Origin of the sequence: Balneola sp., from assembly GCA_002694685.1 — a bacterium.
GTDB lineage: Bacteria > Bacteroidota > Rhodothermia > Balneolales > Balneolaceae > Gracilimonas.
In genome coordinates this window covers 1-115,343 of record NZMW01000001.1, presented here as the reverse complement: position 1 = coordinate 115,343, position 115,343 = coordinate 1, and the positions used below count along the sequence as shown (strand labels likewise).

89 protein-coding genes, 1 tRNA gene and 1 pseudogene (1 of these 91 running past the window's edge) are annotated in these 115,343 nt (G+C 41.3%); 26 read left to right on the top strand and 65 right to left on the bottom strand.

Annotated elements, in window-relative coordinates; genetic code table 11:
• Nucleotides 1-470 carry the 3' portion of a hypothetical protein gene (locus tag CL667_00455; GenBank protein MAL16152.1) on the top strand. Its footprint begins 622 nt before the window's first position, so only the last 470 of its 1,092 coding nucleotides appear in the window; its start codon lies beyond the left edge, outside the window; its stop codon occupies nt 468-470.
• On the opposite strand, the gene CL667_00450 is transcribed toward CL667_00455, so the two are convergent.
• The 5 genes from CL667_00450 to CL667_00430 form a co-directional block, all read right to left on the bottom strand.
• Nucleotides 453-785, bottom strand: coding sequence for a hypothetical protein (locus CL667_00450; GenBank protein ID MAL16151.1), 333 nt, complete (start codon nt 783-785; stop codon nt 453-455). The genes CL667_00455 and CL667_00450 overlap by 18 nt on opposite strands.
• Before the next feature lie 69 nt (nt 786-854).
• Nucleotides 855-2,393 carry a hypothetical protein gene (locus CL667_00445; GenBank protein ID MAL16150.1) on the bottom strand — a complete coding sequence of 513 codons (1,539 nt, stop codon included), beginning with the start codon at nt 2,391-2,393 and terminating at the stop codon, nt 855-857.
• A 1-nt stretch (nt 2,394) separates the two neighbouring features.
• Nucleotides 2,395-4,737 (bottom strand): hypothetical protein, encoded by a 2,343-nt coding sequence (locus CL667_00440; GenBank protein MAL16149.1) that lies wholly within the window; start codon nt 4,735-4,737, stop codon nt 2,395-2,397.
• A gap of 353 nt (nt 4,738-5,090) precedes the next feature.
• Entirely contained in the window at nt 5,091-6,731 is a 1,641-nt protein-coding gene (locus CL667_00435) for a hypothetical protein (protein MAL16148.1), read from the bottom strand.
• Nucleotides 6,732-6,776: 45 nt separating this feature from the next.
• Nucleotides 6,777-7,418, bottom strand: coding sequence for a hypothetical protein (locus CL667_00430; GenBank protein MAL16147.1), 642 nt, complete (start codon nt 7,416-7,418; stop codon nt 6,777-6,779).
• 392 nt (nt 7,419-7,810) lie between these two features.
• Between CL667_00430 and lysS the strand changes: the two genes are divergently transcribed.
• From lysS to CL667_00415, 3 genes are all read left to right on the top strand, one after another.
• Nucleotides 7,811-9,358, top strand: a complete 1,548-nt coding sequence (gene lysS / locus CL667_00425) for a lysine--tRNA ligase (protein ID MAL16146.1) — start codon at nt 7,811-7,813, stop codon at nt 9,356-9,358.
• 153 nt (nt 9,359-9,511) lie between these two features.
• Entirely contained in the window at nt 9,512-10,738 is a 1,227-nt protein-coding gene (locus CL667_00420; GenBank protein ID MAL16145.1) for an ABC transporter permease, read from the top strand.
• A 784-nt stretch (nt 10,739-11,522) separates the two neighbouring features.
• On the top strand, nt 11,523-12,512 hold the full coding sequence (locus CL667_00415) for a hydrolase (protein ID MAL16144.1): 990 nt from the start codon (nt 11,523-11,525) through the stop codon (nt 12,510-12,512).
• A gap of 264 nt (nt 12,513-12,776) precedes the next feature.
• Here the strand turns inward: CL667_00415 and CL667_00410 are convergent, their stop codons facing one another.
• A complete protein-coding gene (locus CL667_00410) occupies nt 12,777-13,151 on the bottom strand; it encodes a hypothetical protein (protein MAL16143.1) in 375 nt (124 codons plus the stop codon).
• Nucleotides 13,152-13,532: 381 nt separating this feature from the next.
• Entirely contained in the window at nt 13,533-14,648 is a 1,116-nt protein-coding gene (ald, locus tag CL667_00405; protein MAL16142.1) for an alanine dehydrogenase, read from the bottom strand.
• 190 nt (nt 14,649-14,838) lie between these two features.
• Between ald and CL667_00400 the strand changes: the two genes are divergently transcribed.
• A complete protein-coding gene (locus CL667_00400) occupies nt 14,839-17,304 on the top strand; it encodes a zinc-dependent metalloprotease (GenBank protein ID MAL16141.1) in 2,466 nt (821 codons plus the stop codon).
• 54 nt (nt 17,305-17,358) lie between these two features.
• Here the strand turns inward: CL667_00400 and CL667_00395 are convergent, their stop codons facing one another.
• On the bottom strand, nt 17,359-17,622 hold the full coding sequence (locus tag CL667_00395; protein ID MAL16140.1) for a hypothetical protein: 264 nt from the start codon (nt 17,620-17,622) through the stop codon (nt 17,359-17,361).
• A gap of 182 nt (nt 17,623-17,804) precedes the next feature.
• On the opposite strand from CL667_00395, the gene CL667_00390 reads away from it, so the two are divergent.
• The 5 genes from CL667_00390 to CL667_00370 all read left to right on the top strand — a co-directional run bounded on the left by CL667_00390 (nt 17,805) and on the right by CL667_00370 (nt 29,293).
• On the top strand, nt 17,805-19,931 hold the full coding sequence (locus tag CL667_00390; protein MAL16139.1) for a hypothetical protein: 2,127 nt from the start codon (nt 17,805-17,807) through the stop codon (nt 19,929-19,931).
• Entirely contained in the window at nt 19,928-21,697 is a 1,770-nt protein-coding gene (locus CL667_00385) for a hypothetical protein (GenBank protein ID MAL16138.1), read from the top strand. The genes CL667_00390 and CL667_00385 overlap by 4 nt, the downstream gene beginning before the upstream one ends.
• Entirely contained in the window at nt 21,697-26,319 is a 4,623-nt protein-coding gene (locus tag CL667_00380; GenBank protein MAL16137.1) for a hypothetical protein, read from the top strand. Before CL667_00385 ends, CL667_00380 begins: the two co-directional genes overlap by 1 nt.
• A 107-nt stretch (nt 26,320-26,426) precedes the next feature.
• Nucleotides 26,427-27,779, top strand: a complete 1,353-nt coding sequence (locus CL667_00375; protein MAL16136.1) for a Trk system potassium transporter TrkA — start codon at nt 26,427-26,429, stop codon at nt 27,777-27,779.
• Complete coding sequence (locus CL667_00370; protein MAL16135.1) at nt 27,779-29,293, top strand: potassium transporter; 1,515 nt, start codon at nt 27,779-27,781, stop codon at nt 29,291-29,293. The genes CL667_00375 and CL667_00370 overlap by 1 nt, the downstream gene beginning before the upstream one ends.
• Nucleotides 29,294-29,315: 22 nt before the next feature.
• Here CL667_00370 and CL667_00365 read toward each other — a convergent pair whose 3' ends face one another.
• The 10 genes from CL667_00365 to CL667_00320 all read right to left on the bottom strand — a co-directional run bounded on the left by CL667_00365 (nt 29,316) and on the right by CL667_00320 (nt 37,570).
• Nucleotides 29,316-29,981, bottom strand: coding sequence for a hypothetical protein (locus CL667_00365; GenBank protein ID MAL16134.1), 666 nt, complete (start codon nt 29,979-29,981; stop codon nt 29,316-29,318).
• Nucleotides 29,974-30,600 (bottom strand): intradiol ring-cleavage dioxygenase, encoded by a 627-nt coding sequence (locus CL667_00360; GenBank protein ID MAL16133.1) that lies wholly within the window; start codon nt 30,598-30,600, stop codon nt 29,974-29,976. The genes CL667_00365 and CL667_00360 overlap by 8 nt, the downstream gene beginning before the upstream one ends.
• Before the next feature lie 413 nt (nt 30,601-31,013).
• Nucleotides 31,014-31,856 carry a hypothetical protein gene (locus CL667_00355; GenBank protein ID MAL16132.1) on the bottom strand — a complete coding sequence of 281 codons (843 nt, stop codon included), beginning with the start codon at nt 31,854-31,856 and terminating at the stop codon, nt 31,014-31,016.
• 85 nt (nt 31,857-31,941) lie between these two features.
• Nucleotides 31,942-32,814, bottom strand: a complete 873-nt coding sequence (locus tag CL667_00350) for an alpha/beta hydrolase (GenBank protein ID MAL16131.1) — start codon at nt 32,812-32,814, stop codon at nt 31,942-31,944.
• Between the two features lie 42 nt (nt 32,815-32,856).
• Nucleotides 32,857-33,243, bottom strand: a complete 387-nt coding sequence (locus tag CL667_00345; GenBank protein MAL16130.1) for a bleomycin resistance protein — start codon at nt 33,241-33,243, stop codon at nt 32,857-32,859.
• 44 nt (nt 33,244-33,287) lie between these two features.
• A complete protein-coding gene (locus CL667_00340; protein ID MAL16129.1) occupies nt 33,288-33,821 on the bottom strand; it encodes a hypothetical protein in 534 nt (177 codons plus the stop codon).
• 113 nt (nt 33,822-33,934) lie between these two features.
• Nucleotides 33,935-34,408, bottom strand: coding sequence for a cupin (locus CL667_00335; GenBank protein MAL16128.1), 474 nt, complete (start codon nt 34,406-34,408; stop codon nt 33,935-33,937).
• A gap of 205 nt (nt 34,409-34,613) precedes the next feature.
• Nucleotides 34,614-35,267: a DNA lyase gene (locus CL667_00330; GenBank protein MAL16127.1), complete on the bottom strand. Its 654-nt coding sequence runs from the start codon at nt 35,265-35,267 to the stop codon at nt 34,614-34,616.
• Nucleotides 35,267-35,740, bottom strand: a complete 474-nt coding sequence (locus CL667_00325; GenBank protein ID MAL16126.1) for a hypothetical protein — start codon at nt 35,738-35,740, stop codon at nt 35,267-35,269. Before CL667_00325 ends, CL667_00330 begins: the two co-directional genes overlap by 1 nt.
• Before the next feature lie 273 nt (nt 35,741-36,013).
• Nucleotides 36,014-37,570: an FAD-binding protein gene (locus tag CL667_00320; protein MAL16125.1), complete on the bottom strand. Its 1,557-nt coding sequence runs from the start codon at nt 37,568-37,570 to the stop codon at nt 36,014-36,016.
• 204 nt (nt 37,571-37,774) lie between these two features.
• Between CL667_00320 and CL667_00315 the strand changes: the two genes are divergently transcribed.
• Together CL667_00315 and CL667_00310 are read left to right on the top strand one after the other, a co-directional pair.
• Nucleotides 37,775-38,338 carry an RNA polymerase subunit sigma-70 gene (locus CL667_00315; protein MAL16124.1) on the top strand — a complete coding sequence of 188 codons (564 nt, stop codon included), beginning with the start codon at nt 37,775-37,777 and terminating at the stop codon, nt 38,336-38,338.
• Between the two features lie 56 nt (nt 38,339-38,394).
• On the top strand, nt 38,395-40,956 hold the full coding sequence (locus CL667_00310) for a hypothetical protein (protein ID MAL16123.1): 2,562 nt from the start codon (nt 38,395-38,397) through the stop codon (nt 40,954-40,956).
• Nucleotides 40,957-40,995: 39 nt separating this feature from the next.
• On the opposite strand, the gene CL667_00305 is transcribed toward CL667_00310, so the two are convergent.
• The 3 genes from CL667_00305 to CL667_00295 all read right to left on the bottom strand — a co-directional run bounded on the left by CL667_00305 (nt 40,996) and on the right by CL667_00295 (nt 46,038).
• Nucleotides 40,996-41,184 carry a hypothetical protein gene (locus CL667_00305; GenBank protein ID MAL16122.1) on the bottom strand — a complete coding sequence of 63 codons (189 nt, stop codon included), beginning with the start codon at nt 41,182-41,184 and terminating at the stop codon, nt 40,996-40,998.
• A gap of 93 nt (nt 41,185-41,277) precedes the next feature.
• Complete coding sequence (locus CL667_00300; GenBank protein MAL16121.1) at nt 41,278-43,329, bottom strand: hypothetical protein; 2,052 nt, start codon at nt 43,327-43,329, stop codon at nt 41,278-41,280.
• A gap of 213 nt (nt 43,330-43,542) precedes the next feature.
• Nucleotides 43,543-46,038: a hypothetical protein gene (locus tag CL667_00295; GenBank protein ID MAL16120.1), complete on the bottom strand. Its 2,496-nt coding sequence runs from the start codon at nt 46,036-46,038 to the stop codon at nt 43,543-43,545.
• 425 nt (nt 46,039-46,463) lie between these two features.
• On the opposite strand from CL667_00295, the gene CL667_00290 reads away from it, so the two are divergent.
• On the top strand, nt 46,464-47,507 hold the full coding sequence (locus CL667_00290) for a hypothetical protein (GenBank protein ID MAL16119.1): 1,044 nt from the start codon (nt 46,464-46,466) through the stop codon (nt 47,505-47,507).
• On the opposite strand, the gene CL667_00285 is transcribed toward CL667_00290, so the two are convergent.
• The gene (locus tag CL667_00285; GenBank protein MAL16118.1) at nt 47,500-48,252 is read right to left on the bottom strand and encodes a nucleotidyltransferase; all 753 of its coding nucleotides are present in this window, start codon (nt 48,250-48,252) and stop codon (nt 47,500-47,502) included. The genes CL667_00290 and CL667_00285 overlap by 8 nt on opposite strands.
• A gap of 5 nt (nt 48,253-48,257) precedes the next feature.
• The gene (locus CL667_00280; GenBank protein MAL16117.1) at nt 48,258-49,577 is read right to left on the bottom strand and encodes an inositol-3-phosphate synthase; all 1,320 of its coding nucleotides are present in this window, start codon (nt 49,575-49,577) and stop codon (nt 48,258-48,260) included.
• 199 nt (nt 49,578-49,776) lie between these two features.
• On the opposite strand from CL667_00280, the gene CL667_00275 reads away from it, so the two are divergent.
• Nucleotides 49,777-51,213, top strand: a complete 1,437-nt coding sequence (locus CL667_00275) for a hypothetical protein (GenBank protein ID MAL16116.1) — start codon at nt 49,777-49,779, stop codon at nt 51,211-51,213.
• Here CL667_00275 and CL667_00270 read toward each other — a convergent pair.
• From CL667_00270 to CL667_00180, 19 genes are all read right to left on the bottom strand, one after another.
• Nucleotides 51,210-52,115, bottom strand: coding sequence for a sulfotransferase family protein (locus CL667_00270; protein MAL16115.1), 906 nt, complete (start codon nt 52,113-52,115; stop codon nt 51,210-51,212). The genes CL667_00275 and CL667_00270 overlap by 4 nt on opposite strands.
• A 22-nt stretch (nt 52,116-52,137) precedes the next feature.
• Entirely contained in the window at nt 52,138-53,154 is a 1,017-nt protein-coding gene (locus CL667_00265) for a hypothetical protein (protein ID MAL16114.1), read from the bottom strand.
• Between the two features lie 18 nt (nt 53,155-53,172).
• Entirely contained in the window at nt 53,173-54,348 is a 1,176-nt protein-coding gene (locus tag CL667_00260) for a hypothetical protein (GenBank protein MAL16113.1), read from the bottom strand.
• A 34-nt stretch (nt 54,349-54,382) separates the two neighbouring features.
• Nucleotides 54,383-55,933, bottom strand: a complete 1,551-nt coding sequence (locus tag CL667_00255; protein MAL16112.1) for a hypothetical protein — start codon at nt 55,931-55,933, stop codon at nt 54,383-54,385.
• A gap of 104 nt (nt 55,934-56,037) precedes the next feature.
• On the bottom strand, nt 56,038-56,631 hold the full coding sequence (locus tag CL667_00250; protein ID MAL16111.1) for a hypothetical protein: 594 nt from the start codon (nt 56,629-56,631) through the stop codon (nt 56,038-56,040).
• Between the two features lie 17 nt (nt 56,632-56,648).
• Nucleotides 56,649-58,034 carry a hypothetical protein gene (locus CL667_00245; GenBank protein MAL16110.1) on the bottom strand — a complete coding sequence of 462 codons (1,386 nt, stop codon included), beginning with the start codon at nt 58,032-58,034 and terminating at the stop codon, nt 56,649-56,651.
• 94 nt (nt 58,035-58,128) lie between these two features.
• A tRNA-Ser gene (locus CL667_00240) sits at nt 58,129-58,218 on the bottom strand.
• Entirely contained in the window at nt 58,218-59,114 is an 897-nt protein-coding gene (gene atpG, locus CL667_00235) for an ATP synthase F1 subunit gamma (protein ID MAL16109.1), read from the bottom strand. Before atpG ends, CL667_00240 begins: the two co-directional genes overlap by 1 nt.
• Before the next feature lie 18 nt (nt 59,115-59,132).
• Nucleotides 59,133-60,743 carry a F0F1 ATP synthase subunit alpha gene (locus tag CL667_00230; protein MAL16108.1) on the bottom strand — a complete coding sequence of 537 codons (1,611 nt, stop codon included), beginning with the start codon at nt 60,741-60,743 and terminating at the stop codon, nt 59,133-59,135.
• A 30-nt stretch (nt 60,744-60,773) separates the two neighbouring features.
• Entirely contained in the window at nt 60,774-61,322 is a 549-nt protein-coding gene (locus CL667_00225) for a F0F1 ATP synthase subunit delta (GenBank protein ID MAL16107.1), read from the bottom strand.
• Between the two features lie 9 nt (nt 61,323-61,331).
• The gene (atpF, locus tag CL667_00220) at nt 61,332-61,844 is read right to left on the bottom strand and encodes an ATP synthase F0 subunit B (protein MAL16106.1); all 513 of its coding nucleotides are present in this window, start codon (nt 61,842-61,844) and stop codon (nt 61,332-61,334) included.
• A gap of 16 nt (nt 61,845-61,860) precedes the next feature.
• The gene (gene atpE / locus CL667_00215; protein MAL16105.1) at nt 61,861-62,076 is read right to left on the bottom strand and encodes an ATP synthase F0 subunit C; all 216 of its coding nucleotides are present in this window, start codon (nt 62,074-62,076) and stop codon (nt 61,861-61,863) included.
• Nucleotides 62,077-62,119: 43 nt separating this feature from the next.
• Nucleotides 62,120-63,193, bottom strand: coding sequence for an ATP synthase F0 subunit A (gene atpB, locus CL667_00210; GenBank protein ID MAL16104.1), 1,074 nt, complete (start codon nt 63,191-63,193; stop codon nt 62,120-62,122).
• Nucleotides 63,190-63,585, bottom strand: a complete 396-nt coding sequence (locus CL667_00205) for a hypothetical protein (protein MAL16103.1) — start codon at nt 63,583-63,585, stop codon at nt 63,190-63,192. The genes atpB and CL667_00205 overlap by 4 nt, the downstream gene beginning before the upstream one ends.
• On the bottom strand, nt 63,575-63,796 hold the full coding sequence (locus CL667_00200) for a hypothetical protein (GenBank protein ID MAL16102.1): 222 nt from the start codon (nt 63,794-63,796) through the stop codon (nt 63,575-63,577). The genes CL667_00205 and CL667_00200 overlap by 11 nt, the downstream gene beginning before the upstream one ends.
• An 11-nt stretch (nt 63,797-63,807) precedes the next feature.
• The gene (locus tag CL667_00195) at nt 63,808-64,242 is read right to left on the bottom strand and encodes a hypothetical protein (GenBank protein ID MAL16101.1); all 435 of its coding nucleotides are present in this window, start codon (nt 64,240-64,242) and stop codon (nt 63,808-63,810) included.
• Between the two features lie 9 nt (nt 64,243-64,251).
• Nucleotides 64,252-65,109, bottom strand: coding sequence for a hypothetical protein (locus CL667_00190; protein MAL16100.1), 858 nt, complete (start codon nt 65,107-65,109; stop codon nt 64,252-64,254).
• 30 nt (nt 65,110-65,139) lie between these two features.
• A complete protein-coding gene (locus tag CL667_00185) occupies nt 65,140-66,369 on the bottom strand; it encodes a hypothetical protein (protein MAL16099.1) in 1,230 nt (409 codons plus the stop codon).
• 54 nt (nt 66,370-66,423) lie between these two features.
• Complete coding sequence (locus tag CL667_00180; GenBank protein ID MAL16098.1) at nt 66,424-67,911, bottom strand: IMP dehydrogenase; 1,488 nt, start codon at nt 67,909-67,911, stop codon at nt 66,424-66,426.
• A gap of 112 nt (nt 67,912-68,023) precedes the next feature.
• Between CL667_00180 and CL667_00175 the strand changes: the two genes are divergently transcribed.
• Nucleotides 68,024-68,797, top strand: a complete 774-nt coding sequence (locus CL667_00175) for a hypothetical protein (GenBank protein ID MAL16097.1) — start codon at nt 68,024-68,026, stop codon at nt 68,795-68,797.
• Here CL667_00175 and CL667_00170 read toward each other — a convergent pair.
• The 5 genes from CL667_00170 to CL667_00150 form a co-directional block, all read right to left on the bottom strand.
• The gene (locus CL667_00170; protein MAL16096.1) at nt 68,794-69,135 is read right to left on the bottom strand and encodes a hypothetical protein; all 342 of its coding nucleotides are present in this window, start codon (nt 69,133-69,135) and stop codon (nt 68,794-68,796) included. The two genes, CL667_00175 and CL667_00170, sit on opposite strands and share 4 nt — an antisense overlap.
• A 449-nt stretch (nt 69,136-69,584) precedes the next feature.
• Nucleotides 69,585-70,475 carry a bifunctional methylenetetrahydrofolate dehydrogenase/methenyltetrahydrofolate cyclohydrolase FolD gene (locus CL667_00165; protein MAL16095.1) on the bottom strand — a complete coding sequence of 297 codons (891 nt, stop codon included), beginning with the start codon at nt 70,473-70,475 and terminating at the stop codon, nt 69,585-69,587.
• Nucleotide 70,476: 1 nt separating this feature from the next.
• Entirely contained in the window at nt 70,477-71,850 is a 1,374-nt protein-coding gene (locus tag CL667_00160; GenBank protein ID MAL16094.1) for a Fis family transcriptional regulator, read from the bottom strand.
• Nucleotides 71,851-71,862: 12 nt separating this feature from the next.
• Nucleotides 71,863-73,299, bottom strand: a complete 1,437-nt coding sequence (gene dacB / locus CL667_00155; GenBank protein ID MAL16093.1) for a D-alanyl-D-alanine carboxypeptidase/D-alanyl-D-alanine-endopeptidase — start codon at nt 73,297-73,299, stop codon at nt 71,863-71,865.
• Nucleotides 73,300-73,773: a hypothetical protein gene (locus tag CL667_00150; GenBank protein MAL16092.1), complete on the bottom strand. Its 474-nt coding sequence runs from the start codon at nt 73,771-73,773 to the stop codon at nt 73,300-73,302.
• A gap of 210 nt (nt 73,774-73,983) precedes the next feature.
• On the opposite strand from CL667_00150, the gene CL667_00145 reads away from it, so the two are divergent.
• The 6 genes from CL667_00145 to CL667_00120 all read left to right on the top strand — a co-directional run bounded on the left by CL667_00145 (nt 73,984) and on the right by CL667_00120 (nt 83,784).
• Entirely contained in the window at nt 73,984-77,118 is a 3,135-nt protein-coding gene (locus CL667_00145) for a peptidase S41 (GenBank protein ID MAL16091.1), read from the top strand.
• Between the two features lie 3 nt (nt 77,119-77,121).
• Nucleotides 77,122-79,482 carry a prevent-host-death protein gene (locus tag CL667_00140; GenBank protein MAL16090.1) on the top strand — a complete coding sequence of 787 codons (2,361 nt, stop codon included), beginning with the start codon at nt 77,122-77,124 and terminating at the stop codon, nt 79,480-79,482.
• 180 nt (nt 79,483-79,662) lie between these two features.
• Nucleotides 79,663-80,328: a hypothetical protein gene (locus CL667_00135; protein ID MAL16089.1), complete on the top strand. Its 666-nt coding sequence runs from the start codon at nt 79,663-79,665 to the stop codon at nt 80,326-80,328.
• Nucleotides 80,329-80,493: 165 nt separating this feature from the next.
• Nucleotides 80,494-81,675 (top strand): hypothetical protein, encoded by a 1,182-nt coding sequence (locus CL667_00130; GenBank protein ID MAL16088.1) that lies wholly within the window; start codon nt 80,494-80,496, stop codon nt 81,673-81,675.
• Nucleotides 81,676-81,677: 2 nt separating this feature from the next.
• Nucleotides 81,678-82,502: a diaminopimelate epimerase gene (dapF, locus tag CL667_00125; protein MAL16087.1), complete on the top strand. Its 825-nt coding sequence runs from the start codon at nt 81,678-81,680 to the stop codon at nt 82,500-82,502.
• Entirely contained in the window at nt 82,471-83,784 is a 1,314-nt protein-coding gene (locus tag CL667_00120) for a hypothetical protein (GenBank protein MAL16086.1), read from the top strand. The genes dapF and CL667_00120 overlap by 32 nt, the downstream gene beginning before the upstream one ends.
• Before the next feature lie 12 nt (nt 83,785-83,796).
• Here the strand turns inward: CL667_00120 and CL667_00115 are convergent, their stop codons facing one another.
• The 6 genes from CL667_00115 to CL667_00090 are packed head-to-tail and all read right to left on the bottom strand — an operon-like array spanning nt 83,797 to nt 97,289.
• Nucleotides 83,797-87,147, bottom strand: coding sequence for a hypothetical protein (locus CL667_00115; protein ID MAL16085.1), 3,351 nt, complete (start codon nt 87,145-87,147; stop codon nt 83,797-83,799).
• Between the two features lie 17 nt (nt 87,148-87,164).
• Nucleotides 87,165-89,336, bottom strand: coding sequence for a ribonuclease R (gene rnr, locus CL667_00110; protein ID MAL16084.1), 2,172 nt, complete (start codon nt 89,334-89,336; stop codon nt 87,165-87,167).
• Nucleotides 89,337-89,346: 10 nt separating this feature from the next.
• On the bottom strand, nt 89,347-94,062 hold the full coding sequence (locus CL667_00105; GenBank protein MAL16083.1) for a hypothetical protein: 4,716 nt from the start codon (nt 94,060-94,062) through the stop codon (nt 89,347-89,349).
• The gene (aroB, locus tag CL667_00100) at nt 94,062-95,153 is read right to left on the bottom strand and encodes a 3-dehydroquinate synthase (GenBank protein MAL16082.1); all 1,092 of its coding nucleotides are present in this window, start codon (nt 95,151-95,153) and stop codon (nt 94,062-94,064) included. Before aroB ends, CL667_00105 begins: the two co-directional genes overlap by 1 nt.
• On the bottom strand, nt 95,146-95,709 hold the full coding sequence (locus CL667_00095) for a shikimate kinase (protein ID MAL16081.1): 564 nt from the start codon (nt 95,707-95,709) through the stop codon (nt 95,146-95,148). Before CL667_00095 ends, aroB begins: the two co-directional genes overlap by 8 nt.
• Entirely contained in the window at nt 95,706-97,289 is a 1,584-nt protein-coding gene (locus CL667_00090; GenBank protein MAL16080.1) for a hypothetical protein, read from the bottom strand. Before CL667_00090 ends, CL667_00095 begins: the two co-directional genes overlap by 4 nt.
• 26 nt (nt 97,290-97,315) lie before the next feature.
• Between CL667_00090 and CL667_00085 the strand changes: the two genes are divergently transcribed.
• The gene (locus CL667_00085; protein ID MAL16079.1) at nt 97,316-97,969 is read left to right on the top strand and encodes a hypothetical protein; all 654 of its coding nucleotides are present in this window, start codon (nt 97,316-97,318) and stop codon (nt 97,967-97,969) included.
• Between the two features lie 260 nt (nt 97,970-98,229).
• Here the strand turns inward: CL667_00085 and CL667_00080 are convergent, their stop codons facing one another.
• The 6 genes and pseudogenes from CL667_00080 to CL667_00055 all read right to left on the bottom strand — a co-directional run bounded on the left by CL667_00080 (nt 98,230) and on the right by CL667_00055 (nt 103,737).
• Entirely contained in the window at nt 98,230-99,084 is an 855-nt protein-coding gene (locus CL667_00080) for a 3-hydroxybutyryl-CoA dehydrogenase (GenBank protein ID MAL16078.1), read from the bottom strand.
• A 148-nt stretch (nt 99,085-99,232) separates the two neighbouring features.
• Nucleotides 99,233-99,820 (bottom strand): annotated as a pseudogene (locus CL667_00075) (hypothetical protein).
• Nucleotides 99,821-99,939: 119 nt separating this feature from the next.
• Nucleotides 99,940-102,441 carry a hypothetical protein gene (locus CL667_00070; protein MAL16077.1) on the bottom strand — a complete coding sequence of 834 codons (2,502 nt, stop codon included), beginning with the start codon at nt 102,439-102,441 and terminating at the stop codon, nt 99,940-99,942.
• 8 nt (nt 102,442-102,449) lie between these two features.
• Nucleotides 102,450-102,845, bottom strand: coding sequence for a hypothetical protein (locus tag CL667_00065; GenBank protein MAL16076.1), 396 nt, complete (start codon nt 102,843-102,845; stop codon nt 102,450-102,452).
• Nucleotides 102,842-103,084: a hypothetical protein gene (locus tag CL667_00060; GenBank protein MAL16075.1), complete on the bottom strand. Its 243-nt coding sequence runs from the start codon at nt 103,082-103,084 to the stop codon at nt 102,842-102,844. Before CL667_00060 ends, CL667_00065 begins: the two co-directional genes overlap by 4 nt.
• A 29-nt stretch (nt 103,085-103,113) precedes the next feature.
• Nucleotides 103,114-103,737: an ABC transporter permease gene (locus CL667_00055; protein ID MAL16074.1), complete on the bottom strand. Its 624-nt coding sequence runs from the start codon at nt 103,735-103,737 to the stop codon at nt 103,114-103,116.
• A 129-nt stretch (nt 103,738-103,866) separates the two neighbouring features.
• Between CL667_00055 and CL667_00050 the strand changes: the two genes are divergently transcribed.
• From CL667_00050 to CL667_00040, 3 genes are all read left to right on the top strand, one after another.
• Nucleotides 103,867-104,373, top strand: coding sequence for a hypothetical protein (locus CL667_00050; protein ID MAL16073.1), 507 nt, complete (start codon nt 103,867-103,869; stop codon nt 104,371-104,373).
• Nucleotides 104,374-104,469: 96 nt separating this feature from the next.
• A complete protein-coding gene (locus CL667_00045) occupies nt 104,470-106,821 on the top strand; it encodes a S9 family peptidase (GenBank protein MAL16072.1) in 2,352 nt (783 codons plus the stop codon).
• Nucleotides 106,822-106,971: 150 nt separating this feature from the next.
• A complete protein-coding gene (locus CL667_00040; protein MAL16071.1) occupies nt 106,972-109,320 on the top strand; it encodes a S9 family peptidase in 2,349 nt (782 codons plus the stop codon).
• Between the two features lie 268 nt (nt 109,321-109,588).
• On the opposite strand, the gene CL667_00035 is transcribed toward CL667_00040, so the two are convergent.
• The 5 genes from CL667_00035 to CL667_00015 form a co-directional block, all read right to left on the bottom strand.
• Nucleotides 109,589-109,915, bottom strand: a complete 327-nt coding sequence (locus CL667_00035) for an excinuclease ABC subunit C (GenBank protein ID MAL16070.1) — start codon at nt 109,913-109,915, stop codon at nt 109,589-109,591.
• Nucleotides 109,916-110,128: 213 nt separating this feature from the next.
• Nucleotides 110,129-111,379, bottom strand: a complete 1,251-nt coding sequence (locus tag CL667_00030) for an MFS transporter (protein MAL16069.1) — start codon at nt 111,377-111,379, stop codon at nt 110,129-110,131.
• A 150-nt stretch (nt 111,380-111,529) separates the two neighbouring features.
• Complete coding sequence (locus tag CL667_00025; protein ID MAL16068.1) at nt 111,530-111,976, bottom strand: dUTP diphosphatase; 447 nt, start codon at nt 111,974-111,976, stop codon at nt 111,530-111,532.
• On the bottom strand, nt 111,973-112,770 hold the full coding sequence (locus CL667_00020) for a DUF3108 domain-containing protein (GenBank protein ID MAL16067.1): 798 nt from the start codon (nt 112,768-112,770) through the stop codon (nt 111,973-111,975). The genes CL667_00025 and CL667_00020 overlap by 4 nt, the downstream gene beginning before the upstream one ends.
• Nucleotides 112,771-112,806: 36 nt before the next feature.
• Nucleotides 112,807-113,169 carry a hypothetical protein gene (locus tag CL667_00015; GenBank protein ID MAL16066.1) on the bottom strand — a complete coding sequence of 121 codons (363 nt, stop codon included), beginning with the start codon at nt 113,167-113,169 and terminating at the stop codon, nt 112,807-112,809.
• A 98-nt stretch (nt 113,170-113,267) separates the two neighbouring features.
• On the opposite strand from CL667_00015, the gene CL667_00010 reads away from it, so the two are divergent.
• Entirely contained in the window at nt 113,268-113,768 is a 501-nt protein-coding gene (locus tag CL667_00010; GenBank protein MAL16065.1) for a hypothetical protein, read from the top strand.
• A gap of 314 nt (nt 113,769-114,082) precedes the next feature.
• Here the strand turns inward: CL667_00010 and CL667_00005 are convergent, their stop codons facing one another.
• Nucleotides 114,083-115,045 carry an integrase gene (locus CL667_00005; GenBank protein ID MAL16064.1) on the bottom strand — a complete coding sequence of 321 codons (963 nt, stop codon included), beginning with the start codon at nt 115,043-115,045 and terminating at the stop codon, nt 114,083-114,085.
• Between the last annotated feature and the right edge of the window lie 298 nt (nt 115,046-115,343).

Here is a 115,343-nt window from a genome sequence, read left to right as displayed (position 1 = left end):
AAACTAAGAATTCTCCCTACTGGGAATATCTGCCAATCCATCCTATCAAAGGTCAGGTAGCTGTTTTTGAGTCTCCAAAGACCAAAGATTTTAAATACTCTATTTCAGCCCTTGGTTACATCGCCTCAAAATCAAAGTCACGTTTTGTCGCTGGAAGTACTTACGAGCACAACTACAATCACACAAACCCTGACAATGAAGGGTTGGATTATTTGACTAACAGGTTGAGTGGAGTATATCCTTCATTATTTGAACACGCGACCCTTGTAGATCAGTGGGCAGGAGTTCGAGCTTCAAGTCCTAATAAGAAACCCATTTTGGGAAGACATCCTGATCATGAACACATGTTTATCTTTACCGCCCTGGGTTCAAAAGGTCTACTGTATAGTGCTTATTTAGGAAAAGCATTGACTGATTATATTCTCAAGGGGTCAGCAATACCAAAAGAGATTTCACTTAATCGGTTCTGACCTTTCCGACACCTTTAATCTTCCTTTCTCATCAACTAAGGTATTGCTGTAGAGGTTCTGCTTATTCAGCTCGTTGATTCTTTTCTGAATGTATTTCTTCTTTTTCGGGGCTTTTTTATCCAGAAAAATCTGTTTCACTTTCAGCCATGCATTCAGTTCGTCTTCTTCTTCTCCATTCCATACTGCAGAGTAAAGTCTGTGGAGTTCGTCTTTATACGTATCCCTAGAATACTTCCGAGCAAAATATGCCATCCCATAGCTAAGAGGTAAAGCCAGGATAAAACCGATAAGTTCATAAATAGCAAAGCTCGTCATAAGCATGAAATTAATTCATCGCCTAAAACGAGCTTTTAAACTATTTAATTCAGTAAAGTATAATACTATCTAGAAGCGAAGTAGTAATCCACTCCAGGCTACACCAGCTGCTGAACCATAAGCTTCTGAGTTAGCAACATTAGATGCACCAACGGTAAATTCAAGGAAGCTAAAGTCAAGCCCAATACCTGCTGAATAAGCTACTGATGAATAACCTCCCATTCGGGTCCCTACACGAATAGGAATAAAACCTAACAGCTTATACTGTGCTCCAAGGCTCAATACACTTCTGTCAGAGTTGATACCATTATTGTTAAATCCCTTTCCATAATCCAGCGCGAGGAGCAGTTTACCCATTTCCAGAGAAGCTCCAAAGTTGAACATAGATGGCAGGTTGTAGTTGATCCCATTGGTTCCTACAGCGTTAAAATTACCATATACATCACTTTGTAAACTATCAGAAAGGTTGTCAAAGAAGGTATTGACATCGTCGTCGTTACCTACACCTTCATAAGTAAACTCATCAGTTACTGCTTGGACACTGGAAGCGTCATTATCGTAGTTAAGTTTTCCTAAATCTGTTAATGACATAGAAATTCTCAAAGTCTTCTTCTTATCCATAAATAATGGAATAGGAACTGAAGAAATATCCATCTGGACAGTAGCTCCCAAGTCTAACCCAAATCCGGTAGCCTGAGCCGACCCTAAGTCATTACTAGCTGCATCCCCAACATCTACGTAATCACCAAAATCAGCATCACTGTTTTGTTGATAAGCCGTGCTGTAAGCCTGAAGCTGGCGAGATAGCTCTCCTATTGTTTGGAGGCTGTAATCGAATCGGTGATTGATTCTGAAGTTAGATCCATCGCTTCCATTGTTAATCAGAAGATCAGAATTGAAATCTAAATTTGCGGTGTAAATACCATATAAATATTTAGGAGCGACACCTACAAAAAGCTCGATATCCTTGGCAAATAACAGGTCAGGGATTTCAATAAAATCAATATGCCTTGCATAGCCGACAGATACTTCAGCAAAAGCTACTGTGTTAGAACTAAAATCTATGGGCGTTGGAGTAGAAAATTTATCCGAATCTAAACCATAGAAATAAAGTTCAGCGAGACCTTTACTAACAGAAATATCTTCAGTAATTCTTACCCTGGAAGCCAAACTAAAAGCTTGGTTAGAACCACGGTGTGAAAACCCGATTGGAGAAATACTAAAAGTAGTAGAGATTTCCCTTGTATTTTCTGAGCTGTTACCAAACCAAGAATCAAGCATGCTTGATCGAACATCGTCGGTAATTAGCTGGCCGCTTGTCAGGTATTCATTGTAAACAGAGATGTTACCCAGACTTCCACCTGCTTTGAATCCTATATTTGCTATTCCCACCTGAGTGTTTTTTCGATGGGTATCTAACATTAAGTTAGCTGGATTTACAAAATTAGCATGGTAACCATCTACATAAGCTGTACCACCACTTCCCATACCAAGAGATTGAGAAGTGTAATGCCTGGATTGCCCATACACCACTGTGCTGGCTGCTAATAATAGGATTATTAGAGAAATACTTTTTTTCATGATTTTTAAGTAAGCCGTGAAATTCATTTTAGTTTCCTCCAACTTGAGATTCGATATTTAGTTCAGCTCTCAAAGAAAGAGTAATAAAGTCAGTGGTTCGCATACGAATATTGTCGCCCTCACCATTTCCAGAATTGTCTGTTGTAACAAGGGAAGCTGCTACTTTCAAAAACTTGGTTTTATACAGTTCGTCGAGTTGGGTTTTAGTTAACGAAATCTCGATCGTCCCAGGTGTCGGGTCATTCGCGAATCGGGTATCATCATTAATACCTGCAGCCAAAATCCCCAAATCATCAGCACCTTGAGGGATACTTGTGATTTCTTGTTTCAATGAATCCATGAAGGTAATGTTTAGATTCACAGAAAGAGGTAAACCATTGGTATACTCAATAATCAGTTTTCCGTTTTCAATAAATAGTTCATCCCCTTTTTCTTCTGATGGAAGATCCCCCAGATCGTTCTTGGTGGTATCGGTAAATGTAGCCGCTTGCTCTGTAGAGAATGCCAATGGGATGTCAATCGCAATCTTTGGAGTGAAGTTCAGATTATTAAGAATAGTAACTTCTTCTTCATCTTCGTTAACAACTGCTTTCCCGATAAATCTAATTTCACTTGGCAGGTTGTTAAGGAAATTAACAACACTGGTATTCGTTCTGTTAAACTCAATTTCAGTAGTAATACTATCCCCGGGAGTTTCAGGAGTATCAAGGGTAAATTTGATCATCTGCTCAGGGAGTAAATCCGTGCCTCGAATCTGTAGTCCATCAATTGGATCTCCAGCTTGCACTTCAAATTCCTCACCTGCTAATCCTCTGAGAAATCTCTCTTCTCCTTCCCCATTAATACCTACAAAAGCACCGTAAATAGTAGTAGGGACGGTAATATCAGAAGTATAATTGATAGAAAGTCTTGGGTTTGTGAAGTTCAATCCATCCAACTGAGAAGATAAATCACTTAAACCGTCAATCTCTGTCAGTTCAGCTTCATTATCATTAAAAAGATCAAGATCATCATCAGCATCTTGTGCATCTTCATCATTTAGAAGTACGATTTGTTGTTTTACAATACCGGTAGCTTCCTGAATTTGAAGATTGCTTATCTCAACACTGGAAGAAATGGCCTGGGTCTCGTTGATTACCCGAACCTGGTCACCAGGAGCAGCATCTTTTGTATTCTCCGTGGTAGCACTGATGGTGTAAGCCACTTCGTTATTGGTTGCATAAAGTTTACAACCGGCAAGGCTAATGTTAGCTTCTGGTGAGAATCCAGACACCCCTCCATTTGCTCGTCTGATTCTTTCGTTTCCAGAGTAATCAATGGTTAACGGGTCGTTATTAGTAACGAAATTATTTCCAACTAATGAGGCCGGACATTCCCGAATATCTGTAAAAACGATTTCCATTGTAATTCGGAATTCCATTTCATTCTCAACTGGAGCAACAATGATTCTACCTGTTTCTAGCTGTACAAAATGATTCGGACTTGTAAATTCAAATTCCTCATCACCAAAAGTAGCTGTACTTGTGGTTGTAAAATCCTGCTCATCCAGAGCGGCTTGTACTTCTGATACAATTAAATTTTCACCTTGAACTGAATTTACAGTCAATGCCTGTGGGTCAGCCGGGAAAGAAAAATTTTGCCAGGAAACCGTAATCTCAACACCTAAATTCCTAAGTTCATCTCCTTCAGAAAAAGTGATTGAGGCTGTTTCAGTTGCATCATCGAGGAGCTGGTTTCCATTAGTTGCACTAAATTCAGCAGCGCTGCCAATTGGTGTATTTGTTACAGTATCTATAACCTGAATGGTCGCTGTTTCAAAGTCAAATCCTAGGGTATTGGAGAGTTGCACCGCCATAGCTCCGCTTTTAATCGTAGCACTCTGAAAGAAATCGGTGTTGGCACCAATTCCAATTCTTACAGGTGATGCAGAGTTATTCCCAGCTGGGATAGGTGTTCCTGCAGGAACCAGATTGGGATCACTTCCGGTAACTTCCTCAATATTAGCAGAACCTAAATCTCCTCCTCCCGAAGAGAAGTCAGTAAGCTCAATTTCCCCAACCTCTGATTCAAATTCAGTTGGCTCTACACTTACTGCCGGGACAGCATCGTTCAGATCTCCAAACTCAAAATCTTGTTCTTTAGAGATTGTAATGAAGTTATTTGTCCCATTTACGGTGAAGAGGGAATCCAAATCTCCTGATGTTGTATCAATCAAGGCAGTAGAATCACCCATAAATTGATAGGTTTTGTTGTAGAGAACCGGAGCTTCAACTTTTTGAGAAGTTCTAAAGTCTGGCTTTTTCGGTATTTCGCAACCGGCAACAGCCACACCTATAGCAAGTACGACTAGTAAAAGTTTATTGATCTGCATTGACGAGTATGTTTTTTATGTTTTCTGTGATCCCGAAGAAAGTACCTTAAGGTAGGTTCGACAGTATTCCTAAAGCTATCAAAGCATCTATAGTATAAAAAGTTAAAAATGATTTAGCCAGAAAAACCACCTAATCATGTAGTATTGCTGTTTAGTCCCTCAATATAATTTGGCAATGATACCTTCAGTTGGGAAAATAGTCATAAAATCGATGGTAAATACTTTTTCTGTCGCTAAGCTTGAGTAAAGGGTATAACTAAATCCAATTTGGGTAAAATAAGTGCATAAAAAAACCCGACTAGATTTTAGTCGGGTTTTCATTGATTAATCGTGGTAAGAAATCGGAAATACGATTACTGGCAAATACCGCTGTCAATAATTTCGGTATAGCTGACCGTTGTGCCTGTAATTTCCACATCCCTTGTAAATGTTTCGCCTTCATATACAATTTTGAAGGTATAAAACTCACCTTGTTCTACCCCTTTAACATCGAAACTACCACCTGTCAGGCTATTGCTAGCTTCGTCGAAGTTCCAGTTCAGGGAAGAAGCAATTTTCCATGGAGTACCTTGTACAGCATTTTGCTTGCGATAGGCAACAGAAGCTCCGGGAATATCTGTTACGCTTACTGTTTCATCACTATTTTGGCACGACAGATTTACATTTACCGTGGCATCAATAACGTTAGCATTTGCATCAAAACCAGGTAACGATACATCCAATGGACCCTCGCAGAAGTTATGGGTTCCTTCCACCACGCCACTGGAGGCCTGTAATCTGTAATTAAAAGACTTTGATAAAATGTTTACTGCAGCTGTATAATTGGTAGTATTAGCTGGTACGACAAATTCTGCCCCATAACCTGCCCCAAACACACTCATATTTACACTGCCTTCATCCCCGTTTCGGGTTAAACTTAATAGTGCCCTGTTGCACCTAGCAGAGGTTACTATTTTGAATGAAAGAAGAAGAATCCCCGGTACTCTTTCCGATTCTACATTTACTCCAAGTCTCCCGCCCGCAAGTTCTGTTATAGTGCTTGGCACACTAGTTATGTAATTATTGTTTGAGTCATAAAGTATTACCGATACTTCATCACCAACTGCAACAGCGGCATTCGTATTAGGATTGATAAATCCCGGGGTTACCGCTACAGTATAGGAAGTTCCTCCAACCATGGCCTTTCCCTGTACTCCTTTTGCAGGAGCTGCTGCAGAGGATGCAGCAAGGTTGCCGTTTGCATCCCGGATTGAAATGGTACTGGCACCAGCTGAAATCAACAAGCTCCCCTCCTCATCTTCCAGTTCAACCGGTAATGAGAGCATTGCTCCCGCTTTGTTGGGGTTAAAATAACTCATTTCAGTCGTAAGTCGTCCGGTTAAAGCATTCCCGTTTGCATCCCGGAATACCGTTCCCTGCGCAACTGAGATAGACACCCCGGCATCATCCCCATCATCTGAATTGGCCTCAACTACAAATTCCTCTTCTACTGCTCCACTAGAACCTGATCGACCTGCTGTACTTGAGGTAGTAGTAATTCCTTCAGGTTTATTATTAGCTCTGATCATTTTAAAGGAAAACTCATTGGTTCCCTCTGTGGTTAATCTAGCAGTTTTAGTAGTGGACAGGTAACCGTCTGCTCGCAATCGTATTCTTACACTAACAGGTGATTCTTCAGTGGGTACCACGTTATTAGAAATTCCAAAAGTAAGAATACCACTACTCACTTCTTTTTCACTAATAGGGTCACTATAAATGTCTATTACATCGTCGCCATTTTCTCCCTCAAATATTACTTCTACATTTGCAGTTATTAGTTCACCGGTAGCTGCATCTGTTAATAATACCGCAGAAGAAGTATTAATAGGGTCTAACCCTACCACAACTTTAAAGTCGTCTACTGCATTGCTTAAGCCACTAAAATCACAGCTTGCCACCCCAAATCCAGTAAGTAGTATAAGCAGTACACCTAATTTTTGTTTTATTGGTTTCATAATCGTGTTATTTATGTTCTTAAAAATTTTTGGCTTTAATAATATCTATTGAAGGCGGAAGCTGAGACCGAGATTAATTACCGGATAAAACTTAAAGTCTTGCATTCCATCTTCGAAATCTTGTCCCTGATTTGCTGTTGGGCCAATCAAACCCTCTCCCTCCATAGTAACTCTGGGTGAGTTTGTATACATAGCACCAATATTAAAGTTCAGCTTAATCTTACTTCCCGGAGCAACGGGATTACCTACTCCAATACCTGCATATGGCACCAATTTTGACTCATAATCAACTGATCCAGTCAATGAGCCTAATTTGTCGCGGCTAAATGTCTTCTGATCATTAAATTCATAGTCTTCATTTGGGCTCGCTCCTCCATCAATTAAGAAGTCGTGATAGAAAAGCCCCGCTGATAATTTGAAGCCTCTTCTTGCCGGAAAGAAGTCGGCAATTATCCCTATAGAAGTCATGGCGCCTTCAACATCATAAGCGATACTAGGCTCTTGATCGGCATACACGCCATTTGTTTGATAATTGAAAAATGTGCCTGAAATTCGCACATTAAATTTCTCGGACATTGATCTTGTGACTTCTCCTCCAAAACCTGTTGAACCTGCTTTAATCCCAATTGCCATTTGAGCCTGTGCGAACTGTGTACTGAGTGAGACAAGAATTGCCAACGCACACATCCTTAAAATGTGTTTTCTATTCATAATTTATACCCTTTCTGTTGCTAGAATTTTATAGTTACCCAAGGACTTAGATTCATCCTAAAGCGTGAAAATGTTACTCATTAATCTAAAAGTTTTCTTTCATCCAACTACTTAGAAAACTCTAATTAAGTTGTTTAATAGATGATTTATCACTTTCACATTAAAGTTAAAATCAATCTATCTACATATTCACTTAAATTCATGAGTAGTGTTACTCATTTTATCTAGGTACAAGTACCTATATTTCCGATAAAGTGATAGTATTCCCACCTGATTCCTTTTTATATAGTTAATGCTCACAATTCTCAAGGGATTTCGGTATTTTTAAGGCTTAAAATAATTTCCAACCAAATTTTAGTAGATCGTACATGTCTGAACAGGAATTATCCCTATCTGAACAGGAAGAAATTCGCAGAGAAAAGCTTGATGAACTCCATGATTTAGGAGTGAATCCTTATCCATATTCTTTCGAGGTTACTCATACATCAAAACACATTTTGGATAATGAGGATAAACTGATCAGAGATGAAGAAACCAACCCTGATTCAGAAATTGTAACGGTTGCCGGGCGTGTAATGACTCGCCGTATTATGGGGAAAGCCTCTTTCTTCAACCTCCAGGATTCTGAAGGCACCATCCAGGTATATATCCGACGGGATGATGTAGCTACTGAAGAACTTGGCACCGATCTTTACAATAAAGTATTTAAGAAGCTGGTGGATATTGGTGATATCGTCGGCATCACCGGATTTGTTTTTAAAACAGGCACTGGCGAAACGACCATTCACGCTCAGGAATTTCATTTCCTTTCCAAAACCATTCGCCCTATTCCTACACCCAAAGAAGTGGAAAATGAAGATGGCGAAACGGTAGTGCATGATGCCTTCACCGATAAGGAACAGCGTTACCGCATGCGTTACGTGGATTTAATTGTGAATCCCGAAGTTCGTGAAACCTTCCAGCAGCGAACAAAAATGGTTCAGGTAATGCGGAATACCATGAACGAGCGTGGTTACCTGGAAGTTGAGACCCCTATCCTTCAGCCTGTTTATGGAGGAGCTGCAGCAAAACCATTTGTGACGCACCACAACGCGCTGGATATGGATTTATATCTCCGTATTGCTAACGAACTTTACCTAAAGCGATTGATTGTAGGTGGTTATGATGGCGTTTATGAGTTCTCAAAAGACTTTAGAAATGAAGGACTCTCCCGCTTTCACAATCCAGAATTTACGCAGGTTGAGTTATATGTAGCTTACAAAGACTACAACTGGATGATGGAATTCACTGAGAACATGCTTCAAAACATTGCTCTCGAATTACATGGCTCAACTAAAGTTCAGGTCGGAGAAAACGAAATTGATTTCAAAACTCCCTGGCCTCGCATTCCTCTTTTCGAAGCTATTGAAAAAGAAACCGGATATGATCTCTACGGCAAGGATTTGGAAGAACTCAAATCCGTTGCTAAAGAGCTGCATATTGAACTTGAAGATTCATTTGGAGCTGGAAAAATCATCGACGAAATTTTTGGAGAGTATGTTGAAGGGAAACTCATTCAGCCTACTTTCATTACGGACTATCCTCTGGAAATGAGTCCACTGACTAAGAAGCACCGATCCAAAGAAGGATTAGTAGAACGCTTCGAAGCCATCTGCAACGGAAAAGAAATTGCCAATGCTTACACCGAGCTTAACGATCCTATCGATCAGCGTGAAAGACTGGAAGAGCAAGCCAAACTCAGAGCAGGCGGCGATGATGAAGCTATGACCATTGATGAGGACTTCATCCGCGCACTAGAATATGGAATGCCACCAACGGCTGGAATTGGTATTGGGATCGATCGACTCGCTATGATTATGACGAATTCGGATTCTATTCGCGATGTACTTTTCTTCCCACAAATGAAACCGGAGTGATTTTAAGCTCCAAATTCCAAATCTCAATGACCAAGATTGTTTTCGTTAATGGCATATTCGTTACTCGATGTCAGTGAATACGCCCACAATATTCTATGAAAGTACTATGTTGACTCATTCACTAATCAGTAACGAATAACTAATAAGGAACCCATGAAATTTGAATGGTATCTCGCGCTTCGGTATTTCAAGGGTTCCCGTAAGAGTTCAGGCTTTCTCTCCTTTATTAAGTATATGTCCATAGCCGGGATCGCAGTTGGATCGGCCGGATTGTTAATTGCTCTTTCTGTTGTGCATGGCTTTAAGTCTACCATCAATGGTAAGATCATGGACTTTGCGCCTCATATCACGGTTACCACCTTCACCGATAAACCCATTCAGCGGGTAGATACTTTATATAGCTACCTCGACCGGTATCCCGAGATTGAAAGCAAGCAGATCATTATTCAGGGGCAGGTCATGATCCAAACCCGTGATGCGGTCTCCGGCACTGTGCTAAAAGGAGTAGATTTGGATAAACCCAGCTTTGGTGTTGGCAAGTATATTTCTAAAGGTGAATTTAACTTAGAACGTGATTCTACCGGGATGCCCGGAATAGTACTAGGAGCCGAACTGGGTCGGGAAATTCAGGCTCAGCTTGGTTCCGTGATTACCATTTATACCATTGAAGGCGTTCCTTCCCTAATCAACTCACCAGAGATTAAACAATTCCGGCTTGCCGGAATTTATGAAACTGGCATTGATCGCTTCGACAATGTTTTCGCTATGGTCGACCGGGCTCATGCCAAAAAACTCTTCCGTTTTCATGATACAGAAGCCAGTGGAATTGAACTTCGTTTGCACGATGACAAGGAGATCTTTCAGTTCAAAGAAAAGCTTAGCGAAACCGTGGTTTTCCCTTATTACAATGAAACCATTTATAATGTATTCGGGAATATTTTTGCTTGGGTTGAATTGCAGGAAAATATGATTCCTCTGGTCATTAGCGGGATGATTATAGTAGCAGCTTTTAATTTAATCGGAGCTATTTTGATGATGGTTTTAGAACGTACCCGCGATATCGGTGTGCTTAAAACCATTGGTAGTAAATCCAAGATTATACGCCGGATATTTTTGATGGAGGGTTTAATGGTCGCGGGAGTCGGTCTTATCATAGGGATTGGTATATCTTTACTTTTCTGGTTCCTTCAAGCCAACTTCCAACTTATCCCTCTCTCTCAGGAAAATTACTACATGAGCTATGCTCCGGTTGAACCGCACCTCATTGACTTCTTGATTGCTACTGTTGTGACTCTTTTCCTTTCAGCAATAGCTTCATACTTCCCGGCCCGCGTCGCCGCCAATACTGATCCGGTTAAGGTTATTTCGTTTGGGCGATAATATCAACCCTGCGAAGGCAGGGATTTAGGTGTATATTTGATGCGAGAGGCTGAACTCACCAAGTCATCCTAAGAGCACTCTCGAAGGATCTGCAAAAGCATGATTTAGCTCCCCATGGCACCAATAAATCAAAGCTAAAACCTAACATACATCCAGATTCCGAGCATTCGCCGCAAAATGACATTTATGATTTATAAACAAAGGGGTACAACCATTGTAACCCCTCCTAACAGGACCCATCCTTGTTCCTTCCCTAATCCCGCTAAGCGGGACCAACGAAGGAGACACTTTTCTGAGTTCTGATAGTGTTTTCTGCATCAAGCCAGCAAGGAAAATCAAAAAACCCGACAAGCTTTCACTACTTTGCTATCACCAAGGAGTCCTCTTTCCTTGCGGCCCAACTAAGGGATAAATTGTATTACCGATGTGCCGTAGGGAAAGAGACAGAGATAGGGTCCTTGAGAGGCGAAGCCTCGATCCGGCATTCAGCAGCTGAGCTACTGAACGAGGATAGGATTAGCGTAAGTCAGTCATCCCTACGAAGGCAGGGATCTGGATGGTGCCAATAAATCAAAACTGTACCCTAACATACATCCAGATTTCGGGCATTCGCCGCGAAATGATAAATACCTCGACTGGATTTAGTTTTAGGCTAGAGCCTCGATTGGGTATTCCGCAGCGGGGCTATGGAACGAGGATAAAAAATTATCAAACTTTTGCTGTTATAAATTTACTTTTCTAACTCCTTATCAGTAGACTCTAAATCAACCATCAGAAAAAATAAATGGACCCCGTCACCCACGGACTTATTGGTGCCACCGCTTCGCAATCATTTGCGGACAAACGAAGCTTTCGGGCGGCGGCTTTTACGGGACTGGCCTCAGCCATGCTCGCCGACCTCGATGTGTTCCTTTCCAGCGCCTCCGATCCGCTGTTAAACCTGGAGTTGCACCGGCAGTTTACTCATTCCATTGTGTTCATTCCTATTGGTGCTTTGGTAGCTACTCTCCTGCTATGGATGTTTGTAAAGAAATATCTCACCCTCAAAGAAACCTACTTGTTCAGTTTAGCCGGTTATGCCACCGCGGGTATTACCGATGTCTTTACCAGCTACGGCGTGCTCCTTTTTTGGCCGTTTACGGATACCCGTGTTTCTCTGGATATTATCTCCGTCTTTGATCCCCTGTTCACAATTTGGGTTATTGCCTTCACCGGGATAGCCTTCTACAACCGGAAGCAACTCTACGCCTGGCTCGCCCTCGGATGGATAGCGCTGTATCTCCTCTTCGGATTTTCGCAACAGCGAAAAGCCACTCAGATTGCTTGGCAACTTGCCGAAGCCAACAATCACGAAATCAGTCAGCTCATCGTAAAACCCACCATCGCCAACCAGTGGCTGTGGAGCATTCGCTATGTGGCCGATGATAAGCTCTATTCGGCTGGAGCTAAGCTCATTCCCTTTGCTGAGCCTATAATTTATAAAGGCGAAACCGCACCCCTCCTCAAATGGGAGCAGGAATTCAGACACCTGAAAGGAACTACTTTGTATAACGACATCGCCCGTTTCTCTAAACTATCAGATGGGGTTTTGATTCAGCATCCTGATTACAATAACGTCATTGGAGATGGGCGCTATTCGATGCTCCCCACTACGCTATCTCCTCTCTGGGGAATTGAGATTGATACGGCGAACACTAATCAGCATGTGGAGTTTGGGGCGTATAGGGATGCCAGTGAGAAAGTTCGGGAGGCGTTTTTGGAGATGTTGTTTTAGGGAAGAGATCTTGCCTTTCCTAACAGGACCCATCCTTGTTCCTTCCCTCCGTGACGTTAACGCTCCGCAAGGAAGGAGACGCCTGTAAGAGTTTTTAGCTGCTGCTTAAATCCAGCCAAAAGAATAACCTTAAAGCCCAAATAATTTTTCAACACTACCCTCCCCAAGGCGTCCTCTTTCCTTGCGGCCAAAGAAAGGGATAGAATGTACTACAGGCGTGCCGGAGGGAAAGAGACAGAGATAGGGTCCTACCCTGAGGGCAAACTAATTCTTTTCAGAATAGTCCAAAATCTTCCTCAACACCCTATCCAAATCCATCAACTCTTCATTCTCAATTCGAAGCACATTCAATCCCAACCCATTAAGTACATAGTCTCGCTGATAATCATAACTCTTTTGGAAATCATGGATCTTGCCATCTAGTTCAACAACCAATTTCAATTCAGCACAATAGAAATCCGCGATGTAGAAATATCGGCGTTTGTTGTGTTGCTCATGTACAATGGGCTTTTGACGAAGGAATTTGTATCCACCAAGCTGGCGGTTTCTCAAATATTTCCATAATAATTTCTCGGAAGGAGTTGGATTCGTACGCAGCTCTCTTGCTATTTCTGTTATGGATTTCCAAGTGAGATTCATGTAAGAATTAGATTTATTTTGAGGAAAACTTCAAGCTTTAGATTCTACCCATCTTGCCTTTCCTAACAGGACCCATCCTTGTTCCTTCCCTCCGTGACGCTAACGCTCCGCAAGGAAGGAGACACCTGTAAGAGATTTTAGCTACTTCTTATCTATTATTCAGTTGAAGCGGCCGTTTTTATCACCCAAATAGTATTTAATTCATGTATCTCCCCAAGGAGTCCTCTTTCCTTGCGGCCTCTCTAAGGCTTAAAATGTATGAAAGGCACGCCGGAGGGAAAGAGACAGAGATAGGGTCCTGATAGGTGGGGCAAAAAAATTACAACAAAAAGGGCGGACAAACTGTCCGCCCTACAGGTATAATCTGTATGAATTTTGAGCTTAGTTCAGAACGGAGTTTACTTCGGACCATTCCATATCGAAAGCTTCGGCTACGTCTTTGTATACAATCGTGCCGTTAGCGATGTTAAGACCTTGCAGGAGTTCCTTGTCATCTTTAAGCGCTTGTTTCCAGCCCTTGTTTGCCAGAGACACTGCGTAAGGAAGAGTCACGTTTGTAAGCCCCATGGTTGAGGTGTAAGGTACAGCTCCCGGCATGTTGGCCACGCAATAGTGCACCACATCTTCAACCATATAAACAGGATCTTTGTGGGTAGTTGGCTTAGAGGTTTCAAAACATCCACCCTGGTCAATAGCCACGTCAACCAATACGGTTCCGGGCTTCATGTCTTTAAGCATATCGCGAGTTACCAAGTGCGGAGCTTTAGCGCCGGGCTTCAGTACAGCGCCAATAATCAAGTCTACATCCGGAAGCATTTTTCTGATATTCGCTTCGGATGAAAACATGGTGTTCACATTCTTATCCATCACATCGTCCAGATATCGCAGTCTTGGCATATTGATATCCATGATCGTGGTATCAGCTCCCATTCCGGCAGCAATTTTAGCGGCATTCACGCCAACAATACCACCACCCAATACCAGAACTTTGGCTGGAGGAACGCCCGGAATTCCGCCCATCAGTTTTCCTAATCCGCCTTTGGGTTTCTCGAGATAAACTGCTCCTTCCTGTGCTGCCATTCGTCCTGCAACTTCACTCATCGGGATCAGCAACGGCAGTGATCGGTCTGCTTTTTCAACTGTTTCGTAAGCAATCGCAATACACTTGGCATCAACAACAGCTTTGGTTAATGCTTCTTCAGCTGCAAAGTGAAAATACGTGAAGATTACCTGTCCTTCCCTCATTCTTGGATATTCAACAGCGATCGGCTCTTTCACTTTCATGATCATTTCAGCCTTTTTCCAAACTTCTTCTACGTCATCAATAATGGTAGCGCCGGCATCAATGTATTGCTGATTGCTGAAGCCGCTGCCAACACCGGCATTGTTTTCAATCAATACCTCATGGCCATTACGCTTCATTTGGACAACGCCGCCCGGCTGAATAGCTACTCTATTCTCGTGGGTTTTAATCTCTTTTGGGACTCCAATAATCATGATAAAAAAGGGTTTGTTATGCAGTTATTTAAGGGACGAAAAGGTAGGTATTTTTATCCTAAACTGGCTAATCAAAATTTGAAAATAAGAGCACTAAAGATTATTTGTTATTTGATGTTAAATGTCTAAAATTTTGAATCATTTCCACTAATTTCCCCAACATTACTTTCGTAAACCAAAACTGAATCATATGTCGGTCTTTTCACCAAAAAATTTATCAGCGCTTTTACTATCGGCTTTTCTAATTGTGGGGTGCTCCACTTCAGAAAAAGTCGCTACTTCATCCAACACTCCTTCCAGGTCAGCTAAAGCGGCTTCAGATGGAATGAAGCCTTATTCTGAAATTATCACCAGCAAGGCAAAAACAGATGAGGGTTTGTTTAGCGTTCATTGGGTTGATGACAAGCTCTATTATGAAATTCCCAATGACCTTTTAGATCGAGAAATGCTTTTGGTTAGCCGTATTGCCGAGGTCCCCAGTGATTACTTTGGTTTTTTCTCCGGTGGATCTAAAACGGCTGAGCAGGTTATCACTTTCGAACGTCAGAAAGATCAAATTCTGCTTCGCAAGCAATCTTATAATGCGGTAGCAAGTGATACCCTTCCTATCTATAAATCGGTGAAGGCCAATAACTTTGCTCCCATTCTTGCAGCCTTTCCTATCGAGACAATAGGTGAAGATTCCAGCACAGTGGTTATTGAAATGACCGACTTTTTCACTTCTGATATTGAAGCCATCAGTGGGGCTATCAACTTTCTCCGAAGAGAGTATCAGGTTCGTCGTTTAGATGGCAACCGGACTTATATAGAATCAGCCAAGAGCTTTCCGGAAAACATTGAAGTCCGCCATGTTCTTACATACAGCGCAGGTAATCCTCCATCCGACCAAGGAACAAACACACTGTCGATGTTAATGAATCAGTCTATGGTTCTTCTTCCTGAAGAGCCGATGCGCCCACGCTACGAAGATTATCGGGTTGGCTGGTTTACGGTAGATCAAATTGATTACGGCTTAGAAGCTCAAAAAGCCAAAGAAGTCAGCTATATCCGCCGCTGGAGATTAGAACCTAAAGACCCCGAAGCTTATGCCCGGGGAGAGTTAGTTGAGCCTGTTAAACCAATTGTATATTACCTTGACCCTGCTACTCCTACTAAATACGTGCCTTACATTAAACAGGGTGTTGAAGACTGGAATGAAGCTTTTGAAGCAGCTGGATTTAAAAATGCAGTGATAGCAAAAGAAGCTCCATCTCCTGAAGAAGATCGGGACTGGAGTCCTGAAGATATTCGCTATTCAACCGTTCGTTGGGTTGCCAGCACCATTCGTAATGCTGTTGGGCCAAGCGTCAGCGATCCCCGAACCGGTGAAATTATTGAAAGTGATATCGTTTGGTATCATAACCACATGCGCTCGTACCGAAACCGGCTTATGATTGAGACCGGTGCTGCTAACCCAGCTGCCCGTAAACTTCAGCTTGATGACGATTTGATTGGCGAAACTATGCGCCGGGTTATATCTCATGAGGTTGGTCATGCTATTGGTCTTCCCCACAACATGCAGTCAAGTTCTGCTTATCCGGTCGATTCTCTTCGATCAGGTTCTTTCACACAGGAATATGGTATTGCTACTACTATTATGGAGTACGCACGCCAAAATTATATCGCTCAGCCGGGTGACGAAAACATTAGGTTCATCCGACAAATCGGACCTTATGACAAATATTCTGTAAACTGGGGATACCGAGTAATTCCCGAAGCTGAAACTCCAGAAGATGAAAAACCAATTCTGGACAAATGGATTACCGATAAAGCCGATGATCCCATTTATCGCTTTGCTTCCTCTACCGGCTGGGACCCTTCTTCTCAAACAGAAGACTTATCCAACGACCCTGTTCAGGCAAGTACCTATGGATTAATGAATCTCAAAAGAGTAGTTCCTAATCTGATTGAATGGACCTCTACTCCGGGCGAAGGCTATGATGATTTAGAGGAAATTTATGGTGAATTAGTATTTCAGTGGGCCCGATATGCCGGTCACGTTTCAACCAATGTTGGTGGAATGTACCAAAGCAGAAAAAGCTCGGATCAGGATGGAGTTCTATACACTCCGGTTCCTCAAGACTATCAGGTAAGTGCGCTTGAGTTTTTGAATGACCACGTGTTTACAACTCCTGATTGGTTGCTGGATAAAGAAATTCTTCGACGAATTGAACATGCCGGTGCTTTGGATCGGGTCAGTAATCTGCAATCACGTTTACTCAGTGATGTAATGGCAGCCGATGTTATGATCCGATTAAACGAGACTGCTATTTTTGAAGGCGAAGAAGCGTATGAGCCTCTGGAAATGCTCGAAGATCTTCGCCAAGGTGTTTGGAGTGAAATCTATGACCAAACCACCATCGATCCTTTCCGCAGAAACTTGCAGCGATTATACATTCATAATATTGAAGAGCTGTTCACAAACGACCAAGGCGGTGGTTTTAGAGATCGGGTTGATATACCAACTTCTGATATTCGTCCCCTGCTTCGTGTTGAGCTTAATCAGCTTCAAAATGATTTGCAGCGTGCTCAAACCCGAATTTCTGATCGGGTATCAAGAGCTCACATTGCTGATATCTTGACGAGAATTGATGATATCTTAGACTCAGACGACTAAACCAAAGTCCAAATACTTTTCTAAAGCCTCTGAATATTCAGGGGCTTTTTTATTTCACTTGTTTTTTGCTGATTTGATGATTCCTTTCTCGGTAATTTTGATATGTCCGTATAAAAAGGGTCCGCCTATAGAAGCAATACTGATCAGGCCTTTATTCTCGAGATACTCCAGTAAATTTTTTAGTTCTGCACGATCTGTTTCGAGCTTGGCAACCAAATCCTGTACCGAAACCTTTTCTTCCGGGTTATTGTCACTTAGTTGAGCCAGCAATGAGAGTAGCTGTTTTGCTCTATTGTTAAAATCTCCGCCTATAAGCATACTATGTACAAGTTGATTTAGCACATAGAATGCTCATTTCAGCTAAACAAAACGTTAAGATAATATTATGCTAATGTTAACAAGGCTGGTTTCCTGTTGTAGATCACTAAAATTAATAAGACTATTCTAATCGAATATTAGCCGCATTAAACTGAACTTAACAGCTATAAAAAAAGGGTTCTATGCTTGATGGTTTTACACTGAGAAACAGGATTTTTCTGTTCTCCTCCCTCTTAATAATTCTAGCTTTTGCTATGATATGGACATTCGTACGTCCACAATACAGGGAAGCAATTATTAACGAACGTACCACCATTGTTTCTCAGCTACAGGAATATTCGCTAAAGCGTACCGATCAGGTTATTCGAAACTGGCTGAATTCTGTTAACTACATGGCAGAAGAAATTGTCCGCGCTCCATCTGAAACAGAAAGTATTGTCACCAAGACTATTAACCTTACTCCGGGACTGATGCGCATCCGGATTTCTGAACAAGGCGCCGATGAGGCTTTTGATGTACGAAGATCTCTTTATGACGATATCGACTTCAGTAATATTCCTTACGATTGGTACCCTTCCCGTATTGACCCAAAAATTATTGTTAGCTGGAGTCGTGATCCGTTTCAGACTATACATTTCTTTGTAGCTGAGCGTGTTATTCAAATTGGAGAAAGCATATTTCAGGTGAATATGTTTTTTGATGCTACTTCTATCACCACAGAAATGATTAATATTCCGCTTGGGGGAACCTATGTAGCTAATGTGGTAAGTGGAGACGGAAATAATATTGTACCCACACAACCTTTTGAATTCCCCTCTTACCTTGTAGGAGACGCTAGTTACTCCGATCAGTCTCAGATTGAACTCAATGGGAGAAACTGGTTTGTAATGACATCTCGCTTTGAGACTACCCCCTTTTGGCATGTCATTGCAGTAGAAGATTCATTCATTCTACAGCCGGTTTATGACCTGATCGTTTTTTCTCTTTTTACCGGAGGAGGCATACTTCTTATCCTCTTTACCTTTAGCTGGTATGTTAGCGTTCGGGTTAATAAACCGGTAGAGCAGATTATTAAAGATGTTGAATATATGAGCGAACTGAATTTCGATCATCAGATACAACCTCTTGCCCTACCTGAATTTGACCTGATGCAGGAAACGCTCGAAAATATCAGGATAACGCTTAATAGGTATCAGAAGATCAATGTTGAGAAAATCATTCTGGAAGAGTGGAAGAACAAATACATGATGACCTATTCGGAAGATTTGATCGGAATTCTGGATGAGTCTAAACAATTTAGTTTCGTCAACAACAACTTCTATCAGTTTCTGGAAAATCTTAAGCTGAATCCTAAAAAATGTACTCTCGAAGACGTGATGAATCATAATAATATCACCACGTCTAAGTTTGAACAGTCGAGCCACTACCCGGATCCTTATACCATCAAAATTAACCGCTGTGAACTCGCTTTTTATTTGAATAATGAAAAGAGTGATTACTACGACTTCCAATTTGTTTCAATTGTAGATAAAGATGATGTTGAACAGGCTGCTTTGATTATCCTTCATGATAAAACGGAAGACCGCCTCAACGAAATCAAGCGAAACGACATGATCAATATAATTGTCCATGAGTTGAAAAATCCGATCACCGGAGTCATGGGCTTATCCAAAATTATGCTTGATAATGAAGCCATCGATAAAGAAGAGCAGAAGGTTTTGCTGAATGAGATAAATTTATCCGGCGAACGTATGAATGGGTTGGTAAACCGATTCCTTGATATCCAAAGGCTTGAATCCGGACGAGTAAGCATTGATTTTGAGAATGTAGATATTGCAAAAATTGTTCAAAACGTCTGTAGCGTTACCCACCCTCTTCTTAGTGAAAAGAATCTTAAAACCAACGTTACTAAGGAAGGCAAAAACTTCAAGATCAAAGCCAATAGTGACCTGGTATTTGACGCCATTCAAAACCTTCTCAGCAACGCCGTGAAGTATGGGGAACCCCGGCGTACTATAGAAATTGCCATTCAGGATTTAGACCACCAGCTCAAAGTGAGTGTAACTGATTTTGGATATGGCATCAGTATAGAAGATCAGAAAAAAGTTTTTGATAAGTTTTTCAGGGTTAAATCGAATGCTAAATCAGCTCGTGAAAAAGGAACCGGCCTTGGACTTGCTTACGTTCGTGAAATCATGAACAAACATAATGGTGAGATAGAGCTGGAATCAAACCAAAGTATAGGAACGCGTTTTACCCTTGTTTTCCCCAAAGTAAGTTCACAAACAGAAGTAACTAGCGAAGCATGAAGGAGTGCGTAATCTTATTAGCAGTTCTGATAGGCTTTAGTACACATTCTATTGCCCGGCAGAGTAATGTTACCTTTCAGGCTAAAGATCTTCAGCTTATATCACAACGCTATACGGGAAGTGCAGTTAACTGGCCGTTAGTCATCGAAGTAGCTTCTCATAATGTCAGTGAAAATTCGTTTACACTACAGGCATCTGACGTACTTCAGCTACAAAATTTTGCATCTTTTTCTGTGATGGTGAATGAGCAAAAAACCAGAATTAGCCAGTTAATCAACAGCGGTGCAACAGTTTTTGCTATGGAGCAATATGTTGTAGTTAAGGATGTGATCGCCAGCCATAACGCTGCAATTGATGATGGCAATCTTGAGGAAGCCATCACCCACGCTGAAAACCTGTTACAAGAAGTCGACTTGCTTGAAACCACATTAATGGAAAACCGGGTAGTTGACGTTCAGGCTCAGCTCAGCAAGAAAAAAGGTGAGGTTGATAAGAAGATAGGTATCCTGGGAAACTGGACTGACGCTCTTCTTGGCGACTTTTTTAAACAGGCTGATGGTATACGGACTATGATTGAAAGCTACGCCACTCTTTCTTTCACTGATGGAAGTGATATTCAGGTCAATCCAAATACGGTAGCGGTTATTCGAAAATCCAGAATTGATAAGCTTAACGATGCCTCCGATACCGAAATCACTTTGGAAGATGGCGGACTCCTAGCAAAGCTTTCTGCAGCCAGCAAACAAAAAAGCACTTTTGTACTGAATGCCGGTCCTTCCCGAACCGAACTTAAAAGCCAAAATTTTTATGCTGAAGCTGACGGACCGCAAATTGCCAAGCTATCTAATTATGACGGGGAAGCGATTATTAATTCAAACAACGTCACGATCTCCATCCAGAAGAATGAAGGAACTATTGTCGAGGAAGGTAAAGATCCACTTCAACCGGTAAAACTTCTTCCAGCTCCTACCCTTACCTGGTCATCTGCGGATACCGTCATCAACAAAGAAAGCCTGCTTTTTTCTTATCTCGAAATTGAAGGCGCTGCAAGCTATGAAATACAATACAGTACTTCTCCCGATTTTGATCAGCAGCTGACAGAAATTACAACACAGGAAACAGCTGTCAATATTCCAAACTTACCACTTGGGATGATGTACGTTCGGGTTCAGGCTACCGATCAGCTTGGCTTACGAGGACCTTATTCCAAAACGGCTCGCATCATACGAACTACCGACAATAAACCTCCTCCGGTTTTTGTAGATAATATGACTGATAACACTATTTTGACCACTCAGGAAGACTTTGCCCTTGAGGGTGTTACCGAACCCGATGCTTTCCTAACTGTGAATGGGAAGAAAGTGAATGTTATGACTTCCGGACGTTTTTCACACATGTTAAACGGATTATCAGGGGAAACTGAATTGACACTGATATCAAGAGATCCGTCAGGTAATCAGTCTGAGACAACTTTAAGAGTAGTTCTGTTAACTGAAGATGTGCTTTTTGATTTTAGCATTGGCCGTGAATCAGCCTTAAATTCTCAACAAGTTTCTTCCGGTAGCACAATCTTCTCGGCTAAAGCCTATCCCGGATTGAGAATCACTATTACTAATCAAGAACAAAGCCGAACTATCATAACTGATAAACAAGGTCGCTGGGGCACAAAAATGTCTCTTATTCCCGGCAACCTTACTATTTCTTTTGACGATATTAAAACCGAGCAAACTTTTATATCCAAGTCTTTTAAAGTTGGGGGCATTTAATGAAGAAATCATCTGTATTTATAAGTTTTCTTCTTGTGTTGATGGCCTGTCCATTTATATCCGTTCAGAGTCAGGACCTCTTTCTATCTATTTCAGGTAAGTCTAATGAATTTCGCAGCGGTGACACACGGCATGAATATGATATCTGGATTAAACCGGAATCTGATGCAAGGAAAGCATTCCTGCAGGTTTATGACGCCGGCATAAACGGTGATATTGATCAAATTACAACCACCAATGCGAATACCACCACTACCTTTTGGTTATATAAATTCAACGACCTCTACTCACTCAATAACGGAAGGCCTGTTAAGAAAAATGAACCTGCCGTAGCGGTTGATACTCTTAGAGCCAAAGACGAGGATTTCTACAAAAAAAGATGGGAGGAATTTTCTGAGATTCTTCCTGACTCCGAAAATGGTTTCATTGTAAGGGTAACTACTGATAACGGCGGTGATATAAATAATTTCGGCCTTCGAGTCATAAATACTACAGGTATTCAGCAGAATAATAATTCGTGGAAAGTAATCGCAATTGATCTGGCAGTTGGATTTTTTGATATGAAATCGAATCGTTCAGCTCTGATCAAACCTTATAATCCGGACAGTTACCTTCCTGAACTTGTTACAGACGGTGAGGAAGACAGCCGGGTAGATATAATCGACGCTTTTGGAGTAGCTCATCCTCTTGATTCTACAGCTGGACAAATAATAGAAGATCGCTTTGGCATTCAAAATGAATGGGCCTTAAGCATTAGTGGATCAGAAGAAGTACTCAATAACCTCACTATTTATGGGAAGAATGAACCCCAGCTATGGCTATATGATGTCTCGTTCGCAGAATCCCAAAGACCAGAATTTGAAGTAAGTACATCCACCGCAAATAATTGTACGGACAAGTCCTTTAGGCTGATAAGTACAAACTACCCTCAAATGCAGCTTCGAGATGCAGAATGGCGCCTAGATGGAAGTGTTTTGGGAAGAGGTGCAACCCCAACTATTGGATTCACTGCGAGAGGCAATCAAACACTCAACGTTCTGATTCCTAATTCAAGAGCTTCAGCTTTCCCGAAATACTGGCTAAAACAGCTTCAGGTAAATATAACAACCCGACCCAATGCACGACTTGAAACGCCCAAAGAGGTTTTAGCACCCGGCGAGACCATGACCTTGTCGGCTCAAAATTCTTATGACCTAAATGGACAAGGGTTGACTTACACTTGGTTTATTGATGGAAGACCTGTAGCAAATGGCCCAACTTATGATTTTTCATCTGAAGAACCAGGAACCTACATCGTTTCTGTGCGCGTTTATAATGCTGGAACGGTTAGTGCATGCAACAGCAGCCAGCGACAAGTTCGGATAAAGGTGAATGCTCAGCCTTATGCAGAAATCGAGTATGACTCTCTTTTCCAGACCGGAGAGTATCTGACCTTCTCAGCCACAAACGTGAGTGATCCTGATCAAGATGAGCTTAGCTTTGAGTGGGATGGCTTAGGTGTGGTTAGCAGTGATATAACATCCGGAGAGGTTGTAGTCAGTCATATGGCTACCGGTACTTTTGATATTACCCTAACGGTGAATGATAACACTGAAACTCAGAATTCAACCTACTCGGTAACACGGTCATACACGGTCGCTCCACCTGCTCCTGAGCCAGAACCGGAAATAGTAACAGCAGATTCGGCCATCACGGATACTACAACCAATGATCCAGATACAGAAACTGTAACTACAAATTCACAAGAAACTGTTACTCCACCGGTAGTTGCACCACCCGTTTTTGTTCCCCAAACCATCATCAACGCTCCCAGAGTATCTTCAGCATCAAAAGTAGCTTTTGCTCTTGACGATTCATTATCCTCACCTGAAGACAACGCCGGAGCAGAATACGAATGGGACTTTGGAGATGGAACAACTGCAAGTGGAGAAAACCCGGATCACTTATATGAAACCCCCGGAACCTATGCGGTTAATGTAACCATCAGAAATGGTGATGAGGTTAAAAAAGAACGTCATATTATAGTAATTAACGATTATCCTGAGGCCTCATTTAATATTGCAGATACCCTTGCAGCAGGTCATCCCTTCCGTGTTGATGGTTCCCCTAGTATTGATAACGATGGCTTTATAACAAACTATCAATGGTTTGTAGATGGTATTCCGGTTGCTACAGGAGCAAAACCCACCATTACGATTGAAGATCCCGGAGTTCACACTATTTCACTTAGAGTCCAGGATAATTCCGGACATGAAAATGCTCAGGATCTTTCCAGTAAAGACGTTTGGGTAAATTACGGCCCCGTTCCTAAATGGAGCATTAGTCCCGATAAAATAGCCCCCGGCGACGAAGTAACGTTAAACGCTTCTCAAAGCTATGACGCCGATGGTGAAATACAGGAACTGATCTGGACTTTTGCAGACGAAACAGAATTCAGCGGTACAGAAGTAACCAAGACTTTTGATGAAAGCGGGCCACAGTATTTCACACTTACAGCGGTAGATAATCAGGACATGGCTAACTCAGCTACTGCAAGACAAGGCGCTGTAAATGTGAATCATGAACCGTATATCATTACTGAAAGGGTAGTTCGCTCCAATTCTCTGGATGTAAAACTGGACGCCTCAGATACTTACGACGTTGATAACGATCAGGTGTTTTTTGAATGGACCCTTCCCGATGGATCAAAACGAAACGAAGCCAGCTTCAGCTGGAGAGCCCCGGAATTTGGAGTTCATATTATTGGACTGACTGTCAATGATGGACTTGGGCTCAGCAACAGCTCAAACCAGGAAACCATACGCGTACTTATTAACCGTCCTGTTGAAGCTATGGTCGATTCTTTAATCTCCACGTGTAGTGGACAGACCGTTCTTTTTAACAGTTCCAGCAGTTATGATCCCGATGGCAACAATTTTGATGTGACCTGGTACTTCGGTAATGGCGATGTCTCAAACGAAGCCAATCCTTCCTATATCTATGATGCTCCTGGAATTTATGAAGCCCGACTTGAGCTCGAAGATGGTATCTCTCAAGAGAAAACCATCGCCAAGATACCAGTCATTGTAGAGGGCTCTCCGGTTGCGAAAATGAATGTGAGTGATACTACTATCTGCGTGAACACGGCCATTAACTTTGACGGCTCAAACAGCCGTGATCCTTCAGGTGCGCTCCCCTCCTTAGTTTGGAGTTTAGGTGATGGCTCAACTGAAAGCGGACCTAAGATTCAGCACGTTTACACCGAACCGGGAGTTTACCCTGTTTCTTTGACGGTGGAAGGTTCCGGCTCCCCACAATGTGGAAATACCAATCAGGTGCGTGCAAATGTTCGTGTAGTTCAGGGACCAAATGCAGCTTTTGAAATTCAGGAGTGGGCTACGCCGGGTGATGTAATTACCCTTGATGGAACAGCTTCAACTTCGGAAGATGAAATTACCTACGCCGAGTGGCGCATTGAGTATGTACCTACAGAATCCATGGAAACTGTTGAAGGTATTCAGACAGATTACCAGTTTAATGAACCCGGTGAATATTTGGTAACTCTGTTTTTAAGAACCAGTTCATCCACCAGCTGTAATTCAGTGAGTCTTACTAAATCTCTGAAGGTCAATGCGGCCCCGGAAATCAACTGGACGCTTCCTGAGGTAGTGCCAGCCGGAGCAGATTTGAACCTGAATGCCTTGCTTTCAAAAGATCCAGATGGATATATCAAGGATTTTAAATGGTATCTCGATGGTGAACTAATCAGTAGAAATGCATCTGAAATTATCAAAACAGAAGAACCGGGAAATCACACCGTGGTATTAGAAGTTCAGGACAACTCTCCCTCCGAAAATAATAAAGCACGCATGGAGAAAACCTTCTTCTCCAACAGTTCTCCGCAACCGGAAATTGAAGCCCCCGGAAGAATCTATCTAAATCGACAAATACAGCTCTCAGGCGGACCACAGGTTGATAGGGATGGAGATCAGTTAACGAGTATCTGGAAAGTGAATGGACAAGCTTTGGAGGGCTCCAGCTTTACCCCTACCGAATTGGGAAGATATCGTGTTACTTTGGTTCAGGATGATGGCAGAGGTATCTCTAATTCTATTGACTCTGCGGTAGTTGATATCATTCCAATCGGTCATCCCGATATGACCCCAGACTACCCTTCCCGTATAAGTCTTGGTGGAACATTATCCATTAGCGAGCTCGGTATCCCCCAACCCAATAACTGGAAGTTTGCCATCGCTGGAGAGTATGTCACCACTTGGGAGGCACAATCACCAGGCGAAACCGAATTTAAACTGATGTGGTTTTATGAAAACCTACCAACCTCACAGGTTTCATTCCCAATTACTGTATCTGAACCACTCCGGTTTGTTTCTGCTTCAGATACCCTTAGAAATGCAGAATGGAATCCGGCTAACCCATTCACAGTAATTCAGGCTCCGGAAGTAAATCGGCAGGTTTCCAATGTTAAGTTTACCTGGTTTAAAAATGAGGAAGAAATTGGAACCGGATATCGAATAAACCTCCCCGTTCAGGAAGGTGAAAATCGCTTCACTGTTCAAGTGGTTGACTTACAGGTGGAACAATCCTTACCTGTTGAAACCGAAATCGTTATTATCACTGAGTAGAACCGCATACCCAAGTTTATTATAGACTTAAAATATTCCATAAGGTTTTATTTTCAGTGAAAAAGATGGTAACATTGGACGTTTTCTAATTAACTAACAGGCTTCATTTGAAGATTGTAATTATTGGTGCTGGAGAAATCGGCTACGACCTTGCCAGTGTTTTATCATCAGAGAAACACGATGTTATCGTACTTGACAGAGACAAGGAATCCTTGTCACGAGTTTCTGACTCCCTTGACGTACTTACCATAGAAGGTAATGCCACATCCGTCAAAGATCTGGTTAAAGCAGAGGTTGGTGAAGCTGACATCCTGATTTCTGTTACCAGTATCGATGAGGTGAACATGATCTCAGGAATGATTGGTAAACGCCTGGGCAGTAAAATGGTAATTGCCCGAATTCGAAGTGACGAATTTTCGGATGAGAATGCTCCTCTCACCCCCTCTGATCTCGGTATTGATGTAATGATTCACCCCGAGCTGAGTGCGGCTCAAGAAATTGCCCAACTCCTGAAAAGATCCTCAGCCAGCGATGTTATAAATCTAGCTGAAGACCGAATGCAGCTAATTGGAATTCGCCTCGAAAAAAACTCTCCCCTTATTGGGAAGTCACTGAACGAATATGCCGCAATGCATTCGGATATAAAGTTCAGGGTTGTAGCAATTGGACGCCGCGGAAGAACGATCATTCCCAACGGTTCCATCAAGCTTCAGAATTATGACCAGGTTTTTGTATTGGCTATAACTGAAGATATCGCTGCTATTATTGAAACAACCGGTAAGAAAGAAACTGAGCTGCATTCAGTTATGATTGCCGGTGGCTCTGATATGGGAGCTATGATTGCCCGCATCCTGTGTTCAGACCCTACCAAAAACTGGTCTATCAAACTTATTGAACCTGACTACGATACCGCTGAAGAACTCGCTATTGAACTTAAAGACGTCATGGTTCTAAATGGAAATCCTACCGACCCTGATCTTTTGGCCACAGAAGGTATCAGCGACATGGATGCTTTCATAGCGGTTACGGATGACGAGGAATCCAATATCATTTCTTGCCTGATGGCTAAACATTTGGAGGTCAAAAAAACGGTTGCGCTGGTTTCTAAGCCTGACTTTATACCACTTGCCCAAACCATCGGTCTTGATGCGGTCATCAACAAAAAAGTAGCCGCTTCCAACGAAATTCATCGTTACGTTCGCCGTGGAAGGGTTATTTCTGTCACTGAACTAAGAGGTATAAAAGCCGAAGTTATAGAACTTCAGGCTAATGAAGGTTCAAAGGTGACACAGAAACCCATCAAAAAACTCAAGCTTCCGGAGGGTTGTGTAATTGGCGGTGTTTTGTGTGAAGGTTCCGTTGAGATTGCGACCGGCGAGACCGAAGTAAAACCTAACGATAGAGTGATGATATTCTGTGTGCCGTCTGCTATCGATAAAATCACAAAGCTCTTTCAATAATGAGCATAGCAGGCGCAACGCATTTAAACCGTGCTAAAATTGACTTCCTTGTTGTTCTAGGCGTTTTGGGGGCCTTTATATTCTTTATGGGATTCGCTCTCCTGCTCCCTGCCGGCATCGACCTTATTTACGGAGAAGACACATGGCATTCCTTTTTATTTTCTGCAGCTATCGCCTTTGTTGTAGGCGGTGCTTTGTGGTACTCTTTTCGTCCTAAAGAGGAACTCAGAATTCGGGAGGGATTTTTAGTAGTTAGTCTTACCTGGCTGTCACTTTCCCTTGTAGGGGCCCTGCCTTTTGTCATTTCAGGAATTCTACCCTCTTTTACCGATGCCGTTTTTGAAACGATGAGCGGTTTAAGCACCACCGGTTCCACCATTCTAGGCGGTACTACCAGTGATGGCTTTGCGAATCCACAAATTGAAGATATCCCAAAAAGCTTTCTATTCTGGCGTTCCCTGGCTCATTGGTTAGGCGGAATGGGAATCATTGTCCTTTCCCTTGCTATCCTCCCTTTGTTAGGCATTGGAGGAATGCAGTTGTTTCAGGCTGAATCCCCGGGCCCTACTGCCGACAAGCTAACACCTCGAGTTCAGGAGACGGCCAAACTTCTGTGGGGAATTTATGTAGCTTTTACTTTTGCTGAATTTATTCTGCTTTGGTTACATCCTGCTATGGATTGGTTTGAAGCCATCAATCACGCCTTTGCCACCATGGCTACCGGAGGGTTCTCAACTAAAAATGCCAGTATCCAGGCTTTCAACTCTGCGTATATCGACTGGGTGATCATCATTTTTATGTATCTGGCTGGGGTTAACTTTGCCATGCATTTCCGGCTTATTCAAGGAGACCGAAAAGCTTTCTTTGCCAATCGTGAAATTCGTTTTTATACGCTTGTAATATTTATTGGGATCTTTATAATCTCAGGTTCTTTATGGGTGATTGATAATTATAACATCCTTGACGCACTGAGATACGGAGCTTTTCAGGTATTGGCTATTGTGACCACTACCGGCTTTGGTACCGATAATTACGAAATCTGGAATACCGTAGGTGCTTTCTTCTTATTCCTTCTCTTTTTTACCGGAGGCTGCGCAGGCTCAACCGGTGGTGGAATTAAAATGATACGCTGGATGATTTTGATCCGAAATACCGGAAGGGAAATCAAGCAAATCATTCACCCTAAAGCCATTCTGCCTGTCCGAATTGGCGATCAGGCTATCAACCAAAACATACAACGCACGGTACTGAGCTTTTTCATTCTATATATTTTCATTTTTGCACTTGGGGCTTTTTGCATCAGTTTGTTCGGGTATGATATCATGTCCTCTATTGGGGCAAGTATTGCTGCTATTGGGAATATTGGTCCCGGTTGGGGTGATTTCGGTCCCACTGATAGCTTCGCCGGTTTACCTTATCTCGGCAAATGGATTCTCATCATGTTGATGATGGTCGGCCGACTCGAAATCTTTACCGTGTTGATTATCTTTTCTCCTGCTTTCTGGAAACAGTAATCTGCCCCCTGAAGTCAGTTCTTCACTTTTTAGAGGCTGTTAGTTTAACAGTAATATCCATTTCTGCATCCACAAAGTTATTATCGATGATACTTGTGATCCTCTCCCAATAACTCCCCTGATATGAAATATTCCAATCAAACCGGTTTATTTGAAACGAAGCTTCATAAGAAATACTGGATTCCCTTCCTTCAACTTTAGTAGCCTCAAAGGAAATACTTTTCGTTATATCTCTTATGGACAAATCTCCAACTATCATTAATCTACCCTCTTCTATGGCTTTTGCACTCATAATTCCAAACTTGGCTATGGGGTACTCTTCCACATGAAAGAAATCTTCACTTTTGAGGTGCTCTGTAAGGTTTCTTCTTGGGATTGGATCGCTTTCGGGAATGTCAGTAACTGTAATCGAGTGCATATCAGCTATAAAATAGCCTCCAATAAGCTGACCCTTTTCTATTTCAAGATGTCCGTTACTCAATGTTAAAATACCCTCATGACTGCTCCTTCCCCGCCTTTCGGTTCCCCGCCATTCCACTAGTGATCTTTTAGTATCGATGGGTAAAGTAACTGCATCGGATGAATCGGTTGACTCAGAAAAATCATTCTGTTGAATCGCTTTAGAATGCGCTTCAATCCCAATCATCAAACAACAAAACAAAACGATGGACATTTTCCTGCTACTCATAATTCTGGATATTTTTTCCCAGGATAAAATCCCGTTCGCCTACCAATAGTCCATCTTCTTCTCTAAGGGAAAGAACTCCATCACTTCCACCTCTAGGACGGTTCGAGTTTGTGTGCTCATCCGATAGCTTAGGATCGTCATCAAAGAAAAACGCTTCAACCCAATAATATCTCCCACTGGGTTCGAGGATGACTGGGTGTATGTGAGCCGCGTTTCTACCGTACGACCCGGGACGAAACGTATAGAACGCATACTTTCCATCCGCTCCCGTTTTTATCCATCCATGGATGTAACCGTAACCTCGCTCCCAGCCTTTTTCATCACCACGGGTTGGATAGACTCCTTCCGTATTTGTTTGGTGTACAAATAGAATCACTCCTTCGGCCGGAGTTACTCCATCATTTTGATAGACCGTTCCGGTTATCTTAAGCTTTGGTTCTGAATCGGTAAATTCCGGAAGTGTATCGGTGGGTGAAAGAGTTTGATCGGTAAAGCCGAGTACAGCTTCACAACCCTGACAAGGTCCGCCCACAAGCCTGGCATTTTGAACGGACTTTTTCTGTGCAAAACCTGAACATGAACTTAGGATAAAAAGTATTACAGGTAAGATACATTTGATATAAAGCATGAATTCCGGATTGGTTGATGTTTGGCACTGATGTGCTTCTATGGCCAATCTATCTATTCAGAAGTGCTTTTCAGAGGGGAATGGTACAAGACGAGTAATCTGTACCATAAGACGAGTAGTTATTCTATAAACTTAGATTCGATTTAGAAAACACTTGTTGTCTTCACTCAGCCTACTTCTGCATGTATAGTTTTTTAGGTTAGTCTAAGGCAGATATGGCTAGAAGTGTTAACAGGTTGTCATGCTGAACTTGATTCAGCATCTGAAAAGGACGAGGTGTTAGCGAAGAAGCTTTCCGAGATCTGAAAATCACTCTTCTCAGACCCTGAATCAAGTTCAGGGTGACAACTTAATTACCGATATACAAAGTAGAGGAATTCTCAATTTTTATAATCGAACTCAGATTATAACAGAATCCCTTTGAGAGATTTGGAGTAGTTCCTGCTAAGGCGCAGCTTCTGATTATCATCCAGTAAAACATCATAATCTCCATTTCCCCGAGACTCCAGCTTTTCGATACGGTCAATATTCACGATGGTAGATTTATGAATTCTTTTAAAATTGTCAGGAAGACTTTTGATGATATTTTTGAGACTATCTACTACTACATGCTTCTGAGTTTCAGTATTAATATCAAGATAAGCTCCATCCGATCCGATCCAATTGATATCAGCAATATCCACCAACACCGAACTCTTTCCATTTTTTACCGTGATGGTTTTGGGCAGATCCACCGACTGATTCTTCTGTTGAGATCGCCTTTGCTTAACAAATAAGGTTAAAACCGAAAGTGCTGCATATGCCGAAAAAGCGATGTATAAGCGAGTCGATAGCTTTTCATAAAGAACCAATATCAAGCTTACCGGATCCTCATGAATCAGAATGGAAACACCGAATAGTATCATCGAAAAAACCAGCAGATGCATCAGTGTTACCGCTATGATTTGCAGAATAACTCCGAAAACATACAAGGCACCTGTCAATGCCTTTCCTGATTTTGCAAGGCCGAAATCCAAGAGAATAAAAAATGGGATGAATAGCGGCCAAAACAGTTTATAGGAAAGGGATTCCCCCATTCTAAATGCCGTGTCCTGTAAGATCGAGCTAATGTAATCCTGACCAAATTCCAGAAAGGCAATGAGAATCCAAAAAGCACAGAATCCTATAAAATACCTTTTGTGTTCAGCTGAGAATAACCCAGCTGATGGAAATCTAAATGAAGGATATAACTGTTTGAGACTACTCATTGGAAAAGATTAGGTACCACGTTCATGTCTATCTAACAAAATATTGAATACTTGGCAAGGGTTGGAATCAGATTGCAAGTTTAGATTACAGATCCAAAAACTTAACCAACCTATGTGCCAGCCATCTTCGGAATTCTTCGTTGGTTAGCGGACAGTGACGGGCATCTTCCAGTAACTCTGTTTCAACCGAAGGAATATTTGCCTTTACTCTTTCTATCAGTGGTTCCCCCGGAAAGGAAATATCTTTCTCAGCTGTAATAGCCAATACAGGCATCGTTAGGTTCTGGAGTTCTTCTTCCGAAGCCAGCGGTGGGATTGTTTTAGGCGTGATGAAATCATTCATGGAATCACCCAGAAAATGTGCCCAGTCATCATCCCATTCCGTGATTAAAAAATTAACCACCTTCTTCAGGTTTTCCTCTGAAGCATTCACCTTATATTTAATCATAGGAATAGCCATGCTCATTAGTCCTTTAATCACGGAAGCCTGAACAATACCCGCCGGAACCAATAAAGCCAGTTTCGAAGTACGTTCAGGATATTCAGATGCAAATGCTCGGGCTACATAACCACCCAGACTTACCCCGAAAATATTCACCTTTTCTAACTCGAAATGATCCAGTATCTCCTTGAGCCATTTGATATGATCAGCACTCTTAAAGGAGAATCTTTCCGGAATGGCTTTAACGGAGTGGCCCGGAATATCCGGCAGTACTAAATGATAATGATCGGTTAAATGCCGGATTTCAGAAAGCAGATGCGCTGAACTGGTTAACATAGCATGCAGGCATACAAGCACAGGCTTTGAAGAATCACCGGCTGTTAGCACATGACTTTCACCAAAAGAAGTGGGCACTGATTGCGACTCTACTTTGCAATTTGCACGAACCAGAAACCGCTGATACCATTCTTCCTGTCGTTCACGAGCCTCTATGTTTTTAAAGATATCCTTTCCCATTTGTACCTATCCCGTTTAGTTAACTTTTAAAAGTCGTTTGTTCTAAATCTCCTCACCAAAAGCGATATCATATCCGTCTAAATCCTGAATACCGAACTCCAGCGTACCGTGCGCTTTTTTCTCCAGGTGATAGTCAATTTCCGCTCCCGAAGTGACCATCTCATCGTACATCTTTTGTGCATCATCCACCCAGAAGTACACATTCCACATATTATGGACGACTTTCCAATGAGGTACAATATGCTTTTCATCCTCTGCCCGACTGAGCATCAGGCTGAACTGATCTCGATGCAGGATACAAAAACCCGGGGGATCACCCCAAAACCGGTTGTACCTAAAACCGACTTTATCCCGATAGTAATTTGCTGATTTCTCCACATCCTTCACCAACAAGATGGGTGCACTGCCTATGATCTTCGCTTTTTCCATTTATCAAGAGATTCGTTAAAGCTACCGACCACGAAATGCCTGCTTCACCGACTCAACATCTCAATCATTTCGCTGCGGTCAGGATACTTTACTGAGATTACCTTAAAAATGCCATCGTGCTTTTTAAGGATATACTCATAGGTCGCAGATGAGCCCCGGTCTTCGTACACGGAAGAGCGAACCCACACCTCCCCATTTTCTTTCGTATCCATCAGCCGGAGGTCAACAATGATTCCTTTCTTATCCGCATTCGATTTATGAGCCACCGATGCTGAAAAGCCAAAATCGGTGCTTGAGTTAGACAGCCCCTCTACTTTGGGTGAATGTTGGTTGAAGTGATTTAAAACCCTTGGTGCCGGATCTTTCCCCGAAACTCCGAGAAAGAAATAGTCCGGGTCGGCATCGGGGTGACTTGAGATATTTTTTATGAAAGCTGAAAACACAGCCGTTTCAATCTGCCGTTCTTCTTCTACACTTAAGCCCGGATTCAGATTCACGAAGTACAAAGAACCTACAATCCCAATCAATGAGAAAAAGACAATCAGAAAGTTTTGAGCTTTTATGTTTTTGTACCACATGGGGTTTTTGTAACGGCTTGGGGTTTAAGCAACGAGTCTGGAGTTAAAAATAAAAGTCTTGAACCCAAATCGAGTCCACTTAAAAGGCTTTGTTATAGAGTGTATTCTCGTGATTAATTATCTTCCAATTTATCAGCTACACCGTCATAGTACTCTTTGGTTAACTTCTCAGTCCATGTAGTTGATGAACTTCCATATATAGCAATATATGTAACCGAGCTATCTGCGGAGGATGTATGCCAATGCTCAGTATCCTTTGCACATTTTATGACATCACCTTTTCTTAAGATGGTCGGTTCCTTATCTCTTTCTTGATAGTATCCTTTGCCATCCACAATGATAAGAACCTGAGCAGTTGCATGTTTGTGCCAATCCAAGGTAGAGTTTGGGCTAAAAGTTGCTTGGGTAAGATTATAGTCAAAATCCTCACTTGCCTGTACTAAAAAGTTTAACCATGCATCGCCAATATGATTCGTATTGGGAGCTTTGAATCCTTCTTCTAAATACGAGCTTATATTGTATTCAGTGTTTTGAGCATGTATTGAAAAGGGAATTAGAATAAAAATAAGTGGGATTAATCTTTTCATAGGGTATGATCAAAAATTGTATGTAAGCTTTGCGAAATAAGTTATATAACGTCCCAGCGTTTATATGGCGCGGGGGGGTATGAGTTGACCGAAATAGTGAAATTAATTTTTGGCAATCAAGTTTCCATCGCACCCCGTCCGCGTCCGATTTAAAACGCATTGTTATATGCCATTGTTACCTGCAGTGTTTTTTCTGATGTTTAACTTAAATAGTTTTTTCGTTGTAATCGCAGAATTCGTAAACGACACATTCTTGGCACTTTGGTTTTCGTGCTTTACAAATATTTCCACCGTGCTGAATAAGCCATTCGTGTGCGTGTTTTTTATACTTCTTCGGGGTAATATCGTTGATTATATCTGCCGTTTCTTTACTATTTTTAGTTTCAACTATGCCTAAACGGTTTAAAAGACGATGTACGTGTGTATCTACAGCAATTGTCTCTCCACCAAAATTGAAGTTCATAAGTATGTCAGCTGATTTGCGACCGACCCCTTTAAGAGACATCAGTTCTTGTTTGGTATTTGGCACTTCGCCATCGAATTCCTCAATTATCTGTCTACATAATTCTTTTAAATGTTTTGTTTTTCTATTGTAATGAGCAACCGGTCTTATCATTTCGGTTAGTTCGTCATCTTTCAAAGCGATTATTTCCTCTGGTGTCGTAGCTTTTTTGTAAAGAGCGTTACATGCTCTCACGACTCGCTTTGTATGTGTCATTGCGGAAAGCATAACCGAAACGAGGCTTTTGAAATCCGTACTGTTCAATCCATTATTATCCCATTCGTTGTCGGTTTCAGCAAATACCTTATATTCTTCACTTAATATTTCATAAATTTTTTCAAGATTCTTTTTCGCCATTACCCGCTATTTTTTTGATTAAGCAACTCATTGATGTGGTGATTTATTTGCTCAATTTGTTTTGCCTCAGTTCTTTTTGAACTGATTTCAGTTATAATTTCATTTTGTTCGTCTTTATTCATTGATCTGAAAGAGTCCAATACGCCTGCATCTTCAAAACATTTGAGAATTTCAGAATTATTATCAATTCTGTCGTGTGTATGCAGGTATAAAGAAACGGTAACTTTATCACCACCAGTTTTACCGATTGCTTTTCTGATTTCTTCGTTTATTGAAATCATTTTATCTTCTTCTTTCCTTGGCGCCAAATTCATTTCTTCTAACTCGTAATCATCAATCAATCCAGATACTTTTAACGAGCCCCAAGTTCCATCTATATCAGCTGTGTTTGGAATCACAATATGGTATGTCCAAGCTCCATTTCCTTTTTTATAAACTAATTCAAGCTCTTGATTATCGGCAATTTTTCTCATTTTCCAATTTTCGCGTTTTTTTTTGATAGAGCAGTTAACAATGGCATATAACATAATATTATCCGAACAAGCCGTTTGTTAGAGCGAACCATGTAAAACCTTTCTGATTCGCTTTAATCGCACTTCTCATCCGCATACTGTGATTATTTGGATATTATCCGAACGGGCGTTCGCCTATACGATACGTATAATATCCCCAGAAGAAAGTGCACAAATTATCCTAAAAAAGAAAAGTATTGAAGAGACAATCACACTATCACAGGAATGATGTAATTAGTTTGGGCTAACAGAAACAGCCGTTGCACATTTTATGCCATCCATTGCGGCAGAGACAATTCCACCGGCGTATCCCGCTCCTTCCCCGCAAGGGTATAGTCCCTTGATCTGTATATGCTGAAGCGTTTCGTCATCCCGGGGAATCTTTACGGGACTGGAGGTTCTGGTTTCCGGGGCATGGACAACGGCATCATTGGTCAGGTAGCCATTCATGCTTCGGTCAAACTGCCGGAAGCCATCTTTGAGTGAATTATAAATGAGCTTAGGCAAGACGCTTCGCAAATCAACAGAAGTAATGCCCGGTGAATAAGAGGTATTGGGAAGTGACTCCGATACTTTGCCATCTACAAAGTCTTTTAAAAGCTGGGCGGGAGCTGTCTGAGTTTTGCCTCCCTCTTTCCACGCTGCTTTTTCAATGGCATGCTGAAATTCCATTGCAGCTAAAGGCCCGTGTTTTTCAAATTGTTTAAAATCGCTGGGCTTAAGCTCTAAGACAATCCCCGAATTTGCCGTTGAGCGCGCCCGCCTTGACGAAGACCATCCATTGGTCACTATCTCCCCCGGAGAGGTTGCACAGGGCGCTATAACCCCGCCCGGACACATACAAAACGAATACACGCCCCGATCTCCGGCCTGCTTCACGATGTTGTATGAAGCGGGCGGTAAATACTCGCCCCGGGTATCACAATTATACTGTATGGAATCGATCAAAGACTGAGGATGCTCTACCCTGACTCCAATGGCCAGAGGCTTCAGCTCAATGGCTATCTCCTTTCGGTGCAATAGTCGAAAAATATCTCTGGCACTGTGACCGGTGGCAAGTATCACATGGTCTGCATTAAAAGTCTCACCATTTAGTGTTTTGGCTCCGCGGATGCTTCCTGCATCAATGATCAAGTCGGTCACCCTCGTGTTGAAATGAATTTCTCCCCCATTCTGAATGATACATTCCCGCATATTTGCGATGATACCCGGCAATTTGTTCGTTCCTATGTGAGGATGAGAATCAACCAAAATATTACGAACGGCTCCAAATCCAACCAGCCTTTCCAGAACCTTTGTAACGTTTCCGCGCTTTTTTGACCGTGTGTAGAGCTTTCCATCTGAGTAGGTTCCGGCTCCCCCTTCCCCAAAACAGTAATTAGAATCCTCGTTTACTTCGTGCCTGACATTAATTGCTTTAAGATCCTGAATCCGCTCTTTTGCGTTCTTACCTCTCTCAAGAATAACCGGTTTTAATCCCCTCTCCATAAGTTCCAGAGCAGCAAAAAGGCCGGCAGGTCCGGCTCCAATCACGATCACTTCCTTTGCATTGCTCACATTCGGATAATCAGGCAGCGTGACTTCTTCAGGAGTGTATTCCTCACCGATGTATAGCCGTACTTTAAGCTGGTAGTAAGCTTGGCGAGCCCGTGCATCAATAGAGCTCCGTAAAACTTCTACGTGGCGAAGATCTTTGGAATCAAGCCCCTCCTTGTTGATGAGATAGTCTTTAAGTAGTTGTGGTTCCCCTGCCACCTCTGGCAGCACTCGGATCTGTAGTTCTTTTTGCATACCTGAAAATACGTAATTGAAGGGTCTAATTAAATGGAACCGTAGTCTTGTTCTTTTTCTCGTGATCCTCTGTACTTTCATTATTTTAAATCATAAGTCTAACAGAATCTACTCATCAGTCCCATAAACCTATTGATTTAAAAATCTTGTTCGTGTAGATTATTTCGTTCTATTATTCATCAAGTATTGAACACTGTCCTTTTTATGCAGGAAGCTGAAATTACTCAACTCATCAAGAAAGCTGGTCAGGGCGAGCTATCTGCTTACGACCATCTTATGCCTCATATTTATGAGAAGCTCCGGTCGATGGCCAATCAGCATCTATCCAAAGAATATCATAACCACACCTATTCCAGAACAGAGCTGGTCCATGAGGCCTACCTGAAGCTGTGTAACTACAATGAAATGGATTGGAAAGACCGATCTCATTTCTATGCAATTGCTTCGAAATGCATGCGCCAGATTTTGATCGATTATGCCCGAAAAAAATTAGCGGACAAACGCGGAGGCGATAATCAGAAAATCACGCTTATTGATAACATGGTGAAGCAGCAAAAGGAAGCTTCTGACCTGCTGGATCTGGATGCAGCTCTTAACAAACTACAACAGCTGGATGAACGGCTTGCAAAACTAGTGGAATGCCGGTATTTCGGAGAAATGACAATTGACGATACCGCAGAAGCCTTGGGGATTTCTGCCAGTACAGTGCGAAGGGATTGGGAAAAAGCACGGGGATGGCTTCACAAAGAACTTAAAAGCCAAAGTTGATGACGGAAATAGTTCAAATTTCCCGCATGATCTATTAAACGCACGAACCACTTTTTATGAACGACCAAAAATGGAATAAAATATCAACCATTCTTGACACCCTGCTAACCCTAAGCAAGGAAAAGAGGACCAATTACCTTGATACTCACTTTGCAGATCAGCCGGATTTAATTTCCGAGGTAAAAGAATATCTACAATCTATAGAACAGTCTGAAAAGGAAGGCTTTCTGGATAATAACCTGGAAGATCATGCTGCTCTTTTTCAGGATTTGGGTTCTGTCCACTTACCCGGGGCTTCCCTGAAAGATTCTATAATCGGGAAAAAAGTGGGTCCCTATAAAATTGAATCTGAGCTGGGTGCAGGCGGTATGGGATCAGTGTATAAGGCGAACCGCCACGACGGACAGTTTAATCAAACTGTGGCCATTAAGTTTATCAATGCCAGAGGATTCAGTGATGCGGTAGTTGAGCGTTTCCGTATGGAACAGGAAATTCTGGCCAATCTTAATCATCCCAATATCGCTACCCTTTTTGACGGAGGATTTACCGAAGAAGGCTTTCCTTATCTAATTATGGAATATGTGCAGGGCCTTCCTATTGATGAGTTTTGTCAAAAGCACCAGCTTTCCGTTTCTGAACGACTAGCGTTATTCAAAAAAGTACTTGCGGCTATAAAGCATGCCCATTCCAACCTGATTATCCATCGGGATTTAAAGCCTTCCAATATCTTGATTGATGAAGAACAAAACCTGAAAGTACTGGACTTTGGAATTGCCAAGACCCTGAGTATTAAAGAAGATCAGGATCCAGAACTAACCCAAAGTGGAGAAAGAGTCTGGACGCCCTCTTATGCCGCGCCAGAACAAATCCTGGAACGGCCTTCCCGAATCCAAACTGATATTTACGGACTTGGGGCATTACTGTATTCCATTCTGACCAATACCACTCCTTTTGACTTCACAAACAAGAGTCTGCATGAAGTGGAAGCTATGATTTTGAAAGAAAATCCACGTCCGCTGGCTGCAGGATTTGAATCAAAAAATGAGAATCAAAATACCCAAGAAACACTACAGGGCGATTTAGAGTCTATCGTTCAAAAAGCCCTTCGTAAAGAACCAGAAGAACGTTATGACTCAGCTGGTGAGTTTCTGGAAGATATTGAGCGGTTCGAGCAGAACTTACCCGTTGCTGCTGTAAATGGCTCTTTTCAGTATAAGAGCAGAAAGTTTTTGAGGCGGAACAGAAGGGCTATTGCTATTTCCCTCACAATGCTAATCAGTGCGATCTCATTCGGTACCTACCATTTTTATGAAATTTCGGCTGAACGTAATCGTGCCAATTTGGAAGCCAAAAAAGCTACTCAGGTCACAGATTATATCATTGACTTGTTTGCGCTAGCCAATCCTGAAAAAAACCAAAATGATACACTAACCGTCTTCAACCTGTTGGACCTTGGCTTGGATAAGATCAATGATTTAGAAGGACAACCTGAGTTACAACTCGGTTTTTTAGCAGCTATTGGGGATGCCTATTATAGAGTAGGGGATTGGGATCGTAGTGGTCAGATTCATATCGCAGCAGATTCTTTTGCGAATGAAATTTATCCAGAAAATCATTTTGAGGTACTGAAAACCAGTATTAATAGGACAAAAACTTATATCAATGACAGAAATTATAACGCTGCTTTGGAATATGCTGAAAAGGCTTATAGAATTTCAGAAGCCTATTTTCCTGATAATTGGTATCTGAAAGCATCTGCCCTAAATAATGTTGGTCAGGCATTGAATTATCTAAATCCTGATTCTGCGGAGAATTATCTCTTAGAAAGTATAGATCTTCTTGAACAAAATAACGCCCGTCTTGATCGGATCCTGAATTCAAAAAATTATCTGGGCATTAATTACAGAACAAGGCAGGAGTTTGAAAAAGCTGAGGCTGTCTACCTGGATATTCTTGAAAGCATTAAAATATCAGAATCTCTAAACCTAACCGGGATTAAGAGTGTGACCGATAATAATCTGGGATATTTATATAGTCGGAAAAAAGAGTATAAGAAAGCTGAATTTCATTACAGAGAAGCACAATCTTATATGGTTGATATTTACGGAGAAGCTCACCCACGGTCTTTAATTCTAGCTAATAATATTCGGGGTATTCTCTTTCTACAAAACAAACTGGAAGAAGCTAAAATGCACACCCTCAAACAGATTGAAATTATAAAAAATCATTACGGTGAACTTCACTGGCGCACAGCCTCAGAAATTAGCTCTCTTGGTAACTCTTATCTGGTTTCCGGGGAGCCTCAGAAAAGCTACCAACACTATTCTAGATCATTTCAGATATACGATGAGGTATTAGGGGAAAACCACCCATGGACTATAGTTGCTTTAATAAATGAAGAGCTTTCTGCATTATTGATAGAGAATGGATCAGTACAGACTAGATTTGATACAGCTTACGACAAGCTTGAGCAACTAATTAGCAACGGTAATTTTTCAACTTCCGCTTATAGCAATCTGAACGCATCACTTAATAGATTCAGGGAATACTCAACATCGGATATTTCAGAGGAACTGGATCGAATAAATGATCTCTTATCTCAAGATTCTGAGAGCTAATATACATTTACTGCCCGATTTTGAGCTTGATATTTAAAACTACCATTCTACTCTCTTATCCCTGAGTTTCTTAATAGCATATCCCCCTCCCGCTAAAGCAAGTAAGCTAAGCCCACCGTCTATAGGAGCCTGACTTGGTGCCGCTGGGAGCCCTGGTTGAGCTAAGAGTATGGATGTCATCAATATGGTGAAAAGAATGGCCAGTGATATATAGATCAGTGTTTTCATTTTTCTGAATTAAGAATTAAAAATTCAAAATTATAAATGGACTTAACGCTTTTGAGTTAGTCTCATTTATAATTTTTCATTTTAAATTTTGAATTATTTGATGAGTGTCATTTTTCGGGTAAGCGTTTTACCATTTGAAACAAGCTGGTAGTAGTACATTCCACTCGCTACATCTGATGCATCCCAGCTTACATTGAACTCACCAGTATTCTTCTGTTCGTTTACAAGCGTTGCCACTCGTTGTCCCATTAGGTTATATACGGTAAGCGTTACGTCTCCAGCCTCTTCAACAGAATACCGAATGGTTGTAGTTGGGTTGAAAGGGTTTGGATAGTTTTGCTCAAGGCTAAACTTTTTGGGAGTTGATACAGCTTCATTACTTGTTAAAGCAGCCGGACTAATGGTAATCCCAAACCGCTCCTCTGCTTCCGTTTCTAAAGCAACCGCTTGTGGTCCATTGAGTATTGAAAGTGTACTTACTTTCTGTTTTGAGGAATTTAAAGGTGCATCAAATGAATACGATGAGTCTATCTTCATATCTATTTTTTCACCTGTTTCATAGTCAGCTAACATCATGCTCAACTCTGCTGGCAAATGATCCATCCCTTTCCATGAAAACTCAAGCTCACCCTCAACATTAGCAACCTTTAGATCCATTGGCAGGTATACTTCTTCCTGAATTTCGAATGGAAGGGATTCCACTGATTTCAATTCATTTTCCTTATTACTAAATCCAATTATAGCATATTGAGGAGTAAGCGGCTGGAGCTTTCCTGCATCAAACAAATCGTATTCGAACTCAGCTTCAGGATGGAAAGTGAGGCGCGTAGCAACGTCCGTAGTGCTGTCAGATCTTAGTGAAAATTCAATGTCATACCTCTCCTCTTTAATCTCTTTTGAAAAGAACGTTTCGGTTGCACTTCCAGCTACCGTATCTGCCTCTTCAAAACTTATGGTAGCCGAACCACCCGTTGCATCCCGCTGAACAAAAAATCCCTGCCAGCGATCAATGATAAATGGCGTAGTTCGATCCCGAACCTGGTAAGACCCAAGACCAGGGTCCCAAAAGTGAATATTATTCTGAATGGATCCTCCACTTACGGTCATTTTGCTGGCATCATATGGAGCATTGAACGGATTCCCTAACAGCGTGTACCCATTTGCATTTGTATTGAGGTCCGTAGATATATCCGGAGTTAAAGCCCCCCTTGTGTCTATATCTACCGGAAGTTCTGTGGATGGGGAACCTGAAAACTGAGGATCCTCATCAAAGAAATAAATGGCAACTCCCCTTCCATAAGGAATTACGGCATACTGATCAACAGGCTCCTCCCAAGCATCACTTTCAGTATTATATATATAAACATTTGATTGTGCAGCTTCCGGGAAATAAGAATGTGGATATCCCTGGGTATAAATATCATCCCTGAAAATACCCATTGTATATTCATAAGTTGGAGCTGAAAGAAGTCTCCAGCCAGCATTTCCGGAAACAGTTAGATTCTCTATCTCAGGCTCATAACCACCTATGGCAATATTGTCCAACACTACTTCATCGTTTGAATCTCCCAGATTTATCTCAATGGTAATGCTCATCTTTTTACCAGTTCCACTAAAAAAAACCGTTTCGAATTTACCAGTACTAGAGAGTCTGTTTTTTGATGACACATCACCCACACCATTGTGGTCATCATCAAAATAAGGGTAGGAAGACGATGTCCCGTCATTCTCAATCCAGATGAGCGGAAAAGATGCCCCTCCGTCAATACTTCCACTTATTCTGACGTAATCCCCAGTATCCCAGGAGAAAGAGTTACTTGCGAATTCTGCTTTAAAATTTAAATCTGTAAACCCATTTATGACGATATCATCAAAGGTAATACTAACTGTTCCCGTATTTTTTGCATAAAAAACTGGATTTGAAAAACCCCTATATGTCGGATAGGGTATATTTTCTTTTCCAAAATAATTGGTTGTTCCCTCATATTCTGCCTCCGAAGTTTCGTATGAATATTGAAATTCAAAATCTTCTTGGTCAATGAAACTATGATACAAAGCTTGTCCCTCTACTTGAGCTAAAGCATTAAAGGATCCGGCAAAGAATAAAGTAAGTATGATAATCAGAGTTCGCATAATACATTCCATTTATAGGTTTTTAGTACTATGCGAGAAGTTTTTTAAAAACCTTTCAAAAAAATCAGAATAGAAATACCTAAGACTGGTTTTTTAGTCTAAATATTTAGCAGAATCCGGAACCTGGTCAAAATCAGGATATCAAATGTTTTAGAATATGTATAAAACGAGATCTGAGAGAAAAGCCATCTTTAATCTCAAATCTCACTACTAACATCTAAAAAACTAAAACCGAATCCAGTCTTTGTCTTCCAGTAATTGGATGAGAGCTGGTAGAAAGGTTATGGAGGTAAGCAAAGTCATTCCAATTCCCAAAACAGCCATTACACCAATAGATTGAAGGCCGGGATGATTTGTAAACAGCAACCCTGCAAAACCAAGCATAGTCGTTATGGACCCCATGGTTATATGCTGCCCGGTACTTGATAGCACTTGCCACATGCTGTTCTTTCCTTCTTCGCGGTAGCGGTGAGCAAGATGAACTCCGCTGTCTTCCCCAATCCCAAGGATGGCCGGAAGCACGACCAGGTTATAGAAGTTAAACTGCAACCCAAATATCATCATCAACCCGAACAGCCAGAGTAAGCCTACCAAGAGTGGTAGCATGGCAATTATAGACCATCGGAACGATCGGAATGAAAACAGCATGAAGAAGTAAATAAAGATAAAGGTGGCTCCTACCATGTATGGGCTTTCCGTCCTCATCAAGTCGAGCATGGAAGCGGCTACAATCGAAGTACTTGCTGCATAAAATTCCTCACTGTTATCCAACTCCACAACGCCGACATCATTTTTGAAGGCAATGGATTTTTTCCCGTCCCCCAGTCCAACCGAAGGATAGATAATCACAAACCGTCCCACTTCTCCGTCTTTTGTTATAAAACGAGACTTTAGATAATTCGGAATTTGTTCAAGGGCAATCGGTTCCGTTGTCTGAGCAGCCTTTCTGAGCTTCTCCAGTTCTTCATCATCCTGATTTACTAAAAATGGATCCTGCAAAAGCTCCCTGATCTCAGCTATACGCTGTAGCTTCTCTTGTTCATCCTCTTCATAGGTAGGATAACGCTCCTGCAAAGTTTCCACGCTTTGAATAGTTGGTGAGGTAGTATCAGAACGCATTCGCTCTTTTAGGATGGACGTAATTTCTTCAACCTGTTCGTTATTCTCGGCAATGATGTACGCAGGGTTTCGCTTGCTGTTATCGTCTACCTGACCAGCAAAAGATCGGAATTCTTCATAATCAGGGAAGGTTGGTTCTAGCTCACCAAAATCATATTGGAATTTTAAATTTCCGCTGAAACCGACAACCACGGCTGAAGCAATCAGTCCAACCGTTACAATTGTACGTGCAAATGGGTAGCGATGTGCGCCTTTGGCCTCTTTGTCAGATTCATTGCTTATCAATATCCAGTTCAACCGCTCATCAAAGATGACGAGCAGTGCCGGTAGAATGTAGAGCATCCCCATTAGGGAAAGTAAAATTCCGGTTCCGGAAATAAAGCCGAATTCAGAGAACCCGCGAAAGTCTGCCAACATCAGAATATATAAGGCAGCTGCTGTAGTAAATGCAGATACGAGGATCGCCTCTCCAGTCTTTGAATTGGTTTCAATGATGGCGTCGTGCACGTTCATCCCCGACGATCGCAATTCGATATAGCGGGCATAAAAGTGAATACCATAATCAATTCCGAGTCCAAACAGGATTACAAATAGCACCGAAGTCATGGTGTTAAGCATACCCAGGTAAAAGTAGGTAAGCCCAAAAGTCCACATCAAACTGATAATTAACGGCAAGCCTATAACAATGACCGGGACCGGCATCCGAACGAGGTGAGACCAAAATGAATATTCACCATTGCCATTCGTGCCTTTCCGGTAGTGAAGGTATTTCTTGAAGAAAAAGTAGAGCATCACTAATAAAATCACACTGCTTATACCGGAAGCAAAACTGCCAATTACGTCATTCATTATAGAGGTCAGTTCTTCGAGGTGACGTTTTAAACGCCCTCCAAACCTGACTTCCATTTCCGGATGGTAGGCTCTGGGATTCATCGATGCGAGCATTTCATCGTACTCAGCAAACATATCTTCCAGATATTTAATATCACTTTTGGAACCGGTTGGAAAGAATTTTACCACCATAATGGTGCTGTCTTCATTTACCGGATATTCGGATGGCACTAAGGTGTTATAGCTGTCCTCGAAGTTAGACGGGTCTGAATTTGTGTCTTCTTCCTCGTCACCTAAGTCAAAGTAAAATGGGTTTGCTTCTTCTTTAGCCTGCTCAATTTCATCTTTTAGAAACTGGGTAACTTCGTCCAGTTCTTGGTCGCTCGCTAAATAAAGGGCATTATTTTTGACAAACTCTGTTTCTCTTCTAAATTCAGCCCGCTTAAAATAATTGTCTTCGTATCTGGGATAATAGAGCTTTAGAGATCGCTCGATCAGTGTATCAGCAAAAGCTTTGTTCGCCTCAAAACTTGGCGAATTTATAACAACCAGCATCTCTGTTTCACCACCAACGGATTCACTCAGCCTTTCCAGCGCAAGAACATTAGGGTGATCTTCAGGAAGGAGATTTGCAATATCAGTGTCAACGCGAAGCTGGATGGCAAAATATCCGGCACATCCTGCAATCACTAAACATAGAAAAATAACCCAGTAAGGATGTGAATAATTGAATTTCAAAAGGGGCTTAAAAAGCCTGAGAAGTTGTTTCATTTAAAAAATAAGATCTTTGGTTCACTTAGTCGGGATGCTTTTTCTGGAAATCGTTTCAAGTAAAACCTGTACTAAAGTTTGTATTGTTCTTGAGATTTAAAACTTTTCCTCATTGGCGTTCAACATAAAGAACATTCTATTCAATCCGACAAGCGCATAAATTAACTTTTTTTCTACTCATTTATTACCGGCAGTTGCATAATCTTTTCATAACAGACTAAAGAAAAATCCGCTTCGTTAGCTACCCTGAAAAAGTATTTTATTTCTTAACAATTCAGCAATGTCTCAACCATTCAATTCTTATACTTTAATACCAAATGGAAGTAACAATATTTGCGTTGATAGTACATCAATGAGATAAGTGATCTATATTCATCCAATTATTTCTTTTGCTCAATCACCCACTATCTAAGACTTCATCATTAATGAAAATATTTATCAAGCTGCTCTTTGCTTGTTTTATTTCGTTGAATCTTCAGGCTCAGACTATCTACTTCCCTACCGGAAATTTTGAGGATTCTGATGGAGATGACTTCGTTGCGAGGAATTTGCCCAGCAAATATTATAATGAACTCTGGACTTACCACATCAATCTGGATAACGGTGTTCAGATTATTAATACGTTTTCAATTAATGACTTTGGCTCGTTTAAAGGCCGTGCTACCGGAGTGAAATTATCGGTGAGCTGGAAAGATGGAAATACTTATGTAGTCAATAAGGAATATGACACATCTACATTTCAAGCGAATCCCGAGGACAATTATATCAGGCTAAATCCTGACCGCCCCTATTGGGCGAAAGGAAGTTTTGATGACGAACACCGGCTCTTTTTTCATAACACGAAAGATGGCGTTCAGTACGATGTCGACCTCACTTTCTATGATATTGCCAAGGGTAAAACCTTAGGGGATGGAGTCTATAAAGTTGGAGACAATGAAATCGGAATCTCTCTTCTGATGCCCCACGCAAAAGTAAAAGGTATCGTGGCCATTAACGGGGATACCCTTCAGGTTACCGGCACCGGCTATATGGATCATATTTATCAGAATAATCTTTCCTCAGAAATCATTGACCGAAGCTACCGCATCAAAACAGGTGATGATGAAAATGGGATGTATTTTCACTTTCTGACGTTAAAAAAGGCCAACCTTCAGGTTCCCATAGGCTACGGTGTTGGGTATAATAATGGAAATCCTTTTCTGATCACTCCTTCATATATCGACCGTATCGAGTCGGATAGCAAAACCAGGGAATTAGATCGCTATGTTCAAATCAAACCCTACCAAACAGATCTTTTGAATGTTAGAGTAAAGAAGCACATGGATACCTATTCGCTGCTCAACGAACTTGGCGGTATTAAAAAATTCCTGGCTAAACAGGTTATTGGCGGGGAGCTTGTTGAACTGAACGGTACCGTTACCATTAACGGGAACAGACCGGGTTACTTTTATTACCTGGTCGCTAAATAAAAGTACGGGACTTAGATCTCAATACTTTTTCGGCATGTTCGAGCATTTCAGGAGTATCTACATCTTGCCAAAAAGCATCACCAATATCGAGCGTGTGCATTTTTCCTGATTCTGCCAGAGTCCGAACACCATCAGATAGTGAAGCATCACCGGTGGCTTTGTAAACCTTTTCAATCTCACTAAGCAAACCTTCTGTACAAACGAATACACCAGTATCGATACAGTTATAGTCGGTGATCTGCTTACCGATTGCTTTTACACGCCCTTCTTTTACTTTTACTTTAGTGGCGTCGTCCATGTCAAAGATTTCGTCCACTTTGTAATCTACCAATAAGGTCGCCGTGCCTTTATCCGGGCGGTGTGCTCCGGCCAGTTTCATCATCTCATCAGAAAGAATGTGATCGGCCATTGTAAGAATGAACGTATCATTTATTAATGGCGCAGCTGCAAGAACAGAAATGCCGTTACTCAAGTCATACTTTTTGTTATGAGCAAATTCTATCGGCAAGTTGCCGGTATAGGATTCCAGGATATCATTCTTAATTTCTTCAAAGCCATATCCAAGCACGATAACAACCTTACTGCATCCTGCAACTTTTAAGCTTCTGATTGTTCTATAAATCAGAGGCTTATCATTAACGCTTGTTAAGGGTTTTAAAACTGTATTCGAGTCCACCCCTTTTAGGCGTGAACCGAAGCCAGCTGCAAGAATTACACCTGTCTTTTGCTGATCAGTATCAGACATAGGTTCTATTTGTAAGAGTCGTAATTTTCAGAAAGGTGGGTTACCGGTTCTTCACCACCCATCACACGGAGAGTATTTTTTAGACGGAAATGCTGTATGAAAATATCATGCTCCTGAACGTGACCATCTTCTACTTGTGGACTCTTGAAGTAGAAACTCAACCATTCCTGAATTCCAGCTTTACCGTTCCGTTTTGCAAGATCAAGAAACAGAGCCAAATCCAAAACGATTGGGGCGGCAAGAATAGAGTCACGGCATAAGAAATCAACTTTGATCTGCATTGGGTAGCTCATCCATCCGAAAATATCGATGTTATCCCAACCTTCTTTCTCATCACCTCGTGGTGGGTAATAGTTAATTCTTACTTTATGATAGAGGTCTTTGTAGAGGTCTTTGTAAGTATCGGGCTGTAAGATTGTATCTAATACGCCAGACTTAGTTACTTCTTTTGATTTGAAGCTTTCCGGATCATCCAGTACTTCACCGTCACGGTTACCTAAGATATTTGTAGAGAACCAGCCTCGGATTCCCAACATTCTGGTTTTAAAACCCGGAGCCAAAATGGTTTTCATTAATGTCTGCCCTGTTTTGAAATCTTTTCCGGCAATTGGCACACCTTTTTGTTCAGCAAGCTGAGTAAGAGCAGGAATATCAGCCGACAAATTTGGAGCACCATTTGCGTAAGGTACTCCTTCCATGATAGCTGCATATGCATAAAGCTGTGATGGAGCAATTGCTTCATCATTCTCTTCCAGGCCTTTTTCGAATGCCTCTATAGACATATGGCACTCTGATGCAGATTGGTACACTTCCGTTGAACCACACCAAACCATAACTGCGCGTGAAGCTCCGGTTTCTTCCATTCTGTTTCGAATGTCTTCGCGCAATTGCTCAGCAAGATCCTTCTTAGTGGTAAAATCTTTGACATTAGGTCCTTCAAGCTTCTTCACATACTTCTGCTCAAAAGCAGCCGACATTGGCTTAATCGTTTTGAGAAACTCTGAAATAGGCTCCAGATCCTGAGGCTTAAGTACACTTGCATGAACACAAGCGTCATATACATTGTCAGGCTTTACATCCCAACCTCCAAATTCCAGATCATTCAAATCAGCCAGGGGCAGGAAGTCTTTAATGAGCGGGCTTCGATTCTCAGAACGAGCACCTAAACGAATAGTTTGCATCTGTGTGAGTGAGCCGATTGGCTTTGAGAGTCCCTTTCGGATTGACTCAACTCCTGCGATAAATGTTGTTGCTACTGCGCCCATACCCGGAGTTAATACTAATAACTTTCCGTCTGCGGCTGATTGATTGGTGGTTTTTGACATTCCTAACTTTTTAGCTGAAAATTTTAATCCTTAAAGATAAAGAACTTGTTAATGTTATGTTAGCTTATAATTGGTAATTCTATAAGAATTCGTAAATACTGTTCCGATCGTTCGTTTCAATTGCGTCTTCTTCGCCCTATATTTGTTTTCGCTAAATCTCAAAATCATGAGAAACTATTCACGATGACAAAACTCAATAATGAGCAATAAATCGTTTGCCCGAAGAGTGGCTTCCTCAGTGCTGTACAGTGGGTTAGGTTCTGTTACAGCACGTCTTCTTAATGCCGTAGCTCTTTTTTATACCCTTAAAGTTATTTCTGAAGAGCAATTTGGAATTGCTGCTATAGCTCTCGCTTTTTTTAGCACTACGAAAGCAATAACTGAGTTGGGTTTGGGAACAGCCATTGTTCAAGAAAACAGAATCGGTCGTACTCAGGTTGATTCACTTTTCTGGACTAGTTTTATCCTTTCTATTGTCGTTTATGGTTTGATTTACCTTGCTGCTCCTTTTGTAGGGCAATTCTACGATACCCCTGTTTTGTCTTCAATGATTCGGGTTTACATGCTGGGCATTATAGCATTTAGTTTCTATATGATTTCGAGCAAACTAATGATGCGGGATCTCGAATTTAAGAAGCTGGCCATCAGTGATAATGTGGCGCTAGCTTCTTCTGCAGGTTTGATGATTTATCTGGCTTTTAACGGTTGGGGAGCGTGGGCCATCATCCTTGCTGAACTGGCAAATAAAGTGGGTCAGATGGTATTCTGTATGTTCTTCAAACCATACTTCCCACGTTTCAGGTTTAGCTATGAGCAGGTGAAACACCTGATAGAATTCGGGCTTTTTACAACGGGTTCAAATTTCTTCCAAAAGTTCTACATGAACGTAGATTACCTCATTATTGGTAAATTCTTTTCCATGGAGTTAGTTGGGATTTATTCCTTTGCATACCGGCTGGTTTTTGACACGGTTAAAGAATTATCGAATGTAATCAACCGCGTGGCATACCCTACATTTGCAAAACTTCAGTACGAAATCCCTCGTCTCAGGAATTACTTCTTTACAATGTCGAGAGCGAGCATGCTTTTGGTAGGAACGGTTATGGTGATTATTGGAACCTATATCGACTGGTTTCTCCCACTCGTTGGTTATGAAAAATGGATGGATGCCGTTCCATACATGAGAATCTTTGTAGCTGTAGGAATTATACAATGCCTTGTAACCCTACTACCTAAACTGATCAACGCTAAAGGCGAAGCGAAATTTATCTTCTATTTCACGTCAGCTAATGCAGTTTTATTACCTGTTGGTTTCTTGATAGCATCACAAATAAGCATGATGGCAGTAGCCTTAGTATGGTTGACGGTATACCCTCTAGCCTCTCTTGTAATCGTTTATTTTGGGGCAAAACTCACAGAGACCAACGTCTGGAGATTCGGATTCAAAAGTATTTCAGCCTTTATTACCCTTATCCCTCTTGCTGCATTTGCTTACGCTGTTCGGTACGGAATAACTTATTTCTTTGAGGAAACTACCATTCTGGCTGTTGCTCTTGCTTCGCTCTTTGTCTTTTCAATTACCGCAACCGTAATATGGTTCCTGGAAAAAGATGCGATTAAGGCTATACGTGGTTAGTCAGCCTCAACAGTGAATTCATAATCCTTGAGAAAATCGTACTTTTGACTTCGTTCAGCAACCTGATCAATCATTTCCTGTGGCCACTCAATTCTAGTCCGGCTTTTGGATGGAGAATCAAACACTTTAGCTGCTGCCGCCTTGATATAATCTTCATAAGGCTCCAGTTCTAGAAAAGTAATGAGTGTCCTGAGCGTATCTTCTGAATTTTCGATAAATTCTTCGTGGGTGAGCTCACACCATTCATCCTCAGCAACCTGAGACTTTAGCTTAGCGTTAGCTTCAACTCTGTCGAAGTATCCATCTATAGCTTCTTGCAGTGTAGGGTTTACAGACCATTTTCGCTTATGTGTAGCTATGTTATCCAGTGGGTGCCGTACAATATGGATCAACTTGATAGGCAACTGCATTTCATCTCGCAGTTTTTCAATAATATTAGGCCGGGCTATGAGGTGAAGAGAAGAACCCCCTCCTTTCTTATCACCGATTACTTTGAGGTTGCGGTAGCGTCCTTGCCATAATCCCTCAATCGAATAATCGTATCCCGTCCACTCACGTCCTTTTCCGGTAAATACTTTGTCTTTATGCAAAATTAAACTGAAAATTTGCTCTCGGCTAAACCCGGCTCTTAGGTATCGTAATGCATCGAGTTCGTGAGAGATAACCATGTCTGGGTGAGCATCCAGCAGAGAGCCAACTAAGGTGTGGCCGCTACGTGGGTATCCAACAAACATGCAGTATCGTTCTATTTCGTCATAATCCCACTTAAAGTGAGAGTTCATGACTTTACTTTTTACAAAATCCCAGGGCATACCAAGATCGGCACGAAGGTCGCGACGTTCGAATCCAAGTGCATCAGATAAAGCAGTTATCTGTTCACCAATTTTTTTGAATACCGCCATTGTTACTTCCTAACTTTTAAATCTATTTAAATTTACCTTTTCGTGGATTTTTGTACCCCTCATAACGAGCGTTTGTCAAAGTGGCCCAAATCGATCTGCTGAAATCTACGCATTGATAGAACAACTTTTTGGGAAAGGAAAGAGATTCTCCACTCTTTTCGTAATTCATTTTTTGAAGATTCTTCCCTGCCATACTCTCTACTAAAGAAATCTGCCATTTGGTTAGCTTTGATTTCCATTCCTCATTTTTATCTTTTTGAATGGGTTTAAGGGTCCCTTTTTTCCAAGACTTCTCTCCTTCAGCAAAACCTTTTTCGTCTCTTTTATAGTACTCCAGCATTTGCTCTTCAAAGTTAACCCCAAGGAAGGCACAAATCTGTTTTAACATCCCTTCCGAGTCATCGATCAAATCCTGATATCTGAGCATCATGTACTGTTTGTCAGTCAATTGGGATGAAAGTTGTTCGTGCATGTTCACGTATTCCCGCCACCTTCTAGTTGTTACAAGTACAGAAGGTGAACCAAAATGAGCCTTAATTTCTGACCATGCAGCAGCTCTTGGGTCTCTAAACATGGAGATGAATTTCGCTTTCGGATAAACCTTTAAAATTTCTTTAACCTGCATTATATGCCGGGGCGTTTTTTCCCCAATCATCTTCTTCCCTCTTTCCTTTCTGTACATCGTTAACTGGAGCGTGAAAAGTTCTTCTGGAGTCTTCAAGTCTAACTCCTTGGCTTGTTCACTAACTGCTTTTTCATCAAGCCCCAGATCTTTAATTCTGGTTTTACCGCTGTACCAAAACCGGAGTAATCGTTCTCTGAACGACTCAGAAGAATCAGACTCAAATTTTCGATTTAAAAATTCATAGGAATGGAAAAAATGAGTCTCGGGAGGAATTACCATCTCGCTATGCGAACTCAGCATACTTTGCAGCAGTGTAGATCCGGAACGACTCGTACCCACGACGAAAAATATCCTGTCTTTTGTATCCTGAAGATCTTCTGTATTGATGGTGCTACTCACTGGATAACCGTTTATTCTTTATGTGGCAGGAAGTTAACCTTCTGAGTCTACAAGTTCATTAATCGCTTTCCAGATTCGTTCGCAGTTCTTACCGTCTGCAGAAAGCATGTGTTTATCCAGATATTTTTGAGCAGCATCGGTACAACAGTCCGGTTGTTCGAGCCCTTTATTAATCTGATTCATCATCGAGTCAAAGCTTTTAGCCAACATTCCGCCATTATCTTCAGGCGGATATTTCCAGATAAATTTGATTGAATCCACTTTCTTCTTCTTAATCCCGAATACAGTTTTATTCAACCACATAAATGACTCATCCTTACTTTTTACAGGATAAACGTGTACAGTAGGCCTTCGGGTAGCATAGAATAGATTGGCTATACTACTGAAGTTAGTCACCAATAAATCAGCAACTTGGAGATCCAGAAAGTTATCAGGATGATGATCTTTAAATTTCAGCAGAATGTTATCATACTTTGTTTCCAGGCTTTGCAGAAATTCAAGGTAATGGTGCTCAAACCGGTATGAGTCGTGCAACCGAAGAATTACGTTTACACCTTTTTCCTTCATATCAGTAAGTAGCTTATTGAAAAGCTGGTCTTCATCTCCCCAGTGCGAAAACACTTCTCCGTAGTGCCAAGTGGGGGCAATCAGAACTGTTTTCTTGTTTACTACATCAAAGGGGTAATACTTCTGTAACTGTTCTTTTGGTACGTCTTTTTGAAGGTAATCATGGCTTGCTGAACCCAGATTCACACAATTTTCTTCATGGAAACCACTTACTTCTGTTCTGTGTTTGAAATCAACTTCACCAAAAGTAGCCCATTTAATATCGGGATTGGGTTCTTTCATGCTTCCCCAAGTGAGCTTAATATTGCGATGAAGCCATTTAAACTCTTCTTCATCGTTGGGGCCTTTCCATCCATAGCCATGCCAGAGAATAAGTGCTTTGGGACTTATCATGCGTAGCGGAATGTTATTATCCATGATGGTTACATCCGGCTCAAAACCCTTAATACCACGAATAAGCGTAATTTTACTGGAATTATGGAGCTCTACATCAATATCCCAGAAATCGAAAATTCCTTCTTTCTTAAACTGATCAACATCATCGAGAAGTACTTTAACTTCAGCATCGGTCTCATCCGATAAATATTTAGTGAAGCTCAGTAAGTCTGCGCCAAAAGTAGTGGCGTAGATCAATATTTTCATGCTGATGAACTTTTAGTTAGTTGCCTTAAAGCTTTTAATTATTTCCATAAAGACCCACCCTAAATCCGGCTTTAAAAATAGTAGCCAACCTTGATGCACTACGTCCGGCGATATTTTGATAATTGGCAATATGATTATATCCCGTATCCAACTCAAACCAAAAATTGGAGTTTGGCTGATAAAGAACATGAAGACCACCTCGGACTGTATTTTCTTCCTGTCCGGTTAAAATCACATCAATTACACTTCCATCTGGTTTGCGTCTGTTAAAGTCCTGATTAATCACCTGTTCACCTTTAGAATAATAGGTTAGATAAGGCGCTACCATTAGCCCTCTCAGGTGCTGATCCAAAAAGAGCTGCGGGTATAATTTTACCTTGATATAATCATTGGTTGGAGTCGCTATTCCTCTGTTAAGATATAGATATCGACCTTCAGCATTATCTGTATTATACGTTTGATAGGACACAGCTTCTAACTCCAGATTCAAATCCATACCAGAACTTTTGGGAGCATAGTTAATTGAGGACAGAAATGTAAATGTAACAGGTTCCCCTTCGTTAGTAGTATGTTCAAAATCATCAATTAGAAGCTGACCATTTAAAGTGATATTCCTGAACTGAGTCCAAACCATTCCCCCAATAATGAGATTATTGGTTTCATCCCAAGGAATATTATCAGACATAAATACATGCATAAGCAGAGGATTGCTATATTTTAGAGAAAGCCCTGAGTTACTGCCCGAGTATAAAATCGATTCAAAAAAACTAAATCTTAGTTTGGGTGTTGGGTGAATGTTCAAACGATGAATAGAAATAAACCTGTTCGTAGATCCTTCCTCGAAATAAGTTTCTTCGACAAAAACTCCGGTTTCAGAAAGATCATTGAGTTCCCCAATGATGCTTTGAAAAGAAACATACTTCCCTTCCAGACTAATATTCAGATTATCAAAAGAACGGGCATTGGTACTAATAATGGATGAAGCCTCCCCGAACTTACCCCAATGGTGATTATATCGCCCAAGCATAACCTTAACACCTGGTTTTTGATAACCCACGTAAGAATCTTCAGCCCTGATAAATAGTCGTTTCGCTGAATCAAAGCCATCCGGATCCTGATCGTAATAGTAGTCATGACGGAAAGAAAATTGGCCTACAAAATTTTCTTTCTCCATATATCCTGTCAGAGTTGCTGAAGGATAAATGTATAGATTTTGGTTAAGCGGGTTTATAGGATCAAGTCTTTCGGTATCGCTAAAGACAGGTGTGGAGGAGAATTCAGCTCCGATTTCATTTTCCTCAGCGTCATTAAGGTTTACACGGTCTTTAATGAACGACAGCCAAATTTTCTCGTTCTTGGAGAGTGTTTCTTCGTCAATTTTAGCAATTGACCTTTTTACCTGTCCGTAAGAATATGGAAGCACTGTAGGATCTAAATCCAGCATATTACCACGGTTTTGCAGGCGCTGGATGTATTCGTAAGTGTAATCCGAAAGTGTCAATATCCGGCTATCCTGGCCGTATAGATTCAGCGATAAAAGAGAAAAAGTAAGTGCAAATACAGCCGTAGTTATTTTTTGGATCATCAAGAAAAGTAAATAATTAACTCCTGTACCAAGATATTAAATCTGCCACAAAACAAAGTAATTGTATTCCAATAATCGTGAACTAATTAGATTATGTATATAACCTAAGCTTTTGCAGCTCTTTTCCTTAAGCTTTCTAAAAGCGGATCAAAACCTCGCTGATTGATAATACGCTGAAACTGCCGGTTATAAGAAGATGCAGTTGATACATCATCAATTTCCATATCAACTATTACCCATTCGCCGTTTTGAAATTCCATCTCATAATTAACAGGGGTACGAATATTTTCAAGCTGAGCAAGTGTTTCAACGCGAGCTTGCGAGCCATTTACCTGAATATCCTGGTAGGTAACCGTTGCTCGATAAATATCTAGCTTGTTTAAAGACTGATCCCGAACAATTGTTCCGAAAAGATCCACAAATTCTGTTCTCTTTTCTGTTGAGATTGTATCAAAAGTAGTGTCTAGCGCTTCTTTAGCCATTGCCTCAAAGTTAATTACTCCATTTATAATTTCTTTGAGCTTTGCACGCTGTTCGTCGGTATAGTCAGTGCCTTCAGGACCAACTAACTGCTTGATTTGATCATCTCTTTGTTCGAGCATTGTTCTAATCTCTTCAGGTGTTTGCTGTGCAAACGCAGTAGTTGAAACTAAAAGCGCTAAAAGAATAACTCTGAGTCCGATTTTAAACATATTCATTGGATTCAATTTAATAATTAGTTTGTAATCAGGGTGGTTAACGGAATACCTGCGGATTTATTCAATTTTGCCAAGGATGAATTATACTCAAAAATTCGCTGCTTAAGTTGAAGCTTTAGTTCCAGCTCTTTCCGCATTGCATCAATAAGGTCCTTCACTTCACCCATACCAAAATCATAGTCTAATTGTTCCTGCCTTAACCACTTCTTAGATGTAACTAACGCTTCATCTGTTTGTTCTACCTTCACGTTAGCTAGAGATGTCTGCCGATACTGGTTGTTAACTTCCAGCAAGATACCATCTTTTGCTGCGTCTTGAGCAAGTGAGGCTTTCTTAAGTTGAATCTGGCTGCGTTCAATATTCGCGCGTATGGAAAAGAAGTTAAGTTTTTGGCGGATTGTAAACCCAAAACCACCTGAAAACAAATTAGTACTGTTCTCTATGAATGGATTAGACTGCCGTGGTCGGTTGGGAGTGTTCGCAAAGTTGACGTAACCACCAAGATATAGTCCGGGTAGATTTTGTTTTTTTAATGAAGTTATATAGGTCCGCGTTGCGCTTTCACCTACTCTTAGCGCCTCTAGTTCAGGTCTGTTGTTAAAAGCTGCGTCCTGATAAAATCTTAATGATTCAATATTTGAAGCTACAGGATCCAAGAATCGAATTTGGGGCTCAAATACAGTCCCTTCCTCATTTCTTAACACATAGTTCCACGTCTCCGTCACAAACCGCATGTTTTCTTCGACTTCAGCTTTCTGAATTTCAAACTCAGACTTATAAATTTCGAACTTAAAAATCTCAGAGTCATCCAGGCTTGTATCCCCTTCTTCCTGCATTTCTTCAATACGACGCTCGACCTGATTCACTTTGTCTTGAGCTTCATCTAAAAGTCTTTCAATTTCCAGCGCAAGTATATAGCTGTAGTATAGATCGAATATCCGTACCTCAAGGTCAGCCTTCTGTGCATCAAAACTGTATTGAGCGGCTTCGGCACCTAAGCGTGCGGCTTCTATTGCTTTATTGATAGCACCCCAAGTAAAAACCGGTTGAACAGCTGAGAGCTGAAATTTGGTGAATATAGCCCAGTTGGTCCAGTCGTTTCTAAGATTAGGATCCAGATAATATTCATCTCTTGGCAAACCTGGAACATCACTTTCTATACCAGGAACCAAGCCATGCTGAGTAGTAAGACTGAGATTTGGTAAAATACGCTGAGCTTTAGCTTGTTTAACCTGATTCTCTGCAAGCTCAACATCCTGTTGCTGATATTTAACTTGGCCAGAATTCTGTAGGGCTTTATTCAGAAATGTATTGAAATCAATCTGCAATGTATCCTGAGCAAATATTCCGGCATTGCTGGCTAGCAATAGAAAAATCACAGTAAGAGGAATTCGTGCTGTCATATTAGTTTTTAGTTTTGAAGCGTAAACGCATGCACGATAATATTATTTAAAACTCATTATATAAAACAGAAATAGCCCCAAAAGGGGCTATTTATTGCGGAGAGCGAGGGATTCGAACCCCCGGAGACCGCGAGGCCTCAACGGTTTTCAAGACCGCCGCATTCGACCACTCTGCCAGCTCTCCTAATCTTCACTAAGTGCTTGCGCACCAGAAACAATTTCAGAAATTTCAGTCGTAATAGCACTTTGTCGTGCCTGATTGTATTTGAGTCTCAGGTCTTTTTCAAGATCTTTAGCATTTTCAGTCGCACTGTCCATTGCGGTCATTCGTGCGCCTTGCTCAGATGCGTTAGACTCAAGTACTGCTCGCCATAATTGCATGTTTAAATGCAGTGGCAAGAGACGATCTAATATCGCCTGTGAATTTGGCTCGTAAAGGTAATCAATAGCTTGCTCAGATGCATGATCAGAATCACTTTTTGTGATTTCAGCTGTATCTATCGGAAGTACCTTCTGTACTTTACGATTCTGTGCAATCACTGACTTAAATTCGTTGTATGCGATGTGCACTTCATCATAATCACCATCTACAAATTGAGCAGTAGCAGCTTCCATAATATCGGAAGTAGCATCATACAAAATATCATCAAAGAAGCCTGGAAAACTTTCCACAACGTTATATTTCCTTTTCTTGAAATAGGCCGTTGCCTTCTTTCCTATAGCTACAACTGATAATGTCTTCTTCTCTAGAAACTGTTGGAAGTCACGTTCTAGCCGTTTTTCAACTTCCTTAAACAAATTATTGTTAAATCCGCCGCAAAGTCCACGGTCAGAACCAACAATAATGAATAATACCTTCTTAACTTCTTCAGGCTTACGCATAACAGGGTTTGTAGCACTGCTATTTTCTGCTAAACGGCCTGCAACTTCTTCAATCTTAGAAGCATAGGGACGCGTTTGTGTCATGCGGTCCTGAGCTTTTCTAAGCTTGGCAGCAGCTACCATTTTCATAGCTTTGGTAATCTGCTGCGTGTTGTTTACAGATGATATCCGGTTTCGTATGTCTCGGAGGTTCGCCATCGAAGCTTATTCTTTGCGTTAGTTAGATGCTGTAACTTGATCGATTACTGATTTTGCAATCTCAATGAGATTATCACCGAAGCTATCGTCCAGAATACCTGAGTCAGCAAGTTTCTGCATTTCATCTTCGTATTTGATGCCAACAGTTTCAAGGTATTGGTTTTCAAACTGTTCAATCTGCTCTACTTCAAGCCTATCAAGCAAACCAACATCATTGATTTTGAGAAGTGCAATTTGTTGCTCTACCGGAAGTGGCTGATAAACATCCTGCTTCAGTAGTTCAACAGTACGCTCTCCTTTTCGAAGTTGAGCTTGCGTTGAAGCATCAAGATCGGAACCAAATTTTGCAAAAGCTTCCAGTTCACGGTACTGAGCCAAATCAAGCTTCAGAGTACCTGAAAGTTTCTTCATTGATTTCACCTGAGCAGAACCCCCTACTCGAGATACCGAAGTACCAACATCAATAGCGGGTCGAATACCTTGGTTAAACAAGTCTGTATCCAGGAAGATCTGACCATCAGTAATAGAAATTACGTTGGTTGGGATGTAAGCAGAAACATCACCGGCCTGTGTTTCAATAACAGGAAGTGCAGTTAATGATCCACCACCTTTTACTTTTGGCTTTAATTCGTCAGGGATGTTGTTCATAGCGCCAGCTACCTTATCATCATTAATGATTTTAGCAGCGCGCTCTAATAAACGACTGTGAAGGTAGAATACATCACCAGGATATGCTTCACGGCCAGGAGGACGCTTAAGCAATAATGAAAGCTCACGGTAAGCAACAGCTTGCTTTGAAAGATCATCATAGATTACAAGAGCATGACGGCCTGTATCACGGAAATACTCACCAATAGCAGCACCTGCAAATGGAGCGATATAACGCATTGGAGCTGAAACACTGGCAGGAGCAGCTACAATCGTAGTGTATTCCATGGCACCGTTCTCTTCCAATACTTTCTGGATATTAGCAACGGTTGAACCTTTCTGTCCAACAGCTACATAAATACAGTGAACGGGTTTGTCAGTGTCTTGAGTAGCTTTCTGGTTGATAATAGTATCTACAGCTACAGAAGTTTTACCAGTCTGACGATCACCAATGATAAGTTCACGCTGACCTCGTCCAATCGGGATCAATGAGTCAATTGATTTGAGTCCTGTTTGAAGAGGCTCTGTTACCGGCTCACGATAAATTACCCCGGGAGCTTTACGCTCAAGCGGTAGACGAATTGTTTCGCCGGTTATAGCACCTTTACCATCGATAGGTACACCAAGAGGGTTGATAACTCGTCCCAGCAGACCTTCGCCCACATTTATAGAAGCGATATCTTTGGTTCTTTTAACGGTATGGCCTTCTTCTACGGCTTCGGATGACCCAAAGAGTACAATACCTACATTGTCTTCCTCAAGGTTAAGTACCATTCCTGTTATGGAAGCACCCTTTTCATCCTTAGAATCAGGTAATTCAACCAATTCACCTGCTTGTACTTTTGATAACCCATACACACGTGCAATACCGTCTCCTACCTCGAGTACGGTACCCACGTCATAAGTATCAGCTTCATTATCGAAGCCTGATAATTGTTTACGTAGTATGGCTGAAACTTCGTCTGGTCTGACTTGACTCATTGTAATGTTAGATTATAAAACTGTTGTAATTTATTCCGTAGTTGTATTCAGGAATACATCTTCAAGCTGTTCCAACTGGTGCTTAACGGTACCATCAATAACTGTATCTGCTATTTTAATGGCCATTCCGCCTTTCAAATCTTCCTGCACTTTTATAGTGACATTTACTTTCTTACCGGTAACCTCTTCCAGCTTCTCGGTAACCGCAGCAATTTGTTTGTCATCTAATTTAGTAGCGACAAATACTTCAGCTGAAATAATACCAGCGTACTCATTGTAAACTTCAACAAAGGCAGTAACGATTTCATCAAGTACATTTTGTCGATTTTTACGTGCAATCAACGTTATGAACCTGTGAACCAATTCACTGATCTCTGATTTGAAGATTTCTTCAAGAGCAGAAACTTTCTTGTCTGGCTTTATAATGGGGCTTTTTAAGAAAAGAACCAGATCTCGAGAATCCTCTAGGGTAGTCTTAACAAAAAGAATATCCTCAAGTGTGGACTCTACAACATCTTGCTCTTTGGCAAGCTCCAGTAGTGCAGTAGCGTAACGGCGTGCCGCTTTAGATACCAGCATGAATTATTATTAATTTTTTGGAAGGTCAGATAAAAATTTATCTACCAGCTTGTTATTCTTTTCACTGTCAAGCTCTGCGTCAATGATAATAGAAGCTGATTGTACGGCAAGTTTTGCCACTTCTTGTCTCAGTTCAACTAAAGCTTGTTTCTTTTCTTGATCAATAGAGGTGCGAGCCTGCTCAACGAGTTGTTCAGCTTCTTCTTTGGCTTTCTTAATCCGTTCTGCACGAATTAATTCAGCTTCCTCTACTGCTTCTTTACGAATCTGTTGTGCTTTTACTTCTGCTTCTCGAAGAGCTTTCTCATTATCTTTAGAGATTTTCTCAGCTTTCGCTAATGCATTCTCAGCGGATTCCAGGGAATCCTTGATTTTTGACTCTCGCTCCTCAAGCGCTTTCATAATAGGGGGTACTGCAAATTTTGCCATCAACAAGATGAAAACCACCATTGTGATAGCAATCCACAAGGCAAAGCCTGTGTTAAATGAGAGTAATCCCCCTCCGCCTGCTAAAAGTAGCATAGAGTGTAACACGATATTAACCCAAGAAGATGATCAATGCACAAATAACCGCACAGAAGAGAGCAACACCCTCAATAAATACTGCGGTCAAAAGCATTGCGCCACGGATATCTCCGGATGCTTCAGGCTGACGTGCAATACTTTCTGTAGCCGCCTTACCAATCATTCCGATTCCAAGTCCGGCGCCAATTGCTACGATTCCTGCTCCAATACCAGCTGCTAAAAGTCCCATATTTCTTATTTTTTGTTTTTAGTTGATTATGGTTTTTTCAAGTTCAATTTGCCTGTTCAGCAATATGCTCTGCGTGATATCCTTCCTCATCATGCTCATGATCTTCAGCAGCCATCCCAATGAATACGGCTGAAAGAATTGTGAACACATAAGCCTGCAGTAAAGCCACAAATGCTTTCAAGAAATATAAAGCTGCAGTTAGAGGTACAGATAAAAGTCCTGCCATTCCGTAGCCACCAATAGGCCCAAACAGATCAGCAAAAATAAAGATCAACCCTAAAATCGCGATGATCATCATCTTTCCTGACAACATGTTTGCAAAAAGTCGAATTGCAAGAGCGAATGGTTTAGTGAATAAACCAAGCACTTCAACAGGAGTTAAAATGAAACGAGTCCAGCCCGGCACGCCCGGAAACCAGAATACATGAGCCCAGTGGTCTTTTGTCCCACTAAACTGAGTTATTAAAAATGTGATAATTGCTAATGTCGCTGTAACTGTTAAATCAGCAGTGGCAGTAGCAGCCCAAGGCAAAAGCCCAAATAAGTTCATAAAAGCAATACCCATGAATACTGAGAATAGGTATGGTACATAACGCTCATATTTGTCATCGCGGATATTATCCTTAGCGATGTCATCTCTCACAAACTGGAATAGTACTTCAAAGGTATTCTGAAATGCTCCCTGCGGCTCGGTGTCTTTACCAATTCCGTTTTTATACTTCCTGGACATCCCTATTGTAATAAAGAGAACCAGTCCAATACTGAGCCAAAAATAGATCAAGTGAGAGGTTATAGATAGATCTAAAGAAATATGCCCACCATTAACAGGAACTACTGCACCTGCTTCTGACAATTCAAAGTTCTCAGAAGCGACAGCTTTCTTGGTTGAGGCAAAAGCACTTAGCTGCGCCTGACCTTCTGCATCTTCCCAATAAAAGATGCGTGGTAAGTAGATTTTACCAAACGGTGTTTTAAAATAATCGTGATCAAGAACGGTACCCATCACGTCAATAATAGGTTCTTCCTCACCTTCGGCCTGATCTGCCGCAAAAGTATTTGAAGTGCTGATACTTAAGAATAAAAGAGTTAAGAAAACTCGACGCAGGGTTTGAATCATTGTCTTTTAGTGCCGCTCTTTTGAAGAATTTTGTTAATTAAAATCATTTCCGTTACAGATTGGCAAAGATAGGAAATTATGAAACTAACTGTAAAGTAGATTTCATCAATTTTTGTCACTCCAAGCAAAATTCCGAACAAAATGAGCACTAACAGAAAGCGGATGGCTGTAGAGATGAAAAATATTTTTATAAACCGGTTGGTTTTCACTCCTCGGAAGGTGTCAAACACCCATGCACTGCTGACTACAAAGATGCAGCTGAGCATGACTCCGGTCAAAACCGCAATTCCTTCTTTTTCACCTATTGCAAAAAATCCTAAAGAAATAATCAGTAAAACACCCGAGGCTAAAAGCGTACTTCTTACTACACTTCCTTCATAATTATTTATCATCGTCTTGATTCAGTTTCTTTGCAATGCGAGCTATCATAAGACCAAAATTCAACATCCCTACCAAAACTCCTGTTAAAGTAAGCCAGGGAGAAAGCTGGAAGTATTCATCTAAAAAATAGCCTGCTACTATAGGCAACGCCATGGATACAGCGATTTCTGCTCCCAAACCTACATACTCAGCATATTTATCGGGAAGCAGATTATGAAGCAATTATTCGCGGGTCAGGATTTTACTTTGGTATCATTCACGTAATCGGAATCGCTTGATTGAGACAGAGATTTTGCATCTGATCCCATTCGGCATGATCCATTTATTTGTGCACCCTCTTCAACGATAAGGGTTTTGGTGTAGATATTTCCATCAATAACAGCGCTTTCACGGAGGGTTAGTTTATTGGAAACTTTCACTTCTCCTTCTACCCTTCCCGCAATGTCAGCGTCAGCTGAAGTGATGTTACCGACAATTTTACCATTTCCGGTAACGATTAATTTACCTTTGGAGACAGCTTCGCCCTCTACAGTACCGGCAATCCTTATATCCGTTTGCGAACTAAGGTCACCTTTTAGTTTAGTTCCCTCACTTAAAATATTTACCGATGGAGAATTACTTGAATTTTCTGAACCGTTACTCGATGTAGACTTTTTATTATTTAACATGACTCGATTTTATTTGATTAAATAGACTTCCGGATTCTGAGGTACTCCATTTTTCCAGATCTCAAAATGGAGATGGGGCCCTGTACTTAATACTCCGGCATTTCCGATTTCGCCTAAAATATCACCTTTAAGTACAAGGTCGCCTTCCTTCTTATTTAATTTAGAAAGGTGCTTATAGGTTGTTACAATACCCTCACTATGTTGCACGGATATTACATATCCATTGTTAATTGTCCAACTACTAATAAATACTGACCCGTCTGCGATATTGATTACGGGTTCATTATTCTTAGTTGCAACGTCAAGACCATAATGTTGATCATCAGGCAGATATCCCCTCGTTAAAGATCCCTGTACCGGAAATTTTGCAGGGAAATCAGGAGCTGTACGAGATACATTTGAGAATAAAACCTCGCTCTGGCTTAGCCTGTCAAAAGAACCGGATCTTTCGAATGATAAAAAATCAGCATTTTGAAGTGGATCATTTGGGTTAAAGAAATCATCAAACCGCTGATCTAATGAAAGTGTAGTATCTATACTCAAACGAATTATATTTTTCATTTCACGAAGTTGCAGATCTCTTTGTCTTAAGGAATCCTCTAAAGCAATGGCTTTATCCGTTACATCCATGATCTGTGCGCGAATTTCGGCATCGTCCGTGCTGTATAATAATCCACCCAAGGGAGTCAGCATAAAGATCAAAGCCACAAAAATGGCGAAAATACCGGAAATCCCCAGTATCATCCCAAAGAGTCCGTTAGGATAAATCTTGTAGGAATTATCCTCATCAGGCTTTGAGTCATCAAGTAAAATCACATTGATTTTACGCTGACGCTGTTCAAATAATTTTTTAAGAAGATCAATCATTGTTCATCAAGTTACTACAATAAGATCTTATTATTGGGTTGAAATTTCATCAAAAATCTTTGCGAGCTTTCCGGTTAGTTTCTTCCTGTCAAAATGATTTACAACTTCTTCAGAATGTTCCGGCCACCTGCCGTTTTTATAGCGATCAATGATTTCTAAAAGCTGTTCTTTTATTTCAGAGATATCATAGGGATCAGCTATAAATGACTTGCCATACATCAGCAATAGCTCTTTTGCGACGCCCTCAGGCACAAGACCCAAAACCGGCTTCTTTGTTGCAAAATATTCACTGGTTTTTCCTAAAGAAATTATTTCAGGATTCTTTTTTTGCCCTACATTCAGCCAAAGAATATCTGCAGCTATTAAATTCTTTACCGCAAGTTCATGTGGCACATATCCAAAATCGAAGACAAGAGGTGTTAAGCCCAGTTTGTTAATCAGTTCCCAGTGTTCAGAATTCAAGCCACCCTGAAATTGTAGTTCTATTTGGTTTTCTAGTTCCGGATTCGATTGAATTACTTCATGCACAGCTTTTAGAAAAGAATCCGGTCGGCTATCTGGGTAGAAAGAACCGCTATACAACAACTTAAGTTTAGAGCCTGAAGATGCAGGCTTACTTTCAACCTCATTGAAGTCTTCGGGATCGTAGCCGTGCCCTATCACCTCAACTTCTTTTAACACTCGAGACTTCAGGCTTTCGGCAATTCGGTCATTAACGGTAAGAAGCTTATCCGCTTTGGCAAGAGTATCGATCTCCAGCTGCTCCATTTTCTTTTTATGCCAGACCGTTGGGTAATTGATCAAATGGCTTTCAACCCAGTCATCCCGAAGGTCCATTACTGTAGGAATGCCAGTTTTCTCCTTAATTTGTTTGGCGAGCATTAAATTACTGTATGGAGGAGCACTTGAAAATACTGCATCAATATCATTTTCTTCAATTAAAGCCAGCGCTTTTTCTAACCCAGGCTCAATCCACTTCTTTTTATTATCAGGAAGAAAGAAGAAGGTTGAAAACCAACGAAGAACCTTGGCAACGGAATCTGGAATTTTAACTTTTTTAGGGTTTTGTCCAGCTTTATGAAATGGCGTATTTCCGCTTACACGATGGACTTTAACATCCAGTTGATCCAGCTCTTTTTCCAGTGATTCATCAAAGGTATGATAAGCTCCGGGTTCCGGGCAAAGTACTATCGGATTCCAACCGAAATCTCTTAGGTACTTGACGAATTTAAGAGGACGCTGAACACCACTCCCTCCCATTGGAGGGAAATAATAGACAATGAACAGTACGTTTTTCATGCCTGACAAGGCCGATTAAGATACTGAGTAATTCGGCGCTTCTTTCGTAATCTGTACAGAGTGTGGGTGACTTTCCTTGTAGGATGCAGCCGAAATCTGAACAAACTCTGCTTTTTTCATATCGTCAATATTTGCAGCACCTGCATAACCCATCGCAGCTCTAAGTCCACCGGCCATTTGATGTACAACTTCACCTAAGTAACCTTTAAAAGGCACTCTACCTTCAATTCCTTCTGGAACCAATTTACTGATGTCATCTTCTACATCCTGGAAATAGCGGTCTTTGGAACCTTTATTCATCGCACTGATGCTTCCCATTCCACGGTAAGACTTGTATTTCCGTGATTCATAAATAATTGTCTCTCCCGGACTTTCATCTACCCCAGCAAACATGGAGCCCATCATCACAGCATCAGCTCCACCGGCAATGGCTTTAGGAATGTCACCAGTTTGCTTAATACCGCCATCAGCTATCAATCCAATTCCATTTTTCTGGGTGAATTCAGCTACTTCCATTACGGCACTCAACTGAGGAACGCCAACTCCGGTAACAACGCGTGTTGTACAAATTGATCCAGGACCAACCCCAACTTTAACTACATCTGCTCCGGCTTCTGCCAATGCTTCAGCTGCAGAACGGGTTGCAATGTTTCCACCAATTACGTTCAGGTCAGGGTACTTTTGTTTAATTTTTTTGATGGTATCAAGCACTCCTTTCGAATGGCCGTGTGCTGTATCAACGGTGATGGCATCTACACTTGCTGCAACCAGGGCTTCAACCCTATCCATAGTATCTGCAGTTACACCAACAGCGGCGCCAACCCGCAATCTTCCCATTTCATCCTTACAAGCATTCGGGAAATTCTTTTTCTTCTCAATATCTTTAAAGGTGATTAACCCAACCAGCTTATTGTTTTCGTCAACTATAGGGAGTTTTTCTACTTTATAATGCTGGAGGATTTGTTCTGCTTGCTTTAGGTTGGTTCCTTCCTTAGCGGTATATAATTCTTCATAGGTCATGATATCGCCAAGCTTTTTGCCCAACTCAGACTCAAACCGTAAATCCCTATTGGTTACAATACCCACTAAAATTCCTGCATCATCAACAATTGGGATTCCTCCAATCTTCTGTTTCTTCATCAAAGCTCGTGCTTCCCGAACAGTAGCATCTTCCTTTAGCGTTACAGGATCTACAATCATCCCGCTCTCACTCCTTTTCACCAAACGAACATGCTCAGCCTGATCTTCAATGCTCATATTTTTGTGAAGCATTGCAATACCTCCTTCACGAGCCAATGCAATAGCCAGGCGATACTCAGAAACGGTATCCATAGCTGCACTTATAATTGGGATGTTGAGCTTGAGTGTGGGCGTAAGTTGAACCGTGGTGTCAACATCGCGTGGCAATACTTTCGAGAAATTTGGGACTAAAAGTACATCATCGTACGTAAGTCCCTGGCGCGTAATACGTTCAAAGGGAGATGAGTCGTTCATTTTATACATGGAGTAGAAAATTTGGCTTGCAGTTTTTCAAAGATAAGGATATCTCTGTGGAAGTTCTGCATTCAATAACATTTTTTGTTTAAATACCGTAGGTACTCCAAAAATGAATTCCATGTCTGATTCAAAATCGTATTCCAAAAAAGAAATAAGTAAAATTCTTACTAAAGCTTCTGAAATTCAGGTTAAAAAAGACTTGTATGAAGATCAGGAAACACTGTCTGAAGAAGACCTCATTCACATCGCTGAAGAAGTTGGCATTAGCAAAGAGGCCTTACAAGAAGCATTAGCTAAAATTGGTGAGCCAGATCTTGATGAACAAACCTATAATTTGATAAAGGGAACTTCACGCATTCAGGATGTTTCTTCAGTGGAAGGTGAAATTAATGAAGACCAATGGGAAGATTTGGTTCTAGAGATCCGAAAAATCACAGGTGGTATTGGTAAAATCAATAAAGTTGGAAATACCTATGAGTGGGAGCAGCGCAAAAGTGATTTTGGGTACAAGCACTTCTCCTTCACCCCGAAAAATGGACAGACCAAAATTCAGATGGTTTCCTCTTGGGGACCTTTTAAATCTCTTGCCAGTTTCCTTAGCTTTTTCTTCGGTTTCATCGTTGCCCTAATCGCATTCAAAGAAACCAGTGGTAAACAATTCGCTTTGATGGTAGCTCCATTTTTTGGCCTGGGTGGATTTGCTATGAGTCGGTTTTTCCTGAAAAGTTATTATCAGAAACAAAAGGATCAGCTTTCTACATTGACTGCTTCTATTTCAAAAAAAATAGCTTCCTTTGGTAATACATCCGGCCCTATCGAGATTGAAGATGAAGATCTTTATCAAGAAAATGTGAATTCCACATCATCCCAGCCAAAAGAACGAAATACTTAGAGGGGTTTTACCTCTAGTGCTTTGATTGCCGCTTCAAGGGTGCAAATTCCATCCTGAAAACTACTTACCCAATAATGGATTGAATTGCGTCGGCTTTTCACGAATGGATCACAGGATGAAAATCTTCCCTTCAGTTCCTGAACCATATACTTAACATCTTCATTGATTTCGATCTTAAGCTCGTCAGGGAGTCCGCTCCATCCAAGTAACTCGAAAGCTTCCTGCATTTCAGCATATTCTTTCTGACTCTCTTGTTTGATTCTCTTTAAAAGCGGAAGCGCAAATAAAGCGGGTGATGAATTTTGTTTCGGAGTGATTGAAAGTGCGTTGCTTGTCATGATCGTTGAGTTTTGTTTTTTGATTTACTCAATGATAATGACAGTGAGTGACATCATAGTGTCACCCTATTCAAAAAAAGATTTTAGTCCGGATAAATGCTCTTCTTAGCTGCATGAAAGTGATATTCTTCACTTCATTTCTTTGCGCTACTTTTTTTCAGGATGTGAATGCCATTAATCAACAACGATAAGCTGTCGGTAGCGACTTAGGAAAATCTCTCCACTTGCTTGTCAAGCCAATGGAGTCGACTGGAAAGAGTCCAAGTGAAGCATCTATAAAAAGATGGCCAGAAATTGCGGTCTTCTTTATGAACCTTGATTTATAGGATTTTAGGATATTCTTGATTTACCAGCATCCATCATGACAATCCTTCCATCAAGAAAATCATGGTTCTAAGTTATACATTTAGCGCATGCACCAGTGTCCTAAATACTTACGATTTCAAAAACTAATCGGGATAAATGCTCTTCTTAGCTGCCAATAAGGTATTCTTCATCAGCATTGCAACAGTCATCGGACCAACGCCTCCGGGAACGGGGGTAATCCAGCTGGCTTTTTTCTTGACGGATTCGAAATCGACATCTCCTACGAGCTTGTACCCTTTTTCGGAAGTTTCATCGGCTATTCTATTGATTCCCACATCAATCACGACAGCACCCTCTTTAATCATTTCTGCTTTTATAAGGTGAGGTTGACCAGCCGCAGCAATAACAATATCAGCAGAAATGGTATGCTGGGTAAGATCTTTGGTGTATTTGTGACAAATCGTTGTGGTGGCTTTTCCAGAAGAATTTTCTCTTGAAAGCATAATCGCCATTGGAGATCCCACGATATTACTGGCTCCTACCACTACGGCATGTTTCGCTTTAACGGGAATGCTGTAATGTTTGAACAGCTCCATGATGCCGGCTGGCGTACAGCTACGGAAGCAAGGCTGATCAACTGTTAAGCGGCCCACATTCATCGGGTGAAATCCATCCACATCTTTGCGATGGTTAATGCATTCGATTACATCATGAGATGACAAATGGGATGGCAGTGGAAGTTGTACCAGAATTCCATCTACTGAATCATCGGTATTATATCCTTCAATAACCGACTTAAGTTCTTTGGCAGAGATCGTATCTTGTAAAATCTCGGTATAAGTTTCAATTCCCACATCTTCGCAAGCACGAGTTTTAGCGCCGGTATATACTTTTGAAGCGGGATCATCCCCAACCAAAATAACCTGCAGAAACGGAGCACGATTACCTTTCGCCTTCCAGTCCTCTACATCCTCACGAACGCGATTTCTGACTAATTCTGCTACCTGTTTGCCATCAATGATTTCTGCACTCATGCTATCGCTCTATATTATATTTTTTCATTTTATTGTACATGTGGCTTCGCTGTATACCTATGGTTTCTGCAGTTTGTGAAACATTCCAGTCATTCTTCTCCAGCTGCTTCACTAAAAATAACCGTTCTGCAGTTTCTTTAAAATCCTGAAAATCGTCTGTTTCATCGGCGAGTTTACCCAAATCCCCCGCTTTAAGGTCCCTCGTTTTGAGTACATCATTTACAGTTTCTTCGGTGATTTCATCTTCAGAAGCTAAAATCCCCAATCTTTCCACCGCGTTTTGAAGTTCCCTTACATTCCCGGTCCATTCTCTTTTCGTTAGCGCCTTTAATCCTTCTTTTGAGAAGGAAATGGAGGAAAAGCTAATATCTCTTTCTTTCAGATTTTTCAGACAGGCCTTGGCAATCAGCGGAATATCTTCCTTACGTTCTCTGAGCGGCGGTACTTTAATGGGAATCACACTTATACGATGAAATAAGTCTTCACGAAAATTACCTTCTTCAATTTCTTCCTCAAGATCCTTGTTGGTAGCAGCCAATATCCTCACGTCTACCGAAATAGACTCGTTTCCACCAACCCTTGTAATAGTACTTTCCTGTAAAGCCCGTAATACTTTTGCCTGGGCTTCCAGGCTCATATCACCAATCTCATCCAAAAATAAAGTTCCGCCATCAGCCTGGTCAAACTTTCCAATTCGTTGATCGGAGGCGCCGGTGAATGCTCCTTTTTCATGTCCAAAAAGTTCACTCTCTAACAAATCTGAGGGAATTGCGGCACAATTCACTTCTACAAATGGAGCTGAACTGCGCGGACTTTTCTCGTGAACCCATTTTGCTACCAATTCTTTTCCGGTTCCATTCTCGCCGGTTATCAATACGCGGGATTGTGTTGGTGCTACTTTATCGATCAGATCTTTGATTTTTGAAATCGCTTTACTCTCCCCGATGATCTCCTGCACCTTCGGCAGCTTTTTCTTGATCTGCTTGTACTCATTAGCCAAATTTTGCTGAGAAAGGGCATTCCGAACGGAGATAAGCAACCGATTCAAATCCGGGGGTTTTTCCATGAAATCATAAGCCCCCATTTTAGTGGCCTCAACGGCGATTTCAATAGTCCCGTGGCCTGAGATCATAATAACCGGAAACTCATGCCCCTTTTCTCTGAGCTTTTTGAGGGTTTCAAGACCATCCATTCCCTGCATCTTGATGTCCAGAAACATCAAGTCAATATCGTTTTTAGCTACAAAGTCGATGGCATTAGATCCGCTTTCTGCGGTGGAAACTTCATAATTCTCATACTGCAGAATTTCTTCCAGAGTATTCCGGATCGCTTTTTCATCATCCGTAATTAAAATATGAGGTCTCTTTTCTGACATAGACAAAGCTAATCAATATTTATCATACAGATACATCAAAATCTGTTCGTGAACAGCGTCAATGGGGCGAACTTTCTCCGAAATATAATTATTGGCAGCCAGACTGACGATCAACTGCTTTCCTGATTTAGCCTCAAAATATCCGCTGAGCGTTCTAACTCCTGTCACAAAACCTGATTTTCCTTTGAAGTTTCTATAGAGCGGTGTGCCCTTCATTCGGTGAGCAAGTGTTCCATCAATACCTGCAACAGACATACTACTAAAATAGGTATCAAACTCCTGGTGATCCTTCATCTTCACTAATAGCTCTGAAAGAAGACTGGTTTTGTTGAAGTTTCCTCCTGCCATACCTGAACCATCATTCATTTGAATATGAGTCGTATCTAACCCCTGCTTAGCTACAAAGTTTCGGACCTCTTTTATCCCTCCCTCAAAAGAACCGGGCTGATTGTCGGTTTCAGCTGAAAGTGTTTTAAGCAACATTTCAGTATAAAAATTATCGCTTTCTTTATTTGCCCACTTGATTAGCTCAGTCATTGGCTTGGAGAAATGGGTAGCCAACACGTTGGTAGTATCATACTCAAAAGCCTGTCCATAAACTACAATCCCGCCTTCGAACTGAATTCCGTTATTGTTTAGATAATCTTTGAAGGAATCCAGGAAAAACATAAGGGGATCATCCACAGACAAAGATTCATCTTCATAATATCCTTGGGGCAAGCTGCTTCCCAGTACTATTTTATTGCCTCCAAGCTCACGCCGATAATATTCATCATACTCAGTCTCAGGGTGGCTGATGACCTGTTTGTTTTCAAAGTCAACATAGTCTGTACTATCAGGAAACCAGGTAATTCTTGGAGTATCTCCTATTTCACCATCAGCAAATACTTCCAAATCGACAGCATTATTATTGAAGGATAGCGGGCTGATTTGTACTCCATAATAGAATGAGAAGTCGTACCAATCCCATCCTTTAGGATATAGTTGACTGTCGAAGAGACTTTGATCAGCGATCAGAAATCCATCAATCTTTTCTATTCCTTTAACTTTGAGCTGGGCGACAAATTTTTCAAAGACGTGGTATCGATCTCCATCATATAAATCGCCGCTTATGGATGGATCACCACTTCCTTTTATAATCAGGTTCCCTTTCCAGATATCTCTTTCCAGCTCGCCATCACCATAAATATTGGTTTCAAACTGATAATCGGAGCCAAAGTGATCTAAAATAGCAGCTGTAGTTAACAGCTTTTGATTAGATGCAGGAATTATGACCTTTTCAGAGTTAAAGCTTTCCAGAATTTCACCATTTGCATCCCGAACGGTTACCGACCAAAAAGCTTCCTGATTGGGAGCCTGATCTAATATAGACTTAAGATTTTGACCATGGGTTAATTCCGCAAGAAGTGCGAGTATCAGAATTCCTGCAATGCGGAATAAGAGCTTCATCTAGCTTACAAAGTATTTTTCTTCTTCATCCTGAAAAGCATTCAGAATTTCTTCGGTAGAGGTGCAATTCAAAATAGTCTCCCTGAAAGAACCACTATTCATGAGTCTGGAAATCCGGCTCAAAAGTTTGATGTGCTGGCTGTTATTTGATTCAGGACCTACTAATAAAAACACCAACCGAACCGGTTCGCCATCTATGGAATCAAAATCGAGAGGTTCCTTTAGAAGGGCAAAAGCAGCATGATTCTCAGTTACAGCTTTCGTTTTTGCGTGAGGAATTGCGAGTCCTTTCCCTACCCCTGTGCTCATGATTTTCTCGCGTTCAAACACCGCTTTCCTTACGGCTTCAAGTTGTTCCTCACTTTCCATCTTTTCTTCCAAAGCATTGACAAGCGCGTTAATGAGCTCTTTTTTTGAGCCCACAACATAATTGGGGAGAACCGTGGGTTGATCTAACAGCGAAAATAAGTTCATGTAATTTTACTAGAAAATATGAAGGTTCGATAGCGTTCAAATATAGGCAGTGTATGATCAATCAATCAAAGATTAATTAAGCCGATTTTTGATAACTGTTTTTTACAATTCCTGTTCAACCTAACTTTTGTCATTTACTTCCCGTTTAAGTACCCTTCTTGAAATTCTAACTAAAAGGGTTCTGCCGTGTTACATACTTTAAAATCTGTTCTGACTTTAGCATTCCTGTCTTTATTCATTACTGCTAACGGTTTTGCGCAAAGCAAAATTTTGTTTGCTACCCAACCTTCTATCTCTCCTGACGCTTCCACTATTGTTTTTTCGTATGAAAGTGATTTATGGAAAGTACCAGCAAACGGCGGAGCTGCAGTTAGATTAACCGGAATGGATGGTGAAGAAACGGCGTCCAGTATTTCGCCGGATGGTAAGTGGCTAGCCTTTACCTCTAATCAATATGGAAATGATGATGTATACATGATGCCTGTTGATGGAGGAGAAATCACTCAGCTGACCTATCATCAGGCTGGCGATCAGGTTGAATCATGGAGCTGGGATTCCAAAACTATATACTTCCGTTCGGGCCGATATAACCGTGTAAGTGCCTATGCTGTCAGTATTGAAGGCGGTACTCCGGAACGACTTTTTGGGCATTATCATAACAACGTACACAACCTGGTAAAGCATCCTTCTGAAAACACCTATTTCTTTAATGAATCGTGGGAAAGCTTCATATTTCCTCAACGAAAAAAGTATAAAGGCCCCTTCAATCCAGATATTAAATCTTACAGCCTGGATTCTGAAACCTTTACCAAGCATACCAACTGGGAAGGGAAAGATATGTGGCCAACTCTAGATCAAAGCGGAAATCTTTTCTTCGTTTCTGATGAATTTAATGGTGAGTATAATCTCTATAAGCTAAGTGGAAATAATAAAGAACAATTGACTCGCTTTAACACCTCAGTAGTTAGCCCAAAAGTCAGTGCTAACGGAAAGACCATAGTTTTTGAGAAGGAATACCAGCTGTTTACCTACGATGTTGCTTCCGGTAAATCCACTGCTATACCTATTACCATTTTCAAGAATAACACCCTTACTAAAGAGCAAAGTTTTGATGTCGAAAATAGCGTTACCTCATTTGATGTATCACCTGATAAAAAGAAACTGGCCTTTACTTCACGGGGTGAATTATTTGTCTCAGATATCAAAGGAAAATTCATTCGCCAAATAGAAACCAATGCTTTGGGAAGAGTACTTGAAGTAAAATGGCTGAAAGACAATAAGACGCTCATGTTTAACCAAACTGCGGAGGGTTATCAAAACTGGTTTACTACCGCAGCCGATGGATCGGGAATGGAAAAGCAAGTGACTAAAGATGAAGATAACAACCGAGCCCTTGAGTTGAATTCAGATCGCACTAAAGGAATTTATATCAGCGGCAGAGATAAATTAAAGCTGATTGACCTTGAATCACTAAAAACCGAAACCATTGTAGAAGATGAGTTTTGGGGATTCCAGAATCAGCAGCCTCGTTTCTCTCCCAATGACGAATATGTGCTTTATACAGCCCGCCGTGATTTTGAGCATGATATCTTTACATACCATATTGAGTCCGAAGAAATCATGAATCTAACAGCAACTGGTGTTTCGGAATCGGATCCTTTCTGGTCTCCTGATGGTAAATATATTTACTTCTCATCATCCCGAACCAGTCCTTCCTACCCAAGGGGCGGTGGAGAAACAGATCTCTTCCAAATGGCTTTAGACACCTATGAAGAACCTTATAAATCGGATAAGTTCGATGAGCTGTTTGTTGAAAAAGAAGAAGACGATGATTCCAAAGAGGAAGAATCAGAAGAAGATGAAAGCAGTATGGAGATTTCGATCAATACAGATGGTTTAATGCATCGTTTAGAAGATATCGGGGAGAATTTTGGATCCCAATTTTCACCTTTTGTAGTTCAGGACGGTGACAAAACCATGGTGCTTTATCTAAGTAATCATGATGAAGGAAATACCGGACTCTATGTAACCACCCTTCAGCCTTTTGAAAGTCCCGAGACCAAGAAGTTTGATGGTGTTCGTTTTGCAGGAAATATCACAGAGGTAGATGGAAGTTTATATGGTTTATCCGGCGGTTCTGTTTATGAATTAGACGCAGCTTCCGCAAAAGCGACTCAAATAGAAACCGAGTTTGAGTTCAAACGAAACCTCAGAGCTGAGTTCAATCAGATGTTTGAGGAGCTTTGGGCGAATATTGAAGAGAATTTCTATAACGACACTTTTCATGGAATCAATTGGGAAGAAATCAGAGACCGATACCGCACCTACCTCCCATCGGTTAATAATAGAAATGATTTCAGCCGCATCATGAATGACATGCTTGGGGAATTGAATTCTTCTCACATGGGCTTTACCACCTTTGGAGAAGAGGAGCAGGAGTTCTATTCAACCGTTTCACTTTCTACAGGACTCACCTTTGATGCAAATAATCCATTTAGAGTGGCATCTGTTGTTGCAGACGGACCTGCAGATGTAGCCGGGAAAGATATTCAACCAGGCGATGTACTTACCGCTATCGATGGCAAAGAGGTAAATACCGAGATGAACCGTGAGATGTATTTCAACCGGCCTTCAATGCCTGAAGAAGTTTCTCTGACATTCCAAAGAAATCGTAATTCATTCACCACAAAAATTCACCCAGAGTCATATTTCTCTACTCGAAACAATTTATACGATGAGTGGGTAGATGAGAAACAAGAAATGGTAGATTCCGAGACCGATGAGCGAGTTGCCTATGTCCATATGAAAAACATGGGCGGTGGCGAATTGGAAAATTTCCTTACCGAAATGACTTCAGAAGGCTATCACCGCGATGCCTTAATTTTAGATTTACGCTATAACACGGGCGGAAATGTTCATAATGATGTACTCCAGTTTCTTTCCCAACAGCCATATGCTAAATGGAAATACAGAAATGGTGAGTTAGCCTCTCAGCCAAACTTCACTCCTGCAGCAAAACCCATTATCCTCTTACAGAATGAACAATCGCTAAGTGATGCTGAGGTAACGGCAGCCGGATTCAAAGCTTTGAATTTAGGAACTATTGTAGGAACCGAAACCTACCGCTGGATTATCTTTACTTCAGGGAAAGGCTTAGTTGATGGCTCTTTCTATCGCCTGCCGGCTTGGGGTGTTTATACGCTTGATGATGAGCGTAATCTGGAGCGCACCGGTGTAAAACCTGATATTGAAGTGTTTAACAATTTCAAAGATCGCCTAAACGGAACTGATCCTCAGCTAACAAAAGCCATTGAACTGGCTTTGGAGCAGTTAGGGAACAATTAATTAATGATTATAAATAAAAAATCTTTTTCCCTGATAGCAATTTGGATCTGCATTTCAGGGACAATTCAGGGACAACAGCTAACGGGTACTCTTTATGGAACCGTAGTAGAGTATGCAACAGAATCTCCTTTGGAATATGTCACCATTGCCATTATTGATTCTACCCTTGCCCTTGGCACTGTAACTGATGAAGAAGGCCGGTTTGAACTTAAAAAAATCCCGGTTGGCCGACACAATATCCGTATTTCAATGGTTGGGTTTGAGGCTCAGATACTTAATAACGTCTTGATATCAAGTGGAGCTAATCCTTCGCTGAATATCAAACTTAAAGAACGTCCTTTTGAGCTGGATGAAATCACGGTTCAACCCAAACCACTAAAAGAAATGCCGGTAAACCGAATTGCTACGGTAAGTGCAAAGCGCCTGAGTATGGAAGAAGCAAATCGCTTTGCCGGGGGATTTGATGATCCTGCCCGCCTGGTCTCTTCTTTTGCCGGAGTTGCCAGTAATATTGGCTCAAACGAAATTATAATTCGGGGAAACTCTCCCAAAGGAATTCTTTGGCGTATGGAAGGCGTGAACATTTCCAATCCTAATCACTTTGCCGATATCAATGGATTTGGAGGCGGAGGCATAACAGCCCTCAGCAGTAAAATGCTGGCTAGTTCAGATTTCTTCACCGGAGCCTTCCCTGCTGAATACGGTAATGCAATGTCAGGTGTTTTTGATCTTTCGATGCGGGAAGGAAACTCTAATGAATATGAACACTCTTTTTTAGCGGGATTCATGGGATTTGACTTCGCTTCCGAAGGTCCTATCAATGAAGAATCCGGGGCTTCATATTTGTTCAACTATCGTTATTCCACCTTTGGTTTATTGAGTGTAATATTGCCAAATATCGACCTTGGCATTCAATATCAAGACCTTGCTTTCAACATCAATCTCCCGACTGATAAGACAGGTACTTTTTCAATCTGGGGACTTGGACTGATGGATGAATCCGGTACCTCTCCGGATGATGACACGCTCGGTTCCGATTACAAATGGCAATACTATGAAGATCTCACCACCGAAGACAGTGATTTTAAAACCGGTATTGTTGGCGTTTCAAATAAGCTTTTACTAAATGGAAAGGGATACTTAAAGACCACGATTTCTGGATCCGTGAATGAAATCAATTTGATGGGGTCCCGCCTGGATTCAACATTTACTACAAATTACCCAGTCGAGAATATTCAATTCAATGAAGGAAGCATTCAGTTTTCTTCCACATTAAACTATGCTTTAAACAGTCGGCACGCGAATCGTACGGGCTTTGTCTATAATAATCTCAGCTACGACTATTTGCTACAGGAAGCGCCGGAGTTCGGTGAGCCGTTGGCTACTTTTGCTGATGATGAAGGATCAAGTTATTTACTTCAAGCCTTTTCACAATCATCGTTTAACTTTGGGAATCTTGAGTTCAATCCCGGTCTGCATTACATGTATTTCGGGTTGAATGGTGAGCAATCGGTGGAACCTCGACTTGGAGCAACGTATCAGATCAACCCAAGAAATAAAATCAGCATAGGTTACGGCATCCATTCTCAATTGGAGAAACTGAGTTTTTACCTATCGGATGTCCCTGTTGACAACAGAACCGAACAGCTGAACAAAGATTTGAAACTCAGTAAATCACAGCATTTCGTATTGGCCTACGACCGCTTGATTGGTGAGCATACGCATCTTGTGATTGAGCCTTATTACCAATACTTGTATGATATTCCGGTGATTGACGGGAGCTATTTTTCTATGCTGAACCTCAAGAACGACTTTTTCATCAATGAGGAATTAGTGAGTGACGGGACCGGTTCAAATCTTGGAGTAGATATTACGCTGGAGCGTTTTCTACATAAAGGGTGGTACTACTTGGCTACTTTCTCCATCTTCAATTCTGAATATATTGGAGGCGACGGCGTAGAACGCAACACCCAATTTAACCGTAAGCAGATTTCCAATTTCCTGATCGGAAAAGAATGGATGGTGAAAAACAGAAATATCTTCAGCGCCAGCGTGAAATATACTTATCTCGGAGGTAGCTTCATGAATCCCGTTGATGAAGCGGCCTCTTTAGAAGCGAAGGAAATTATCGAAGACTACAGCAATGCTTTCAGTGAGAGGACTCCTAATTCCAACATTGCCAGCCTCACGTTTACTTACAGGGTGAATAAAGAGAAGTATTCAAGCCATTGGTCGCTACAAATTTTAAACACTCTGGGAGCGAAAGAATACCTTGGTTATCAATATAACTTCCGGGACCACTCCATTGATCAGAATGACGACACAATTGTTGTTCCGAATTTTAGTTATCGGATTGATTTTTGATCCTGATATAGCAGCTCGCTTTAAAGCTTGAATCTACTTTTAATTTTTCAGATAAAAAGAAATGCGCCAGGAGTGCCGACAATAATAACATCTTGGTCGTCCTGAAATAGATTCAGAATGAATATGTAATCTATGCACCATCCCCCTATCAATAAGCCATCAAAATCCTTAAACTTGGCTATGCAATGGATTAGGAGCACACTTACCATTTTAAAGAAAGACCTGCAGATTGAACTGCGTACAAAATTCGCGTTCAATATGGTTTTAGCCTTTGTAGCGGCAGCAATGCTTTTGGTGCTCTTCACCCTCCGTGCAGATCAGCTTGAGCCAGGCCCTAAATCCGGATTGGTTTGGATCATCATTTTGTTTTCCGCTCTCTCTGCGTTGAGCCGGAGCTTCATAGCTGAAACAGACAGAAAGACTTTCGATCTCCTCCGCATTTATGCTGAAGGCACTACCGTATATTCAGGGAAGCTACTTTATAATTTCCTTTTTACTCTTCTGATCAACATAGCTACGTTTACTGGCTATATTTTTTTAATGAATTTGGATATCCAATCGTGGTCTGCATTTTTGGTAATGCTTTTTGTGGGAACCGCTGGTTTATCAGGAGTGGCAACTATGACAGCAGCCGTTGTATCGCAAGCCGATCGTAAAGGCGCTATTTTCTCTGTTTTGAGTATACCTCTATTTATGCCGCTGGTGCTCTTACTGTCTGATATCAGTAAAACAGCATTCATAAGCGGTGGTGACGGCTCTATGAACAACGTGACAGCTCTCATTGGCTTTGCCGGTGTAACCATCACTGCCGGAGTCTTACTTTTTGACTATATCTGGGAAGAGTAGATAACGAGCGACGGGTGACCAATGACCAATGATAAAACCAAGTAACAATTATGTCTTTTAAATTTGAAAAAGAATAAACAAGTGAATGATTTTGGCGAGAACTATGAAATTGAGTAACCACTTGTCGACGGTCGTTCGTCTATCGTCTATAACACACAGAACTAAATGAACATCAAATTCGGAAATCGAAGAATTATTGGGCAAAGCCGTGCTAAAGAACAGGTTGAGCGTATGCTCGATTCTAATCGAATCAGCCACGCCTATCTACTTTCGGGTCCTACCGGTGTAGGTAAAACAGCTTTTGCTTTAGCTATGGCAGAGGCTATAAATGGAGTGGAACATTTAAGTGATTTAGGAGAACACAAAAGTTCAAAAAAATCATCCTGGTTTACTCATCCCGATATCCACGTGTTCATTCCAAAACCCACTTCCGCAAAAACAGAAGAATTGAGAGATCGGCTGGAACTGCTTTCTAAGGATCCATACGAAATCATTAATTTCTCGCAACGCCCTTCTTTGGATGATGACTCTTCCAAGAACCTCCAAGCCTTCTACCCTGTCGATTATTTCAGGGAAGACATTCGCCCGATAGCCAAGCTAAAGCCAAACGAAGGCGATCGTATTGTTATCATTATGACCCAGGTGGAAACCATGCGAAAAGAAACGGCCAACGCCTTTCTTAAACTGCTGGAAGAACCCTCTGACCGTTTGATGTTTATACTTACTACCGAAAGCTATGAAAGCCTCCTTCCTACAATCACTTCAAGATGCCAGCATATTCCGCTGGGTTCTCTAAAAGATAAAGAGGTAGAAAAGGGGCTTATTGAGGTTGATGGCGTTGAGCCTGATGCGGCAGCATACCTTGCCAGAGTTTCAAATGGCAATTATGCCATGACCCGCTTTTTTGATATTTCAAAACTCAGGGAAAACCGCGAGTCGGTTGTAAATTATCTTCGAATGGCTTTTAGTCAGGATGCAACCGGACTTTCAACGTTGGTTCAGGATTGGCAAAGCTCCAATAACATAGAAGGACTAATTGCTATAACCAATCTCATTGAGATGTACATTCGAGACCTCATGGTTTATCGGGAAACCGGAAATAAGAAATTCATTACAAATATTGATCAACTGGATTCTATTCAGAAATTTGTAAAAGCTTTGGACGATGCCCGCTTAGAGGAAATGATCACCCATATGGATGATTTTCGACCTGCTTTACGTCAAAATGTAAACCCTAAGCTGATATTTATTGTTTTAGCTTTACGATTTTCAACGTTAATGCGCGGGTTAGATCCTTCTATTTCTGAAGAAGAGAACTGGAAACACGTCCCCGCTTTTGTAGAATAATTATGAAGGATATTAAATTTCATAAAATGCAGGGAGCCGGAAATGACTTTGTGGTCATCGATAACCGAAAGTATGGCTTTTCCCTTGAGGAGATTATTGAATTAACTCCCAAATTTTGTGACCGCAAATTTGGCGTTGGCGGTGATGGTATCCTTGTGCTTGAAAAAGCTCAAAAGTCTGAAGTTGACTACACTATGATTTACCGCAATGCCGATGGAAGTGATGCCGGTATGTGTGGAAATGGAGCGCGATGCCTCGTCATGTTTGCTTATCAAAATGGGTTTAATGCCACGCAGACTTTTAATGTGCACAATAACGTGTACGAAGCTGTAGTCCATAAAAACGGAGATGTAAGTATTCATTTTCCGGTTCATGTTAAGCCCACTAAGCGGACATTGAATAATGTTGAGCTTATACAGGCTGATGCCGCAACAGAGCATCTCATCACCTTTGTTCCTTCTGAGAAGTTAGAAGACGAGGAAAGTTTAGTTAAAACTGGAAGTGAGTTGCGTTACCACGAAGACGTAAATCCACCGGGAACAAACGTAAACTTTGTATGTATTTCAGATGAGTATTCAATTGAATTACAGACTTATGAGCGTGGTGTAGAAAACCTGACTCTTGCATGTGGAACCGGAGCATTAGCTTCTGCCATTGCCACTCATTTCAATCAGAGTAAACAAGAGAAACATTCCACCTACGAAGTGAAAGTTAAAGGCGGAATCCTCAAAGCTTCCTTCGATTTTAATGCAGCCAATAACACCTATCATCAATTAATCTTAACAGGGCCAGCTCATTTTGTATTTGAAGGTATTTTTACTTCGTAACCTTGTACCATTATTATTTTTGGGGTTTATCATAACCGGTTGTTCAACAGGCTTAACAAACCTGAACAATCAACCTGCTACAGAACAGTATATCAGTCGATATCTTGTCCCAAATCAGTTACCCGCTCCTCAGTCTATAAAGAGTTTACAGTTGTATAGAAAAGGCAGTGAAGCTGGTCCCCCTGTCATTGAACTTGGCTCTCGCCAGAAACTGGTTTTAGCCTTTGATGAGTTATCTGATCTTTCAGGCCAATTCCGTATTACTTTTACCCATTATGACCAGAATTGGAAGAATAGCAATATCCCGCAAGACTGGTATCTAGAAGGTATCAATGAACTTATTTTGGGCGGTGGCGACAAAAACAGACTGTCGCAGCCGGACTACTTCCACTACCGTACAGAATTTCCTAACGATCAGGTTCGCTTTAAAACGAGCGGAAACTATATGCTGCACGTTTCGGACTTCAATTCAGGGATTAGGCTATTCTCTCTCCCCTTTTTCGTAACTGAGAATGCTGGAGAAATGGATTCCTGGGTTGAAACCATCTACAATGCAGGTCAGCGATTTAACGCCATTGACCAGCCTTTTTCTGAGTTCGTGTATCCCGATTTTATAGAATTCCCACAATTTGATCTGAGTTTCTATTTTGTTCAAAATCGTTTTTGGGGTGATATGAGAAAGTCCGAAAACTATGATTTTTCCGAAAATGACCGAAGCCAATTTCATCTTTCCCGGGAAAAAGCCTTTCCTGCAAATTATGATTTCATTGGATTGAATCTTCAGAATCTATCTGTGAATAGCAGGAATATCATAGACTGGCAGCCCGAAAAAACTCCCCCCGTCATTGTTCTAAGAGAAGATGTATTGAACTTTAGTTCTGATCCAATACCTGGTTGGAGCTCTACCTTTGGAAATCCTAAAACATCACCCGATGCCCGATATGCTTCTGTTCGTTTTAGATTCGAAGATGGCGGACAGTTCTCCGCTGATAAAGGGGTTTACCTGGTTGGAGATTTTAACCAATGGCTACTATCAGAAAACAACCGATTAGAATACAATGAAGATTCCGGCTACTGGGAAACTTCATCCCTGATAAAACAAGGTACCTATACGTACAAATATGCGATTAAGTCGTACGGAGATTACGGCATTGATGACTTGATACTAAGTGATACCGTTACCCGTCAAAATCAGGAATACACTGGCTTTGTCTATTTTAAAGACCCCGATTATCAATACCAGCGCCTCCTACAGGTAAAAGTATTTAGAACTCGAAATTAGAAGTTGATCTTTTTAGAAATCGATCCCAATTGAGAAATAGTGTATCGGCTTATCTCCAAATCCATCTCTGGCATAAGGCCACCCTACATCATACCTGAAAGGCAGACCAAACAAAATGGTTCTAAGACCAAACCCGGCACCAATCAACAGGTCACCATCATAATAAGGAGCCTCGAAGCGAGCTGGTCCATTTTGTGTCTCTACGAAGGAACTAAACTGTTCTTTGGCTACTTTGAAGTCTAGTCCGGCTTCATTCACAATAGGGTTTTGCTGAGCGTCAAGAAGTCCATATTCAATTCTCTGCCCCCACGCGGTTCCGACATCCAAAAATGCGGCTCCTGTAACATTGTATAATGGTAATATTGGTACCGCTCCCGGAACAATCGCTGCAAATAGAGGAAATCTAAATTCAGCATTGATTAACGAAAAATTGCTTCCATAAATGCTGTTGTAGGCATATCCCCTAACCGGAAGTGCGGGAACAGTAAAGAAACTATCGGTGAGGCGATCAAAAGAGAGGCCGTTATCATTAAACTGCTGGTTTATCCAGCCCATTCTTCCTCCCATGAAATACGTTTGCTTGTCACGTCCAAATGACGCAGCTCCTGAAGCACGGAGCGCTATTGAATAACGCTGGCCAAGACTTACGTACTGACGGAAATCACCCAAAACTGAGGTAAACAGTGGAGCATTTTCTCCAAAACCGGGACTACCGGAAACACCAATAGAATATCTTCTACCACCTTGAGGAGTCAAAAAACCGGGTAAAGTTTGGTCATTGGTAAAGATGACTTCCGGATATAGGAAGATACTTCTGCGGTTACTTGGCTGACTGGAATTAGTGTTTGATAAACCCGCAAATCGATCACTAACGGAGTTATAATCTCGAGTTACACCTAAGGCTGAAACTCCAAAATCTATCCGCTTAAACTTATCAAATGGGTATTGGATATTAACCGCTCCACCAAAAGTTCTGAACCGGATCAACTCTCCAAAAAAGGTCTGATATCTCCTTGAAGTGTGAAAATATGAAAGAAACCAGTTGGTTCTGTTTTTCAAGTATCCATATTGGAGAGAATAGTCACTGTTCCTAAGATCAGAAACAAAATTTGTTCCTAATGCAATCTGATGATCCCCAAGCAGGTCGCTTATTATAAGTTGAGTTTGAGCAGAAGAACCGTAGGTAGATGCCACAAATGTGGGATTGTAGGCAATGTCGGTTGTAAATTTTAACCGATAGTTTTTCGGCTGAAAGCGTCCGTCATCCGTGATATTATTCTCAGGGTTAAAACTTTCAATATCTTCGAGTTCTAAGGTAGTGTCTTCAATGACTTCAGTATTAAAGACATAGTTTCTAAAATCAATTTCTCCTTCTCCCTCTTCCTGTTGCGCTTGCTCCTCTTCAGTTTCTTCAGCCCCTGCATTTTGAGATTCTTCATCTTCTTCCGTTAGCATCTCTTCTTGCACATCAGCTACTTTTGGATCTGAAAGACTTAGTCCATTCGCAAACATTTCACGGACATAAAGTGTTGCCGGAACGCGATTTGCCTGACTTTCACTAGCTCTTCTCTGAGCCCAATAATTTTTTGATAAAGCTTCTTCTTTCTCTCTGGTGAATGGTGAACGTAAGAGAAAAATATCCAGATAACCTTCGTTTATGGAGTTAAATGCAAGCCTTGACCCATCTCCACTTATTGATATTTGAGAAACACCAGTCTGTAAATTGGTTAGTGGTGATGAAGTTCGGGTAGCTAAATCATATTTATAGATGTTATAAATTCCGTTTTCATCTGAAATAAATACGAGTCTTCCATCTCTTGTAGTCTGCGGATTCTTCTCACTCCAATTAGGAGTATTTGTAAGGCGGGTTGCAGTACGAGAGTCCAAACTGACTCTATATAAGTCTGTTTCGTACATGCTCTCATTACTCAAGAGATCGTACTCGAGTGTATATCTATGAAGGTCCACCTTTTCACCTCGACTAGAAGAGAAATAAATGAATTTTGAATCCTGACTCCATGCGGGCTGCATATCCGAAAAGAAATCTCCGGTAAGATTGACCAGTTTTTGAGTATCTATGTTGTAAACGAAGATATCCTGATAAGGGCCGATGTTACCGTCAAAGGCTAACTTATTTCCATCCGGCGACCACGATATAGAAGCAATGGCATCTAATGTTGGAATTTTAACTTTGTCAATTTTTCCAGAGTTATAATCAATAATGGCAATATCATCTCTTCCTTTCGACTTAGTTGAAAGAGCAATTTTACTTCCGTCAGGTGACCATGCAATATTTGGATTCAGGATATTTAACTCCTCAAAATCCGGATTATCCTCTCCTCTGATCAAAGTTTTGAGCTTCCTGCCATCAATCGCACTTATAACAACAATATCAAAATAACCTCTCTTGTTAGTTATAAACGCAATTTTATCTCCCTGTGGAGAAATAGAAGGACTTGTGTTATACGTTCCGAATTCACCTCTTTCTGTCAGCAGATTAGCAATTACATCTGTACGTTCTCGCTCAGCTACTTCCGGATAATATCGTTCCTGTAGTTTATTCTTCCAGGCTTTAGAAAGTTCGCTTATGCTTAAGCCAAGAGATTGCTGAAGCCCAATTTCAACGCTTCGGGTTGTTTTAATACGCTGTAAAATTTCTGCAATCTTCTGGCGCCCATATTCCTCAGCTATATAATTCCAAACCGATTGGCCACCTCGGTACGCATAATATCCGCTTAAATACTGAATAGGTGGCAAGTAATTATTGATAACCGCATCTCTGATATACATATCAGTATTAGTATCCCAGCCCAGAGCGGTGTATTCGGCTAAACCCTCTTCAAACCAAAGTGGGAAAACAAGTTGAATATTGTTTCGGATAATTGAATTGATGGTACCGCCGTAGAACATATCGTTAAACACGGCATGGACAAGCTCATGGTGTAGAGTTCGGCGAAAATCAGAATAATCTCCATCAAACGGAACGGTCATTCGGTTCTTCAATTTGTCGGTTACACCACCGATCCCTTCTGCGCTTATTGGGAGGTTTACTACGTTGGTTTGGGAAAAATCATTATGAGAATCATAGATAATTAGCGTAATACGGTTTGATATCTCGTGGTTAAAATCCTGACTCAGCTGTTTGTAGGCAGACTCAATACTTTTAGCTCCAAATTCAGCAAGCTCATAGTTCTTTTCTCCGTAGTAATAAACATCAAAGTGTTTAGACTGGATATATCTCCACTCAAAATCTTCGTACTGAACTCTGTTTTTACCAAAAGAGTAGTACTGGGCAAGTGCCGGGGTCGAAGAGGCTAATAAAACCGCCGCAAGTACTAAAACTGAACTAATTCTAACTTTCATAATAATTGTCTTATTCGTTACCGGGCTAATCCAAAATCAATTTGTCGTTTTTCCAGGTTTGTGCTCTTGACACGAACTCGGATTTCATCTCCCAGCTGATATTGTTTTCCGCTTTTTTTACCAACCAAAGCATGGCGCTTTTCGTTGAATACGAAGTAATCACTTTTCAGATCGGTCATTCTGATCATTCCTTCACAATAAATGTCTTTTAGTGTTATAAAAATTCCACGTTCCATAACACCACTGATAATTCCATCAAAAGACTCGCCGATTTTAGAGCTCAAGAATTCCACTTGTTTTAACTTAACGGAATCACGTTCAGCATCTACAGCAACTCGTTCGCGTGCACTGCAATGTTCGCCATCTTTCTTAAGCTGATCGTGTGTATAAACACGAGCTCCTGAATTGTAGCCTTTTAACAGGCGGTGAACAATTACATCGGGGTAACGGCGAATAGGGCTTGTAAAGTGTGCATAATGTCCAAACCCTAATCCAAAGTGCCCAAGGTTGTCCGGAGAATATTCAGCTTTAGCCATTGCTCGTAACATCAGTCCATTAACGATAGACTCCAAGCTTGTATTTTCCACTTTCTTAAGAAGGTCGTTAATTTTCTTTGGGCTGATGCTATTACCCACTTCAAACTTGATTCCTATAGGCTTAACTTGCTCAGCAATAGCGTTTAATTTTTCCGTATCCGGCTTATCATGTACGCGATAAAAGAATGGATAGAGATCTTTTGAGCGCTTTTTGCCTGAATCTTTCCGCATCTCTTCAACATGCTGGGCAACAGTTTTGTTAGCCATCAGCATACACTCCTCAATCAAACGGTGTGCAAATATACGTTCTTTGAGAATCACATTTACAGGCTTACCATTATCATCAAGTACAAATTTTGGTTCTGGAGAATCAAAGTCTATAGCGCCCTCCCGAAATCTCTTATCAAGTAAGATGCGGGCTAGTTCTGCTACTGTTTGTACTTCATTACTGAACTTATGCTTTTTACCGTCTACGACTTCCTGTGCTTCTTCGTAAGTAAAGCGCTGCTTGGAATGAATAACCGTTTCCTCAACAGAGTAGCTTACTAACTTACCCTGAGAATTGATTTCCATGAAACAGCTATACGTCAGCTTATCTTCGTTCGGGCGTAAACTACATACCCCATTACTTAACACTTCAGGGAGCATTGGTATAACACGATCGACGAGATAAACACTTGTTCCACGGCTGTGTGCCTCTTCATCCAAAACAGTTTTTGGAGTGAGATAATGAGTCACGTCGGCAATGTGTACACCGAGATAGTAATTTCCGTTATCGAGCTTCTTAATGCTTAGTGCGTCATCAAAGTCTTTGGCATCGGCCGGATCAATCGTAAAGACATTTTCATCTCTGATATCACGGCGGCGAGCACATTCTTCTTCAGGAATTTCAGTAGGAATTTGATCTGCATATTCTGAAACATTTTTAGGAAATTCAGCAACCATATCATTCTCAGCCAAAATGGAAAGAATGTTGGCGTCGTTAGAACCTGATTTACCTAAAACTGATTTTATTCTTGCTTCCGGAAGTGCTTTAGGATGAACCCAATTCTCAAGTTCAAAAATAACCTTATCCCCACTCTCTGCACCATTCACAAAATCAGGCAGTACAAAGAAGTTAGTATGAACGGATTTCTTGTCGGACTCTATTACATAATTGTCTTTGCTGACTTCAGTCAGAGTTCCAACATAAAAGTCTTTTCCTCTTGAAAGAATTTCGAGGATTTTACCCCTTGGCTGGCTTGATCTTTTATTAGATCCAGTCACTTTTACCTTAACCCGGTCATCATTCAAGGCCGTTCCAACATCTCTTGAAGAAATCATAATGTCTTCTTCAAGCTCATCCGTAATCACATAACCGGTTCCCCGAACTGAGATATCAATTCTCCCCTCATATATGTCCGATGATTTTGATGACTTACTTTTACTTTGCCCCTTCTTCTTATCCGCTAACATGATGTAATGATCCTTTCGGCTGATTACGTTGCTGTTAGCCAGTCGGCTCAGGCACTTGTCCAGTTGTTTTATTTCCTTATCGCTATTTAAGCGAAGTACACTAATTATTTGTTCTCTTGATAATGTGTTTTCCGGGCTGTTGCGGATTAAATCTACAACCAACTCGTCAAACTTTGTCTGTCTTTTATTCTTACTCATTCAAATTTTTTTAAGTGGGATCTTCTCCCAATCTATTTTCTGTTATGTCTTCTTGATTTTGTTCTTTCTTATCTGAGCCAAATAGTTTTCTGAACGGTGAGAGTAATCGTTTAAAAAATTCATCCCATGTGTTAAAACTTACTTTGGCCTCAACCCCTACCCCATTTATATCTTGAGACTGTTGTGATTGGTCGGTACTACTCAGGGTTCCAAAAGTCAGGTCTTGTCGGTGAAATGCAGTAACAGCAAAGGTACGGTTTATCTGATAAGTAGCACCTAAATCACCAATATTAGATTGCCTGCCAGTAATTTGTCCTTCACGGCGTAGAATTAATTTGTCATTATAAAGCCGAAGGGCTACTCCAAGATCTACTTGGTTATAAGTATTTAGGTTAAAATCTACATCTAAACTACTCAAATCACTGTTCAATAACGAATTCACCTGATTTGATAACAATGGGTTAATAACCTGACTCGAAAGCAATGGATTTAGTACCGCAGCACTACCTGACAAATTTTCTCCAAACAAATTATTCTGTGTTTGTCCTGCTGAGGAAACTGGTATAAAATCACCCATTAACATGAAATTAGTGGCCTGAATCAGCTTCAGACTTTCGTCTCGGTTAATCGATGCTAATTGAGTTGACAGAGTTGAACTTTGCTGTGACTCAAAAGTATTAGGCAACCGGAAAAAGAAATTATTCTCGATACTTGTAATTGTTCCACCAATATTCAAAACAAGCTCAACAGGTACGCGCTGGGCGTTTTCAGGGTCTCTTGCACCAGTATTACTTAAGGTGTTGATATCTGGACGAGCACCATAAATGGCATTTAAATTCAGGCGTGCATTTGCGGGATCGCCTTCCCAAGTAATACTACCACCTGGCTCCAGTTCAAAGCGGCGGGTAAAAATATCCCCACTCACAAACTGATATCGACCACCCGTTATATCAAATCTACCAAACATAGAAACCTGCTCATCATCAAGCAGAATACGAATGCGGCCGGTCCCGTCTGCTGTTACAATGTCACCGGTTACAGGATCAAAAATAAGCCGAACAGTCATCGGGTTATTTGCTACAAATTGTAAATCCAGTGTAAAGCGTTCTGCAAAAGTAAGCTCTTCCTCTGTTTGATTTGGTGCACCGTTTATTCTGTTACGTTCATTTGCCGAGGAAGAATTATTTGTGAGATCACTTACATCAAAGGAATCAACAAATCTGATGAAGCGGCTATCCTCATTAAACTCTGTTTCTTCTAATAAAGGGATGGATATTTCCGAGAAATCAGAAATAACAATCGGTTGTTCCGTCCGCAATACCGGGTTTAAGTTTGTCCCTGAAATTGTAACCGTACTTGAGCCATAGGCTTTACCGAAAAAGGCGACAGTGGGATCAAATGAGCTATTCAGAAACTGGAACTCATCCATTTCTAAACTGATTCGCATGCTATCGGTTGGGCCAAAATCATTGGTATCATAAAAGCCGCCGAGTATAGCATTACCACCGGAAGGATCAATCAAATAAATGTCATTAAAAGTGAACCCGGCATTTCTTGTGAAAGTGAGGTTGCCCTGAGCATAGTAGTAAGTATCCAGAAAATTCGGACGTAAGTAAGCTGCATCCTCAGTACCAACATCAAAGCTGGATTCAAAATCATAAGTTTCCAGATTCCCCCAGATTTTACCCGTTCCCTGTGCAAGTCCGGCACCTTCAGCAAAAACTTTAGGCCCGATGTATGGTAGAATCCAGAGGTCAATATTCTTGAAATCTACATCAAACTGGTACAGCGTATCTGCGTCAGGGAAATCACCTTCTACAGGAGCGAGCACATATCCGTTGATATCAAATTCCTGTCCTTGCCTGTCGCTATTTGCATAGTAAGACGGATATTTTGCTGAATCTGTACTCACAGAAATATTGGTATCGAAGCGATCTAGCTGCTGATTATATTTACTCGAAATGTTTACATCACCGAAAAGAGTCCCGTCCAGGTCAAAAGCTTCCACATCTACATCACCCTGAATAGTTGGAACGGTTGTTAGTGTTCGGGTGGTAAAATCACCGTTCAATACACCGCCAAAGCTAAGGCGACCAGCAATCAGGTCAGAAAGTCGATCAAGCCTCACCTCGCTGATATTGTAATTAACTGAATCCTCAGGAAGGTTACTGAAGGTACCGTCAATCCCAACGAACTGGGAGTCACTTTCGAACACAAAATTTCTTAGCACTAGACTCTCATCTGCCTGATATTCAACCATAGGTGTCCCCCGGTTCACCCAGCGATAGGTATCTGCTCCAAGCTCAAAATTCTTAATAAAGAGGCTCAATGCATTGTCGCTAATGTGCCCGCCGGCATTAAAAACAAAAGACGCTTCATCTGCTATCTGGCGGATGTTGCTTTGAATATCAACAGAGTCCTGATTCACGTTTGCAGAAATGCTTACCTGTTTCCCTATTAGATATCCATAGTCTAAGTTTGATGCATTCGCTTGAAACTGGAGGCCTGAAAATTCTTTGAGCTTAGCTTCTTTCCTAAACCCACCCGTCAGTTGAAGCATAAGTGAATCAGCTTCCAGATTCTTCATTTCGGTTTTGGAATCAATCAGGGTTGCATTAAAAAGCAGCCGCTGAGAATTAACATTTACAGTAGAGTTAATTCTGGCTGAAGTTGTGACCATCGGAAATGCAGGATAGTAGGCATTTATGATACCCAGATTTTTGAGCCTTGCCGTTACAGATACATTTTGATTCTCAGTAATCCGAATGGAATCTGAAATCACATCTGTTTCTTCAAAAAGATATTCTTCTTTCACTCTTTGTGTGAAGTACGAGCTCCATTGTTTACCTAATGTAACCAAGCTAGCAGGTTCAAAGTCGCCTTCTATGGTTGCATCAAAAGCAGTTGAGGTAAGCCGTAAAATTCGGTTTTGTGCTTCCGGCTCATTGAAATCAACATATATTTGATGGCGACCCAATGTATCATCTCCGGCAACTGCTCTGGTAATATCCAGACTTACCTGACCAAACAACTCATTCCATTCTTTCCCTTTAACATTAAAGTCATACTCTACATCAGCATACACTTCTTCCATCCTTCCATCCCGGATCAGGTCGTTCAAGTATATATTACCCGCACTTCCCTGAAGCGAGTAGCTTGGTAGCGAAGACTTTAGATCAACCCTGCCATTTGTAGTAATCAAAGAACCATTCACCTCTGCCCTGATATCAGGTTCTATAATGCCATCATTCCAATTTGCCAATATGGAAACTCTATCAAAGTTGCGGCTATCAAGTACGCCTTGCTGTGATTTTATCACAAGCCCACCAACGCTGTTCTTCAAATCAAGGGAAGAGCTTTTGAACTCTCCTGTTAGCGTAAGATTAGTGGACTGCACTCGAGGATCGAATAAATTCCCAAGATCTAAAGAGTCTGTGTTGAAGTTATAATCGACGGCAATCTGAGATTCCCAGTCTATACTTCCCTCTGTCCGAATTTCACCTCGTTGAGAATGACGGGCGGTCAAATTAGTCGTTGCCTGAGATTTACTTCCTGATATTTGACCTTCTATTCTGGTTTCGGCTACAGCTAAAAGCTGTTCAGGGGATAGATATTCTCCAAAAATGGCGAGCTCTTCCTGCCCAAATATTAAGGCATCCAGATTAATGTCATAGAAAATGTCAGACGGATTTTGAAGATTCTTCACATACCCATTCAAGTTAGCAAAGCTCTCTCCAATGCTGATTTCAGCGGCGGGAAAATACAAGGAATCAAGACTTCCTTCTCCTCTTATTGTGCCTCTTAATGTAGCTGGAAACTCAGGAGCATCTGGTACAAATTTAGACAAATCCTCTTTCTCTGCTGAAAACCGATCAATCAGAAAGGTCAGTTTAGATTCCGTTAGCTGTTCCAGAGCATTTCCGGCCAGCAGATTCACCCCATCAGCTTCTCCGCTAAAACGGATATTGGAATTCCCGACTTTAACGTTTAAAGCATTCAATTCCAGAAAGCGGGAATCATTATAAATCTGCCCAAATAATTCCACCTTTGGGATACTCAATTCAGGGATTCCAAACTCGAATTTATTTACATCCACAAAACGCTGGTCTTCGGTGAACTCAAAGAATAAGTCCATATGAACATTCTGAAACTGCAGGCTGTCGCCCGATGAAAATCTATTCTCAGTACTTAAAGCGTTTCGGAAGGTGAAATTTCCATCTTCAATAAGCACAGCAGGTACAATAATCTGAAATCTACTGCTTGATCCTTCAGAGATCAGCTCCTGGTCTTTTGTTATAGCAGACTGCTTTGGATTGAAAGCTTGTTCCAAGGAGAAATCACTATCCGGATCAATAACACCTTTCGGGCTTTTTACGCTTAATGAATTTATAACTACCCTATTCTGCAGTAATGACCAAAAATCTAAACTTGCTGTAATGGAAGCTGTTTCTAAAACAGGCTCAAACTCTGATGAATCCGGATATATTTTCACCTGATTCAAGTCTACCTGTAAGGGAACGAGTCCTTCCAGCTTACCAATACTTAGAACTCCCTGGAAATTTTTACTGAACCGATTTTCAAGCTGATCGGCTATTTGATTCTTAACAGGCTGAAGCTGCATCAGCCCAAATCCCGCACCAATTACCAAAGCCACGGTAAGCACAAGAACCCCGATAAAGGTCCAGAACACATTCCAGGATTTATGTAACCAACGGATGTAAGCCACTATTGAAAAATATTTAGAGTATGATGCCAGGCAAGTTTAACAAATTCCGTCTCAGAAACGTTATATACATAGGGAGAAGCCATTTCCTTTAATAAAACCAGTCGAATTTGTTCGTCCTTTACTTTCTTATCTGTTTTCATCCATTCAACAAGTTCTGCCGGTGATGATGATATTTTATCCAGAGACAATTTATACAACGCTTTAAACTGCAATAAATTGGACAACTCAATAGAAGCTCCCAAAGAATTCGAAGCATGAACCGCAGCTATCATTCCTGCATAAACAGCTTCACCATGGGAGTATTGCTTATAGGCTCCTTCTCTTTCAATCACATGAGCAAAAGTATGCCCGAAGTTCAAAAAAGCTCGTCTTCCGGCTTCCAGCACATCTTCTGAAACAACATCCACTTTTATCTGTGCACTTTTTTGGATAAGAGGCAGCCAAGATTTTCCATTTGTGAAATTATCCTCATCCAACAAGGTTTTTACTTCGTCAAGAATTTCCGGGCTGTGAATCATTCCATATTTAAGTACTTCGCTGAGTCCATTCACCCATTCTTTGTAGGCTAAAGTTTCCAGATACTTAACGTCCATAAAAACCGCTTTGGGTTGGTAAAAGCTCCCAATTAGGTTTTTGCCGGTAGTATGATTTATACCTGTTTTCCCGCCAATCGAGCTATCGACCATGGCCAGCAAAGTTGAAGGAACATGGACTAAAGGTATGCCTCTAAGTACCGTTGCAGCTACAAAACCGGACAAATCACCGGTTACCCCTCCGCCAATCGCAAATAGAGGAGTTCCTCGCTCCACGCCCTCGTTCAATACAAAATCCAAAGCTTGTTTATAAACTTCGATATTTTTGGCTTGCTCGCCACGAGGAACTTCAAATACGTGTAATTCTGAAAAATGCTTTTTTAATGCCCTTTCAAAATGAGTTCTATGGTGCTCCAACACAAAAGCATCAACCATCAAGAAAGCTTTAGATGAGCCAAATTGCCGGATATAGGATTCCAGCTCTGCAGAAAGGTCATAGCCAAAGTGCAGTTCGTACTTATTTTGTGTGGATGTTTGAACGGATATAGATTCAGACATGCCGTGTAATTTTTTCAATAGCTGCTTCTGTTATTTCATCAACAGATGAATACAAGGTAGTATCTATAGTAATTTGAGCCTGTTTGTAGAATGTTTTTCTGCCGGAATATAAGGTTTTCAGCTCTGTAAAGAGAGTTTCTCTGGATTTAATTTTTCCGGACTCATTAAACAGAATTGGGCGCTCATCACTTTCAAGCACTCGATCCACAATTACTTCCATTGGAGTTTCCAGATATAGCAGTATTCCACTCACTTTAAGATGATCAATAATACGCTGGTTTTGCAGAGCTCCCCCTCCCAGCGAAACAACCCCTTTAAAGTGCCGGGTTAAATCCAGAAGGTATTCCCATTCCTTTTCTCTGAAATATTCCTCCCCCTTTTCTTCAAAAATCTCTTTTATCGATTGCTCTTCTTTTTCCTCAATAACAGCGTCTAAATCACGGTATTCACGTCCTAATTTATCTGCCAGAGATTTACCTACGGTGCTTTTTCCTGAAGCCATAAATCCACAAACATAGATACTGTCTTTAAACCTTTCTAAGCGGTACGAATTCATGTATTCGGTTTTTTTGGGGTTACCATTTCAACATCTTCCTTATCCACAACCACTGCGCCCGGAGGTGAACCTTTAGGCTTGCGCACGTATTTCTTTTTGGTGATGATAACCGGAGCCAGATTCGAACCTTTAGCCTTCGAGTTAAACGCAGCATAAGAAGCAGCTTCTAACAGCACTTGTCTTGAGGGCATCCCTTTATCATTCCCCATTCTTATTACTAAGTGAGATCCGGGCACCCCACGGGCATGCATCCATACATCTTCTTTGTGTGCTTTTTGAACTAAGGTATCGTTGCTTTTCGCATTTTTCCCTATCCATACAGGGTAGCCTTGAATTTCCAATGTGTGAAAAGGCAGCTGATCTTCATCATCCGAGCTACCCTGATTCCGATATTCCTTTAACTCTGCCTCATGCTCACTTTCCCAGTCTTTAAATTCCCATAGGTTCGTTATTTCTTCAGCTTCTGCCAATAACCGCTCCGCCTTTTCCTTTTCTTTTTGCATGATGGGGATGCGCTTCATGGCTTCTTCGTAGGACTTTTCAGCTCCTGATGACTTCTTGTAATACCGCTGAGCATTTTCAGCAATGTCCATTTCTTGCTCCAGGGGAATGGTCACCTTTTCACCTTCTCCATATAAATCGTCCACTTCAATTTCTTCTGAATTCACATTCCCAATATGCGCATTAGCCATAAGGATGTGACCCCATTGTTCGTATTTTTCAGCCCGCTCCAATCCTTTATCTGCCTCATCCAAATTACGAAGACCGGATTTCGTGCGCTTTATCTTTCTTTTGAGACTCTTGAGAAGTGATGACTTACGCTGTTTTAACCGTTGACTACGGGAATAGTTTTTATATCTGTATAGAACCAATTCGTTTACTGAAACAAATCGTTTTTCAGTTGGGACAGGCAAGGTTTTTTCTGAAAACAGTGTAACCTCCCCATTCTCTAATAATCGGGGAAAAGGCTCTTCCGCCATTTGTTCACAGGTTTCCCGAACGAATTCTCTCAGTTCTTCCTCGCTTTTATCATCCAAGTCATAAATATCTGTGAGCTCTTGGATATTTTGCCGGGGATACATCGCGTTTATTGCTACGATTTTATTCTTCGTGCTTTTTCTGCTGATGTCTTCCTCAATCTTAAAAACATTTAGTTCCTGTGGACTCGGTGGCTCTGCTCCAATTTTGTCGTATTCTTTAAAAACTTCTGTGATTTCACCTTCTTTTGATAGAAAGGCATTTGCCCGATTACTGAACAAACGAAAGTGAAGTTTCGCGCCATTATCAAAATGGATAAATACCCACCGGTCGGTCTCTGGTATGGTTACGTCAGTAATTTCTACACCGTAGATGCTTTCAAAAAAATCAATGGTGTTGCTTTTTTTTGCGCCTCTGTAACTATCCAGATATAACGCAATATTCCCAGGAGATGAACTGAACGATAATCGGTGTTTATCGGTCTTTCCGGCCACAAAAAGTTCCAAAAAATTCTTGTACGGACTCACCGCCTGCTCAATTCTGCCGGCAATCAACTTGTTTTTAAGCTCTTGCTTTAGATATATTAACTCGTAGTAATTCATTTAATACAGAGGGAAATAAGGGTTTCATGCATTATCCAATATTCAATTCTATTGTCAATACTGTTGAATCAAAATTGGGGAAAAGGGGAATAAAGGCCAATAAGTTCACCACGTGGGAAGATAATAAGATTCATGCCACTGGTTTAGAATTAATCATAGGTTTGGACGAAACGTCTAACTTCATGGATTCACTTTCTATAAATTTTGATTGGGACAGTTTCAGAGAAACTTCTATGGCTAAAGAGTTGGAAGGTATGGATAGTCATCCTTTTCTCAAGATCGAAACTTTAACCAATTCTACGGTTACCCCTACCATTGATGTTGAGATGAGCTGGTTGTTTGATATTGAACGCTGCCAACCTGAAATACCCGGAGAAGCCGGTAATTATCGTATCGAAAAAGCCAGCCGCTGGATGGAATCGATAAGTAAGAAAGTAAATGATCTTCTTGCCAAAGATGACATCATCACCCGCTGGCACATTGAAATTGATGGAGACGAACATGGGCGCTATCTATCAGCCATTAACCTAATTTCATACTTCCAGTATGAATTAACCTCACCTAAGAGCCTCAATGAGGTCAATCAGCTGGTCAGTAAAAAACTTCAGGATTTGCTACTCAAAGCCAACAAGGTGATTTACCTTGCAGATGAAATTCTTGATGATTCGGTTGCTGCTTAAGCCTTTTGATCCTTGCCTAGTAAAAATACACATGTCATTGCGAGGAGCCCAGATTTGTAAGTATGCTTGCGAATTATAACGACGCGGCAATCTACCAGAATAAACATCCCAAATAGATTAAGAAGATCGCCACGTCGAATGGCAATGTTGCCCAACTTTAGGTAAATATACTCCTCGCGATGACCGACTTTTTACTTATAAATTACTTCGTTAAGCTATAGGTGCAGATTGATTCGTTACCACTTTGATCAAGTAATTTTCTAGTCGTACTTATAAAACCCTTCGCCGGTTTTGTTACCGAGTTTACCGGCATCAACCATTTTAACAAGCAATGGAGCTGGGCGGTATTTAGGGTCTTTAAATCCTTCGTATAGCACATTTAAAATATCAAGGCATACATCTAGCCCAATAAAGTCAGCTAACCGAAGAGGTCCCATTGGGTGAGCCATACCGAGCTTCATCACCTCATCTACGTTCTCTGCTGTTGCCACTCCTTCGCCGACACAAAAAATTGCTTCGTTAATCATGGGCATCAGCACGCGATTGCTAACAAATCCGGGAGCATCGTTTACTGGAACTGGAACTTTGTTGAGTTTCTCAGAAGTCATTTCAACTAGTTCGTAAGTAGCGTCATCCGTTTGAAGTCCTTTAACAATTTCTACCAGCTTCATCACCGGAACAGGATTAAAGAAATGCATCCCAATAAATTTCTCCGGGCGAGAAGTAAGAGCGGCTAGCTTGGTAATGGAAATAGAAGATGTGTTTGAACCAAAAATTGCATGATCAGGAGCAGCTTCATCAACTTGTTGCCACACAGACTTTTTGATATCTAGATTCTCGGGAACGGCTTCTACTACGAGGTCAGCATCTTTAACACCTTCAGCAATATCCAGAAAAACAGTAATGCTATCGAGTGTGGATGACTTCTTAGCTTCATCAATCTTTTCCTTTTTCACCATTCGGTCGAGGTTCTTCTCAATAGTTCCGACCGCGCGATCAGCGAACTCTTGTTTAGTCTCAATGAGATTAACAGAAAACCCATTCATAGCAAATACGTGTGCAATGCCATTTCCCATCGTTCCACCGCCAATTACGGCTACTTTCTTAACGTCCATTATATCCTATTACTTTTGATTTGAATTTTTGTCAGGTTAGGGCTTTTGGAAGCGTTTTTCAAGGCGCTGGAGTTCCTTTTTAGAAAAAATTCATTTCAGAATTCAAGACGGAATTATTGCTTCTGAAAAGCATAAAATCCAAAATTTTCTAAAAGTTAAATCGAAGATTAGCTGTTACACCCGGCTGACCGAATGTATTTACATACGTAAAACTGGCTTCCGGAATATTCTGGGAAAGGTCCCGGGCATGAATGAAAGCACTCAATCCACTTACCAGTCTATTTACGACCATTAAAGAAACTAAGGTTGGAAGTTGGCTTCGGCTTCGTTCTACCCTTTCACGTGCATCCTGATACTGAAAGCGAAGTTCAGTGCTTTCCCAATTCCAGTTAAATTCCTGAGTTTCTGGAAAGACTTGGTCCCAATTACGGGTTCTTAGCTGAGCATCATTATAGGCGGCAAGGTTATTATAATTACCAACCGCTAATATATACTGCCTTGACTTGCCTTCAAGGTTGGTATTAGCCTTGGCACTGGCAAAGGTGTAGTAATCGTTCTCGAGATAGTTCGCGCGGGCGTCCAATCCAAAGTAAGAAAGTACTAAAACTACTTCGCCGGCCAGGTGGTATTTACCACGGTTCCAATTATCATTTTCAGCATAATAATGTCCCCAGCCCGGAACTACTAAGGAGCGCAAAAAAGCTCCTCTTGGTGATGGTGAGTCTTCTTTTGTTTGAACCTGAGCTTCAACACCAGGACTGAATATTACAGCGAATAAAATAATGAACACTGAACATTGAACATTCAATGAAGAAGTGACTTTCTTAAACTTCGAATAGTTCATAATTCAGTTTTTTAGGATTCTGTGTTTTTCTCCTTCTCACGTCCCCAATGTCGGAAAATAGAAATGCTAAATCCAGCCATGAGAATAAACGTGCCCAACCATACAACGGAAATAAATGGTTTCTCGTCTGCAACAATGAGCACCCATTCCGGTTCATACTCTTCTTCGAGTCCGGTAACGGTAAGTTCTATGCTGTTTTCTTGCGGGTTGATTTCAGTGAACTGGAATTCAAGATCAAAATCAGGAACCCTAGCCGGAGGCGAGTAAATATAACTTTGTCCATCCTGACTGTACACTGCGAATAAAGGCTCTAAAGTGATAACCCTATCACTTGCGGGATGAATAAGCTCGACTTCGGCACGTACACCTATGGTAGTGTTTGGAGGAAGTTCTGAGCTGTCTGTTCGGGCGTAATTAACAAACCGAATTTTAAACTTCCCGATGTCAGCTGTCTGCCCGGGATTTAAATTCATTTTCTGAACATTAGGTTCTTCTGCAGAAACCGTGTCCTGAGCAGAAGCATTTTGCATCATTTGCCGATTCTTCTGAGCCTGATCGTTTTGCTCCTGCACATATGAACTTCCGCCAACATATAAATAGATATCGCTGAGTAAACCGGTTCTCACATCCGGGTCAACGGACCATTGGATATTCTCAGCTGTAGAGGTAGTTAGCATCGGGTACACTTCCGGATTCATGTAAAATGGTTTACCGCCATCAATTGGCTCAAACTTAATCCTGTATGTCTGCTGCCCTCTTCTGATTGTATTATCGAGCTCGTATCCTTCATAAGTCACGGCGTATCTGTTATCAACGATGACCGGTTCGTCCAGATTAAGCAACAGCATTTCTTCTTTCTGAGTGACTTTAAAGCCTTGTTCATCCATAACCTCACCCTGCTCTACAGCTACATTATAGTTCGCTGTTTTCTGATCAACCAGTACCGAGTTGTAGGCTGATGAAGCCAGGATTCCAACCAACAGTAACCCAAAGCCAATGTGAGTCAGAGACCCTCCAATTAGTTTTGGATTCTTGAACGTTAACCGAACAAGCACCCACGCATTTCCAAATACAGCAAAGTATCCGCAAAACAAATAAACCATGTAATACAGATTCCGAACATCACCTAAAATTATGGAAACAACGGTAACAACACTGGTAACCAAAAGCGGATTGATAAGCGCGGATGCCAAAGTTTCAGCATCGTATTTTTTCCAGAACAGGTATTGACCCAGAACCGTAAAAATGGCCATAATCATTACGATCGGCATGCTCCAGTCGTTATAAAAACTTATTTCAGGAGGAGTTGGGTTCTCAACAAATAACTTTCCTAAAATCGGCGAGCTTGTCCCAAGTATAATGACGAGACCTAAAATTAAAAGGAGCATTGCCCCTGTTACCGTCATGAATTCACGGCTTAAAATCTTAGCCTCTTTTTCCGGTGAAGGCATTTCCTTGTATCTCCAGAAGAATAGACCCAGTCCTACTCCCGTTACCACAAGCATGAATGCGAGCAACTGATTATATAATCCTAAATCCACAAAGCTGTGAACGGAAGAACTCCCCAAAATCCCCGAGCGGGTTAAAAATGTTTCGTACACTACAGCCACGTATGCCAGTATCGCGAATAAAATAGATGACTTTTGAGCCACTGAACTTTTCCGCTGAATAATCATGGTATGAATTCCAGCTGTACCAATCAGCCATGGAACCAATGAGGCATTTTCAACCGGATCCCAAGCCCAATATCCACCAAAGGAAAGCGTGACATAGGCCCAATATCCTCCAAGAAAAATCGCTGTCAACAATGAAACGTTAGCACTAAGCGTCCACGGTAAAGCAGGACCAATCCATTCGTTGTATTTCTGCTTCCATAAGGCTGCCATCGCAAAGCAATAAGGAATGGTCATCATAGCAAAACCCACAAATAGAATCGGAGGATGAATCATCATCCAGGGGCTTTTCAACAAGTCATTTAAACCACTACCGTCATTTGGAATGAAATCCGGATTGGATTGCAGGAACGGCGCATTTGGCATTTCCTCTGCTATGGTTCTAAATGGAGAAGCACCTAATTTCAGGCCAAATATATCCCATCCCAGTAACATTGAAAGTAAAAATACCTGAGTCAGTGTAAGAAAGAAAAGAACCGGAGCTTTGTAGGGTTTCCGGGTCCACTTCATCAACCCAAAACCAAAGAACGCGGTAAAGAGAATCCAGAGCATAAAGCTGCCCTCTTGTCCCCCATAAAACGCAGACCAAAGGTAGCGCGGAGCCAAGTCAAGGCTAGTGTAATTGAACACATAGTAATACTGGAATTGGTGCTGAAAAATCAGATACACTAAAATTCCAGAAGCTGCTACAAGAAAAGTGGTCTTGGCAGCAAATAGCCAGTTTCCGGCTCTCAATGTACTTTCTTGATCGCGGTTGGCTGAAATGAAATAAAAGATCATAGCCGCCAAAGATGTGACAAAGGAGGCGGAGATCAGGATTTTACCTATAATTCCTAACATAAAGACAGTTATCCCTGAGCAGCTTCACTAAATTGACTTGGATCGGCATCGTTGTACTTAGACGGACACTTCATTAGCATCTCATTTGCGTAAAAGGTATCACCTTTCATCTCCCCAATCACCACCAATTGATCAGCTTGTTCAAAGTTGTTTGGCTTAGGTTTAGGATAGACTACTTTTTTAGAAACGCCGTCTTCATCCTTCATGTAGAAGATGAATTTTTTAGTTTCTAATGAGAATTCGGCTCCCTTATCAGCATCCCATGTTCCGGGAATATGGGCACTGCCCATTTCTGAAGCACCTTCAAAGGTGGTATAAGTACTTATGCTCTCACCGAAGTTGTACATCAACAACGAGGTAAAACCAACAATAGCTACGATTCCAATAATCAGTTTCGGTTTCATGCTTCTTTAGATGATTGAATTTGTTCTTCCAGTTTACTCACTTTCTTATCTACACGGAAAAGAAAGAATAGAAGTACCGCCCAGATTATCAGGCTTACTCCCAGCACTACATATATAAGTTCGTTTGATGACATAAATTGAATAAATGCTCCAGCTTCTTCTGCACCCGGAGCCCCACTCCAATTGTTAGAGTAAGATTGGGTCAGCGTATCAACGGCAGCGAGTGAATTTTCTTGCATTAATTTCTAATTCTTTTCGAATGATAAAGTTACGAATTCTCAATCTCGAATTGAACCTTTTTATATCGATGAACGACATCATAAATCCAGAACGACATTGCAATGAATCCAATGAAGGCCGGATATAGAATATAACGAAGTTCAGCGGCTGTTATCTCGCTAAAAGCCGGATTACCGTCGGCCCCGGGATGCAAGCTTGTTAGCTGGCGCGGAACCACATACAACAAAAAAGGAATGGTAGTGACAGCGAAAATATTATAAACAGCTGATAATTTTGCGCGTTTATCCTGATCATCAAAAGCCGAGCGCAACACAAAATAAGCCACATATATCATCATTGCGAGTGCTGCAAGGTTCATTTTGGGTTCAGCAAATGTCCACCAGGAGCCCCAGGTAAACCGTGCCCACAGTGAGCCAGTCAGCAGACCACAAATCCCAAATGCTACACCCACAGAAGCAGCCGAAGAGGCTTTGATATCGAACTCCATGTTCGGCTCATTCAGATATTGGATGCTATACCAAAAGCTGATTATAAACATGAAAAACATAGTCATCCACATGGGAACGTGGAAAAAGATATTCCGTGCCGTTTGTTCGAGAATTGGGATGTCAGGAATTTCGATTAAAAATCCGCCGGCAATAACTAAAGTCATCCAGACGGCTACTACGTATTTCCAGGTTTTCAAAAGTATTCGAATTTTATTAACTATGGCTACGTTTTACGGTGTAAAATATACAAATTTACAACCGATAATTTGAGGATATAATCTGTAAAATTTGACATGAACAACAACGAAAAATCAATCATTATCACTCCCTCGTGGAAAGCTTTTTTCTGGCATTACTTTTTCGGGGTTTTATTAATACCCATTTTAATTGGCTTCTACTTTATCTGGAAAGCTTCCAAAACAAGAAGCGGGATTTCTTATAAAATAACTGATCGTAAAATCACAGTTACTGATGGGCATATATCCCAAAACATTGATCTGGTTGATATAAAGCAGGCACGATCAGGAGATCTTAGATTTGGTGTAGGAAGTGTCACGCTGAGAACCCAAGGCAGAGAGGTCGAGCTTATTGGCCTTGAAAATCCTGAATTGATCAGTTCTTCAATTGAAAAAGCTATTGAAGCCGAACTCAAAAGGCTTGAAGCTGAGAAGCAGACCAAACCCAGAGAAACAAAATATAGCCCGGGTTCTATGGACCAGCTAGAATACCTTACCGGACTTTGGCAACAGGGTTTAATTGACGATGAGGAATTCAAATCTCAGAAACAAAACCTTGACTGATACCTGCCTTTGCCTTCTGCCCTCTCTTATTTATGACAGTGTTTTACAAAATTAAGTCGTTTATTTCAGACCTAATCTAAACATCAATGTCACTTTATGAATACTACTTTTACTAAATCTTCTCTTTTAGCCATATTATTTGTGGCTTTTTTCTCAAATGTTGGGTTTTCGCAACAGGCAAATTTTGAGGCCGCCGAACGTTTTACCGGCGAAAAAATGGACAAATTAATTGGAAGTACTTCAGTCTTTCCACGATGGATTGAAGACACCAATAATTTTTGGTACACCTATGAAAACAACCAAGGCAGAAACTGGTATTATGTAAATGCCGAACGACCTTCTCAACGTCTTCTTTTTGATCAGGAAGATCTGGCGGCTCAGCTTACTGAAATTTTTGAACGGCCTTTCAATTCGAAAGACCTGGATCTTGACGGCTTTGACTATGATACTGACCGAGAGCTTTTCACATTCCACATTGACAGTGTTGAATTCACTTACAGCGTAGATGGAAGCAATCTTGTTAAAGGCGATTCTTTAGAAGCAGAGGAACGAGAACGATGGGCTACCTACTCTCCTGACAGCACTTACATCGCATTCGCTAAAAATCACAACCTGTTTATTATGCGAAGTGATGATGAAGACAGTACCGAGATTCAGCTTACAGAAGACGGTGAGCGCTGGTTTAGTTATCAGGCCGACCAAAGTGACACTACAAGTGATGAGAGATTACGAGCAAGAGTCAGCTTCTTTGATGACGAGAGTAAGATTTATCTGACCCGTACAGATGACCGTAAAGTAGAAGACCTTTGGGTGATTAATGTAGGTGGCAAAAGACCATCTTTAGAAACCTATAAATATTCTATGCCCGGTGATGAAGAAATTGGTATCCCTCAGGTTGAAGTGATTGATATTGCCAGCCGTGAACGGGTGATCATGGATACAGATAAGTGGGAAGATCAGGAACTGAGAGCTAATTATGGCAATCATCAAACCGGAGATTACAAATCTACCCCTTCTGACAAACTCTATATCTACCGCGAAAACAGAACTTCGGATAAAGTTGATATCCTGATTGGTAATACTGAAACCGGAGAAACAGAAGTTCTCCTCAGCGAAACCAGCGAGCCCTACTTTAACTGGAGCTTCCAGGATTTGGCTATCATCAACGATGGTGAAGAGTACATTTGGTGGAGCGAAAGAACCGGATGGGGTCAATTGTACCGATATGACTCTGATGGAAATCTTAAAAACCGAATCACTACTGGAAATTTTGTAGTAGGTGATATTGTGAAAATAGATACCTCAGCTCAAACAATTTACTTTGAAGGTTACGGCCGAGATGGCGATCACCCATATTACGAGCATTTATACAGTGTTCGCTTTGATGGATCAAACTTCAAACATCTGACTCCTGAAAATGCTGACCATAGCGTTTCTGAATCCGACAAAGACAACTATTTCGTTGATAACTATTCACGAGTTGATATGCCGACGAGATCTGTTATAAGAGATCGTAATGGTAAAATCATCCTCACACTTCAGGAAGTTGATATGACTGAAGCTGAAAATATTGGATGGGAAGCGCCAGAAGAATTTAAGATTAAAGCTGCCGATGGTGCCACCGATCTATATGGTGTAATGTGGAAACCATTCGATTTCGATTCAACGAAATCCTACCCCATTATTTCCTATGTATATCCAGGACCACAAACAGAGCCTTTCCCAACCAGTTTCTCTCTGCAGGGATATACCGGTAGAAATCAGGCTTTGGCACAACTCGGCTTTGTAGTTGTAGCATTTGGTAACCGCGGTGGTAGTCCGGTTCGCTCTCGTTACTACCATACGTATGGCCATGGTGATCTTCGTGATTACCCTCTTGCTGATAATAAATATGGTATCGAGCAATTGGCTGCCCGACATTCTTTTGTTGATCAAAATAAGGTTGGAATCTTTGGTCATTCAGGCGGTGGTTTTATGAGTACAGCTGCACTGTTAACCTATCCAGATTTTTATGATGTAGCTGTCTCTTCTGCCGGTAACCACGATAATAACGTGTACAATCACTGGTGGAGTGAAACGCATAATGGCGTGAAGAGAACTACAAAGACCATCAAAGAGATGAATGAAGACAGCGTGGAAGTTGAACGCGAAGAAGTTACTTTCGACGGCCCTATTGAAACCAACGGAGCTTTGGCAAAGAACCTCAAAGGTCACCTCCTACTTGTTCACGGAAACATTGACAACAATGTGCACCCGGCAAATACTCTTCGTTTAGCCGATGAGCTTATTAAAGCTGGCAAACGATTTGATATGATGATTTTACCAGGTCGCCGACATGGCTTCGGTCAATATCAGTCTTATTTCGAACGACAAAAATGGTATTATTTTTCCCAGCACCTTTTAGGTGATTATCGCTCTAATGTAGATTTCAATCTTCCTGAAGACTAAATCACTGTAAAATAATTTAAGCCGGATTCACTTTTGAATCCGGCTTTTTTTATGCCAGCGAAAAAAATAATCACCCCAAACAATTATGAATATTTTACAAAAATATCCCTTTAATTAAACCAGCCATAAATTTAGAACGAAGTCAAAACAATGATCAACAGAATTATAAAAAGCATATTCGCTTTAGCCCTGCTAACTGTTTGTTTAAACACGACCGCAGCAGCACAAGCAAATTTTGAAGCCGCCGAACGCTTTACCGGCGAAAAGATGGACAAACTGATTGGCGATACTTTTGTATGGCCCAGATGGATTGAAGACACCGACACCTTTTGGTATCCTTTTGAAAATGCCGAAGGCACCAACTGGTATTTTGTAGATGCGGCTCGGGGCAATCAGCGAGAATTGTTTGACCGTGAAGTGATGGCTTCCCAGCTATCGGAAATGTTTAACCGGACATTCAACTCCAAAGATTTGGAGCTCAATGATTTTGAATACGACACCGACAAAGAGCGATTCACCTTCCATGTAGATAGCATCAATTTCACCTATAATGTGAATGGTAATAGGTTGGTAAAAGGGGATTCTTTAAGTGAAGAGAAAGAGGAAAGATGGGCAAGCTACTCCCCCGACAGTACCTGGATTGCATTCGCCAAAAATCATGACCTTTTTGTGATGCGTGCCGATGATGAAGACAGCACCGAAATTCAGCTTACCGTTGATGGTAAAAAATGGTTCAGCTACCAAGCCGATGACAGTGACACTACATCTGATGAACGACTAAGAGCACGTGCAAATTGGTTTGAGGATTCACAGAAATTATGGGTGAAGCGTCAGGACAAAAGGCTTGTAGATGATCTCTGGGTTATCAACTCCTTGGGCGACCGTCCTACTTTGGAAACGTATAAATATCCTATGCCCGGAGAAGAAGATATTTATGTAGACGAGATTAAAGTGTTTGATCCTGATGCGGAAACATCCGTTACCCTTGATACCGACAAGTGGGAAGATCAATCACTTGGTGGTGCTTATTTTAATGGTGGAGGTATTTTTGAGACCGATAAATCAGATTATCTGTATATACTCCGTCGTGACCGTACCTGGAGTAAAATTGACGTATTGAAAGCGAATACCACTAGCGGGGAAGTTGAAGTGTTGTTCTCAGAAGAGAGCAAGCCTTATTTCAATACCAGATATGCCCAGCTTGCCATCATTAATGAAGGTGAAGAATATATCTGGTGGAGTGAAAGAACCGGATGGGGTCAGCTTTACCGATACGATTCTAACGGAAACCTCAAGAATAGAATCACAAACGGATACTATACCGTTGGCGATATTGCTAAAATCGATACGGCCGCTCAAACCATTTATTACTCTGCGTATGGAAAAGAAGAAGGACAAAATCCTTATTTTGAGAATCTTTATTCCGTTCGTTTTGATGGCTCCCGTTCTCGTCATCTAACTCCTGAAGATGCTAATCATAACATCAACGCATCCGAAGAAGGCAACTACTTTGTAGACAACTATTCCCGTGTTGATATGCCAACCAGAGCCGTTGTTAGAGATGCCTCCGGAGAAGTAAAAATTCAACTTCAGCAGGTTGATATGACCGCTGCTGAAGAAATTGGATGGGAAGCACCGGAAGAATTTAAAGTGAAAGCAGCTGACGGAGCTACCGACCTTTACGGTGTGATGTGGAAACCGTTCGACTTTGATTCCACCAAGTCCTATCCCATCATTACCTACGTATATCCGGGACCACAGACAGAGCCCTTCCCTACCAGTTTTTCAGTGGGTGGTTCAACCGGAAGAAACCAATCGCTTTCCCAGCTTGGCTTTGTAGTGGTAGCCTTTGGACAGCGCGGCGGTAGCCCAATCCGATCCAAGTACTATCACAACTATGGATATGGCGATATGCGCGATTATCCTCTTGCTGATAATAAGTACGGTATTGAGCAACTCGCCTCCCGACACTCTTTTGTAGATCAGGATCGTGTCGGGATCTTCGGACATTCCGGAGGTGGCTTTATGAGTACAGCTGCTTTGCTCACTTATCCTGATTTTTATGATGTAGCTGTGTCATCAGCTGGTAACCATGACAACAACATCTATAATATCTGGTGGGGTGAAGTTCATAATGGGGTTAAAGAAACCCGCAAAACCGTTAAGGTTATGAATGAAGACAGCGTTGAAGTTGAGAAAGAGGGAATCACCTTTGATGGCCCTGTTGAAACCAATGCTGCTCTAGCCGGAAACCTGAAAGGGAAACTACTGCTTGTTCATGGTGACATGGATAACAACGTACATCCGGCCAACACTATCCGTCTTGCTGATGCCCTCATCAAAGCCGGTAAGCGTTTTGATATGATGATTCTTCCAGGACGACGACATGGTTTCGGACCTTACAATCCCTACTTCCAGCGGATGATGTGGTACTATTTCTCAGAGCACCTGCTTGGAGACTACAGAACTAATGTAGATTTCAATCTGCCGGAAGACTAAGAGAATATCGAACATTGAATAAAGAACATTCAACGCCGAAGTGGTAAACCTGCTTCGGCGTTTTTTGTGATTCTTTATTTCTTACTTAATTTTCCCACCCGGTCATTGCGAGGCGCTCATAATGTTGAATCTAGGATTGGGAAGCTAAACAACGAAGCAATCTCCCTGAACCGGCACCCCACCCCAAGTAGTGCGTGGAGATCGCCGTGTCGAAATGCATTATGGTTCGATTTCTGGCACCAATACTCCTCGCGATGACGGACTTTTCTTACATTTTGTTTGGATTCTTATATCCTTCAGGGATGATATCTTCATAAAGATCTCTCCACTTTGGATTGATAGAATTAACCAAGTCAATCTTGTTCTGTCTGGAACCACCTTTAATTTGTTTCTCTCTTTCAATTGCATGAATCGGATCGCCCGGACCTTCAAAATAGACTAATTGATCAACGTTGTACTTTTTTGTGAACCCCTTAACCTGTTTGTTTTTATGTTGCCAAATACGATTTACTAAATCGCTCGTTACACCGGTGTAGAGTACGGTGTGATTTTTATTAGTGAGGATATAAATATATAGATCTTTGTCTCTACTCATTTTAGATTATAGTAAATCAGACTCGTCATTTCCAGTTGACCGATATCAGCCGGTCATTGCGAGGCACTCATAATGTTGAATGTAGGATTGGGAAGCTAAACAACGAAGCAATCTCCCTGAACCGGCACCCCACCCCAAGTAGTGCATGGAGATCGCCGCGTCGAAAGGCAGCATGATTCGATTTCTGGCACCAATACTCCTCGCGATGACGGGTTATTTATCAGCTTGCCAGGCTTTTTCGTCTTTGGTAATCGTAAAGCTCCACCAAATTCCTCCTAAAACCATGATTCCACCATACACCATAATGAGTGGTTTTACGGTCATTAATTCTAACTCAAGGATGAGGGAAGCGATAATGGTCGAAATAGAACTGCCTATCGTGAACAATAGCCACTCGGTGCTGAACACGCGTCCCCGAAAAGTATCCTGTGTTCTTTTTTGAAGGAGTACCGTACTTGTCACCCAATTTGTGCCCGATGCCGAATGTGCAAGCAGCACAAAAATCAGCATCAGATAAATGCTGTTTACCAACCCAACAATCATATACATCAACCCACAAAAAGTGATGGCTAAACCCATTACCATGACCCAGTCTTTTTCGTCACTAAATAGCCGCCTCCCTATTACCGGACCAATTCCTGTTCCAATTCCCCGTGCTCCATAAAGCAGCCCAAGTCCAATACTTCCCATCATCAGCACTTCTTCACTGACGATGATGAGCAAGTAAACGAGTCCACCCAGAAATACAGTAGAGGTTCCTTTAGCCAGTGTCGGGCGCAGAATTTGGCGGTTATCCATCAGGTAGCTTAACCCTTCTTTGATTCCTTTGAGTGGGTTTCGGGTTCTGTACATTTCCTCTTTTGAAAGCCTTTTCTGTGGAATCGTGGCCCGATATACAAACCAAGCCGAAATCACGTAGCTGATAGAATCCAGGATAAGCACGTTATCGGTTCCCAGCCATTCAGTCGCAAAACCGCCGATCGCCATTCCTGTGGTGAAGATTATACTCCAGCTTGCCGTAGATATGATATTGGCATTGGTGAGGTTTGCCTCTGAGGTGACATTAGGAATAGAGGAAGTTTTAGCCGGTTCAAAAACTGCGGATAACATCATTTGAACAGCCGTAAGCACATAGGCCAGCCAAAGCATTTCAACCGACTGAACAAGAATAATCCCCAAAACAGCCAACCCTCTCAACAAATCACACCAGATCATTAAATTACGGCGATTAAACCGATCAGCGATATAGCCGGCAAAAGGTGAGAAAAGAGCCAGACTCAACATCTTCACAACAATGATAAGCCCTAACAGAAATTCTGAATCCGAATATTTGCCGATGATGGCATAGAGAGCCAGTAAGCCAAACCAATCCCCAAAGTTAGAAATTGACTGACTGATCCAAAGACGTCGAAAGTCTTTGTTTTCTTTGATGAGCGTTAGATACGGACGGAGGTTGTTAGTCATAGATAATTGCTGGCAGCTTTCAGGCTTTAACTGTCAGCTTGGGAATACAGATTTAAACTTTTGCAGATCCTTCGGAGGTATCCTCAGGATGACTTTTTGAATAGGTGTTCAGAGTTCCTTGTTGAGTGTTGAATGTTCGATATTCAATGTTCAACCAACTCCCGTGCTGCCAAACCCGCCTTCCCCCCGATCCGTTTCATCGAGCTCGTCTACTTCAAGCAGTGGAAGTTGTGTAACCGGTGCAATCACCATTTGGGCAATTCGGTCGCCGTGATTAACCACAAAGTCCTCTTGCCCGTGGTTGATTGCGATCACCTTCACCTCTCCCCGGTAGTCCGCATCAATGGTTCCGGGAGAATTCAACATCGTTATTCCATTTCTGATAGCCAGTCCACTGCGGGGACGGATTTGAGCCTCATATCCCTCCGGTAAAGCCATTTGAAAACCTGTTGGAATCAGCGTTCTATCTCCCGGTTTTAGGGTGATAGATTCTGTAACTGCAGCCCGGATATCCATTCCGGCAGCATTCACCGTTTCATAATTCGGCAAGGACAAATCCTTTCCATGCTCCAGCTTCTTGATCAAAACTTTATTCATAATTCTTCTCGTGTATAATCTATCATTCGTACAATTACATTTCCCCAAAGTACTTTTACCCGGGCTTCAAGAGGAACCCTCAGGTCGTCGTCCAGGAACCATGCTCTGAACCTGCCGGAAAAACCAAAAGGCCCTTCAATTTTTTCCGTATTTCCTTCCATCAGATAGGCATCTACGGGACCATCAAAAGGCTCATAATTACGTTTCTCTGTTTTAAGGGAGTTATCGGCGAAGATATAGCCCGCCTCTTTCGTTACATAAACCGGAAGTGTATAATCCTCCTCGCTTCCAGCAAATAGTCGGGAAAAATAGAAAATCAAATGACCCGATGTGGCAGGGTCTTCCAAAGCCAGTGTATCCCGGGTGTCGTCTTCCTCCTTGTAATACACCTTCCCTATATCACGATCAAACCAATACTCTATTTCATCGTATTCGTTTTCATCAATGTTATCCTTCCAGTATTTAACCTCTAAAGGCAGCCCTTCTTCATTCACATAAAACAAGCTGTGAAACCGATCCAGTTCGGTACCCATGAATGGGATACTTGGGTTCGACTCAATTTCAGTAAGGAGATGATTCAGGGTTCGGCCCTCATAAACCGAATCGCTGAGCAGCTCTACATTCACCCAGCCCAATTTGAAAAAGCCATATTTAACCTCATAGCGGAAGGTTTCCTTCACCGAAAAAAGCTCCTCCATAGTAGGCGGAGTACTACTGCTATCCGGAAAAGAATGCTGTGCCATCACCGGTGTGGTGAACAGCAATAAAAGTATGATGAGTAAATTTTTTGTCATAATTGAGCCTGCCCTACAACGGGTGTATAAAACCGATTATTTCTCTTCCGGATCCTCTTCGGCAACAAAAGCTTCAAAAGAATCTTCGTCATAACCCACCAAAACAGACTCGTCCTTAATTAAAACCGGACGTTTAATCATGACCTGATGCTCCAAAAGCTGCTCAAATAGTTCATCATCGGATAAATCTTTATCCGCCAGACCTAAGTCTCTCCACTTGCGCCCGCGTTTATTCACCAATACATCCAGCCCAACTTTATACTCCAGCTCCTTGAGCTCTTCTCGGGTTAACGGATCTTTTCGGACGTCAATAAATTCATATTCAACATCATGAGTATCCATCCACTTTTTGGTATCTCTGATTTTGTTACAATTTTTTATTCCGGCAATATGCAGCATCGTTATATTATGGTGAATGTTTTGTATTTTTGTTGAACTGAAGATACGGTTTGTATCCCGAAATTCGAACGTAATGAACATCTAGTTCGTGCCATTTTATGTCAAAGTTTATTTCAATAACTATTTTTCTTTTTTCTCTACTATTACTGGCGGGCTGTACCCGGAATGATGCCCAGCGGGATTTCGAAAAACAAGCGTATACTTTTCCCGAAAATTTCACTCAAACCACCAATCAGGGTGCTATACAGGATGCAGATGAAGACGACTGGCGTACCTCGCCCCTGTTTCAGGGGTTGGTAGAAATTGTCCCTCCTTATCCGAATCCGGCTAATACATCTCAGGCTATTCAGTTTGAAGTAAACGTGACGGGCGTTAATTCTTTGAACGGAATTATTGTAATGACCCGCTTTGATGACAACGATTTCCGGACCATGTACCAGGATTTTGAATCCCTTCCCCAAGGACTTACCACCTTCCAAATCAATCCCATTGAGTTTGCTGAATTCGGTAATGTTGAAGGTGCCCGAGGATTGAACCGCGTATTCATCTTCAGCGGCAATCAGCAGATGATTTCCTACGGTGATATAATGGTGGAGTGATTGGATTTTCGGATGATCGATTGTTGATCTGTGATTTTCGATTTTAAACCAACCCCCTCCTTCATTCCTGCACAGGCAGGAATCTGGATGCTTGTCTTCAACCTCTTTTCCCTTTCCTGCACCAAGATCCCGGCTTTCCCTTCGGAGGTGCCCTCAGGATGACTCCTAATTTTGTTTCTTTATCTACCTCAAGTCATGCTGAGGATACCTCCGAAGCATCTTCATAGGGTTGATGCCGTTTCGTACTTGTGTAGGTCCTTCGAGGGTACTCTCAGGATGACTCCTAAATTTAATTTCATTCCTACATAAATTCATCAAATAGCATCAACCGGGGATTTGATGTAGTTGCCGCCTTTGTTGATGACGTGCGTGTAGATCATTGTGGTTTTGAGGTTTTTGTGGCCGAGGAGTTCCTGGACGGTGCGGATGTCGTAGCCGTTTTGGAGGAGGTGGGTTGCGAAGGAGTGGCGAAATGTATGACAACTCGCTTTCTTGTGAATTTGGGCTTTATGGAATGCTTCTTTAACTGCTTTCTGAATTGTTGAGCCGGAAATATGGTATCGCTGCCATTTACCGCTCCGCGGATCTTTTGCCCTGGTTTTAGAAGGAAATATATATTGCCAACCCAATTCGATCTCTGCATTAGGATATTTTCGTCTTAATGCTTTTGGCAGTGCCACGCTTCCATATCCCTTATTTAGATCTTTGGCATGTAAGTTTCTCACTTTCTGAATATGAGTCTTCAGTAGAGGCTGCAATCTTTCCGGTAATATGGTCACCCGATCACGAAGTCCCTTACTATTTCTGACAATGATCTGTTGATACTCAAAATCAAGATCGTGAACTCTAAGCCTGAGCGCTTCAGAAATCCTGAATCCGGAACTGTAGAGTAACTGGACAATTAACTTTTTTACTCCCGATAAGTGTTGCAATACCCTTGCTACTTCATTTTTTGAAAGTACCACGGGAAGGCGTTTTGGTTTCTTTGCTCTTTTCAGATCATCCAGTGTTCCGAAAGGTTGTTCGAGTATATGCTCGTATAGAAAAACAAGAGCGCACAAGGCTTGGTTTTGGGTGGATGCTGCTACATTCTTATCGTTGGCCAGGTAATTCAGATAGTCCACGATCTCGGATTTAGCCAATTTGCCCGGATGCCTGAAATCATGAAACTTTATAAACCTTTTGATCCAATTAATATATGCGGTTTCTGTTTTGTAGCTGTAATTCCTGCGTCTTATTTCGGTGCGGACTTGCTCTAAAAGTTTTGGTTTTTTCATGAAATACCCTTACTTGCCTTTTTTAGTAAGAGCGATTTCAAAGCCATTCCTTACAGATTTTATCAGGAAATATTATCTGGAATTTTTTGAGGATATAATTCCTGATAACATACTTCAATTTATATCAGGGACTTATAATTAACACATTTGTCTTTTTATAAAGAATTTTTGCACATTCCCTCATTCCAAATAATTATATGTTATAGGTAACTTTTTAAAAGAACAATGGAGAAAACAATTTTTAAAATTTCTGAAATGGATTGTCCTTCTGAAGAAAACCTAATCAGAATGAAACTTG

Bases quoted from the DNA above. Each gene is read 5' to 3' on its own strand.
- CL667_00060 (MAL16075.1), bottom strand. From the start codon at position 103,084: ATGCAAGAAAATTCACTCGCTGCCGTTGATACGCTGACCCAATCTTAC.
- ald (MAL16142.1), bottom strand. From the start codon at position 14,648: ATGATTATTGGAGTCCCAAAAGAGATTAAAACCCACGAGAATAGAGTA.
- CL667_00065 (MAL16076.1), bottom strand. From the start codon at position 102,845: ATGAAACCGAAACTGATTATTGGAATCGTAGCTATTGTTGGTTTTACC.
- CL667_00015 (MAL16066.1), bottom strand. From the start codon at position 113,169: ATGCTGCATATTGCCGGAATAAAAAATTGTAACAAAATCAGAGATACC.
- CL667_00115 (MAL16085.1), bottom strand. From the start codon at position 87,147: ATGAAAGTTAGAATTAGTTCAGTTTTAGTACTTGCGGCGGTTTTATTA.
- CL667_00275 (MAL16116.1), top strand. From the start codon at position 49,777: ATGAGCAATAAATCGTTTGCCCGAAGAGTGGCTTCCTCAGTGCTGTAC.
- CL667_00055 (MAL16074.1), bottom strand. From the start codon at position 103,737: ATGACTTTAGTTATTGCCGGCGGATTTTTAATCGAAATTCCTGACATC.
- CL667_00090 (MAL16080.1), bottom strand. From the start codon at position 97,289: ATGAATTACTACGAGTTAATATATCTAAAGCAAGAGCTTAAAAACAAG.
- CL667_00410 (MAL16143.1), bottom strand. From the start codon at position 13,151: ATGAATCTCACTTGGAAATCCATAACAGAAATAGCAAGAGAGCTGCGT.
- CL667_00175 (MAL16097.1), top strand. From the start codon at position 68,024: ATGTCTGATTCAAAATCGTATTCCAAAAAAGAAATAAGTAAAATTCTT.
- CL667_00085 (MAL16079.1), top strand. From the start codon at position 97,316: ATGCATTATCCAATATTCAATTCTATTGTCAATACTGTTGAATCAAAA.
- CL667_00400 (MAL16141.1), top strand. From the start codon at position 14,839: ATGTCGGTCTTTTCACCAAAAAATTTATCAGCGCTTTTACTATCGGCT.
- CL667_00150 (MAL16092.1), bottom strand. From the start codon at position 73,773: ATGAACTTATTTTCGCTGTTAGATCAACCCACGGTTCTCCCCAATTAT.
- CL667_00255 (MAL16112.1), bottom strand. From the start codon at position 55,933: ATGATCCAAAAAATAACTACGGCTGTATTTGCACTTACTTTTTCTCTT.
- CL667_00355 (MAL16132.1), bottom strand. From the start codon at position 31,856: ATGAGTAGTCTCAAACAGTTATATCCTTCATTTAGATTTCCATCAGCT.
- CL667_00190 (MAL16100.1), bottom strand. From the start codon at position 65,109: ATGATTGATCTTCTTAAAAAATTATTTGAACAGCGTCAGCGTAAAATC.
- CL667_00280 (MAL16117.1), bottom strand. From the start codon at position 49,577: ATGTCAAAAACCACCAATCAATCAGCCGCAGACGGAAAGTTATTAGTA.
- CL667_00330 (MAL16127.1), bottom strand. From the start codon at position 35,267: ATGGCGAAAAAGAATCTTGAAAAAATTTATGAAATATTAAGTGAAGAA.
- dacB (MAL16093.1), bottom strand. From the start codon at position 73,299: ATGAAGCTCTTATTCCGCATTGCAGGAATTCTGATACTCGCACTTCTT.
- CL667_00335 (MAL16128.1), bottom strand. From the start codon at position 34,408: ATGAAAAGATTAATCCCACTTATTTTTATTCTAATTCCCTTTTCAATA.
- atpF (MAL16106.1), bottom strand. From the start codon at position 61,844: ATGCTACTTTTAGCAGGCGGAGGGGGATTACTCTCATTTAACACAGGC.
- CL667_00345 (MAL16130.1), bottom strand. From the start codon at position 33,243: ATGGAAAAAGCGAAGATCATAGGCAGTGCACCCATCTTGTTGGTGAAG.
- lysS (MAL16146.1), top strand. From the start codon at position 7,811: ATGTCTGAACAGGAATTATCCCTATCTGAACAGGAAGAAATTCGCAGA.
- CL667_00420 (MAL16145.1), top strand. From the start codon at position 9,512: ATGAAATTTGAATGGTATCTCGCGCTTCGGTATTTCAAGGGTTCCCGT.
- CL667_00430 (MAL16147.1), bottom strand. From the start codon at position 7,418: ATGTGTGCGTTGGCAATTCTTGTCTCACTCAGTACACAGTTCGCACAG.
- CL667_00080 (MAL16078.1), bottom strand. From the start codon at position 99,084: ATGGACGTTAAGAAAGTAGCCGTAATTGGCGGTGGAACGATGGGAAAT.
- CL667_00005 (MAL16064.1), bottom strand. From the start codon at position 115,045: ATGAAAAAACCAAAACTTTTAGAGCAAGTCCGCACCGAAATAAGACGC.
- CL667_00390 (MAL16139.1), top strand. From the start codon at position 17,805: ATGCTTGATGGTTTTACACTGAGAAACAGGATTTTTCTGTTCTCCTCC.
- CL667_00230 (MAL16108.1), bottom strand. From the start codon at position 60,743: ATGAGTCAAGTCAGACCAGACGAAGTTTCAGCCATACTACGTAAACAA.
- CL667_00225 (MAL16107.1), bottom strand. From the start codon at position 61,322: ATGCTGGTATCTAAAGCGGCACGCCGTTACGCTACTGCACTACTGGAG.
- CL667_00025 (MAL16068.1), bottom strand. From the start codon at position 111,976: ATGAATAAAGTTTTGATCAAGAAGCTGGAGCATGGAAAGGATTTGTCC.
- CL667_00395 (MAL16140.1), bottom strand. From the start codon at position 17,622: ATGCTTATAGGCGGAGATTTTAACAATAGAGCAAAACAGCTACTCTCA.
- CL667_00160 (MAL16094.1), bottom strand. From the start codon at position 71,850: ATGTCAGAAAAGAGACCTCATATTTTAATTACGGATGATGAAAAAGCG.
- CL667_00165 (MAL16095.1), bottom strand. From the start codon at position 70,475: ATGAGTGCAGAAATCATTGATGGCAAACAGGTAGCAGAATTAGTCAGA.
- CL667_00050 (MAL16073.1), top strand. From the start codon at position 103,867: ATGAACAACAACGAAAAATCAATCATTATCACTCCCTCGTGGAAAGCT.
- atpB (MAL16104.1), bottom strand. From the start codon at position 63,193: ATGATTCAAACCCTGCGTCGAGTTTTCTTAACTCTTTTATTCTTAAGT.
- CL667_00295 (MAL16120.1), bottom strand. From the start codon at position 46,038: ATGAAACAACTTCTCAGGCTTTTTAAGCCCCTTTTGAAATTCAATTAT.
- CL667_00010 (MAL16065.1), top strand. From the start codon at position 113,268: ATGTCAAAGTTTATTTCAATAACTATTTTTCTTTTTTCTCTACTATTA.
- CL667_00170 (MAL16096.1), bottom strand. From the start codon at position 69,135: ATGACAAGCAACGCACTTTCAATCACTCCGAAACAAAATTCATCACCC.
- CL667_00380 (MAL16137.1), top strand. From the start codon at position 21,697: ATGAAGAAATCATCTGTATTTATAAGTTTTCTTCTTGTGTTGATGGCC.
- CL667_00195 (MAL16101.1), bottom strand. From the start codon at position 64,242: ATGTTAAATAATAAAAAGTCTACATCGAGTAACGGTTCAGAAAATTCA.
- CL667_00370 (MAL16135.1), top strand. From the start codon at position 27,779: ATGAGCATAGCAGGCGCAACGCATTTAAACCGTGCTAAAATTGACTTC.
- CL667_00030 (MAL16069.1), bottom strand. From the start codon at position 111,379: ATGACTAACAACCTCCGTCCGTATCTAACGCTCATCAAAGAAAACAAA.
- CL667_00320 (MAL16125.1), bottom strand. From the start codon at position 37,570: ATGCAAAAAGAACTACAGATCCGAGTGCTGCCAGAGGTGGCAGGGGAA.
- CL667_00070 (MAL16077.1), bottom strand. From the start codon at position 102,441: ATGTTAGGAATTATAGGTAAAATCCTGATCTCCGCCTCCTTTGTCACA.
- CL667_00385 (MAL16138.1), top strand. From the start codon at position 19,928: ATGAAGGAGTGCGTAATCTTATTAGCAGTTCTGATAGGCTTTAGTACA.
- CL667_00270 (MAL16115.1), bottom strand. From the start codon at position 52,115: ATGGCGGTATTCAAAAAAATTGGTGAACAGATAACTGCTTTATCTGAT.
- CL667_00095 (MAL16081.1), bottom strand. From the start codon at position 95,709: ATGAATTCGTACCGCTTAGAAAGGTTTAAAGACAGTATCTATGTTTGT.
- CL667_00315 (MAL16124.1), top strand. From the start codon at position 37,775: ATGCAGGAAGCTGAAATTACTCAACTCATCAAGAAAGCTGGTCAGGGC.
- atpG (MAL16109.1), bottom strand. From the start codon at position 59,114: ATGGCGAACCTCCGAGACATACGAAACCGGATATCATCTGTAAACAAC.
- CL667_00140 (MAL16090.1), top strand. From the start codon at position 77,122: ATGATTATAAATAAAAAATCTTTTTCCCTGATAGCAATTTGGATCTGC.
- CL667_00290 (MAL16119.1), top strand. From the start codon at position 46,464: ATGAAAATATTTATCAAGCTGCTCTTTGCTTGTTTTATTTCGTTGAAT.
- CL667_00135 (MAL16089.1), top strand. From the start codon at position 79,663: ATGCAATGGATTAGGAGCACACTTACCATTTTAAAGAAAGACCTGCAG.
- CL667_00445 (MAL16150.1), bottom strand. From the start codon at position 2,393: ATGAATTTCACGGCTTACTTAAAAATCATGAAAAAAAGTATTTCTCTA.
- CL667_00035 (MAL16070.1), bottom strand. From the start codon at position 109,915: ATGAGTAGAGACAAAGATCTATATATTTATATCCTCACTAATAAAAAT.
- CL667_00205 (MAL16103.1), bottom strand. From the start codon at position 63,585: ATGATAAATAATTATGAAGGAAGTGTAGTAAGAAGTACGCTTTTAGCC.
- CL667_00045 (MAL16072.1), top strand. From the start codon at position 104,470: ATGAATACTACTTTTACTAAATCTTCTCTTTTAGCCATATTATTTGTG.
- atpE (MAL16105.1), bottom strand. From the start codon at position 62,076: ATGGGACTTTTAGCAGCTGGTATTGGAGCAGGAATCGTAGCAATTGGC.
- dapF (MAL16087.1), top strand. From the start codon at position 81,678: ATGAAGGATATTAAATTTCATAAAATGCAGGGAGCCGGAAATGACTTT.
- CL667_00325 (MAL16126.1), bottom strand. From the start codon at position 35,740: ATGAGAAAAATTGCCGATAATCAAGAGCTTGAATTAGTTTATAAAAAA.
- CL667_00260 (MAL16113.1), bottom strand. From the start codon at position 54,348: ATGAAAATATTGATCTACGCCACTACTTTTGGCGCAGACTTACTGAGC.
- CL667_00300 (MAL16121.1), bottom strand. From the start codon at position 43,329: ATGGAATGTATTATGCGAACTCTGATTATCATACTTACTTTATTCTTT.
- aroB (MAL16082.1), bottom strand. From the start codon at position 95,153: ATGTCTGAATCTATATCCGTTCAAACATCCACACAAAATAAGTACGAA.
- CL667_00310 (MAL16123.1), top strand. From the start codon at position 38,395: ATGAACGACCAAAAATGGAATAAAATATCAACCATTCTTGACACCCTG.
- CL667_00305 (MAL16122.1), bottom strand. From the start codon at position 41,184: ATGAAAACACTGATCTATATATCACTGGCCATTCTTTTCACCATATTG.
- CL667_00350 (MAL16131.1), bottom strand. From the start codon at position 32,814: ATGGGAAAGGATATCTTTAAAAACATAGAGGCTCGTGAACGACAGGAA.
- CL667_00250 (MAL16111.1), bottom strand. From the start codon at position 56,631: ATGAATATGTTTAAAATCGGACTCAGAGTTATTCTTTTAGCGCTTTTA.
- CL667_00340 (MAL16129.1), bottom strand. From the start codon at position 33,821: ATGTGGTACAAAAACATAAAAGCTCAAAACTTTCTGATTGTCTTTTTC.
- CL667_00180 (MAL16098.1), bottom strand. From the start codon at position 67,911: ATGTATAAAATGAACGACTCATCTCCCTTTGAACGTATTACGCGCCAG.
- CL667_00185 (MAL16099.1), bottom strand. From the start codon at position 66,369: ATGGGAGGGAGTGGTGTTCAGCGTCCTCTTAAATTCGTCAAGTACCTA.
- CL667_00440 (MAL16149.1), bottom strand. From the start codon at position 4,737: ATGCAGATCAATAAACTTTTACTAGTCGTACTTGCTATAGGTGTGGCT.
- CL667_00435 (MAL16148.1), bottom strand. From the start codon at position 6,731: ATGAAACCAATAAAACAAAAATTAGGTGTACTGCTTATACTACTTACT.
- CL667_00040 (MAL16071.1), top strand. From the start codon at position 106,972: ATGATCAACAGAATTATAAAAAGCATATTCGCTTTAGCCCTGCTAACT.
- CL667_00450 (MAL16151.1), bottom strand. From the start codon at position 785: ATGACGAGCTTTGCTATTTATGAACTTATCGGTTTTATCCTGGCTTTA.
- CL667_00020 (MAL16067.1), bottom strand. From the start codon at position 112,770: ATGACAAAAAATTTACTCATCATACTTTTATTGCTGTTCACCACACCG.
- CL667_00245 (MAL16110.1), bottom strand. From the start codon at position 58,034: ATGACAGCACGAATTCCTCTTACTGTGATTTTTCTATTGCTAGCCAGC.
- CL667_00130 (MAL16088.1), top strand. From the start codon at position 80,494: ATGAACATCAAATTCGGAAATCGAAGAATTATTGGGCAAAGCCGTGCT.
- CL667_00415 (MAL16144.1), top strand. From the start codon at position 11,523: ATGGACCCCGTCACCCACGGACTTATTGGTGCCACCGCTTCGCAATCA.
- rnr (MAL16084.1), bottom strand. From the start codon at position 89,336: ATGAGTAAGAATAAAAGACAGACAAAGTTTGACGAGTTGGTTGTAGAT.
- CL667_00365 (MAL16134.1), bottom strand. From the start codon at position 29,981: ATGAGTAGCAGGAAAATGTCCATCGTTTTGTTTTGTTGTTTGATGATT.
- CL667_00285 (MAL16118.1), bottom strand. From the start codon at position 48,252: ATGTCTGATACTGATCAGCAAAAGACAGGTGTAATTCTTGCAGCTGGC.